The 99,944-nt window shown below is 68.1% G+C and carries 91 protein-coding genes, 1 tRNA gene and 3 pseudogenes; 60 read left to right on the top strand and 35 right to left on the bottom strand.

What is annotated here, in order from left to right; translation table 11 throughout:
• From ACIDOCELLA78_RS000000104365 to ACIDOCELLA78_RS000000104335, 7 genes and pseudogenes are all read left to right on the top strand, one after another.
• Nucleotides 1-196, top strand: a pseudogene (locus ACIDOCELLA78_RS000000104365) (hypothetical protein); the annotation flags it as partial.
• Nucleotides 193-516 carry a hypothetical protein gene (locus ACIDOCELLA78_RS000000104360; RefSeq protein ID WP_249675711.1) on the top strand — a complete coding sequence of 108 codons (324 nt, stop codon included), beginning with the start codon at nucleotides 193-195 and terminating at the stop codon, nucleotides 514-516. The pseudogene ACIDOCELLA78_RS000000104365 and the gene ACIDOCELLA78_RS000000104360, both read left to right, overlap by 4 nt.
• Entirely contained in the window at nucleotides 513-1,580 is a 1,068-nt protein-coding gene (acsF, locus tag ACIDOCELLA78_RS000000104355) for a magnesium-protoporphyrin IX monomethyl ester (oxidative) cyclase (RefSeq protein WP_201728541.1), read from the top strand. The genes ACIDOCELLA78_RS000000104360 and acsF overlap by 4 nt, the downstream gene beginning before the upstream one ends.
• Nucleotides 1,581-1,590: 10 nt before the next feature.
• On the top strand, nucleotides 1,591-3,453 hold the full coding sequence (gene puhE, locus ACIDOCELLA78_RS000000104350) for a putative photosynthetic complex assembly protein PuhE (protein ID WP_201728540.1): 1,863 nt from the start codon (nucleotides 1,591-1,593) through the stop codon (nucleotides 3,451-3,453).
• Nucleotides 3,454-3,499: 46 nt separating this feature from the next.
• Nucleotides 3,500-4,711, top strand: a complete 1,212-nt coding sequence (gene hemA, locus ACIDOCELLA78_RS000000104345) for a 5-aminolevulinate synthase (protein WP_201728539.1) — start codon at nucleotides 3,500-3,502, stop codon at nucleotides 4,709-4,711.
• Nucleotides 4,712-4,891: 180 nt separating this feature from the next.
• Nucleotides 4,892-5,995 (top strand): NRAMP family divalent metal transporter, encoded by a 1,104-nt coding sequence (locus ACIDOCELLA78_RS000000104340; RefSeq protein ID WP_249675708.1) that lies wholly within the window; start codon nucleotides 4,892-4,894, stop codon nucleotides 5,993-5,995.
• Nucleotides 5,992-6,156, top strand: coding sequence for a hypothetical protein (locus ACIDOCELLA78_RS000000104335; RefSeq protein ID WP_249675705.1), 165 nt, complete (start codon nucleotides 5,992-5,994; stop codon nucleotides 6,154-6,156). Before ACIDOCELLA78_RS000000104340 ends, ACIDOCELLA78_RS000000104335 begins: the two co-directional genes overlap by 4 nt.
• Before the next feature lie 84 nt (nucleotides 6,157-6,240).
• On the opposite strand, the gene ACIDOCELLA78_RS000000104330 is transcribed toward ACIDOCELLA78_RS000000104335, so the two are convergent.
• The 6 genes from ACIDOCELLA78_RS000000104330 to ACIDOCELLA78_RS000000104305 all read right to left on the bottom strand — a co-directional run bounded on the left by ACIDOCELLA78_RS000000104330 (nucleotide 6,241) and on the right by ACIDOCELLA78_RS000000104305 (nucleotide 10,333).
• Nucleotides 6,241-6,672: a dihydroneopterin aldolase gene (locus tag ACIDOCELLA78_RS000000104330; protein WP_201728538.1), complete on the bottom strand. Its 432-nt coding sequence runs from the start codon at nucleotides 6,670-6,672 to the stop codon at nucleotides 6,241-6,243.
• Between the two features lie 96 nt (nucleotides 6,673-6,768).
• A complete protein-coding gene (locus ACIDOCELLA78_RS000000104325; RefSeq protein WP_249675702.1) occupies nucleotides 6,769-7,194 on the bottom strand; it encodes a CHRD domain-containing protein in 426 nt (141 codons plus the stop codon).
• A gap of 126 nt (nucleotides 7,195-7,320) precedes the next feature.
• Entirely contained in the window at nucleotides 7,321-7,611 is a 291-nt protein-coding gene (locus ACIDOCELLA78_RS000000104320; RefSeq protein WP_201728536.1) for a high-potential iron-sulfur protein, read from the bottom strand.
• A gap of 164 nt (nucleotides 7,612-7,775) precedes the next feature.
• On the bottom strand, nucleotides 7,776-8,753 hold the full coding sequence (locus ACIDOCELLA78_RS000000104315; protein WP_201728535.1) for a quinone oxidoreductase: 978 nt from the start codon (nucleotides 8,751-8,753) through the stop codon (nucleotides 7,776-7,778).
• 19 nt (nucleotides 8,754-8,772) lie between these two features.
• Nucleotides 8,773-9,267 (bottom strand): methylated-DNA--[protein]-cysteine S-methyltransferase, encoded by a 495-nt coding sequence (locus ACIDOCELLA78_RS000000104310; protein ID WP_201728534.1) that lies wholly within the window; start codon nucleotides 9,265-9,267, stop codon nucleotides 8,773-8,775.
• 184 nt (nucleotides 9,268-9,451) lie between these two features.
• Nucleotides 9,452-10,333, bottom strand: a complete 882-nt coding sequence (locus tag ACIDOCELLA78_RS000000104305; RefSeq protein WP_201728533.1) for a pyruvate, water dikinase regulatory protein — start codon at nucleotides 10,331-10,333, stop codon at nucleotides 9,452-9,454.
• 280 nt (nucleotides 10,334-10,613) lie between these two features.
• On the opposite strand from ACIDOCELLA78_RS000000104305, the gene hemE reads away from it, so the two are divergent.
• From hemE to ACIDOCELLA78_RS000000104255, 10 genes are all read left to right on the top strand, one after another.
• Nucleotides 10,614-11,690 carry a uroporphyrinogen decarboxylase gene (gene hemE, locus ACIDOCELLA78_RS000000104300; RefSeq protein WP_201728532.1) on the top strand — a complete coding sequence of 359 codons (1,077 nt, stop codon included), beginning with the start codon at nucleotides 10,614-10,616 and terminating at the stop codon, nucleotides 11,688-11,690.
• A 5-nt stretch (nucleotides 11,691-11,695) separates the two neighbouring features.
• Nucleotides 11,696-12,784 carry a ferrochelatase gene (gene hemH / locus ACIDOCELLA78_RS000000104295; RefSeq protein ID WP_201728531.1) on the top strand — a complete coding sequence of 363 codons (1,089 nt, stop codon included), beginning with the start codon at nucleotides 11,696-11,698 and terminating at the stop codon, nucleotides 12,782-12,784.
• Complete coding sequence (locus ACIDOCELLA78_RS000000104290) at nucleotides 12,781-13,467, top strand: HAD family phosphatase (RefSeq protein WP_201728530.1); 687 nt, start codon at nucleotides 12,781-12,783, stop codon at nucleotides 13,465-13,467. The genes hemH and ACIDOCELLA78_RS000000104290 overlap by 4 nt, the downstream gene beginning before the upstream one ends.
• Nucleotides 13,464-13,913, top strand: a complete 450-nt coding sequence (hemJ, locus tag ACIDOCELLA78_RS000000104285; RefSeq protein WP_201728529.1) for a protoporphyrinogen oxidase HemJ — start codon at nucleotides 13,464-13,466, stop codon at nucleotides 13,911-13,913. The genes ACIDOCELLA78_RS000000104290 and hemJ overlap by 4 nt, the downstream gene beginning before the upstream one ends.
• Nucleotides 13,914-14,072: 159 nt before the next feature.
• Nucleotides 14,073-14,216 (top strand): hypothetical protein, encoded by a 144-nt coding sequence (locus tag ACIDOCELLA78_RS000000104280; protein ID WP_201728528.1) that lies wholly within the window; start codon nucleotides 14,073-14,075, stop codon nucleotides 14,214-14,216.
• Nucleotides 14,217-14,305: 89 nt separating this feature from the next.
• Complete coding sequence (locus tag ACIDOCELLA78_RS000000104275; protein ID WP_201728527.1) at nucleotides 14,306-15,052, top strand: ribonuclease activity regulator RraA; 747 nt, start codon at nucleotides 14,306-14,308, stop codon at nucleotides 15,050-15,052.
• A gap of 2 nt (nucleotides 15,053-15,054) precedes the next feature.
• Nucleotides 15,055-16,761, top strand: a complete 1,707-nt coding sequence (locus ACIDOCELLA78_RS000000104270) for an IlvD/Edd family dehydratase (RefSeq protein WP_201728526.1) — start codon at nucleotides 15,055-15,057, stop codon at nucleotides 16,759-16,761.
• A complete protein-coding gene (locus ACIDOCELLA78_RS000000104265; protein ID WP_201728525.1) occupies nucleotides 16,758-17,741 on the top strand; it encodes a 2-hydroxyacid dehydrogenase in 984 nt (327 codons plus the stop codon). The genes ACIDOCELLA78_RS000000104270 and ACIDOCELLA78_RS000000104265 overlap by 4 nt, the downstream gene beginning before the upstream one ends.
• The gene (locus tag ACIDOCELLA78_RS000000104260; protein WP_201728524.1) at nucleotides 17,738-18,664 is read left to right on the top strand and encodes a dihydrodipicolinate synthase family protein; all 927 of its coding nucleotides are present in this window, start codon (nucleotides 17,738-17,740) and stop codon (nucleotides 18,662-18,664) included. The genes ACIDOCELLA78_RS000000104265 and ACIDOCELLA78_RS000000104260 overlap by 4 nt, the downstream gene beginning before the upstream one ends.
• A 12-nt stretch (nucleotides 18,665-18,676) precedes the next feature.
• Nucleotides 18,677-19,420, top strand: a complete 744-nt coding sequence (locus tag ACIDOCELLA78_RS000000104255; RefSeq protein ID WP_201728523.1) for an SDR family NAD(P)-dependent oxidoreductase — start codon at nucleotides 18,677-18,679, stop codon at nucleotides 19,418-19,420.
• Nucleotides 19,421-19,427: 7 nt separating this feature from the next.
• On the opposite strand, the gene ACIDOCELLA78_RS000000104250 is transcribed toward ACIDOCELLA78_RS000000104255, so the two are convergent.
• Together ACIDOCELLA78_RS000000104250 and ACIDOCELLA78_RS000000104245 are read right to left on the bottom strand one after the other, a co-directional pair.
• A complete protein-coding gene (locus ACIDOCELLA78_RS000000104250) occupies nucleotides 19,428-20,333 on the bottom strand; it encodes an HAD-IC family P-type ATPase (protein WP_307850892.1) in 906 nt (301 codons plus the stop codon).
• Entirely contained in the window at nucleotides 20,282-21,673 is a 1,392-nt protein-coding gene (locus tag ACIDOCELLA78_RS000000104245) for a cation-translocating P-type ATPase (protein WP_307850890.1), read from the bottom strand. Before ACIDOCELLA78_RS000000104245 ends, ACIDOCELLA78_RS000000104250 begins: the two co-directional genes overlap by 52 nt.
• Nucleotides 21,674-21,831: 158 nt before the next feature.
• Between ACIDOCELLA78_RS000000104245 and ACIDOCELLA78_RS000000104240 the strand changes: the two genes are divergently transcribed.
• From ACIDOCELLA78_RS000000104240 to ACIDOCELLA78_RS000000104210, 7 genes are all read left to right on the top strand, one after another.
• Nucleotides 21,832-22,038, top strand: a complete 207-nt coding sequence (locus tag ACIDOCELLA78_RS000000104240) for a heavy-metal-associated domain-containing protein (protein ID WP_201728522.1) — start codon at nucleotides 21,832-21,834, stop codon at nucleotides 22,036-22,038.
• Nucleotides 22,039-22,051: 13 nt separating this feature from the next.
• A complete protein-coding gene (locus ACIDOCELLA78_RS000000104235; RefSeq protein ID WP_201728521.1) occupies nucleotides 22,052-23,179 on the top strand; it encodes an FAD-dependent oxidoreductase in 1,128 nt (375 codons plus the stop codon).
• A gap of 201 nt (nucleotides 23,180-23,380) precedes the next feature.
• A complete protein-coding gene (locus ACIDOCELLA78_RS000000104230; RefSeq protein WP_201728520.1) occupies nucleotides 23,381-24,901 on the top strand; it encodes an acyl--CoA ligase in 1,521 nt (506 codons plus the stop codon).
• Entirely contained in the window at nucleotides 24,898-25,869 is a 972-nt protein-coding gene (locus ACIDOCELLA78_RS000000104225) for a 2-dehydropantoate 2-reductase (RefSeq protein ID WP_201728519.1), read from the top strand. The genes ACIDOCELLA78_RS000000104230 and ACIDOCELLA78_RS000000104225 overlap by 4 nt, the downstream gene beginning before the upstream one ends.
• 153 nt (nucleotides 25,870-26,022) lie before the next feature.
• Nucleotides 26,023-26,622 (top strand): hypothetical protein, encoded by a 600-nt coding sequence (locus tag ACIDOCELLA78_RS000000104220; RefSeq protein ID WP_249675699.1) that lies wholly within the window; start codon nucleotides 26,023-26,025, stop codon nucleotides 26,620-26,622.
• 292 nt (nucleotides 26,623-26,914) lie between these two features.
• Nucleotides 26,915-28,594 carry an energy-dependent translational throttle protein EttA gene (ettA, locus tag ACIDOCELLA78_RS000000104215; RefSeq protein ID WP_201728518.1) on the top strand — a complete coding sequence of 560 codons (1,680 nt, stop codon included), beginning with the start codon at nucleotides 26,915-26,917 and terminating at the stop codon, nucleotides 28,592-28,594.
• 249 nt (nucleotides 28,595-28,843) lie between these two features.
• A complete protein-coding gene (locus tag ACIDOCELLA78_RS000000104210) occupies nucleotides 28,844-29,371 on the top strand; it encodes a GNAT family N-acetyltransferase (protein WP_201728517.1) in 528 nt (175 codons plus the stop codon).
• 25 nt (nucleotides 29,372-29,396) lie between these two features.
• Here the strand turns inward: ACIDOCELLA78_RS000000104210 and ACIDOCELLA78_RS000000104205 are convergent, their stop codons facing one another.
• Nucleotides 29,397-30,224 carry an IS5 family transposase gene (locus ACIDOCELLA78_RS000000104205; protein ID WP_201727504.1) on the bottom strand — a complete coding sequence of 276 codons (828 nt, stop codon included), beginning with the start codon at nucleotides 30,222-30,224 and terminating at the stop codon, nucleotides 29,397-29,399.
• A gap of 118 nt (nucleotides 30,225-30,342) precedes the next feature.
• Between ACIDOCELLA78_RS000000104205 and ACIDOCELLA78_RS000000104200 the strand changes: the two genes are divergently transcribed.
• From ACIDOCELLA78_RS000000104200 to ACIDOCELLA78_RS000000104185, 4 genes are all read left to right on the top strand, one after another.
• On the top strand, nucleotides 30,343-31,281 hold the full coding sequence (locus tag ACIDOCELLA78_RS000000104200; RefSeq protein WP_201728516.1) for a 5'-nucleotidase: 939 nt from the start codon (nucleotides 30,343-30,345) through the stop codon (nucleotides 31,279-31,281).
• Nucleotides 31,282-31,284: 3 nt separating this feature from the next.
• Nucleotides 31,285-31,833: a hypothetical protein gene (locus tag ACIDOCELLA78_RS000000104195; RefSeq protein ID WP_201728515.1), complete on the top strand. Its 549-nt coding sequence runs from the start codon at nucleotides 31,285-31,287 to the stop codon at nucleotides 31,831-31,833.
• A gap of 171 nt (nucleotides 31,834-32,004) precedes the next feature.
• Nucleotides 32,005-32,280, top strand: coding sequence for an immunity protein Tsi6 family protein (locus ACIDOCELLA78_RS000000104190; RefSeq protein ID WP_249675696.1), 276 nt, complete (start codon nucleotides 32,005-32,007; stop codon nucleotides 32,278-32,280).
• A gap of 232 nt (nucleotides 32,281-32,512) precedes the next feature.
• Nucleotides 32,513-33,052, top strand: a complete 540-nt coding sequence (locus tag ACIDOCELLA78_RS000000104185) for a hypothetical protein (RefSeq protein ID WP_201728514.1) — start codon at nucleotides 32,513-32,515, stop codon at nucleotides 33,050-33,052.
• Between the two features lie 88 nt (nucleotides 33,053-33,140).
• On the opposite strand, the gene ACIDOCELLA78_RS000000104180 is transcribed toward ACIDOCELLA78_RS000000104185, so the two are convergent.
• The 10 genes from ACIDOCELLA78_RS000000104180 to ACIDOCELLA78_RS000000104135 form a co-directional block, all read right to left on the bottom strand.
• Nucleotides 33,141-34,415, bottom strand: a complete 1,275-nt coding sequence (locus ACIDOCELLA78_RS000000104180; protein WP_201728513.1) for a sulfotransferase — start codon at nucleotides 34,413-34,415, stop codon at nucleotides 33,141-33,143.
• Nucleotides 34,416-34,422: 7 nt separating this feature from the next.
• On the bottom strand, nucleotides 34,423-34,815 hold the full coding sequence (gene gloA / locus ACIDOCELLA78_RS000000104175; protein ID WP_201728512.1) for a lactoylglutathione lyase: 393 nt from the start codon (nucleotides 34,813-34,815) through the stop codon (nucleotides 34,423-34,425).
• The gene (locus ACIDOCELLA78_RS000000104170; protein ID WP_201728544.1) at nucleotides 34,812-35,672 is read right to left on the bottom strand and encodes an LpxI family protein; all 861 of its coding nucleotides are present in this window, start codon (nucleotides 35,670-35,672) and stop codon (nucleotides 34,812-34,814) included. The genes gloA and ACIDOCELLA78_RS000000104170 overlap by 4 nt, the downstream gene beginning before the upstream one ends.
• Before the next feature lie 23 nt (nucleotides 35,673-35,695).
• Nucleotides 35,696-36,502 carry an acyl-ACP--UDP-N-acetylglucosamine O-acyltransferase gene (gene lpxA / locus ACIDOCELLA78_RS000000104165; RefSeq protein WP_201728511.1) on the bottom strand — a complete coding sequence of 269 codons (807 nt, stop codon included), beginning with the start codon at nucleotides 36,500-36,502 and terminating at the stop codon, nucleotides 35,696-35,698.
• A complete protein-coding gene (fabZ, locus tag ACIDOCELLA78_RS000000104160) occupies nucleotides 36,499-36,996 on the bottom strand; it encodes a 3-hydroxyacyl-ACP dehydratase FabZ (protein ID WP_201728510.1) in 498 nt (165 codons plus the stop codon). The genes lpxA and fabZ overlap by 4 nt, the downstream gene beginning before the upstream one ends.
• A 41-nt stretch (nucleotides 36,997-37,037) precedes the next feature.
• Entirely contained in the window at nucleotides 37,038-38,138 is a 1,101-nt protein-coding gene (gene lpxD / locus ACIDOCELLA78_RS000000104155) for a UDP-3-O-(3-hydroxymyristoyl)glucosamine N-acyltransferase (RefSeq protein WP_201728509.1), read from the bottom strand.
• A 6-nt stretch (nucleotides 38,139-38,144) separates the two neighbouring features.
• On the bottom strand, nucleotides 38,145-38,927 hold the full coding sequence (locus tag ACIDOCELLA78_RS000000104150; protein WP_201728508.1) for an OmpH family outer membrane protein: 783 nt from the start codon (nucleotides 38,925-38,927) through the stop codon (nucleotides 38,145-38,147).
• A gap of 4 nt (nucleotides 38,928-38,931) precedes the next feature.
• Nucleotides 38,932-41,250: an outer membrane protein assembly factor BamA gene (gene bamA, locus ACIDOCELLA78_RS000000104145; RefSeq protein WP_201728507.1), complete on the bottom strand. Its 2,319-nt coding sequence runs from the start codon at nucleotides 41,248-41,250 to the stop codon at nucleotides 38,932-38,934.
• A 134-nt stretch (nucleotides 41,251-41,384) separates the two neighbouring features.
• Nucleotides 41,385-42,341, bottom strand: coding sequence for a cytochrome c oxidase assembly protein (locus ACIDOCELLA78_RS000000104140; protein WP_249675693.1), 957 nt, complete (start codon nucleotides 42,339-42,341; stop codon nucleotides 41,385-41,387).
• A 15-nt stretch (nucleotides 42,342-42,356) separates the two neighbouring features.
• Nucleotides 42,357-42,863, bottom strand: a complete 507-nt coding sequence (locus ACIDOCELLA78_RS000000104135) for an Lrp/AsnC family transcriptional regulator (RefSeq protein WP_201728506.1) — start codon at nucleotides 42,861-42,863, stop codon at nucleotides 42,357-42,359.
• A gap of 144 nt (nucleotides 42,864-43,007) precedes the next feature.
• Between ACIDOCELLA78_RS000000104135 and trxB the strand changes: the two genes are divergently transcribed.
• The 3 genes from trxB (at nucleotide 43,008) to ACIDOCELLA78_RS000000104120 (ending at nucleotide 46,095) form a co-directional block, all read left to right on the top strand.
• Nucleotides 43,008-43,979 (top strand): thioredoxin-disulfide reductase, encoded by a 972-nt coding sequence (trxB, locus tag ACIDOCELLA78_RS000000104130; RefSeq protein WP_201728505.1) that lies wholly within the window; start codon nucleotides 43,008-43,010, stop codon nucleotides 43,977-43,979.
• A gap of 64 nt (nucleotides 43,980-44,043) precedes the next feature.
• A complete protein-coding gene (locus ACIDOCELLA78_RS000000104125) occupies nucleotides 44,044-44,931 on the top strand; it encodes a LysR family transcriptional regulator (RefSeq protein WP_201728504.1) in 888 nt (295 codons plus the stop codon).
• Nucleotides 44,932-44,961: 30 nt separating this feature from the next.
• A complete protein-coding gene (locus tag ACIDOCELLA78_RS000000104120) occupies nucleotides 44,962-46,095 on the top strand; it encodes an AbrB family transcriptional regulator (RefSeq protein WP_201728503.1) in 1,134 nt (377 codons plus the stop codon).
• Between the two features lie 13 nt (nucleotides 46,096-46,108).
• Here the strand turns inward: ACIDOCELLA78_RS000000104120 and ACIDOCELLA78_RS000000104115 are convergent, their stop codons facing one another.
• Nucleotides 46,109-49,528 (bottom strand): indolepyruvate ferredoxin oxidoreductase family protein, encoded by a 3,420-nt coding sequence (locus ACIDOCELLA78_RS000000104115; protein ID WP_201728502.1) that lies wholly within the window; start codon nucleotides 49,526-49,528, stop codon nucleotides 46,109-46,111.
• Nucleotides 49,529-49,791: 263 nt separating this feature from the next.
• The gene (locus ACIDOCELLA78_RS000000104110; RefSeq protein WP_249675691.1) at nucleotides 49,792-51,411 is read right to left on the bottom strand and encodes an MDR family MFS transporter; all 1,620 of its coding nucleotides are present in this window, start codon (nucleotides 51,409-51,411) and stop codon (nucleotides 49,792-49,794) included.
• A 66-nt stretch (nucleotides 51,412-51,477) separates the two neighbouring features.
• Here ACIDOCELLA78_RS000000104110 and ACIDOCELLA78_RS000000104105 point away from each other — a divergent pair, with 66 nt between their 5' ends.
• Together ACIDOCELLA78_RS000000104105 and ACIDOCELLA78_RS000000104100 are read left to right on the top strand one after the other, a co-directional pair.
• Entirely contained in the window at nucleotides 51,478-52,074 is a 597-nt protein-coding gene (locus ACIDOCELLA78_RS000000104105) for a DUF2889 domain-containing protein (protein ID WP_201728501.1), read from the top strand.
• A 4-nt stretch (nucleotides 52,075-52,078) separates the two neighbouring features.
• The gene (locus ACIDOCELLA78_RS000000104100) at nucleotides 52,079-52,666 is read left to right on the top strand and encodes an antibiotic biosynthesis monooxygenase (protein WP_201728500.1); all 588 of its coding nucleotides are present in this window, start codon (nucleotides 52,079-52,081) and stop codon (nucleotides 52,664-52,666) included.
• A 31-nt stretch (nucleotides 52,667-52,697) separates the two neighbouring features.
• On the opposite strand, the gene ACIDOCELLA78_RS000000104095 is transcribed toward ACIDOCELLA78_RS000000104100, so the two are convergent.
• Both ACIDOCELLA78_RS000000104095 and ACIDOCELLA78_RS000000104090 read right to left on the bottom strand, forming a co-directional pair.
• Entirely contained in the window at nucleotides 52,698-53,333 is a 636-nt protein-coding gene (locus ACIDOCELLA78_RS000000104095) for an aldolase (protein ID WP_201728499.1), read from the bottom strand.
• Nucleotides 53,330-54,238: an NAD(P)-dependent oxidoreductase gene (locus tag ACIDOCELLA78_RS000000104090; RefSeq protein ID WP_201728498.1), complete on the bottom strand. Its 909-nt coding sequence runs from the start codon at nucleotides 54,236-54,238 to the stop codon at nucleotides 53,330-53,332. The genes ACIDOCELLA78_RS000000104095 and ACIDOCELLA78_RS000000104090 overlap by 4 nt, the downstream gene beginning before the upstream one ends.
• 119 nt (nucleotides 54,239-54,357) lie before the next feature.
• On the opposite strand from ACIDOCELLA78_RS000000104090, the gene ACIDOCELLA78_RS000000104085 reads away from it, so the two are divergent.
• From ACIDOCELLA78_RS000000104085 to ACIDOCELLA78_RS000000104005, 17 genes are all read left to right on the top strand, one after another.
• Complete coding sequence (locus tag ACIDOCELLA78_RS000000104085) at nucleotides 54,358-55,461, top strand: LacI family DNA-binding transcriptional regulator (protein ID WP_201728497.1); 1,104 nt, start codon at nucleotides 54,358-54,360, stop codon at nucleotides 55,459-55,461.
• Nucleotides 55,462-55,506: 45 nt separating this feature from the next.
• Entirely contained in the window at nucleotides 55,507-56,418 is a 912-nt protein-coding gene (gene ltnD, locus ACIDOCELLA78_RS000000104080; protein ID WP_201728496.1) for an L-threonate dehydrogenase, read from the top strand.
• 41 nt (nucleotides 56,419-56,459) lie between these two features.
• On the top strand, nucleotides 56,460-57,233 hold the full coding sequence (otnI, locus tag ACIDOCELLA78_RS000000104075; RefSeq protein ID WP_201728495.1) for a 2-oxo-tetronate isomerase: 774 nt from the start codon (nucleotides 56,460-56,462) through the stop codon (nucleotides 57,231-57,233).
• Nucleotides 57,234-57,267: 34 nt separating this feature from the next.
• The gene (gene otnK / locus ACIDOCELLA78_RS000000104070; protein WP_201728494.1) at nucleotides 57,268-58,542 is read left to right on the top strand and encodes a 3-oxo-tetronate kinase; all 1,275 of its coding nucleotides are present in this window, start codon (nucleotides 57,268-57,270) and stop codon (nucleotides 58,540-58,542) included.
• A gap of 17 nt (nucleotides 58,543-58,559) precedes the next feature.
• Nucleotides 58,560-58,633: transfer RNA gene (locus ACIDOCELLA78_RS000000104065), tRNA-Gly, on the top strand.
• A gap of 85 nt (nucleotides 58,634-58,718) precedes the next feature.
• Complete coding sequence (locus ACIDOCELLA78_RS000000104060; protein WP_201728493.1) at nucleotides 58,719-60,389, top strand: site-specific integrase; 1,671 nt, start codon at nucleotides 58,719-58,721, stop codon at nucleotides 60,387-60,389.
• 393 nt (nucleotides 60,390-60,782) lie between these two features.
• Nucleotides 60,783-61,526 (top strand): recombinase family protein, encoded by a 744-nt coding sequence (locus ACIDOCELLA78_RS000000104055; RefSeq protein ID WP_201728492.1) that lies wholly within the window; start codon nucleotides 60,783-60,785, stop codon nucleotides 61,524-61,526.
• A 111-nt stretch (nucleotides 61,527-61,637) separates the two neighbouring features.
• Nucleotides 61,638-63,479: a class I SAM-dependent DNA methyltransferase gene (locus ACIDOCELLA78_RS000000104050; protein ID WP_201728491.1), complete on the top strand. Its 1,842-nt coding sequence runs from the start codon at nucleotides 61,638-61,640 to the stop codon at nucleotides 63,477-63,479.
• Nucleotides 63,476-64,825: a restriction endonuclease subunit S gene (locus ACIDOCELLA78_RS000000104045; RefSeq protein WP_201728490.1), complete on the top strand. Its 1,350-nt coding sequence runs from the start codon at nucleotides 63,476-63,478 to the stop codon at nucleotides 64,823-64,825. The genes ACIDOCELLA78_RS000000104050 and ACIDOCELLA78_RS000000104045 overlap by 4 nt, the downstream gene beginning before the upstream one ends.
• Nucleotides 64,822-67,932: a type I restriction endonuclease subunit R gene (locus ACIDOCELLA78_RS000000104040; protein ID WP_201728489.1), complete on the top strand. Its 3,111-nt coding sequence runs from the start codon at nucleotides 64,822-64,824 to the stop codon at nucleotides 67,930-67,932. The genes ACIDOCELLA78_RS000000104045 and ACIDOCELLA78_RS000000104040 overlap by 4 nt, the downstream gene beginning before the upstream one ends.
• Nucleotides 67,933-68,278: 346 nt before the next feature.
• On the top strand, nucleotides 68,279-69,196 hold the full coding sequence (locus tag ACIDOCELLA78_RS000000104035) for a hypothetical protein (RefSeq protein WP_201728488.1): 918 nt from the start codon (nucleotides 68,279-68,281) through the stop codon (nucleotides 69,194-69,196).
• A 77-nt stretch (nucleotides 69,197-69,273) separates the two neighbouring features.
• Nucleotides 69,274-69,699, top strand: a complete 426-nt coding sequence (tnpA, locus tag ACIDOCELLA78_RS000000104030; RefSeq protein WP_201727520.1) for an IS66-like element accessory protein TnpA — start codon at nucleotides 69,274-69,276, stop codon at nucleotides 69,697-69,699.
• Nucleotides 69,696-70,043, top strand: a complete 348-nt coding sequence (tnpB, locus tag ACIDOCELLA78_RS000000104025; protein WP_201727519.1) for an IS66 family insertion sequence element accessory protein TnpB — start codon at nucleotides 69,696-69,698, stop codon at nucleotides 70,041-70,043. The genes tnpA and tnpB overlap by 4 nt, the downstream gene beginning before the upstream one ends.
• Before the next feature lie 81 nt (nucleotides 70,044-70,124).
• The gene (gene tnpC / locus ACIDOCELLA78_RS000000104020) at nucleotides 70,125-71,732 is read left to right on the top strand and encodes an IS66 family transposase (RefSeq protein WP_201727518.1); all 1,608 of its coding nucleotides are present in this window, start codon (nucleotides 70,125-70,127) and stop codon (nucleotides 71,730-71,732) included.
• On the top strand, nucleotides 71,693-71,956 hold the full coding sequence (locus tag ACIDOCELLA78_RS000000104015) for a hypothetical protein (protein WP_249674923.1): 264 nt from the start codon (nucleotides 71,693-71,695) through the stop codon (nucleotides 71,954-71,956). The genes tnpC and ACIDOCELLA78_RS000000104015 overlap by 40 nt, the downstream gene beginning before the upstream one ends.
• 22 nt (nucleotides 71,957-71,978) lie before the next feature.
• Nucleotides 71,979-72,461, top strand: a complete 483-nt coding sequence (locus ACIDOCELLA78_RS000000104010) for a hypothetical protein (protein WP_214006278.1) — start codon at nucleotides 71,979-71,981, stop codon at nucleotides 72,459-72,461.
• A 346-nt stretch (nucleotides 72,462-72,807) separates the two neighbouring features.
• Nucleotides 72,808-73,737, top strand: a complete 930-nt coding sequence (locus tag ACIDOCELLA78_RS000000104005; RefSeq protein ID WP_201728486.1) for a restriction endonuclease — start codon at nucleotides 72,808-72,810, stop codon at nucleotides 73,735-73,737.
• 72 nt (nucleotides 73,738-73,809) lie between these two features.
• Here ACIDOCELLA78_RS000000104005 and ACIDOCELLA78_RS000000104000 read toward each other — a convergent pair whose 3' ends face one another.
• From ACIDOCELLA78_RS000000104000 to ACIDOCELLA78_RS000000103985, 4 genes are all read right to left on the bottom strand, one after another.
• Nucleotides 73,810-75,396, bottom strand: a complete 1,587-nt coding sequence (locus ACIDOCELLA78_RS000000104000) for a hypothetical protein (protein ID WP_201728485.1) — start codon at nucleotides 75,394-75,396, stop codon at nucleotides 73,810-73,812.
• Nucleotides 75,397-75,581: 185 nt separating this feature from the next.
• Nucleotides 75,582-76,379 (bottom strand): undecaprenyl/decaprenyl-phosphate alpha-N-acetylglucosaminyl 1-phosphate transferase, encoded by a 798-nt coding sequence (locus ACIDOCELLA78_RS000000103995; protein WP_249675688.1) that lies wholly within the window; start codon nucleotides 76,377-76,379, stop codon nucleotides 75,582-75,584.
• Between the two features lie 11 nt (nucleotides 76,380-76,390).
• Nucleotides 76,391-76,669: a hypothetical protein gene (locus ACIDOCELLA78_RS000000103990; RefSeq protein WP_249675685.1), complete on the bottom strand. Its 279-nt coding sequence runs from the start codon at nucleotides 76,667-76,669 to the stop codon at nucleotides 76,391-76,393.
• A gap of 48 nt (nucleotides 76,670-76,717) precedes the next feature.
• Entirely contained in the window at nucleotides 76,718-77,644 is a 927-nt protein-coding gene (locus tag ACIDOCELLA78_RS000000103985) for a LysR family transcriptional regulator (RefSeq protein ID WP_201728484.1), read from the bottom strand.
• A 121-nt stretch (nucleotides 77,645-77,765) separates the two neighbouring features.
• On the opposite strand from ACIDOCELLA78_RS000000103985, the gene ACIDOCELLA78_RS000000103980 reads away from it, so the two are divergent.
• Entirely contained in the window at nucleotides 77,766-78,938 is a 1,173-nt protein-coding gene (locus tag ACIDOCELLA78_RS000000103980; protein WP_201728483.1) for an aminoacetone oxidase family FAD-binding enzyme, read from the top strand.
• Between the two features lie 24 nt (nucleotides 78,939-78,962).
• On the opposite strand, the gene ACIDOCELLA78_RS000000103975 is transcribed toward ACIDOCELLA78_RS000000103980, so the two are convergent.
• From ACIDOCELLA78_RS000000103975 to ACIDOCELLA78_RS000000103960, 4 genes are read right to left on the bottom strand one after another with little or no spacing between them, the layout of a single operon-like run.
• A complete protein-coding gene (locus tag ACIDOCELLA78_RS000000103975; RefSeq protein WP_201728482.1) occupies nucleotides 78,963-80,621 on the bottom strand; it encodes a tetratricopeptide repeat protein in 1,659 nt (552 codons plus the stop codon).
• Between the two features lie 49 nt (nucleotides 80,622-80,670).
• Nucleotides 80,671-81,138 carry a DNA polymerase III subunit chi gene (locus ACIDOCELLA78_RS000000103970; protein ID WP_201728481.1) on the bottom strand — a complete coding sequence of 156 codons (468 nt, stop codon included), beginning with the start codon at nucleotides 81,136-81,138 and terminating at the stop codon, nucleotides 80,671-80,673.
• A gap of 21 nt (nucleotides 81,139-81,159) precedes the next feature.
• Nucleotides 81,160-82,248: an Mrp/NBP35 family ATP-binding protein gene (locus tag ACIDOCELLA78_RS000000103965; RefSeq protein WP_201728480.1), complete on the bottom strand. Its 1,089-nt coding sequence runs from the start codon at nucleotides 82,246-82,248 to the stop codon at nucleotides 81,160-81,162.
• 42 nt (nucleotides 82,249-82,290) lie between these two features.
• Nucleotides 82,291-84,345 carry a thioredoxin domain-containing protein gene (locus tag ACIDOCELLA78_RS000000103960; protein WP_201728479.1) on the bottom strand — a complete coding sequence of 685 codons (2,055 nt, stop codon included), beginning with the start codon at nucleotides 84,343-84,345 and terminating at the stop codon, nucleotides 82,291-82,293.
• Between the two features lie 99 nt (nucleotides 84,346-84,444).
• Between ACIDOCELLA78_RS000000103960 and ACIDOCELLA78_RS000000103955 the strand changes: the two genes are divergently transcribed.
• From ACIDOCELLA78_RS000000103955 to ACIDOCELLA78_RS000000103930, 6 genes and pseudogenes are all read left to right on the top strand, one after another.
• The gene (locus ACIDOCELLA78_RS000000103955; protein WP_201728478.1) at nucleotides 84,445-84,795 is read left to right on the top strand and encodes a ferredoxin; all 351 of its coding nucleotides are present in this window, start codon (nucleotides 84,445-84,447) and stop codon (nucleotides 84,793-84,795) included.
• Entirely contained in the window at nucleotides 84,792-86,093 is a 1,302-nt protein-coding gene (mnmE, locus tag ACIDOCELLA78_RS000000103950) for a tRNA uridine-5-carboxymethylaminomethyl(34) synthesis GTPase MnmE (protein ID WP_201728477.1), read from the top strand. Before ACIDOCELLA78_RS000000103955 ends, mnmE begins: the two co-directional genes overlap by 4 nt.
• 35 nt (nucleotides 86,094-86,128) lie before the next feature.
• Nucleotides 86,129-87,858: pseudogene (mnmG, locus tag ACIDOCELLA78_RS000000103945) on the top strand (tRNA uridine-5-carboxymethylaminomethyl(34) synthesis enzyme MnmG).
• Nucleotides 87,855-88,508, top strand: coding sequence for a 16S rRNA (guanine(527)-N(7))-methyltransferase RsmG (rsmG, locus tag ACIDOCELLA78_RS000000103940; protein ID WP_201728476.1), 654 nt, complete (start codon nucleotides 87,855-87,857; stop codon nucleotides 88,506-88,508). Before mnmG ends, rsmG begins: the two are co-directional and overlap by 4 nt.
• Nucleotides 88,498-89,289 carry a ParA family protein gene (locus tag ACIDOCELLA78_RS000000103935; protein WP_201728475.1) on the top strand — a complete coding sequence of 264 codons (792 nt, stop codon included), beginning with the start codon at nucleotides 88,498-88,500 and terminating at the stop codon, nucleotides 89,287-89,289. The genes rsmG and ACIDOCELLA78_RS000000103935 overlap by 11 nt, the downstream gene beginning before the upstream one ends.
• Nucleotides 89,286-90,167, top strand: coding sequence for a ParB/RepB/Spo0J family partition protein (locus ACIDOCELLA78_RS000000103930; RefSeq protein WP_201728474.1), 882 nt, complete (start codon nucleotides 89,286-89,288; stop codon nucleotides 90,165-90,167). Before ACIDOCELLA78_RS000000103935 ends, ACIDOCELLA78_RS000000103930 begins: the two co-directional genes overlap by 4 nt.
• A 64-nt stretch (nucleotides 90,168-90,231) precedes the next feature.
• On the opposite strand, the gene ACIDOCELLA78_RS000000103925 is transcribed toward ACIDOCELLA78_RS000000103930, so the two are convergent.
• Nucleotides 90,232-91,710 (bottom strand): amidase, encoded by a 1,479-nt coding sequence (locus ACIDOCELLA78_RS000000103925; protein WP_201728473.1) that lies wholly within the window; start codon nucleotides 91,708-91,710, stop codon nucleotides 90,232-90,234.
• A gap of 144 nt (nucleotides 91,711-91,854) precedes the next feature.
• Here ACIDOCELLA78_RS000000103925 and ACIDOCELLA78_RS000000103920 point away from each other — a divergent pair, with 144 nt between their 5' ends.
• The 3 genes from ACIDOCELLA78_RS000000103920 (at nucleotide 91,855) to ACIDOCELLA78_RS000000103910 (ending at nucleotide 94,149) form a co-directional block, all read left to right on the top strand.
• Nucleotides 91,855-92,250, top strand: coding sequence for a cupin domain-containing protein (locus ACIDOCELLA78_RS000000103920; protein WP_201728472.1), 396 nt, complete (start codon nucleotides 91,855-91,857; stop codon nucleotides 92,248-92,250).
• A gap of 128 nt (nucleotides 92,251-92,378) precedes the next feature.
• Entirely contained in the window at nucleotides 92,379-93,368 is a 990-nt protein-coding gene (gene denD, locus ACIDOCELLA78_RS000000103915; protein ID WP_201728471.1) for a D-erythronate dehydrogenase, read from the top strand.
• A 25-nt stretch (nucleotides 93,369-93,393) separates the two neighbouring features.
• Entirely contained in the window at nucleotides 93,394-94,149 is a 756-nt protein-coding gene (locus ACIDOCELLA78_RS000000103910; protein WP_201728470.1) for an SDR family oxidoreductase, read from the top strand.
• A gap of 79 nt (nucleotides 94,150-94,228) precedes the next feature.
• Here the strand turns inward: ACIDOCELLA78_RS000000103910 and ACIDOCELLA78_RS000000103905 are convergent, their stop codons facing one another.
• The 3 genes and pseudogenes from ACIDOCELLA78_RS000000103905 to ACIDOCELLA78_RS000000103895 all read right to left on the bottom strand — a co-directional run.
• Complete coding sequence (locus tag ACIDOCELLA78_RS000000103905) at nucleotides 94,229-95,398, bottom strand: acetyl-CoA acetyltransferase (RefSeq protein WP_201728469.1); 1,170 nt, start codon at nucleotides 95,396-95,398, stop codon at nucleotides 94,229-94,231.
• Nucleotides 95,399-95,514: 116 nt separating this feature from the next.
• Nucleotides 95,515-98,933: pseudogene (gene dnaE, locus ACIDOCELLA78_RS000000103900) on the bottom strand (DNA polymerase III subunit alpha).
• A gap of 32 nt (nucleotides 98,934-98,965) precedes the next feature.
• The coding region (locus ACIDOCELLA78_RS000000103895; protein ID WP_201728468.1) for a GGDEF domain-containing protein at nucleotides 98,966-99,944 on the bottom strand (979 nt) is incomplete at its 5' end.

Below are 99,944 nucleotides of genomic sequence, written 5' to 3'. Positions count from 1 at the left end.
TCGCCGCCCGCGCCCGCGCCGGCATCACCCGCGACCTCCCTTCCAGCTCGCCCTTTACGGGCCCGACCGCCTCGTCGTCGCCGATCCGGCCACGCACGAGCGGATCGACCTGCGCGCCTTCGGGCCCGCCAACGCGAAACAGTTCGCGACGCTGCTCCGCAACGCGGAGACCCTCAAACCGGGAGAGAAACCATGATCGGCAGCATCCGCGACATCGAGCTGCTCTGCTCGATCGACATCGAGCAGACACCCGAAAGCCTGCACGCCCACGCCATTCCCGAGGATGTCGAGATCCGCCCCGGCGATGTCGTGATCGTCCACGACATGCCGACCGCGATCGGCTTCGGCACCCGCCTGACCTGCGCGCGCCGCGCCACCCTGCGCCGCGCCGGCCCGATCGAGCGCTGGTGGGTCGAGTTCCGCTCGATCCTCGAGATCACGAGCTTTACGAGGTCGGCTTCATGCCGTTCGCCGAGGCCGAAGCCGCCCTCGCCGCGCCGGGAGCCTGAACCATGAACGCCAGAACCGCGCCCACGGCCGCCCCCAACGCGCAGACGGCCATCGCCCAGTCGAGCACCATGCTCAGCCCGCGCTTCTACACCACCGATTTCGCCGCCCTCGACCGGCTCTCGATCGAGCCGGTGCGCGCCGAGTGGGACCGGCTGATGGCCGAGTTCGAGGCCGATCCCAACAAGGGCCATTTCGTGCGGACCGACGAATTCGCCGTCGATCTCTCGAAAATGGAGCCCGAACTGCACCGCGAATTCATCGATTTCCTGGTCAGCTCCGTCACCGCCGAATTCTCCGGCTGCGTGCTCTATGCCGAAATCCGCAAGCGCATCGCCAACCCCGACCTCAAGGCCCTGTTCGGCTACATGAGCCGCGACGAGGCGCGCCACGCCGGCTTCATCAACGAGGCCCTGCACGACATCGGCATGAAGGTCGATCTCGGTTTCCTGACAAAGGCGAAGAAATACCATTTCTTCCGCCCGAAATTCATCTTCTACGCGACCTATCTCTCCGAGAAGATCGGCTATGCCCGCTACATCTCGATCTTCCGCCAGCTCGAACGCCATCCAGAGCTGCGGATCCACCCGATCTTCAAGTGGTTCCGCGAGTGGTGCAACGACGAGTTCCGCCACGGCGAGGCCTTCGCGCTGCTGATGCGCGCCAATCCCGGCATGCTCACCGGCACCAACCGGCTCTGGGTCCGTTTCTTCCAGCTCGCGGTCTTCGCGACGATGTACATCCGCGATCACGCCCGCCCCCGCTTCCACGCCGCCCTCGGGCTCGACCCCACCGCCTACGACATGCAGGTCTTCCGCATCACCTCGGCGATCTGCCGGCAGGTCTTCCCGCTGACGCTCGATATCGAGAACCCCGCCTTCCTCGCCGGGCTCGAAACCCTGCGCCGGCTCGACGTCGCCACTCTCGCCCTGCGCGAGGTGCCCGGCCCGCTCGCCCGGCTGCGCCGCGGCGCGAACGCCGCCCGCGCCGCCCTCGCCTTCGGCCGGCTCTACCTGATGCGCCCGAAGCCCAACGCCCTGCCGGCGGACATCCGCATGCAGCCGGTCTGGTAGGAGCCGCGCCATGCACCAGTATGTCATCCCCGCCGCCTTCGCCCTGTTCGTCTGGTGGTTCAGCACCGGCGCGATCATCTATCTCGATGGCCTGCCCCGCCGCACCTTCAAATGGAGCATGCTCGGCGCCAGCGCGGTGCTGCTCGCCTGCCTCTGGGGCCTGCACGACACCGCCGGGCGAACCACCGTCGGCGCCGCCTATCTCGCCTTCTTCTACGGCCTGTTCGCCTGGGGCTGGCAGGAAATCAGCTTCTACATGGGCTACGTCACCGGGCCGCGCCGCGCGCCCTGCCCGGAGAACTGCGCCGGCTGGCGGCATTTCGGCCACGCGGTGCAGACCAGCCTGTGGCACGAGCTGGCCATCATCGCCACTGCCGGCCTCGTCGTCGCCCTCACCTGGGGCCAGCCGAACCAGATCGGCACCTGGACCTTCATGGTGCTGTGGTGGATGCATCAGAGCGCCAAGCTCAACGTCTTTCTCGGCGTGCGCAACCTCAACGAGGAATTCCTCCCCGAACACCTGACCTTCCTGAAGAGCTTCCTGCGCAAGCGGCCGATGAACCTGCTCTTCCCGTTCTCCATCACGATCTCGACGGTGATCGCCGTGCTGATGTTCCAGCGCGCCGGCGCCGCCCCCACCGCCTTCGCCCGCGTCGGCGGCATGTTCCTCGGCACGATGATGTCGCTCGCCATCCTCGAGCACTGGTTCCTCGTGCTGCCGCTGCCGGCGGCGCGGCTGTGGAAATGGAGCCTGCGCTCGCGCGCCCCGGCGCGGCCCTTCGCGGTCGAGATCGTCGCCGGCTTCCTCGGCGCCGGCAAGACCACCTTCATGCGCCGCCGCCTCGCCATGCTGGCCGAGCAGCCGGCCGCCAGCCGCGAGAAAACCGTTGTCCTCGTCAACGATTTCGCCACCGTCGGCATCGACGGCTCGCTGTTGCGCGGCCAGGGGGCGGATGTGGTGGAGCTGCCGAACGGCTGCATCTGCTGCTCGCTGCGCGACGATCTCGCCACCCAGCTCGAAGAGGTGGTCGCCCGCTTCGCGCCCGACCGCGTCCTGATCGAACCCTCGGGCGTGGCCGACCTCGCCTCGCTGATCGGCGTCATCCAGCGCCCGACCATCGCCGGCTTCGTGCGCGACCTGCGGGTGATCACCCTGATCGATGCCGGCGCCTTCCTCGCCGATTTCGCCGAAATGCAGGCGCACCTGACCGTCCAGGCCCGGCTCGCCTCGCTCGTGGTGATCAACAAGACCGATCTCGTCAGCCCGACCGAGCGCCTGCTCGTCGAGGCGACGCTGCACCGCCTGAGCCCGGAGACCAGGCTGGTCACCGCCTGCTACGGCGCGGTGCCGCCGGCGGCACTCCGCCCCGATCCCGCGCCGGACGCCGCGCCCCCTCACGCGCCCCCTCACGCGCCCCCTCACGCGCACGATCACGCACACGATCACCACGCGCACGATCATGCCCACCACCACGACGCCCCCCACGATCATCACGACCATCACGATCGTGACGACACCGCCCACGGCCATCACGACGACCACGAGCACGATCACCACGATCACGACCACGGCGCCGCCGCCGGCTTCGCCTCCTGGCACGGACCGCTCGGCCCGCTCTGCGATGCCGAGGCGATCGGCCGGGTGATCGAGGCGGCGGCCCGCGGCACTTTCGGCCCGGTCGCCCGGCTCAAGGGCCTCGCCCGCGTCGGCCGCGGCTGGATTCAGTTCGATGTCGCCGGCCACCACGCCAGCATGGCCGCCTTCGCCGCCGCCGAGGGGGAATCCCCGCGCGTCGTCGCCATCGGCCGCGATCTCGATGAAACCGGCCTCGCCGCCGCCTTCGCCGGCTGCGAACTGCACCTCGCCACCTGATCCGTCACCGCGCGGCACCAACACCAAGAAAGGGAGGATACGCGCCATGGACTACGAACATTTCTTCCGCTCCCAGCTCGACCAGCTCCGCAGCGAGGGGCGCTACCGCGTCTTCGCCGACATCGAGCGCCATGCCGGCAACTTCCCCCGCGCCACCCAGCACGGCGACGATGGCGGCCGCCCGGTCACCGTCTGGTGCTCGAACGACTATCTCGGCATGGGTCAGCACACGGCCGTGCTCAGCGCCATGCACCAGGCGCTCGACCGCTGCGGCGCCGGCGCCGGCGGCACCCGCAACATCGCCGGCACCAACCACTATCACGTGCTGCTCGAAGCCGAGCTGGCGGACCTGCACGGCAAGGAAGCGGCACTGCTGTTCAATTCGGGCTACATGTCCAACTGGGCCTCGCTCTGCACCCTCGCACACAAGCTGCCGAACTGCGCGGTGCTGTCTGACGCCTCGAACCACGCCTCGATGATCGAGGGCATCCGCCACAGCCGGGCCGAATGCATCGTCTTCCGCCACAACGACCCGGCCGACCTCGCCCGCCACCTCGCGGCACTCGACCCCGCCCGGCCCAAGCTCGTCGCCTTCGAGAGCGTCTACTCGATGGATGGGGACATCGCCCCCATCGCCGAGATCTGCGACGTCGCCGACCGCTACAACGCCATGACCTATCTCGACGAGGTGCACGCCGTCGGCCTCTACGGCCCGCGCGGCGGCGGCATTTCCGAACGCGAGGGCCTCGCCCACCGCCTCACCCTGATCGAGGGCACGCTGGCCAAGGGCTTCGGCGTCATCGGCGGCTACATCACCGGCAGCGCCGCGCTGTGCGACTTCGTGCGCAGCTACGCCTCGGGCTTCATCTTCACCACCGCCCTGCCGCCGACGGTCGCCGCCGGCGCGCTCGCCAGCATCCGCCACCTCAAGACCAGCGACGCCGAACGCACGGCGATGCACGCCCGCGTCGCCACCCTGCGCCGCAAGCTCGACGCGATCGGCGTGCCGCATCTGCCCAACCCGAGCCACATCGTGCCGGTGATGGTGGGCGACGCCACGCTCTGCAAGCAGATCAGCGACACCCTGCTCGACCGCTTCGGCATCTACGTCCAGCCGATCAACTATCCCACCGTGCCGCGCGGCACCGAGCGCCTGCGCCTCACCCCCTCGCCACTGCACACCGAGGCGGATATCGACCGGCTGATCGACGCGCTGCGCCATATCTGGCGGGAGATCGAGGTCGCCCGCGCCGCCTGATCGGGCGGCGCCTCGCGCACGTTCCGATCCTTCCAGATCGGAACGTACTCTATCCCGTTGACAACTTGGAGCCTCGTCCGATCGGGTAAACCCGCCTGATCGGACGAGGCCCTGTTTTCCGCGGGCAGACCAAGGCTATAGACTGGCGGTCCCCGATCCCGAACCGACAGGGTGCCGCCGATGAACAGCAATCCCGCCCGGCCGGCACGCTGGCTGCGCGTCCCCCGCGCCCTGTTCGCCCGCCTCGGCCCCGGCTTGATCACCGGCGCCGCCGACGACGATCCGAGCGGCATCGCCACCTATTCCCAGGTCGGCGCCCAGTTCGGCTACACCCTCGGCTGGACGGTGGTACTCGCCCTGCCCTTCATGGTCGCGGTGCAGGAGATCAGCGCGCGGATCGGCCGCATCACCGGGCGCGGCCTCGGCGCGGCGATGGAGGCCCATCTGCCCCGCCCGCTCGCCCTCTTCCTGATCCTGCTGCTCGCCATCGCCAATGTCTTCAATCTCGGCGCCGATCTCGGCGCGATGGCGCAGACCGCGCACATGCTCGCCGGCGGCCCCGAGCGGCTCTACACCGTGGCGATCGCGATATTCTGCGTCATCGCCGAAATCCGCATCCCCTACCGCCGCTACGTCGCCGTGCTGAAATTCCTCACCACGGCCCTGCTCGCCTATGTCGCCCTGCTCTTCGTCCTGCGCCTGCCCGCGCGCGACATCCTCGCCGGCGCGCTGATCCCCCGCCTCAGCCTCGACCGTCCGGCCCTGCTCGCGCTGATCGCGGTCTTCGGCACCACGATCAGCCCCTATCTGTTCTTCTGGCAGGCCGCCGAGGAAGCCGAGGATGCCGGGCGCATCCCCGCCGCCGGCGCGGAGGTTGCCGGCGAGCTCGCCCGCATCCGCTTCGATACCTGGGCCGGCATGACCTATTCCAACGCCGTCTCGCTCTCGATCATCATCGGTACGGCGGCGACGCTGCATGTCCACGGCATCACCGACATCACCTCGGCGGCGGATGCGGCCAGCGCCCTCGCCCCCATCGCCGGCCCCTTCGCGCGGCTGGTCTTCGCCATCGGCATTTTCGGCACCGGCCTCCTCGCGGTTCCCGTCCTCGCCGGCAGCACCGCCTATGCGATCGGCGAGGCCCTGCACTGGACGGTCGGCCTCTCCCGCCGGGCGCTGGAGGCCCGCGCCTTCTACGGCGTGCTGGCCGTCGCGACGCTTGCCGGCGTCGGCATCGTCTTCTCGCCGCTCCCGCCGATCCGCGCGCTGTTCTGGCGGCGGTGATCAACGGCATCGCCGCGGTGCCGATCATCGCGGCGATGGTCGCCCTCGCCAGCCGCCCCGCGGTGATGGACGGCCACGTCCTGCCCCGGAAGCTACGGATCATGGGCTGGCTCACCGCAGCACTCATGGGCGCCTGCACCCTGGCGATGCTGCTGGTCTAGAGCATCATACGATCAGATGGAGTCATCTGATCGTATGAAGATGCTCGTTTTATCTGTACGCTAGAGCTAGAGCGCTACATCCGATCAGGAATTCCGCCGCTCGATCTCCACGCCGACCGAGTCCATGTCCGCGAACACGTCGAGCTTCTCGACCCGCACCCGCACCAGCACGACCCGCGCATCCGCGAGGCACAGCTCCGCCAGCCGTTCCGCCAGCGTCTCGACGAGCTGGACATGCCCCGCCGCCACCGCCGCCCGCGCGCCGAGCACGATCCGCTCGTAATCCACCACCCGCGCCAGATCGTCCCGCCCCACCCCGCCGCGCGACATCTGCGCGCCGGCGGCGTCGTGCTCCTCGCGCACCGCGAGATCGAGATTGATCCGCACCCGCTGCGTGCGGCCGAATTCATGGGCATGGACGCCGATATGCGCCTCCAGCACCATGTCCCGCACGAACATCCGCCGCAGCGCCTGCGCTGCGGTGGCAGGCGGGGCGGGAAAATGGCTTTCGTTCATGCTCCGCCCATGCGCCGCCGCGCCGCCAAAGGCAAGTGCGGGCGGATGCGCATCCGGCCGGGCAGACCCGCCCGGCCAGCGCGCGTCAGAGAAACCTCAGCCCGCGTGAACCCGGCCGCGCAGCTCGCCCGGCATGTGCATGACGGTATGGATCATGACATACCACTGCCCGCCCATCAGTTCCTTCGCCTGCGCCGACGTCAGCACCGCCGAACCCCTGATCGGCCCGGCCGCCATCGGATGCGGCGGCTTCTTCGTCAGCCACACCTGCACCCCCGCGTTCTGCCCGGGCTTGCTGATCGGCCCGTGGAAATGCGCCATGATTACCTTGCTGGTGAGGTGGCTGTAGGTCACGTCCCAGGTCACCCGCCGGGTCGCCGTGTTGAACGTGCCGTGCATCGCGCCCGTCGCGTGGGACATCGTCCCGGCCACCGGATGAAGCCGGGCGGAAAGCCGCACGGTCTTCGCCTGCGCAATCCCGGTCCCGCCGGCCAGCCCGGCCGCAAGCACAAATGCAGTCAAGCCTCGCCTGGTCACTCTCACATTCGTCTCCTGTGTGTCGATGCGGCGCGATCATCCCCTCGCGCCAGGGGGTGTGCGGGGCGGCCGCACCCGGCCACCCCACGAGCGGTCACGCCAATGGCGTGGTTACGATTTCGGGCTCCACAGTTCGCACCAGCCCTTGGGCGAAATCGCGCCGGCCACCGCCTTGCAGCGGCCATCCTTGCCGGCGGTCGATGCCGGGATGTACAGCGCGCAGCCGTCGCACTGATGGCCATCCTTCGGCATGTCCTGATATTTCACCGCGGACTTGGCCATGCCGGCCGCTTCCGCCGCCTGCGTGGCGACGATGCCGGCCACCGCGATGCCGGCGGAAATTCCGGCCGCCTTGCGCAACAGCGCGCGCCGGCCATTCTGTCTGCTCTTGTCGTCGGACATTGTCTCTGCTCCTGTTTTGGACTGTCCTCGAAAGGACAGGATTGGAGTGTGGGAACGAAACCCGGTACGGCAAGCACCGCGCCGGGTCTCTCCACTCTGCAAATCCAAACGTGGCAGGAATCCGGCGCTCGCGCGATCGTGACCGCGCGCCGCGAGCGGTCCCTTCAGGGCAGCAGCACGGTGCTGCCGGTGGTCCGCCGCGCTTCCAGCGCCTCGTGCGCCGCCGCCGCCTCGGCGAGCGGAAAGGTCTGGTTGACGCGGATCTTCACCGCCCCGGCCTCAACCACCCCGAACAGGTCGTTCGCCACGGCGACGAGGTCGGAACGCTTCGCCGTATAGGTCGCAAGGGTCGGCCTGGTCAGGAACAGGCTGCCCTTGGCCGAGAGGATGCTGATATCGACCGGCGGCACCGGGCCCGAGGCATTGCCGTAACTCACCATCAGCCCAAGCGGCGCCAGCGAATCAAGGCTCGGCCCGAACGTGTCCTTGCCCACCGAGTCATAGACCACCGGCACCATCGCGCCGTCGGTCAGCCGCTTGACCTCGGCGGCGAGATTGTCATGCCCGACGATGACATGATGCGCCCCGTGCGCGCGGGCGAGTTCCGCCTTCGCCTCGGTCGAGACGACGCCGATCACCGTCGCCCCGAGATGCCGCGCCCACTGGCAGAGAATGAGGCCGACCCCGCCGGCCGCGGCATGCACGAGAATGGTCTCGCCCGCCTGCACCCGGTAGGTCCGCCGCAACAGATATTGCGCGGTCATGCCCTGGAGCATCATCGCCGCCCCGGTCTGGAAGTCGATCCCCGCCGGCAGCTTCACCAGCCGGTCGGCGGCGATCACCCGCTCGGTCGCATAGGCGCCGACCGGCCCGCCGGCATAGGCGACGCGGTCGCCCGCCGCCACCTCGCTCACGCCCTCGCCCACCGCGACGACGACGCCCGCCCCCTCCATGCCGATCGTCGCCGGCAGATGCGGCACCTTGTAGAGGCCGGTGCGGAAATACACGTCGATGTAATTCAGCCCCACCGCCTCATGCCGCACCAGCGCCTCGCCGCGTCCCGGCTCCGGCGTGGGCACGTCCTCCCAGCGCAGCACGTCGGGTCCGCCATGGGTATGGATACGGATGGCCTTGGTCGTCATGTCCTGTCTCCCGGATTTTTCAGATGCCGCGGCGCGTCCGTTCGCCGAACGCAGCCCCTTCGAGGGTGAGCAGCCGGCGTTTCATCGCCAGGCCCCAGCCTTCCGCGCTACTGCCGCAATAGCCGCCGAGCCCGTCCGCCGCCCGCACCCGATGGCACGGGATCAGGATGGGGATCGGATTGGCCCGGTTCGCCCCGCCGACCGATCGCGCGCTGCCGCCCACGGCGCGCGCCACCTCGGCATAGGTTCTGGTCTGGCCGCGCGGAATGGCGCGCAGATGGTCCCACACGCGCCGCTGATACTCGGTGCCCGCCGGCGCCAGCGGCAGGTCGTCGTCAAGCGCGTCACCGTCGAAATAGCGCGCGAGGGCGGCCGCCGTCCGCCGCAGCAAGGGCGTCGGCTCGTCCGCCGCCGCATCCTCGCCGGCGCCGAAATCGACCGACACGATCGCCCCGTCCCGCTCATGCAGGACGAAACCGCCGAACACCTTATGCCGCATCGAAAGCTGGGCCACAGGACCTTCCCCATTTTCAGGCTCGTGGCCCATCCCTGAACGGCGCATCTCGGCTTCAGGGACCATCGGGCCACTAAAATACTGATTTTGCTCGTGTCCGCCTCATGTCGAGGCCCATCTGATCTCGTTTTGCGGACACTAGAGCCTCACCTCCGGAAGTCAAGCGGATGTGATCGCCCGCCCCTCACCGGTCCGGCGCCCCGCTCCGCCGGCGCCGCTCGTGCCAGGCATCCATCAGTTTCAGAACCGCCGCCGCGGTCTCCTCGATCGAGCGTCGGGTGACATTGACCGTCGGCCAGCCCCGCGCCGCGCAGATCCGCCGCGCCCCGAGCAGCTCCGCCTTCACCGCCTCCTCGTCGACATAGTCGCCGCGATCCGGCCGGAAGCCGCCGGCCGCGCCACCGCCGACCGAACCGCCCTGGCCCAGCAGCGTCAGCCGGTGCCGCCGGATCTCGATCAGCGGTTCGAGATCGATGAACAGCCCGACCACCGGGCAGGGCGGATCGTCCAGCATCGCGGGCGGGTCGATCCCCGGCACCAGCGGCACGTTCGCCGCCTTGATGCCGCGATTGGCGAGATAGAACGAGGTCGGCGTCTTCGACGAGCGCGACACGCCCACCAGGATCACATCCGCTTCCGCCAGCCCGCGCAGCGCCTGCCCGTCATCGTGCGACAGCACGAAATGCATCGCGTCGATCCGGCGGAAATAATCGGCATCCAGCACATATTGCCGCCCCGGCGTCGGCCGCGCCGGCGCGCCCAGCTCGTCGGCCAGCAGCTCGAACACCGGGTCGAGCACATGCTGGATGCGCACGCCGAGCCGCTGGCACGCCTCGTCCAGCTCATGGCGCAGCGCCTGGTCGAGCAGGCTGCACAGCACCGGCCCCCGCTCCGCCTCGATCCCCTCCAGCACCCGGTGCAACTGCAAGCGCGAGCGGATCAGGCTCCAGCGGTGCAGATGAATGTCCGCCCCCTCGAACTGCACGCTCGCCGCCCGCGCCACCGCGCCGAGCGTGTCGCCGGTGGCGTCGGAAACCAGGTGGAGATTGAGCCGCTTGCCGTCCATGCCCGGTTTCATAGCGTGGATAACCCGGGCCGCGATACCGGAGGCGGTGGAAAGCGGGGATGAATTTTCCGCCGCCCCTGCCGGTGGATGAATTCCGCAGGGTCTCCCGGCTTATGTGGAAAACCTGGGGGTTTGATGCAGAATCAGCAGATTGTAGGCCGGTTTTGCTTGTGGAAAACTTTGTGCAGAAAAATCCGGTTTACGGGGTTCCCCAGAGTTCACAGCCACAAGCCCTACCACCGTCCTTTCCTATAAGTCGAAATGAAGCTAGGCAGGTCGCATGACGGGACAAAGCGCGGAAAAACCGGTTCTCAGGGTGCTCGGGGGCGAGGCGGTCTGGCCGCCGCCAGTATGGCTGATGCGCCAGGCCGGCCGGTACCTGCCCGAATACCGCAAGCTCAGGGAAACGGCGGGAAACTTCATCGCCCTCTGCACCACTCCCGCGCTAGCGACCGAGGTTACCCTGCAACCCGTCCGCCGCTTCGGCATGGATGCCGCGATCCTGTTCAGCGACATCCTGATCCTGCCCTGGGCGCTGGGTCAGAAACTCCGCTTCGCCGAGGGCGAAGGACCCCGCCTCGAACGGATCGACGGCCTGCCCGCCCTGGAAGCGCTCGATCCCGCCGCCCTGCGCCGCGGCACCGAGCCGGTGATGGAAACCGTCGCCCGCGTCCGCGCCGGCCTCGCCCCGGAAACCACGCTGATCGGCTTCGCCGGCAGCCCCTTCACCGTCGCCTGCTACATGATCGATGGCCGCGGCGGCGATTTTCCGCTCACCCGCGCCACCGCCTATGCCGATCCCGCGCTGCTCGCCGCGGTGATCGAAACCGTCACCACCGCGACGATCGACTATCTCTCCTGGCAGATCGAGGCCGGGGCCGACTGCGTCATGCTGTTCGATTCCTGGGCCGGGCTGCTGCCGCCGGATCTCTTCCGCGCCCATGTCATCCACCCCACCGCCCGCATCGTCGAACAGCTCCGCACCCGTCATCCGGGCATCAGGATCATCGGCTTCCCCCGTCTCGGCGGGCTGATGACCCTGTCCTACATCGCCGAAACCGGGGTGGATGGCGTCGGGATGGACACGTCGGTCGATCCCGTCGCCCTCGCCCGGCTCGCGCCGCGCCGCGTCGCCCTGCAAGGCAATCTCGACCCGCTGCTGCTGCGCGCCGGCGGCATCTCGCTCGGCCACGCGGTGGAGCGGATCGCCCGCGGGCTCGAAGGCCATCCGCACATCTTCAATCTCGGCCACGGCATCGTGCCGGACACCCCGCCCGAGCACGTCGCCGCGGTGATCGAACGCCTCCGCTCGCTGGAACCCGGCGAGCTTGAGGAATCCGCCCTCGCCGCCACCTGAGCGCCATGAACGATTCCGAACCCGTCCTGCCGGTCCGCACCGCGATCGTGCTGTTCAATCTCGGCGGCCCCGATGGCCCCGAGTCGATCAAGCCGTTCCGCGTCAATCTCTTCTCCGACCCCGCGATCATTCGCGCGCCGATCTTCATCCGCTTCTGGCTGGCGCGGCTGATCGCCCGCTCCGCCCAGAAAAAGGCCGAGGAAGGCTACGCGCTGATGGGCGGCAAATCCCCGCTGCTCGACCTCACCCGCCAGCAGGCGGATGCGCTGGAAGCCGCCCTTCCCGGCGCGAAATGCTTCATCGCGATGCGCTACTGGCATCCTTTCGCGCGCGACGTCGCCCGCGAGGTCAAGGCCTGGAACCCCGAGCGCATCCTGCTTCTGCCGCTCTATCCGCAGTTCTCCACCACCACGACCGGCAGTTCCCTGGCCGACTGGCACGATTCCGCCGCCCGCGCCGGCCTCGTCGCGCCGACCACCACGCTCTGCTGCTGGTATGACGACCCCGATTTCGCCGCCGCCACCGCCGCGCCGGTGATCGCCACCTACGAAAAGGCCCGGGCCGAACTTGGGGCGGGAGCGAAAATCCGCCTGCTCTTCTCCGCCCACGGCCTGCCGGAATCCATCGTCAAGGCCGGCGATCCCTATCAGGAGGAGGTCGAGGCCTGCACTGCCGCGGTGATGGCGGCGATCGAGCGCCGCCTCGGCCACCGCCCCGATCACCAGGTCTGCTACCAGTCCCGCGCCACGCCGCAGAAATGGCTCGAACCCTCGACCGAGCAGGCCATCGAACAGGCCGCGAAGGACAACACCGCCATCGTCGTCATCCCCATTGCCTTCGTCTCCGAGCATATCGAAACGCTGGTCGAGCTTGACGTCGAATATCGCGAGATCGCCGACCATCTGAAGCTCCCCGGCTATTACCGCGCCCCGGCGCAGAACGACGATCCCGCCTTCATCGCCGCCCTGGCCGGCATCGCCCGCCGCGCCGTGGCGCATGGTCCGGGCCTCTGCTCGCATCGCGGCGGGCGGTCCTGCGATGCGCGCAACCGGGATTGCCCCTGGGCGCGCTATCGGGCAGTCGTGGAGGCATGAAACGCACTTTCGGCCTCGTCATCTTCGATTGCGACGGCGTCCTGATCGACAGCGAGCGCGTTTCCGCCACGGTCATCGCCGCGGCGATGACCGAGCTTGGCTTGCCGATCACGCCGGATGCGGCGATGGCCCGCTTCGTCGGCGTCTCGCTCCGCGCCATGCGCCCGATGATCGAGGCCGATCTGGGCCGCCCGCTGCCGGCGGACTGGAACACCATGCTCGTCGCCCGCATCGTCGCCGCGATGGAGCGGCACGCCGAGCCCATTCCCGGCGCGCGCGACATCCTTGAGCATTTCGACGCCGCCGGTCAGCCCTGGCGCATCGCCTCCAATTCGGCGGATGTGGAGATGGACGCGAAATTCGGCCGCGTCGGCTGGCGCGATCTCGTCGCCGGCCGCACCTTCTCCGCCCCGCGTCTGTTCCCCGAGGGCGGTCGCCCGAAACCCGCGCCGGATGTCTTCCTCGCCGCCGCGCGCTCGCTGCCCGCCGCCCCCGAAACCTGTCTCGTGATCGAGGACAGCGTCACTGGCATCACCGGCGCCGTCGCCGCCGGCATGACCTGTTACGGTTTTGCTCCGCACGGCAACGGCGAGCTTCTTCTCGCCGCCGGCGCCCACCGCGTCATAAGCGGCCACCACGAACTGCGCGACCTCGTCGCCGCCGCGATCGGAGCCAAAGCATGACCATCGCCGCCCTGGCACCCTTCTACCGCTGGGAACTCGCCTTCCACGTGATGTCGATCATCGCCTGGATGGCCGCGTTGTTCTATCTGCCGCGCCTCTATGTCTATCACTGCCAGCTTGCTCCCGGCTCGGCCGAATCCGCCCGCTTCAAGGTGATGGAACGCCGCCTGCTCAAGCAGATCGCCACCCCGGCGATGATCTCGTCCTGGACCTTCGGCATCCTGCTCATCCTCACCCCCGGCGCCATCTCCTGGTCGGCCGGCTGGTGGTGGGCGAAATTCATCTGCGTCATCCTGATGAGCGGCTTTCACGGCGCGCTCTCCAAATGGCGGAAAAACTTCCTCAACGACGCCAACACGAAACCCGAGCGCTTCTACCGCATCGCCAACGAGGTCCCGACCATCCTGATGGTCATCATCGTCATCATGGTCTTCGTGAAGCCCTGACGTCGCGGGATTATAGAACAAATTCCTAATTCCAGTATAGGAATACTATCCCAAATTACTTGATCAGGACAAAATTCCACATCCCCGCCACATTGGCGTCATCGAAACACCGGCTTTGCCCGATCTGCTGCCTCCGATCCACGAGGAGGAAAACCGCAGATGAACCGCTCCGCACTCCGGGCCGCCATTCTGGCCCTTGCCTTTGCCGGCCTCGCCACCGCTCTGGCCGGCTGCGTCTATTACCCCTACGGTTACGGTCCGCCCGGCTACTATCACGGCTGGCATCATGGCGATGACGACTGACGGCCCGCCTTGCGGCCTGGCGTGCCCCTAATATACAAACAACCGACTGGCGCGCATGGCGCCGTCCGCGCCAGACAGGGGAAACGCCAATGACCGCGAATGCGACGCCCGACACCGGAACCGACAAGGCGCAGGACGCCGCCTTCATCTCAGCACTCCAATCGGTCTCGACCGCGACGCTCACCACCGTCCTGCTGAAAAAAGGCCTGCGCAATGTCTGGCTCCGCGGCACGACGCCGCTCGCCCCCGGCCAGGGCCGCAAGGTCGGCCGCGCCTTCACCCTGCGCTTCGTCCCCGCCCGCGAGGATCTCGCCACCCCCGCCTCCTGGGCCTCGCCCATTTCCACTCGCGGCGCGATCGAGGCGATGCCCGAAGGCTGCATCGCCGTCGCGGATGCGATGGGCATCACCGACGCCGGCATTTTCGGCGACATTCTCTGTGCCCGCATGGGCAAGCGCGGTGTCGCCGGCCTCGTCACCGACGGGGTGATGCGCGATCTCGCCGGCGTGCTCGGTACCGGTCTGCCGGTCTGGTGCCGCGGCGCCGCCGCCCCGCCCTCGGTCGCCGGCCTCACCTTCGTCGCCTGGCAGCAGCCCATCGCCTGCGGCGGCGTCGCCGTCTTCCCCGACGACATGATCGTGGTCGATGACGACGGCGCCGTGGTCATCCCCCAGGCCCTGCTCGCCGAAGTGGTGCCCGAAGCCATCGAGCAGGAAGCGCTCGAGGCCTGGATCATGACCGAGATCGAACGCGGCGTGCCGCTCCCCGGCCTCTACCCGGCGAACGCCGAAACCAGAGCCCGGTACGAAGCCTTCCGCGCCAGCCGGAAAGCCTGACCATGTCGGGCTTGCGCAAGGGCCTGACCAGCTACGGCGATTCCGGCTTCTCGCTGTTCCTCCGCAAGGCCTTCATCAAGGCCATGGGCTATTCCGACGATGCGCTGGACCGCCCGATCATCGGCATCACCAACACCGGCAGCGACTACAACCCCTGCCATGGCAACAGCCCCGACCTGATCGAGGCCGCCAAGCGCGGCGTCATGCTCGCCGGCGGCCTGCCGATGGTCTTTCCCACCATCTCGATCGGCGAGAGCTTCGCCCACCCCACCTCGATGTTCCTGCGCAACCTGATGGCGATGGACACCGAGGAAATGATCCGCGCCCAGCCGATGGACGCCGTGATCGTCATCGGCGGCTGCGACAAGACGCTCCCCGCCCAGCTCATGGGCGCGATCAGCACCAACCTGCCCACCATCGTCGTCCCCACCGGCCCGATGGTGGTCGGCCACCACAAGGGCGAGGTGCTCGGCGCCTGCACCGATTGCCGCCGCCTCTGGAGCATGCACCGCGCCGGGCAGATCGACGCGGCGGAAATCGAAACCATCAGCTCCCGCCTCGCCCCCTCGGTCGGCACCTGCATGGTGATGGGCACCGCCAGCACCATGGCTTGCATGATCGAGGCGCTCGGCTTCTCGCTTCCCATGAGCGCCACCATCCCCGCCGTCCACGCCGAGCGCCGCCGCATCGCCGAGGCCAGCGGCAGGCGCATCGTCGACCTCGCGAAATCCGGCGCGCCCCGCCCGCGCGACCTCATCACGCCCGCCGCCTTGCGCAACGCCCTTACCGTGCTGCAAGCCATCGGCGGCTCGACCAACGGCATCATCCATCTCACCGCCATGGCCGGCCGCGCCGGCGCGAGAATCGATCTCGACACGGTGGATGCGATCGGCCGTTCCGTCCCCGTCCTGGTCGACCTGAAACCCTCCGGCGATCACTACATGGAGCATTTCCACCATGCCGGCGGAATCCCCCGCCTGCTGCGCGAGCTTTCGCTCCATCTCGATCTCGCAGCACCCACCGTCGGCGGCCGGACCATCGGCGAGATCGCCGAAGCCGCCGAAATCGTCCCCGGCCAGACCGTCATCCGCGGCGCGGACAAGCCGCTGAAATCCTCCGGCGCCCTCGCCGTGCTGCACGGCAATCTCTGCCCGCGCGGCGCCGTCATCAAGCAATCCGCCGCCTCGCCGCATCTGCTGAACCATACCGGCCCCGCCCTCGTCTTCGAAAATGTCGAGGACATGGCGGCCAGAATCGATTCGGATGATCTGGACGTCACACCTGACACCGTCCTCGTCCTGCGCAATACCGGTCCCATCGGCGCGCCCGGCATGCCCGAGGCCGGCTATCTCCCCATCCCCCGCAAGCTCGCCCGCGCCGGGGTGAAGGACATGGTGCGGATTTCGGATGCGCGGATGAGCGGCACCGCCTTCGGCACCATCGTGCTGCACATCGCCCCGGAATCCGCTGCCGGCGGCCCGCTCGCCCTCGTCCGCACCGGCGACCCGATCCGGCTCGATGTCGCGGCGCGCACGCTCGATCTGTTGATCGACGATGCCGAATGGCAGCGCCGCGCCGCGGACCACGCGGCGCGCCCGCAGCGACAGCCGCCCCCGCGCGGCTATGCCCGCCTGTTCGAAACCACCGTGCTGCAAGCCGATGAAGGCTGCGATTTCGATTTCCTCCGTGGCGAAGGACCCTGCGCATGAGCGAGCGCCCCACACTTCTGTTTCTTGGCGACCTGATGCCCGTCATCGAGACATCGCTTGCCGCCCGCTTCGACATTCTGGTCGATGACGGCAGCAATCTCGACGCGCTGATCGCCGCCCATGCCCCCAGGATTCGCGGCCTGGTGACGCGCGGCCGCCGCCCGACCGATGCGGCGCTGATCGCCCGCCTGCCCGCGCTTGAACTGATCGCCAATTTCGGCGTCGGCTACGACACGGTCGATGCGCACGCAGCCGCCCAACATGGTGTCATCGTCACCAACACGCCGGATGTCTTGAACGACGAGATGGGCGATTTCACCGTCGGCCTCCTGCTCGCCACGATCCGAACCATCCCCGCCGCGGAGCGCTATCTTCGCGACGGCAAATGGACCGGCGGCGCCTTCCCGCTCGGCCACAGCCTGCGCGGCCGGCGCATCGGCATCGCCGGCATGGGCCGTATCGGCCGCGTCGTCGCCCGCCGCCTCTCGGGCTTCGACCTGCCGATCGCCTATCATTCGCGCAACCCGATCCCGCATCTCGACTATCCGCATTTTCCCTCGCTCCGCGATCTCGCCGCGGCGGTGGATGTGCTGATCGTCGTGCTCCCCGGCGGTGCCGCCACCCGCCATGTTGTCAATGCCGAGGTGCTCGCCGCCCTCGGCCCCGACGGCATCCTGATCAACGTCGCCCGTGGCACCGTGGTCGATGAAGCCGCCCTGATCGACGCGCTGACGCATCGCAAAATCCTCGCCGCCGGCCTCGATGTCTTCGAAAACGAGCCGCATGTGCCAGCCGCGCTTCTCGCCTGCGACAATGCGGTTCTCGTGCCGCATATCGGCACCGGCACAAATCACACCCGCGGCCTGATGGCCGATCTGCTCATCCGCAACGTCATCTCCTGGTTCGACGGCAAGGGCCCGATCACCCCCGTCGCCGAAACGCCCGTCGCCGAAACGCCGGTCCGGATGCCGCCGCAATGAAACTCGACCATACCGCGAGCGGCGTCTTCCCCATCGCGCCCACGCCCTTCCTGCCCGATGGCGCGGTCGACACGCGCTCGATCGACACGATGTGCGATTTCTATTTTTCCTGCGGTGCCACCGGCCTGACCATTCTCGGCATCATGGGCGAGGCTCCCAAGCTCGATGCTGACGAGGCGTTAGCCATTTCCCGCCAGGTCATCGGGCGGAGCGAAATTCCCGTCATCGTCGGCGTCTCCGCGCCCGGCTTCGCCGCCATGCGCAACCTCGCCCGCGCGGTGATGGATGCGGGTGCCGCCGGCGTCATGATCGCCCCGCCGTCCTCGCTGCGCACCGATGATCAGATCGTGAACTACTATCACAACGCGATCGCGGCGATCGGGAGCGACATCCCGTTCGTGATCCAGGACTACCCGCTAACGCTCTCGGTGATCATGACGCCGAACGTCATCCGCCGCATCGTGATGGACCTGCCCTCCTGCGTGATGCTCAAGCACGAGGACTGGCCGGGGCTTGAAAAAATCTCCACCCTCCGCGCCTTCCAGCGCAAGGGCAGCCTGCGCCCGCTTTCGATTCTCACAGGCAATGGCGGCCTCTTTCTCGATTTCGAAATGGAGCGCGGCGCCGATGGCGCGATGACCGGCTACTGCTTCCCCGACATGCTGGCCGATATCGTCCGCCTCTCGAACGAGGGCAAGCGCGACGAGGCGCACGACCTGTTCGATGCGCATCTGCCGCTGATCCGCTACGAGCAGCAGCAGGGCGTCGGCCTCGCGACACGAAAATACGTGCTGCGGAAACGCGGCGCCATCGCGCACGACACCCAGCGCGCCCCCGCCGGCAAACTCACCGACACCGCGCGCGCCGAAATCGATTTTCTGATCCGCCGTCTCGCGAAGCACGAACCCCGCGCCCGTTTCTGAAGGAATCCACAGTTGAAAAACCGTTTCGAAGGCAAGACGGCGGTGATCACCGGGGGCGCTGCCGGCATCGGCCTTGCCGCCGCCACGCGCATCATCGCCGAGGGCGGCAACGCCATATTGTGGGATCGCAGCCGCGAGGCCATCGTTGCCGCCGCGCAGGAGCTGGGCCCCGCCTGCTCCGGCGTCGCGCTCGACGTGACCGACCTGCGCGCCCTTGAGCGTGCCGCCGCCGAGGTGGTGCGCGAACACGGCGCGATCGACGCGCTGATCGCCAGCGCCGGCATCACCGGGCCGAACGCGACCACATGGGACTACCCGCTGGATTCCTGGCGGCAGGTCATCGAGGTCAATCTCACCGGCGTGTTCTGCGCCTGCAAGGCGGTGGTGCCGCACATGCGCGCGCGCAATGCCGGGCGCATCGTCACCATCGCCTCCATTGCCGGCAAGGAAGGCAACCCCAACGCGCCGGCCTACAGCGCCTCCAAGGCCGGCGTCATCGGCCTGACCAAGTCGCTCGGCAAGGAACTGGCGAACACCCCGATCACGGTGAACTGCATCACCCCCGCCGCCGTCCGCACCGCGATCTTCGAGCAGATGAGCCAGCAGCACATCGACTACATGCTCTCGAAAATCCCGATGAACCGGTTCGGCACGGTCGAGGAAATCGCGGCGCTGATCTGCTTTCTCGCGTCCGACGAAGCCTCCTTCAGCACCGGTGCCGTGTTCGACATCTCCGGCGGCCGCGCCACCTACTGACGCGGCGTTATTTCACCGGCGGCCGCCAGCGGCGCAGCAGCAGCGCGTTGGTCACCACGCTGACGCTCGATGCCGCCATCGCCGCCCCGGCGACCATCGGGCTCAGCCAGCCGAGGGCCGCCAGCGGGATGCCCACCACGTTGTAGACGAACGCCCAGAACAGCCCCTGGCGGATCTTGCGCATCGTCGCCCGCGCCACGTCCAGCGCCGCCACCACCAGCGCCGGCTCGCCGCGCATCAGCGTGATCCCCGCGGTGTGCATGGCGATGTCGGTGCCCGTCGCCATCGCCATCCCGATATCGGCGGCGGCAAGCGAGGGCGCATCGTTCACCCCGTCCCCCACCATGGCGACGACGTGCCCATCCCGCCGCAGGGCGCTGACGATCTCCGTCTTGTCCGCCGGCAGCCGGCCCGAAAACACCTTGTCGATCCCGAGGTCCCGCGCCACCGCGGCGGCCGCGCCGGCATTGTCGCCCGTCAGCAGCGCCACCAGCCGCCCCTGCGCCCGCAAGGCCGCGACCGCGGCGGCCGCCCCTGGTTTCACCCGGTCGCCGAACCCGACCAGCCCGAGCACCCGCGCCGCGCGATCTGCCCCATCGGCGCCGATCACCCAGGACACGCTGCGCCCCGCCGCCTCCAGCTCATGCGCCGTCGCGCCGAGCGCCCCGGCGGCAGCGCCACTCTCCTCCAGCAGGCGCGAACTGCCGATCGTGATCCGCTGGCCGCCGACCTCCCCGCTCACCCCGCGCCCCGGCAGCGCCTTGACCGCCTCGGCCGGCTGCGCCGCGATCCCGTCGGCCGCCGCCCGCGCGCACACCGCGCGCGCCAGTGGATGCTCGCTGCCCGCCTGCACCCCCGCCATCATCGCGAGCAGCTCCGCGTCCGAAACCCCCTCGGCCGGCGCCACCGCCACACCGAGGGCTTCCCCTCCGTCAGCGTGCCGGTCTTGTCGAAGGCGATCGCCGTCACCCGCGCCGCCGCCTCCAGCGCCTCGGCATCCTTCACCAGAATGCCGTGCCGCGCGGCAACGCCGGTGCCCGCCATCACCGCCGTCGGCGTCGCGAGGCCGAGCGCGCAGGGGCAGGCGATCACGAGAACCGAAACCGCGTTCAGAATCGCCACCGGCGCGCCCGCCCCCGCCAGCAGCCATCCCGCCAGCGTCGCCGCCGCCACGGCCACCACCACCGGCACGAACACCGCCGCTACCCGGTCCACCAGGCGCTGGATCGGCGCCTTCTCGGCCTGCGCCGTCTCCACCAGGCGGATGATGCGGGCGAGCATCGTCTCCGCCCCCACCGCCTCGGTGCGCAGCAGCAGCGCGCCCTCGCCGTTGATCGCCCCGCCCGGCACAAGCCCGCCCGGCCCGCGCGCCACCGGCAGGCTCTCGCCCGTCAGCATCGACAGATCGACGCTCGACTCCCCCGCCTCGATCACGCCATCCACCGGAATCCGCTCGCCCGGCCGCACCGCGACGAGATCGCCCCGCCCGACCTGCCCGATCGGCACCTCCCGCTCGCCGCCATCGGCGTCGCGCAGCCGCGCCGTGGTCGGCCGCAATGCGGCAAGGGCCGCCAGCGCCGCCCCGGTCTGCCGCCGCGCCCGCGCCTCCAGCCACTTGCCGAACAGGATGAGGGTGATCACCGTCGCCGCGGAATCGAAATAGAGCGGCGCCCCGCCATGCCCGCCGGCCCAGCCCTGCGCCAGCAGCACCAGGCTCAGCCCATAGGCGGCGCTGGTGCCGAGCGCGACGAGCAGGTCCATGTTCCCCGCCCCCGCCCGCAGCGCCGCCCACCCCGCCCGATAGAACCGCGCGCCGAGCCAGAGCTGCACCGGCGTCGCCAGCGCGAGTTCCGCCCAGCCCGGCAGCCCCAGCGGCGCGCCCGCCATATGCAGCGCCATGTTGCCGATCAGCGGCGCCGTCAGCAGTGCGGCGATGATCACGTGGCGCAGCTCCCGCCGCCCGTCCGCCGCCCGCCGCGTCGCTTCCGCCGCCCCGCTCTCCGCCACCTCGCGCGCGGCGTAGCCCGCCTTGCCGATCGCCGCGATCACCGCTGCGGCGTCGAATCCGGCGCCGGAAATCCGCGCCCGCTCGCTGGCGAGGTTCACGGCCGCACCGCTCACCCCCGCCACCTTCCGCGCCGCCCGCTCCACCCGCGCCACGCACGAGGCGCAGGTCATGCCCTCGACCGCGAGGTCGATCACCCTGTCCCCCGCATCTTTCCGGCCCGTCGCGGCGTCGCTCATCTGGTCCATGGCAAACTCCTTCGCCGCAGGATATGGGTTTGCCATCGTGGGAAGGTCAAACCCCGCCTCCCGCGCCGCGCATCCCTGCCCCCACCCGCCGGGCTTGACCTTGTCCCTGTGTCAGACCCCACGTTGGACTGGCATCATACCGAACCAAGGAGCCAACCATGATCGAATTCGACGTCGAAGGCATGACCTGCCAGCATTGCGTCCGCGCCGTCACCGAGGCGATCCGCGCGGTGCATCCGGGCGCCGAGGTCGCGGTCGATCTCGCGGCCGGCAAGGTGAGCGTCCCCGCCGCCGTCGCCGCCGAGGCCGCCGCCCTCGCCGCCGCCATCGAGGACGAGGGCTACAAGGTGAAGCGCCCGGCCTGATCGCGCCGCCCCGATGCCGGATTCCCGTCACCTGCTGCTCGTCGGCGCCGGCCATGCCAGCATCGCGGTGCTGCGCGACCTGGCGCGCGCGCCGCTCCCCGGCCTGCGCCTCACCGTGCTCACCCCGGCGACCGATCTGGCCTATTCCGGCATGCTGCCCGGCATCGTCGCCGGGGATACCGACGCCGCGGCCGGGCGGATCGACATCGCCCGCCTCGCCGCCGCCGCCGGTGCCACGCTCTGCCTCGACCGCGCGACCGGCATCGATCCCGATGCGCGCCGTGTCCTCCGCGCCGGCGGCTCGCCGCTCGGCTACGACCTGCTGGCGCTCGATGCCGGCGCCCCGCCGGCGGCGCCGGAGTCCGATCGCGTCATCCCGGTCCGCCCGCCGGATGCCCTGCTCGCCCGCCTGCCGGAGCTGGACGCGGCTTCGTCCGGCCCGGCGCCGTTCCGCCTCGCCGTGGTCGGCGGCGGTGCCGCCGGGGTGGAACTCGCCTTCGCCTTCGCCCACCGGCTGCGCGCCCGCCGCGCGGCCGCCGGCGCCGATCCGGCGGCGCTCTCGCTCACCCTGCTGCCCGGCCCGTCCGGCCTGCTGCCCGGCCTGCCCCGCCGCGCCGCGCGGCTGGTCGCCGCCCGCCTCGCCGTCTGCGGCATCGCGCTCGGTCCGCCCGCGCGCGCCGGCATCCCGCAGGCGGGGCATATCCCGCTCGATGACGGAACCAGCCTTCCCGCCGACGCCGTGGTCTGGGCCGCCGGCGCCGCCGCCCCCGCCTGGCTGCGTGGCGGTTCCCTCGCCCTCGATGCGGCGGGGTTCGTCGCCGTCGCCCCCACCCTGCGCTCCCGCTCGCACGACACCGTCTTCGCCGCCGGCGACATTGCCGGGTTCGGCGCCCTCGGCGTCCCGAAATCCGGCCTCTACGCGATCCGCCAGGGCAAGGTGCTCGCCGAAAACCTCCGCCGCGCCCTCGCCGGGCAAAGGCTCCGCCGCTTCCGCCCGCAGCGCGCCGCCCTCTATCTCCTCGCCACCGGGCCGGACCACGCGATCGGCACCCGCAACGGCCTCGTCGTCTCCGGTGCCTGGGTCCGGCGCTGGAAAGACCGGATCGACCGCCGCTTCATCGCCGCCTACGCCGCGCCCTGACCCCGCGCGGCCTCTTGCCCGCCGGCCCGATCCGCGCCAGAGACATCGCCGCACGAGAGCACGTTCCGGTCCATCAGGATCGGAACGTGCTCTATCTTGTTGATAACTAGAGCATCTTCATCCGATCAGATGTTTCCATCTGATCGGATGATGCTCTAAAACCTCTGATCGCAGCACATAAGAGGAGGCGGCAAGCCAGCCATGAGCGAAACAGTCCATGACATCCTGCGCGCCCATACCGGCGCCCGCGCCATCGCCGCGCCCGCGCGGCACCCCTGTTCCGGCCCCCGTCTTGCCGCGCTGGCGGACGAGGTGCGCACCGCGCTGAACGCGCGCGGCATCGGCCGTGGCGACCGTGTGGCCATCGTCCTGCCCAACGGCCCCGCCGCCGCCACCGCCTTCGCCGCCATCGCCGCGATGTGCTGCGCCGCCCCGCTCAACCCCGCCTACAAGGACCAGGAATTCGAGTTCTATCTCGACGACCTGAAACCCCGCGCCGTCATCGTCGCCGCCGGGTCCGACAGCCCGGTGCGCGGCGTCGCCGCGAAACTCGGCATTCCGCTGCTCGACCTCGCCGAGGACGACTCAGCCCCCGCCGGCGTCTTCACGCTCGACGTCTCCGCCCTGCCCGAAACCCCGGCCGCCAACCCCGGCCCGGCCGAACCGGAGGACGAGGCGCTGGTCCTGCACACCTCCGGCACCACCGCGCGGCCCAAGATCGTCCCGCTGCGGAGCAGGAACCTCGCCGCCTCGGCGCGGCACATCGCCGCCAGCCTCGCCCTCGCGCCGGACGATCTCTGCCTCAACGTCATGCCGCTGTTCCACATTCACGGCCTGATCGCGGCGACCCTCGCCTCGCTGCGCGCCGGCGCCGCCGTCTGCTGCACGCCGGGCTTCAACGCCTTCCGCTTCTTCTCCTGGCTCGAGGAGGAAAACCCCACCTGGTACACGGCGGTGCCGACCATGCACCAGGCCATCCTGCTTCGCGCCCCCGAGGATGACGCGGTGAGGGCGCTGGCCAGCCTGCGGTTCATCCGCTCCTCCTCCGCCTCGCTGCCGCCGCAGGTGATGGCGGCGCTGGAGCAGAAATTCGGCGCCCCGGTGATCGAGGCCTACGGCATGACCGAGGCCGCCCACCAGATGGCCTCCAACCCGCTGCCGCCGCGCGCCCGCAAGGCCGGTTCGGTCGGCATCGCCGCCGGCCCCGAGATCGCCATCATGGACGATGACGGCACCCTCCTGCCGCAGGGCGAAACCGGCGAGGTCGTCATCCGCGGCCCCAACGTCACCGCCGGCTACGCCGCCAACCCCGAGGCCAACGCCAAGGCCTTCACCAATGGCTGGTTCCGCACCGGCGACCAGGGCATGCTCGACGCCGAAGGATATCTCTTCCTCACCGGCCGGCTGAAGGAGCAGATCAACCGCGGCGGCGAAAAGATCAGCCCGCTGGAGGTCGATGTCGCCCTGCTCGACCATCCGGACATCGCCGAGGTCTGCACCTTCGCCATCCCGCACGACAAGCTGGGCGAGGAAGTGGCCGCCATCGTCGTCCCCCGCGCCGGCACCGCGCCCGACCCGCAGGCGATCCGCGATTTCGCCGCCGCGCGCCTCGCCGCCTTCAAGGTGCCCCGCCGCATCCTGATCATGGAGGCGATCCCCAAGGGCCCGACCGGCAAGGTCCAGCGCGTCGGCCTCGCCACCCGCCTTGGAATCACGGCATGACCAGCATCTGCGTCTTCGGCGCCGGCGCCATTGGCGGCCTCGTCGCCGCCCGGCTCGCCGCGTCCGGCACCGATGTCTCGATCGTCGCCCGCGGCCCGCATCGCGCCGCCATCGAGGCCAACGGCCTCAAACTTGTTTCTGAAAACGAAACGATCATCACCCGCCCCCGCGTAGCCGACGCCGCCGAACTCGGCCCGCAGGATTATGTTCTCATCACGCTGAAGGCCCAGGGCATCGAGCCCGCCCTGCCGCAGCTCCGCCACCTGATCGGCCCGCACACCACCATCATCGCCGCGATCAACGGCATCCCCTGGTGGTACACCTACGGCCTGCCCGCCCCCTTCACCGACCGTCGGATCACCGCGGTCGATCCCGAGGGCGCGGTCTGGGCCGCCCTGCCGCCGGCGCAGACGCTCGGCTGCATCGTCTATCCCGCCGCCGAGATCGTCGAACCCGGCGTGGTCAACCACACCTATGGCGACCGCTTCATCCTCGGCGAGCCCGATGGCGCCCGCACCGAGCGCGCGTCCCTGATCAGCCGCCTCATGATCGAGTCCGGCCTCAAGGCGCCCGTTCGCCCCCGCATCCGCGACGACATCTGGGTGAAACTCTGGGGCAACATGGCCTTCAACCCGATCAGCGCGCTGACCGGGGCGACGCTCGACGTCATCACCGCCGACCCCGGCACCCGTGCCCTCGCGCGGGGGATGATGCTCGAAGGCGCGGCCATCGCCGAGGCGCTCGGCGTGCGCTTCGCCATCGATGTCGAGAAGCGGATCGATGGCGCGGCCGAGGTCGGCGCGCACAAGACCTCGATGCTCCAGGATCTGGAGCGCGGCCGCCCGATCGAGATCGAGGCGCTGCTCGGCGCCGTGGTGGAAATGGCTGGCTGGGTCGGCCTGCCTTCCCCCACCTGCGCCGCCGTGCTCGCCCTTGTGCGCCAGCGTGCCAGAATCGCCGGCGTCTGATCACATCCATGCGACTCACGTATAAGTGAATACAAAAGGTGGCGATCTCGTAATCTGGTTTGAATAAGAAGCTTGCGGCGCCGAACAATTGTCGGACCGTCCGCGCCGGCCCCGTGCCGGCGCGGGCTCAATCAAACCAATGAGAGACGCCCGATGACACCCACCATCTTCAGTTTTCCAACCTCGGCCTACGTGCCGCTCGGCCTCGCCTTTTTCGGCCTCGGCACCGGCTATCTCATCTACGGCCCGCAGGAGCTTTTCGGCTTTCCGGAGCGCTCGCCTGCGGTCGACTGGGCCAATGGCTGGTACGGCGTCTGGATGCCCGGCTTCCTGCAGTTCCTCTGCGGCACCTACATCCTTGTCGGCCTGACCTGGTTCCACGTCTTCCACGGCGCGCCGCTCTACGCCGCCGGCATCCTCACCTCGGTCTTCGGCGTTCACTGGTTCGCCATCGGCCTCAGCCGCATGCGTCAGGGCGACATGCGGGTGAACGGCTTCATGGCCGTCGCCTTTTTCCTGGTCTCCATTCTCGGCCTGATCGTCTTCGCCGAAGCGGGCGACATTCCGGTGGCCATCCTCTTCGTCGGCCTCTCCTGCGTCTATTTCGCCGGCATCTTTTCCTATTTCGGCATCGGCGCCCCGCTCAGCCTCCGGGCCCAGGGCTTCTTCCACACCGTCACCGGCCTCTGGCTGATGTATCTCACCTACGGCATCGTGCTCGATCTCGCCCTGGGCTGGCACATCCACATCTGACCCAACGCAACCCCAACGCCTGATCACACGGCCGGCCCTCGTGCCGGCCGTTCTTATATCTTGCTCCGGCCCTCGTGCCGGCCGTTCTTATATCTTGCTCCGGCCCTCGTGCCGGCCGTTCTTATATCTTGCTCCGGCCCTCGTGCCGGCCGTTCTTATATCTTGCTCCGGCCCTCGTGCCGGCCGCCCTGCATTCCGCACCTGCCACGGGCGCAACCCCCCCCTCGGTTGCCCGCGCGTCGCCCCCCACCTATACCGGCTGCAAAACCCCGCACGCGCACAGGAACTCCCGATGGCCAGCTACCAGTACGTCTACGTGATGAAAGACCTCACCAAGGCCTTCCCCGGCGGCCGCGAGGTCTTCAAGGGCATCACCCTCTCCTTCCTCCCCGGCGTCAAGATCGGCGTCCTCGGCGTCAACGGCGCCGGCAAATCCACCCTGCTGAAAATCATGGCCGGCATCGAGACCGAATTCGGCGGCGAGGCCTGGGCTGCCGAGGGTGCCCGCGTCGGCTACCTCCCGCAGGAGCCGCATCTCGACCCGACCCTCACCGTCGGCGAGAACGTCGCCCTCGCCTTCGCCGACATGCGCGCCGCCCTCGCCCGCTTCAACGAAATCTCCGAAGCCTTCATGGAGCCGATGGACGACGAGAAGATGAACGCCCTTCTCGCCGAACAGGCCACCCTCCAGGAAAAGATCGACGCCGGCGACGGCTGGGAGCTTGACCGCCAGATCGACATCGCGCTCGACGCCCTCCGCTGCCCCCCCTCCGACAGCCCCGTCACCAACCTCTCCGGCGGCGAGCGCCGCCGCGTCGCCCTCTGCCGCCTCCTCCTCGAAAAGCCCGACCTCCTGCTTCTCGACGAACCCACCAACCATCTCGACGCCGAATCCGTCGCCTGGCTTGAAAAGACGCTGCGCGCCTACGCCGGCACCGTCATCCTCGTCACCCACGACCGATACTTCCTCGAAAACGTCACCAACTGGATTCTCGAACTCGAACGCGGCCGCGGCTACCCGTTCGAGGGCAACTACACCTCCTGGCTGGAGCAGAAACAGAAGCGCCTCGCCCAGGAGGAAAAGGAAGAATCCGCCCGCCAGCGCGCCCTCAAGGAAGAGCGCGAATGGATCGGCGCCTCCCCCAAGGCCCGCCAGGCGAAAAACCAGGCCCGCATCAGCCGCTACGAGGAAATGCTCGCCAAATCGACCGAGCAGGTCTCCGGCGTCGCCGAAATCGTCATCCCCCCCGGCCCGCGTCTCGGCGGCACCGTCATCGAGGCCCAGGACCTCCGCAAGGGCTTCGGCGACAACCTCCTGATCGACGGCCTCTCCTTCAAGCTCCCCCCCGGCGGCATCGTCGGCGTCATCGGCCCCAACGGCGCCGGCAAGTCCACCCTCTTCAAGATGATCACCGGCGTCGAAAAACCCGACGCCGGCACCTTCACCGTCGGCGACACCGTGAAACTCGGCTATGTCGACCAGTCGCGCGACAGCCTCGACGGCAACAAGACCGTCTGGGAGGAAATCTCCGGCGGCACCGACGTCATCCACCTCGGCAAGCGCACCGTCGCCTCCCGCGCCTATGTCGGCGCCTTCAACTTCAAGGGCTCCGACCAGCAGAAGAAGGTCGGCATCCTCTCCGGCGGCGAACGCAACCGCGTCCACCTCGCGAAAATGCTCAAGGGCGAACACAACGTCATCTTGTTGGACGAACCCACCAACGACCTCGACGTCGACACCCTCCGCGCCCTGGAAGAAGCCCTCGCCGAATTCGCCGGCTGCGCCGTCATCATCTCGCACGACCGCTGGTTCCTCGACCGCCTCGCCACCCACATCCTCGCCTTCGAGGGCGACAGTCACGTCGAGTGGTTCCAGGGCAACTTCCAGGACTACGAGGAAGACAAACGGCGCCGCCTCGGCGCCGACGCCACCGAACCCCACCGCATCAAATACCGCCCCCTCACCCGGTAGCCAGCGGATGCAGGGTCTTGGTTCCGGGCCCACGCAGGGGGTTCTACCCCCTGCACCCCCGCCAAAGGCGGAGCCTTTGGAATCCTCTGGTTTTGGTTTTGGGGAGGGCATGGACGTGCCTTCGCCAAGGCAATCGCGCGGATGCCCTCCCCAAAACCAAAACCGTAAAGCGGTTCCAAGGGCTCAGCCCTTGGCGGGGTTCAGGGGCAGCGCCCCTGATGGGGTCCGGGGCAAAGCCCCGCCATCTCCATGACCACCAACCCCGCCTGGCGCGTCACCACGGCGCGGCTGCGACTGGACCCGGTAAGCTGGGCGGACCGCGACGACCTGATCGCCCTGAAAACCGACCCCCGCGCCTTCGCCATGATGCTCGGCGGCGTCCGTACGCCCGAGCAGGCCACGGCGGAACTCGCGGATGAAATCGCCGCCTGGGGCGCGCACGGCTACGGAATCTGGACCATCCGCGGCCAGTCCACCAACGCCTTCCTCGGCATCACCGGCCTCGAAGACCGCCCGGACGGCCGCGGCATCGCCCTCCGCTTCGCCCTATGGCCCGAAGTCCGCGGCGCCGGCCTCGCCCGCGAAGCCGCCAGCGCCGCCCTCCGCTACGGCCACGACCGCGTTTCGCTCCCCCGCATCATCGCCATCGCCCGCGCCGACAATTTCGCCAGCCGCACCGTCCTCGGCGCCATCGGCATGACCGAATCTGATTCTTTCTCCCGCAACGGTGTGCAGATGCTAGTTTATGAGAGTGTGAGTGATAACTTATTGTCTTAGAGCCCGAATCTGAATGGTAGTGCGACTATCGGTGACGGGCGATTTTTCGTGTGAGCAGGCGGATATGGGCGAGGAAGAGCCATGCGGTGGCGCTGGTAACGGTGGCCTCGAAATCCCTTGCGAGACGTCGGCATCTGCCGAGCCAGGCGAAGGTTCTTTCTACCACCCAGCGCCGCGGCAGGAGTTCAAACCCGCTCGCGGCGTCGGAGCGCTTTACGATCTGTATGGTCCATTTGCCGATTTTGGCGAGGCGTCCATTGAGTTTAGGACCGGCATAACCGCCGTCAGCGAATATGTGCCGCAACCAGGGATACAGGGATTTGACGGATTTGAGCACGTCGGGCGCCCCGTCGCGGTCCTGAATACCGGCATGATGAACGACGGCACCGACGAGGTGGCCGATTGTATCTGTGATGATGTGGCGCTTGCGGCCCTTGATCTTCTTTCCGGCATCGAACCCGCGCGGCCCGCCGGCTTCGGTGGTCTTGACCGACTGACTGTCGATCACACCGGCTGTGGGCGAAGCCTCGCGTCCGGCCATTTCCCGCGCCTGCATGACTAGGACGTGATTGATGCGATCGAACGTGCCGTCACGACAGAAGCGGTAGAAATACCCCTGCACGGTGGTGAACGGAGCGAATTCCTTCGGGATCTGGCGCCACTGACAGCCGGTTGCCAGCATGTAGAAGATGGCCTCCACAATCCTTCGAAGCGCCACCCTTCGGGGTCGGCCTCGATGCTGCGGAGCGGGCATGAACGGCTCGATCATGGCCCATTCAGCGTCGGTGAGGTCGCTTGCGTAGCGCAATCCGGCCCGGCAATATCGTCGCCGAGCGATTTCAGTCCAGGTCATCGTGTCTCCGTCCGTCTTCGCAAACGAACTGAATCACAACTTACTGAAATCGCTCAACTATCTTTTTCGGTCCGGCTCTTAACTAAGAACTGGCCAAAATCGGGAGATAGAGAAATTTATGCCTTATGATTTAGCAAACCGGCTGGTAATCGGTGTTGCATCAAGCGCCGTTTTTGATTTGAGTGAATCTGATGCGGTTTTTAAGAAAGACGGTGAAGAAAAATATCGAGAATTTCAAGAACAAAATCTAGAGGTGCCGCTTCCAACGGGCGTTGCATATCCGTTTATCAGACGCCTACTTTCTCTCAATGACTTAGTGTCTGATCCAGAAGATCCTTTGGTAGAAGTCGTATTGTTGTCGAGAAATGACCCTGATACCGGCCTTCGGGTAATGAAAACGATCGAACTACATAAATTAAATATTACAAGAGCAATATTTATGCAAGGGAAGGCGCCATACGAATATATACCCGCTCTGAATATATCATTGTTTTTATCTGGAAATAAACCAGATGTTGATGCTGCGATTAAGGCAGGCTATCCTGCTGGGCATGTTCTTGAGTCAAAGTTTGAAGATGATGATGATGATAATGCTTTGCGGATAGCATTTGATTTTGATGGTGTAATTGCGGGTGATGAATCTGAACAGGTAATGCAATCAAATGGATTAGTGAGATTTCATGAACATGAAGTTCAGAATGTTATGTCTTCTCACAATCCAGGTCCATTGAAAGAATTTCTCGTTAGGATTAATAAAATTCAAAGAGTCGAGGAAGATTATAAAAAAGAACATCGATCATATAAAAATAGATTGCGGGTTTCAATCGTAACAGCAAGAAATGCGCCGTCGCACGAACGCGCACTACGAACGTTAAAGAGTTGGGGAGTCATGGCCAATGACGCGTTTTTCTTAGGTGGAATTGAGAAGAAGAGTGTTCTATCGGTGCTTAAGCCGCATATCTTTTTCGACGACCAATCTAGGCATCTTGAGAAAGCTAGTGATGTGGTTCCGTCCGTACATATACCGTTTGGCGTAATTAATTCTGAAAAGGAATGAGGATTGTCGGAGGATAACGAGGATAATAGTGCTTCTAATATTGATAATGATCTCTTAAAGTGCCTTAAAGTTGAAGAATATAGTGGTGTTAGACGTATCATTGAACTTAATGCGTATTCTATGGATGGGTTAGAAAGGTTCTGTATTGGCGCTTCTGGTGCAATATTTGCGTTTATATTTTCTGTTGAAGGGCGACAAGACTTTAAGCCGTATATAGCGCTATTGCCTCTGACTATTACATTATATGGATATTTAAGATTTTTCTGGCAAGACAAAATCGTGGGATTTTGTAACGAATTTCTTGTAATTCACTATCCTCAGATAAAATTTACAGAATATTTCCGAAATAAAAATAAAAATATATTATTCCATTCTCGCAATGGTGTGTGGATAATATTATCGCTTATCGGTTTTTTCGCGGGTTTGATCGCGATTGTTAAATATAGTTGTGGCGAAATTGAGGAAGCTATCTTGGTTTCGTTCATTTCGTTTTTGATGCTAGGATTTATCGGGATTCAATTGATTGCTTTTCTACAGAAAAAGAAACAATGAGACAACATGTTTGAGATAGATAGTCGGAGATCGTGCCGCAGTCTATTTTATATGCTTTGGTCCCCTTTTGACGCCGAGCGTCACACCGACAAGGCCACGCGAACCGCGAGGTCAACGCCATCATCGCCCACGCGGTGCAAAACCTCCGGTGGACGCTGAAGACGCAACGACATGACCATGGATGACCTGAAACCCGACCTCGCCGAAGCGCTGCAACGGTGCGAAACTCTGCTCGCCGGGCGTCCGGGCTTGCAGCCCCTCATCTCCATCCGCAACCAGCTGATCTATCTTCAGCAAGTCTGCGCCGGAACCGCCGGGCCGGAACGGCTCGGGGAGATCATTCTGGGCGTCCTCGCCGTCCGCGAAATTGAGGGCTGGGACGATGAACTGGCCGACCTCCTCCACCGGATCAGCGCGGCGGGGACCCGGCTGAAACCGGCCGGCTGAGCGACCCCACCGGGCTCGTCCCGGCAACCCTCCCCGCGCCGCCGCAATTGTTTCCCGTGAAACATTCCCTGCCTTCGAGTTCACCGCACGCCACGGCAGTCCTATCGGTAAACAATCCGCGCCAGCAGTCGATAAACTATCAAAATATTAACCCCCGCTTCACCGCTTTCGCGCCCCAAACCCGCGTCTCGCCTGTATAAAAAATCTTCATTACACAGAAGGACCGAGTGCCATGCGCGTCCTCGTCGCTTACTATTCCCGCACCGGCACAACTGCACGCATCGCCAGCATGATCGCCGCGGAATTCGGCGCTGACCTCGAAATGATCCGCAGCCCCGCCTGCGCCTCCGGCATTCCCGGCGCGCTCCACGCGCTCGGAACCTGCCTTGGCGCCCGCCCGCCGGCAATCCTTCCCACCAGGCTCAACCCGGCCGACTACGCGCTCGTCATCCTCGGAACCCCGGTCTGGGCCCTCTCCCTCGCCGCCCCGCTCCGCGCCTGGCTCGCCACCAGGGCGCGAAACCTCCCCGCCTGCGCCGCCTTCGCCACCGCCAGCGCCGCTGGCTTCCGCGGCACCTTCGCCGCCATCGAAACCCTCACCGGCCAGAAACTCCGCGCCTCCCTCGCCATCACCGCCGAAGACATCTGCGCCGGCCGCGAACACCTCGCCACCCTCCGCTTCGCCGAATCCCTCCGCGGCGCCACAACCCGCCTCTGGCGCCACACCCCGCCTCGCCTCGCCCACCACCACGAAACCTTCCTCGGCTGGTAACCGCGCAAGGAAAATCTTCCTGCCCCGCGCCCCGCGCAAACAGGATCATATTCCTATAAAACCCTGGGAATATCGTCCCAGCCGCCCCTCAGGCCGGCTGCGGCCCGCCCGGCTTGCGCGCCTGCACCCCGAAATATTCGACATATCCGGCAAAGCGCGGCCGCAGCCGCTCGGCATTGATCCCGAAATCCGCCAGCCGGTAGCGGTTCCGCCCATAGCCCCCGCGCGGCGCCGCATCGAGATACTGCCGCATCGCCGTCTCCGCCGCCCGCGTGAACGTCTCGCCAAATCGCGCGTAAATCCCCGCCACCGCGCCAATCGGGTCCGCCGTCAGCGTCTCATACTGGATATTCACCAGCCGCTCCGCCGGCACCGCCCCGCTCCGGTCGAACGCCACCAGCCGCCGCGCCCCGTCGATCCACCGTTCCGTCACCTGCCGGCCGATCTCCGCTGTGTCGATCCCCCGCAGGAACGGCCGCCGCAGCACCTCCGTCATATGCGCGACCGAGGCGAACACATGCACCGGGTCGCGATGCACCACGACAAACCGCGCATCCGGATAGGTCCGCAGAATCGCCTCGACCGAAAACGTATGCTCCGGGCATTTCAGCGCCCAGAACCGCCCGCCCGTCCCGTGCTGCATCGCCTGCAGCCACTGCCGGTGAAACGCGAAGGCCGCCCCGTCATCCTCGCCGTCCAGCCAGGCCGTATAGCTCGGCACCCGGAACGTCGTGTCGAACCGCAGCGAGTGGAACACATGCGCGGTAATCTCGCTGCATTCCTGCGGGCTGTCCGCGTCGATCGGGTGAATCGCCGGAAACTCCGGCGCCATCCCGGCGAACATGTCGAGCTGGCGGTCGGTCCGGCGCACGGCGGCGTTCCGCCGCGCATCGAACCCCACCGGCCGCGCCGCCGGATACAGCGTCTGCCACACCCGCGGCACCAGCACCTCGGGGTCATGGCCGAACAGCGTGTGCAGAAACGTCGTCCCCGAGCGCGGCAGCCCCATGATGAACACCGGCGCGGCCACCCGTGCCGCGCCAATCTCCGGCGCCGCCGCGTGCATCCGCCGGATCGCCTCGGCATTGCGCGCCAGCCGCATCAGGTCGTAGCGAACCGAAACCCGGCCGAACAGCGAAAGCCGCGTCTCCGCCGCCAGCGAGGCCGTGAGCCGCTCCAGCCCCTCGCGCGCGAAATTCGGCATCGCCCCGCCCGCGGCGGCGGCAATCCCCGCCGCGTCCAGCGCCGGCACCCCGCGCGGCAGCACCCGCTCCGCAGCACCAAACGCCGCCGACAGCAGCTGGAATTTCAGGCTCTTCCCCGGTCGTCGCGAAGGCGGCTCCGGCACCGGATCCCGCGGCATGGTCAGATCACTTCCGTTCGATCAGCTCGATCTTGTAACCGTTCGGGTCCTCGATGAACGCGATCACCGTCTTGCCGAACTTCACCGGCCCCGGCTCCCGCGTGATCTTCACACCGGCGGCGCGCAGCCTCTCCACCGCACCGTAGATGTCCGGCACGCCGAGGGCGAGATGTCCAAAAGCGGTGCCCTGGTCATACGCCTCGACGCCGTAATTATAGGTCAGCTCCAGCACCGTGTGCGTCGCCTCGTCGCCATAGCCGACAAAGGCGAGCGTATACTTGCCATCCGGCACGTCGTTGCGGCGCAGCTCCTTCATGCCGAGCAGCTCGGTGTAGAACTTCACGCTCTCATCGAGGTTCCTCACCCGGATCATCGTGTGCAGATACTGGAAATCGCTCATGACTGTCTCCCTTCGGTCCATCGCGCGGCGCGAGGGTCGATCCCGAGCAGAAACAGCCCGGCCGCGTCGGCGGCGCGCGTCATCGCCTCGCGATCCATCAATATGGCACCGCCGGCCTCGAATGCGATGCCGCGCAATCCTGCCTCCACCGCCCCCTGCACGGTCTTGACACCAAGGGTCGGCAGATCGGCGCGGCGGTCCTGCCCGGGCTTGACCAGCTTCACCAGCACGCCGCCCGGCCCCGGCCGCCGCAGCGTGGCCGCGCGCGCCAGCATCGCATCCGTGCCCTCCACCGCCTCGACCGCGAGTGCGATGCCCTGCTGCACCACCGCCCCCTGCCCGACATCCGCCGCCCCCAGCGCCAGCACCACGGCAACGCCGCGCGCGATGTCCGCCAGCGCCGCCGCGTCCGGCGCCGTCGTGCTCAGCAACCCTTCCGGCGCGAGCACCTCGCCGATCACCTCATGCGCGCCGATCACGGTGAACCCTTCCTCGCCCAGCACCCGCACGATGGCGGCGAGCAGCCCGTCATCCCCGGCGAAGGCGGCCCGGCCGATGCGCGCCAGCAGTTTCGCCCCCACCGCATCCGGCCGCAGATCGAGCAGCGAGGGCCGCTTCACCGGGCCCGCCAGCACCAGCTCGCGGCAGCCGGCGGCGCGCAGTGCCGCGATCGCGGCCCCCACCGCGCCAACCCGGATCGTCTCGTGCGGAAACGCGCTCACCACCGCGGGATCGGCATAGGAATCGAGCGCCACGATGAACACATCCCGCCCGCCGGCGCGCGCCGCCGCCGCCACCCGCCCGGGCAGCGTGCCGCCGCCGGCGACGATGCCAAGCGGCGTCGTCGTCCGGCTCATGACCGCGAAGCGCGCATCCGCGCTCACGCCTCGGCGTCGTCGCCGTGGCGGGTCGTGCTGCGGATCAGGCCGCGCTTGCTCGGTGCGTCGATGAAGGCGAGGATCTCCGCGAGATACGGATCATCCCCGGCGCCGCCGCGCAGCGTCTCCACCCGCGCGGCGAAAGTCCCCTCGCCCTGGAACAGCAGGCGATAGGCGTTGCGCAGCCGGTGCTGGCCCTCCTTGTCGAGTCCGCGCCGGCGCAGCCCGACGATGTTGAGCCCGTGCAGCCGCGCGCGGTTGCCGATCACCGAGCCATAGGGGATCACATCCGCCTCGACGCCGGAGGCGCCGCCAACCATGGCCCCGGTGCCGATCCGCACGAACTGGTGGATCGCGGTCGCCCCGCCGATGATCGCGCGATCGGCGATCTCGACATGCCCGCCCATCACCACGTTGTTGGCGATCACGATATTGTCGCCCAGCGCGCAATCATGCGCGACATGCACCACCGCCATCAGCAGGCAGCCGGCGCCGATGCGGGTGATGCCGGTGCCGGTCACGGTGCCGCGATGGATGGTGCAGTGCTCGCGGATGACGCAGTTCGGCCCCAGCTCGGTCCGCGTCGGCTCGCCCTTGTATTTCAGGTCCTGCGGCGCGAGGCCGATGGTGGCGAAGGGAAACACGCTGGTGCCGGCGCCGATGCGCGTATGCCCGTCGACCACCACGTGCGAGACGAGTGCCACCCCGTCCTCCAGCACCACATCCGGGCCGACCGTGCAGAACGGCCCGACGCTGACCCCCGCGCCGATCGTGGCGCGCGGGTCGATCGACGCTGTGGGGTGGATCATGCCTCGCCGGCTTTCTTGTCCATGATCATCGCGGCGAAGCCCGCCTCGGCGACGGTCACGCCGTCGACCCTGGCGATGGCGGTGAACTTCCAGACGTTGCCGCGGTTGCGATCCTTGGCGACATGGATGCGCAGCACGTCGCCCGGCACCACCGGGCGGCGGAATTTCGCCCCCTCGACCGACATGAAATAGACCACCTTGCCGGCCTCCTCGGGGCCGAGCGTCTCCACCACCAGCACCGCCGCCGTCTGCGCCATGCTCTCGATGATGAGCACGCCCGGCATCACCGGGTGGCCGGGGAAATGGCCCTGGAAGAAATGCTCGTTGACCGAGACGTTCTTGACCCCCACCGCCGAGACATTCGGCACCAGCTCCACCACCCGGTCGATCAGCAGGAACGGATAGCGATGCGGGATCGCGTGCATGATCCCGGCGATATCCACCGTGATCCCCCCCGTCTGCCGTTCCGTGTCGTCCGTCGCGCTTCGGTCCATGTCAGAGCGTCCGTGTCCCGTTCGTGTTGTGGATGATCCGGTCAGGATTTCGCATCCCGCTCCGGTGAAGGCGGAGAATGCCTCAATCCGCCGCGCCGCGCAAAGCGCCGCAATGTCGCGACCTCGCGCATGAACTCCTTCGCCGGCCGCGCCGGGCTGCCGAGCAGGTCGATCCCCGGCTTCACGTCGGACATCACCCCGGCCTGCGGCCCGATGCGCGCGCCCCTGCCGAGGGTCAGATGGCCGGCAACCCCGGCCTGGCCGGCCAGAACCACGAAATCCTCCAGCGTGGTCGAGCCCGATATCCCAACCTGCGCGACGATCACGCAGCAGCGCCCGATCCGCACGTTGTGGGCGATCTGCACGAGGTTGTCGATCCGCGTGCCCGCGCCGATCACGGTATCCTGCGCCGAGCCGCGGTCGATCGTGGTGTTCGCGCCGATATCGACGTCATGCTCGATGATCACCCGGCCGAGCTGCGGCACCGAGAGAAACCCGTCCTTCGTGGTCGCGAAGCCGAACCCGTCCTGGCCGATCCGCACGCCGGGATGAATCATCACCCGGTCGCCGATCAGCGCATGGCTGACGCTCGCCCCGGCGCCGACGCTCACGCCCTCGCCCAGCACGCAGCCCGGCCCGATCACCGCGTGCGGGCCGATACGGCAGGCGGCGCCGATCCGCGCCCCCGCGCCGATCACCGCGAAGGGCCCGATCTCGGCCGCTTGATCGATCTCCGCCCCCGCGCCGATCACGGCACTCGGGTGAATGCCCGGCACCGCCACCGGGGCGGGGTGGAACAGCGCGCAGGTCCGCGCCCAGGCCTCGTAGGGGGTGGGCGTGATCAGGCACGCCACCGTCGCCGGCGCCGCCTGCGCCATCTCGGCGCGCAGAATCACCGCCCCGGCGCGGGTTTCCGCCAGCAGCCTGAGATATTTGCGGTTGTCGAGAAAGCTGACATCCTCCGGCCCGGCCGACTGCAACGGGGCGACGCCGGAAAGGCGCCGCCCCGCGCCGCGCCCGTCCGCACCGCTTTCCGCCGCCACCGTGGCCCCTGCCGCCGTGGCGATCTCCGCCAGGCTGAAGGGGCCGCTCCGGGTGAAGAACCGCGCATCGCCCGGCCGCGAATCGCGCCCGCCGCTCATCGCGGCCTACTTCTTCTTCGCGGCCTTCTGCGCGTCGTGCGCCATCTTCGGCACGACCGAGGGCGGCACCGCCACCTGCGGCAGGATCTTGTTGAGCTGGTCGGCGACTTCCTTGGTGATGTCGAAGGCGTTGACGTTCAGCGCCACCTGCGAGCGGTGCAGCACGAGGTTCATGCCATGCGCCTGCGCCACCTGGCGGATCACCGCGATCAGCGAGCTTTCGATCTTGCCGAGCGCGGTGCGCGCGGAGACCTCGATGGCGACGCTGCGGTTATGGAAATCGAGCTGCGCCTGCTCGATCTCGCGCTGCAAATGCTGCTCGCGCGCGGCCAGCGCCGGCTTCGAGAGCTTGCCCTTCTCGGCGATGATCGCGTGCTGCTCGCCTTCCCATTTCTTCTGGTCGGCCTGGGCTTCCTCGGCGAGCTTCTGCCGCCGCGCGTTGATGATCTTCTCGACGCCCTGGGCGGCGGTCGAACTGCGCATCACGTCGGGCACCGAGAGCACGCCCATCACGGCGGCGGGCGGCGCCTTTTCCTTGGGCAGCGGGGCGAGCTGCGGAATCGGCGGCAGCTTTTCGGGCGGCACCTGCTGCACGCCGGGCTGGCCGGCGGGCGCGGGCTGCTGCTGGGGCAGCGGCGCGTGGATCGGCGCGGTGTGCGGCGCCTCGACCTTCGGCTTGGGGATGAAATATCCCTTGCCGTTGTTCGACTGCGCGTGGCCGGTGCCGGCGAACGCCATGATGAGGGCCGGAAGCGCCAGCCCGGCGCGGAATGTCGCGATGCGTGTCACGTGATCAGAACCTCGTACCAAAGGAAACGCGGAATTGCTCGATCTGGTCGTATTTGTATTTCTTGATCGGCTGGGCATAGGACAGGTCGATGAGCCCGAACGGCGTGTTCCACGCCACGCCGAGACCGGCCGAGACGCGCGGCGCCGCGTTGTCGTAAACGCCGAGCGTGGTGCCGTTCACCGTGATCGGCGAAACGCCGGTCAGGCTGCCGATATCGGCGAAGGCGAAGCCGGTCACGCCGAGATCGGGGCTGACCGGCAGCGGGAAGTGCAGCACCGTGTCCTGCGTCCAGATGAAATTGCCGCCGATGCTGTCGCCATACTGCGTGTCGTGCGGCCCGGCGCCGCCGGTCTGGAAGCCGAGCATGCTGTCGCCGCCAAGGAAGAAGCGGTCCGCCAGCGTCGTCCGGTAGCCCTCGATGCCGAGGATCTTGCCGACATGGCCGTCGAATTCCAGCACCCAGGCCTTGTCGCCGAGCAGCCGTTCGAGCGGAATGTAATACGCCCCGCGCGCTTCGAGCCGGACATATTTCGCACTCCCGCCCAGCCCGGCGAAATCGCCCGACAGCGAGAGAATCTCGCCGCTCGAGGGATCGATGCGGTTGTTGCGGTAGTCGAAGGTCAGCGTGGTGCCGAGCTGCGAGAGCGTGGTCTTGCCCTGCTCGCTCTGGATGTAGAGGCTGGCGGTCGAGGCGATGTTGTAGATGTCGCGCGTGCTCAGCGTGTAGGTGAAGGCCTGGCTGACATGGTCGTTGTAGCGGAAGCCCACCCGCACGTCGCCGCCGAGCGAGCGCTCGCTGAACACATAGGCGGTCGAGTTGTAGGTATCGGTGCGGAACAGGTCGAAACCGGCGATCAGGTTGCGCCCGAGGAAATACGGGTTGGTGACGCCGAGGTTGAACTGCGTGCCCTTCTGCGCCAGTAGCGCCGAGATCGAGGCGCTGACCCCGGTGCCGAGGAAATTGTCCTGGCTCAGCCCGATATTCGCCAGCGCGCCGAGATCGGTCGAATAGCCGCCGCCGAGCGAGAACTGCCCGGTCGCCTGCTCGTCGACATTGACGTCGAGATTGACGCGGTCCTGCGTGCTCGTCGGCGCGGTCGAGATCCGCACCCCGTCCTGCTTCTTGAAATAGCCGAGATTTTCGAGGTTCTGCTTCGACTGGTCGACCGCGTCCTGATTATACGCATCGCCCGGCGCCAGCTCCACCTGCCGGCGGATCACCTCGTCCTCGGTGCGGGTATTGCCGCTGATCACCACGTCATTGACGTAAACCTTCGGCCCCTCGACGACGCGGAAGGTGAGGTCCACCTTGTGCGTCGCGTGGTCCTCGTGAACGTCCGGCACCACCTGGGCGAAGGCGAAGCCGCGATTCTGCGCCGCCTTCGAGATCGCCTTCACCGCGGTCTGGATCGCATCGCCGTCGAACAGGTCGCCCTTTTCGATCGGCACCAGCGCGCGCAGCGAGGCGGCGGGCAGGTTGGCGACGCTGCTCTGCACCTTCACCGCGCCGATATGATAGCGCGGCCCCTCATGCACCACGAAGGTCAGGAAGAACGACTTGCGGTCCGGCGCCAACTGGGCGGTGGCACTCTGCACCTTGAAGTCGGCGTAGCCGTGATGGAAATAGAACCGGCTGAGCAGCGCCTCGTCGTATTTCACCCGCTCGGGGTTGTATTCGTCGGCGCTGGAGAGGAAGCGGAACCAGGCGTTCTCCCGGCTCGAAATCACTTCGCGCAGCCGCGTCTGGCCATAGGCGTGGTTGCCGATGAAGTCGATCCGGCTGATCAGCGTCTCAGCGCCGTCATGGCAGCGGAACACCACATTCACCCGGTTCTCCGGCAGCTTGACGATCTCGGGAGTGACGGTGGCGCTGTAATGCCCCTGCTTGCCATAGAGCGCCAGGATCGCCTTGGTGTCCGCCGCCGCCGCCGCCCGGGTGAACACAGCGCCGGGCTTGAGCGAGATCGCCTTCGAGAGCTTGTCGTCCTTCAGCACCGAATTGCCGCGGAAGAACACCTGGTTGACCACCGGGTTCTCCTGCACGTCCACCATCAGCGTGTCGCCCTCGCGGGTGAGCGAGACCGAGCTGAACAGGCCGGTGGCGTAGAGCGTCTTCAGGCTGAGATTCATCCGCCGCTGGCTGAACCGCTCGCCCGGGCGCAGCAGGATATAGGAGAGAATGGTGCTGGCGTCGATGCGCTGGTTGCCGCGCACCCGGATTGCGGCGATCCGCCCGGCGCTCGCCGCGGCCGCGGCCGGGGCGGGGGTCGCCGCCCGGGCGGCAGGAGCCAGGAACACCGGCGCGAGGCACGCCGTGGTCATCAGAGCCAACCGCAGTCGCCGCAAGGACCGTCTCCCCATCACACGATGTTCATCAACCGGACCCGGGCGCATCCCGCATCCGCTCAGACAAGCGGCCTAGCCGCAACCGCCCCGCGCCGCAAGGGCGGCCCCGCCTAGCGCCCGGTCCAGCGCGCCTCGATCACCCGCGCCCCCGGCGGGATCGGCGTCGCCGCCACCTGCCTGTCCTCGCTCCTGCGGATCGCGTGCAGCAGCACGAACAGCACCGCCGTATTCAGCATCCCCGGCGGAATCCATTGAATGATGCCGCCCAGCATCTGGTCCTTCATCGGCGAAATCGCCGGATAGAGCCGGCCGCACAGGTCGTAGAAATTATACAGCCCGGTCTGGGTCAGCGCGATATACGACGACACCGCGATCTGCGGAAACATCGGCAGGAACCCGGCCGCCATCCGCGTCAGATAGGAATACCCCGCCTCCGCGCGCGGCCGCGGGTCGAGCACCACCAGCCAGAACAGCAGGCCGGACAGGATCATCGCGACATTCATGACCGCATAGAGCGGCGGGTTGATCATCGAGGCGAAATTCACCTCCGGGATCAGCCACACATCCGTCACCGCCAGCGACACCACGATCGCCACCGGCGGAAACCGCAGCACACCCAGCGCCGCCCGCCCCGCGCCGCGCTCGAAGGCGCGGATCAGCCCGGCCGGCACGCCGGCGGCCAGCACGTCGCGCGGCCAGGAAAACGCGATCAGGAACGGGCCGAACACGCCGAACGTCGCCTGCTGCACGCGGTTGAGGAAGAACATGTGCTGGGCGGCATATTCGAACCGCGTCTGCCCGACGAAATAGATCGCCGCCACCCCGGCATAGAACGCGAGGATGCGCCAGCGCGCCGGCCGCGTTTCGCACCGCGCGAGCCCGCGCCCATACCAGAACGCCGCCAGCAGCGGCCCGGCGAACAGCGGCGCGTTGAAGATATATGGCGCGAGATAGGGCAGCACAGCGGGGGCCAGCCGGCTCGCGAGGTCGAGCGCGGCGCCGAGCACGGCGATGGCGATCAGCCCGCGCGCGTCGGTGCGGTCGAATTCATGCCGGGACGTGTTCATGCGCCGGGTATGGTCTCAGATCGGCACCCCGGCAAGCGCCTTGCTGGTGCGGATGGTCTGCAGCGTCTGCACGCGGGTGACGTTGGGGGCGGCGGTCAGCCGCTCGGTGAGCTGGTTCTCGTGCGCCGTGTCGCGCGCGACCATGCGCAGCAGAAAATCGTCGCCGCCGCGGATCATGTGGCACTCGCGCACCTCCTCCCACCCGCCGACCATCGCCTCGAACGCGTCCAGCACCGCCTGGCGCTGGCTGTCCAGCCCGACAATGGCGAACAGCTCGATCTGCCAGCCCAGCTTCTGCGCGTCGGTCTCGGCGTGATAGCCGCGGATCAGCCCGGCCTCCTCCAGCCGCCGCACCCGGCGCAGGCAGGGCGGCGGCGAAATCCCGGCGCGGCTCGCCAGCTCCACATTGGTCATCCGCCCGTCGGCCTGCAATTCGGCGATGATCCGCCGGTCGATATCGTCGATCGGCGTGGCCTCGGCGGCCAGGCGCGGCGCGGACGGGATGGCCGGGGTTGACGGCATGGGTTTTCACCGCTCGGAAAGAGTTGATCGCGTGACAGATATAGTCCGGTCATATAATTGCATAACCACAGGGTGTGAATGCGGCATGCGGAAAGCTGGAAATCCCGCCGCCGCACCCTTAATTCCGCATCAGAGGTGCATCAAATGGCGGATCAGGCCACGATCGAGACGAAACTGCTGATCATCGGCGCGGGGCCGGCCGGCTACACGGCGGGAATCTACGCCGCGCGGGCGAATCTCGCCCCGGTGATCGTCGCCGGGCTGCAACCGGGCGGCCAGCTCACCATCACCACCGATGTCGAGAACTATCCCGGCTTCGCCGACGTCATCCAGGGCACCTGGCTGATGGAGCAGATGCGCGCCCAGGCCGAGCATGTCGGCACCCGCATCGAATACGACATCATCACCGACATCGATCTATCCGCCCGCCCCTTCGTCGCGCGCGGCGATTCCGGCGCGCTCTACCGCGCCGATTCGGTCGTGATCGCCACCGGCGCGCAGGCCCGCTGGCTCGGCCTGCCCTCCGAGCAGCGCTACCAGGGCGCCGGCGTCTCCGCCTGCGCGACATGCGACGGCTTCTTCTATCGCGGCCGCGCGGTCGCCGTGGTCGGCGGCGGCAACACCGCGGTCGAGGAGGCGCTCTATCTCACCAACCACGCCACCAAGGTCACGCTGATCCACCGCCGCGACTCGCTGCGCGCCGAAAAAATCCTCCAGGACCGGCTGTTCGCCCACCCCAAGATCGAGGTGATCTGGAACCACACGGTCGAGGAAATCACCGGCGAAGGCGCGCCGGCGGTCGTCACCGGCGCACGGCTGCGCGATGTGAAAACCGGCGCCGAGCGCGACATCGCCGTTGACGGCGTGTTCATCGCCATCGGGCATGATCCGGCCACTTCACTGTTCCGCGGCAAGATCGACATGGACGACGAAGGCTACATCCGCACCATTCCCGGCACCGCGCAAACCTCGGTTCCCGGCGTCTTCGCCGCCGGCGACGTGCAGGACCGCGTCTACCGCCAGGCCGTCACCGCCGCCGGCACCGGCTGCATGGCCGCGCTTGAGGCGGAGAAATTTCTTGCGCACCATGCGCGAATCGAACAACAGGCTGCATGAGACAATATAAAATACGGCCCATTGCCGGGCCGGGAAAGGGACGCTGACCGTGACAGGCAATCACATGGACTGGGACAAGTTGCGCGTGTTTCACGCGGTGGCCGAGGCGGGCAGCTTCACCCATGCGGGCGACGTGCTGAACCTCTCGCAATCCGCCGTCTCGCGGCAGATCTCGGCGCTGGAGGAGGCGCTGGCGGTGCCGCTGTTCCACCGCCACGCCCGCGGGCTGATCCTCACCGAGCAGGGCGAGCAGCTCAACCGCACGGTGCGCGACGTCTTCGCCAAGCTCGCCATGACCGAGGCGCTGCTGGCCGAAAGCAAGGAACGCCCGGCCGGCCGCCTGAAAGTGACGACGACGCACAGTTTCGGCGTGGTCTGGCTCGCCCCGCGGCTGCGCGCCTTCCTCAAGCAATATCCCGATGTCAGCATCTCGCTCCTGCTCGACGATGTCGATCTCGACCTCGCGATGCGCGAGGCGGATGTCGCGATCCGCATGCACCCGCCCCGCCAGCCCGATCTCGTGCAGCGCAGCCTCGGCGAAATCCGCTGGCAGATCTTCGCCTCCGAGGATTACCTGCGCGAGGCCGGCAAAACCCCCGAACGGCCCGAGGATCTCGACGATCACCGCCTGATCCTGTTCGGCGACCGCAAGCCGCCGGTGGCCGACGTCAACTGGATCGCCAGCATCGGCCGGCCGGATGGCGCCGCCCCGCGCACCGGCGCGCTGGAGGTGAACTCGCTCCAGGCCATGCTGATCGCTATCCGCAGCGGCATCGGCATCGGCGCCGTGCCGGACTACCTCACCGAAGACACCACCGGCATGGTCCGCCTCCTGCCCGAGGTGAAGGCACCCAAGATCGACATGTATTTCGTCTATCCCGAGGAACTGCGGAACTCGAAGCGCGTCTCCGTCTTCCGCGACTTCCTCGTGAACGAGATCGGCCGCCGCTGAGCCGCCCCGGCTGAACATGGCCGCCGCCCCATGATGGTTCCGCGCCGGGCGGCGGCGTGGCGCTGGACCGCCCTCGCGGGCGCGACGGTCGCGGCCGCGCTGCCGCTCGCCCGTCTCGGCGTGCCCTCGGCGGCGCTGTTCGCGGCCCTCTTCGTCGCCACCGCCCTGGCGCTGGCGGGGCGCGCGCCGGATTTCGTGCCGCGCGGTGCCACACTCGCCGCCCAGGCCGTGCTCGGCGTCGTCATCGGCGCGCTGGTCAGCGGGCCGACCCTGCGCGCCCTCGCCGCCCACGCCATCCCGGTCGTCCTCGTCACCTTCGCGACGCTGCTGGTCTCGATCGGCGCCGGCCTGCTGATGGGCCTGCGCCGCGATGTCGACGCCACAACCGGCGCGCTGGCGCTGACCACCGGCGGCGCCTCGGCCATCGTGGCGCTGGCCGCCGAACTCGGCGCCGACATCCGCATGGTCGCCGTGGTGCAATATCTGCGCGTCGGCCTCGTCACCGCGATCATGCCGCTGGTCGCCGCCCTGGTGTTTCACGTCGGCGGCCACCCCGCCGCCGACCACCTCCTTCACGTCGGCGGCCACCCCGCCGCCGACCACCTCCTTCACGTCCGCGGCCATGCCGGCGCTGGTCACGTCTCTCACGCCGGGCTGCAAGGGCTCGTCCTCGTCGCCCTCGCCGCCCCGCTCGGCCTGCTGCTCGCGCGGCTGACCCGCATGCCCGCCGGGCCGCTGCTCGGGCCCCTGATCGTCGCCGCGGCGATCACCCTGACCGGCCGCACCGGCGATGCCGGCGTGCCCGCGCCGATCGTCGATCTCGCCTATGCCGCGATCGGCTGGCAGGCCGGGGTGCGCTTCACCCGCGCCCGCCTCGCCGAAATCGGCCGCGCCTTGCCGACCGCGCTCGGCCTCATCCTGCTGGTCAACGCGATCTGCGCCGGGCTCGGCGCGCTGCTCGCCAATCTCGCCGGCGCCACCCCGTTCGAGGGCTATCTCGCCACCCTGCCCGGCGGCATCTACGCCGCCCTGGCGATGGCGATCGCCGCGCGGACCGACGTCACCTTCGTCCTCGCCGTCCATGTGCTGCGGGTGCTGCTGGTGATGTTCACCATGCCGCTCTTCGCCCGCCTGCTCCGCCGCCGCGCCGCCCGGCCGCACTGATCATCCAGGCTGGTCACTCCGCCGCCGCCGCCGGCAGGTGCTGCGCGGCGGCGGGCGGCGCGATGAAGGCGGCCTCGCGCTCCGCCCAGTGCGCGCCCACGGCGGCGAGGCTGCGCGCCTTCACAGGACCGAAGCCGCGGATCTCGGCGGGAATGGCGGCAAGCTCCAGCGCGGCGGCGAAATTCCCCTCATCCAGGGCTGCGGCGATGCGGCGCAGCGTCGCCTCGTAGCGCCCGATCAGCGCCCGCTCGGCCCGCCGCTCGGCGCTGTGGCCGAACGGGTCGAGCACCGTGCCGCGCAGCACTTTCAGCGGCGCCAGCGCCGCCAGTGCCTTCAGCATCCACGGCCCGTATTCGCGCTTTTGCGGCAGGCCGGTCACCTTGTCGCGCCGGGCCAGCAGCGGCGGGGCGAGATGCAGGCGGATATCGCCGGTGTCGGTGAAGGTGCGCTCCAGCGCGGCGCGGAACGCGGGAAGGGAATGCAGCCGCGCCACCTCGTATTCATCCTTGTAGGCCATCAGCCGGTGCAGCGTGCGCGCCGCCGTCTCGGCCAGCGCGGTCGAGCCCGGCCGCACCGCCCGCTCCGCCGCGCGCACGGCCTCGACCGCCTCGGCGAAGCGCGCGGCATAGCGGCGGTTCTGATAGGCGGCGAGATCGTCGCGCAGCAGGTCGAACAGCGCGTCGAACCCCTCCGGCGCCACCTCCCGCGCCGGCGCCGCGGCCTCGACCGCGGCGCGGTCATGCGCTGCCGCCCGGCCCCAGGCGAAGGCGGCGAGGTTGAGCGCCACCGCCTGCCCGTTCATCTCCACCGCCCGCGCGATCGCCGCCCGGCTCACCGGCACGAGCCCGCGCTGCCAGGCATAGCCGAGCAGGAACAGGTTGGCGGCGATCGCATCGCCCATCAGCGCGGTGGCGATCGCGGTCGCCTCGATCGTGTCGAGATGCGCCTCGCCCACCCGCCGCGCCAGGCTCTGCCGCAGCCGCGCCATCGGCAGCGAGGCGGCGGGGTTGCGGGTGAACTCCCCGGTGATCGTCTCGTGCAGGTTGACCACCGCCCGCGTCTTGTCGCTCAGGCAGTCGAGCGTCTCCCGCTCGCCGGCCACCAGCGCGTCGCAGCCCAGCAGCAGGTCGGCCCGCCCCGCCGGCACCCGCAGCGCCTGGCCGGTGCCGGAAGCGGCCCCGAAGCGCAGATGCGAGACCACCGCGCCGCCCTTCTGCGCAAGGCCGAGCACGTCGACCACCGAAACCGGCGTTCCGTCGAGATGCGCGGCCATGCCGAGCAGCGCGCCGATCGTCACCACCCCGGTCCCGCCGATCCCGGCCACCACCATGTCCCATTCCCCCGGCGGCAGCGCGGGCTCCGGCAGGTCGCCGGGCGGGGCGGTGCGCGTCGCCTCCGGCGGTCTCAGCCCGCCGCCATGAACGGTGACGAAGCTGGGGCAGAACCCTTCCACACACGAGAAATCCTTGTTGCAGGCGGACTGGTCGATCGCCCGCTTGCGCCCGAATGGGGTGTCCACCGGCACCACGGCGATGCAGTTCGAGACCCGTGAACAATCCCCGCACCCCTCGCAGACGCGCGGATTGATGAAGGCGCGCTTCGCCGGGTCGGCCATCGTGCCGCGCTTGCGGCGGCGGCGCTTCTCGGTCGCGCAGGTCTGGTCGTAGACGATCGCGGTCACACCCGCGACCTCGCGGATCGCCCGCTGGATCGCGTCCAGCTCCCGCCGGTGCGACACGGCAACGCCGGGCGCGAGGTCGGCGACACCCTGGTATTTTTCCGGCTCGTCGGTCACCACCTCGATCCGCTTCACCCCCTCGGCGGCAAGCTCGCGGGTGATCTGCGGCACGCTCAGCGGCCCGTCGACATGCTGGCCCCCGGTCATCGCCACCGCGTCGTTGAACAGCACGCGATAGGTGATGTTCACCCCCGCCGCCACCGCCGCGCGGATCGCGAGCAGCCCGGAATGATGATAGGTGCCATCGCCGATATTGGCGAAGACGTGGCGCTCCGTGGTGAACGGCGCCTGGCCGATCCAGGCCGCGCCCTCGCCGCCCATGTGGGAATACACATCGGTCGCCCGGTCCATCCACGTCGCCATGAAATGGCAGCCGATGCCCGCCATCGCGCGCGAGCCCGCGGGTACTTTCGTGCTGGTGTTGTGCGGGCAGCCGGCGCAGAAATGCGGCACCCGGTGCGCGCCGAAATCGAGCGCCCGCCCGGCCTCCATCGTCGCCGCCAGCCGCGCGAGCGCCGCCCCGCGCGCCTCGTCCGGCACCATGCGCTGCGCCCGCCGGCCAAGCCCGAGCGTCACATCGGCGGCGGCAAGGTCGCTCTCGGCGTGGAACAGCGTGGCCCCGGTCTCGTCGCGCTTGCCGACGATGCGCGGCGCGTCGGCCATGCCATACAGGATCGCCCGCAGCTGGTCCTCGATCACCGGCGCCTTTTCCTCGACGACGACGATCTCCTCCAGCCCGCGCGCGAAGTCCCGCACGATGCCGGGCTCGACCGGCCAGGTCATGCCGAGCTTGAGCAGGCGGGCGAAATCGAGCCCGAGATCGGCCCGCGCCTGCGCGACATCGAGGAAGGATTTCCCGGCGGTGACGATGCCGAGCCGCGCCCCCGGCGCGGGTTCGACGATGCGGTTGATCCGGTTGGCGGCGACGAAGTCCATCAGCGCCGGCCGCCGCAGGCCGAGCACCCGCGCCTCCTGCGCCAGCACCGGCTCGTGCAGCCGCATCGCGACGCTGTCGGGGTCGATCTCCGGCAGCGTGATCGCGACATCCAGGCCGGCCTCGACCGAGGCGGTGCAGTCGATGATCTCCTCGACCGTCTTGAACCCGACATAAAGCCCCGCATGCCGCGAGGCCGCCCAGCCAAGGAGGCCGAGTTCGAGAATCTCCGCCACCGAGCCCGGCGCCAGCACCGGCACGCCGGCGGCGATCAGCGCCGGCTCGCTCTGATGCGCGATCGTCGAGGATTTCGCGGCATGATCGTCGCCCGCCACCACCAGCACGCCGCCATGCCGGGTGGTGCCGGCGTAGTTGGCGTGTTTCAGCGCATCGCCCGAGCGGTCCACGCCCGGCCCCTTGCCGTACCACATCGCGAACACGCCATCATGCGTGGCGCCGGGAAACAGCGGGACGATCTGGCTGCCCCAGACCGCGGTCATCGCCAGGTCCTCGTTCACGCCGGGGCGAAACACGATGCCCTCCGCCGCCAGCACCGCCGCGGCCGCATGGGCCTGGATATCCACCGCGCCGAGCGGCGAGCCGCGATAGCCGGAGAGAAACCCCGCCGTGTTCAGCCCCGCCGCCGCGTCGCGCCGGCGCTGCGTGAGCAGAAGGCGGATCAGCGCCTGGGTTCCGGTGAGCATCACCCGCCCTGGGCCGGGCCGGTAGCGGATGTCGAGCATCGCGTCGGCGGTTTTCATGCGGAATGTCCTCCGCCCGGCTGTCCGGCCGGGCATTCGCTCCGCCCCCGACTATGCGCCGCATGGCCGAAATTGACGAGCAAAATCAGGTTTTTGTCTGTATCGCGCCGGCTTGCCGATCGCTGCGCGAAGCCGCCCCGAGCGGCCATCGCGCTCTCGACGCCCCCCGAGGTCCGCGAAATTTTATTGCGCGAACGACGAAACCTCGCCGATGCCGCGCCGCATCATCACAAAAAGGTGAAGCGCCGCGCGTGCGCGCGCCATCAATGCCCGATCGGCGCCGGGTCGGGCTCGGCCTCGACCGTGTCGGTCCCCTCGGTCGCCACCGTCTCGCGCAGCGGCGTGTCCTCCACCCTGAGCGCGGCGATCAGCCCGAGCAGCGCGAAGCCGGCGGCAACCAGGAAGGCGTCGTGAAACGCCGCCGGCAGCGCCGGGTTCGCCGCCATCGTCCGCGCCGCCTGGCCGGAGGCGTCGATCCGCCCGCCAAGGCGCAGCAGCAGCACCGCCCCGGCGATGGTCGCGCCGAACGCGCCGCCCATCGCCCGCAGCAGCAGCAGCGTCGCCGTCGCCGCACCCACATCGTGCCGGCTCGCCGCGTTCTGCACCGCGACAAGGTTCGAGGGCAGCACGAAGCCGATCCCCAGCCCCATGACGAAACAGTTGAACACGACGAGGCCGAGCGGCGTCGAGCGTGGCAGCAGGCCGAGCAGCAGGAACCCGGCGGTGCCGACCGCGAGCCCCCCCGCCAGCAGGCTGCGCGTCCGCCCGGTATGCCGCGCCACCTGCCCCGCGGCATAGGCGCCGATCGTGCTCGCGATCATGAACGGCATGATGTCCCAGCCGGACTGCGCGGCATTCGCCCGGTAGACGAGCTGGAAGAACAGCGGCAGCAGAAAGATCGCCGCGAACATCGCCAGCGCGGTGAGAAACCCGACGCCGACGAGCTGCACGAACGAGGCATTGCCGAACAGCCGCATCGGCAGCAGCGGCACGGCGGCCCGCGCCTCCCACCGCCAGAGCGCGCCGATCAGCGCCGCCCCGCCCAGGAACACGCCGATCACCGGCAGCGACAGCCACGGATAGCTCCGCCCGCCCCACGACAGCCCGATCAGGAAGGCGGTGACGGCGCCGGTCAGCAGCGCTGCGCCCTCGTAATCGATCCGCCCGCCGCGCGGCACCGTGCGCAGCTGGCGCAGCCCGATCTGGCTCAGCACCAGCGCGGCCAGGCCGAGCGGCACGTTGAACCAGAAAATCCATTGCCACGAGAGATGATCCGTCACCCAGCCGCCGACCACCGGCCCCGCGGTCGAGGCGACGCCCCATGTCCCGGCCATGTAGGCCTGATACTTGCCGCGCTCGCGCGGGCTGACCACGTCGGCGATCGCCGCCTGCGCGATCGCCATCAGCCCGCCGCCGCCCACCCCCTGCAAGGCCCGCCCGGCGATCAGCCAGGGCAGCGTCTGTGCCGTGGCGCACACGCAGGACGCCAGCACGAACAGCGCGATCGAGGGGATCAGCGTCTGCCGCCGGCCGAACTGGTCGGACAGCCTGCCATAGAGCGGCGTCGTCGCCGTCGAGGTCAGCAGATAGGCCGTCACCACCCAGGAGAGATGCGCGAAGCCGTGCAGCCCCGCCGCGATCGCCGGCACCGCCGGGATCACCACCGTCTGGTCGATCGCCGCCAGCAGGATGCACAGAAGGATTCCGGAAATGACCTGAAGCCGTTGCCTGTGCGTATATTCCATGATTCCGCGATGCTCGCGCCGGCTCGGGGTGAGAAGAACAGCGCGCCAGATTGCCCGCACCGCCGCCGCCGCACAACCGCGCCGCAGCACCGCCCCGGCGCTGGGGCAGCAACCCTGCCATGCAACCGCGCGCGGCATTTGCAACGCGCCGTGGCAGCGCTTACCCTATTGGGCAACATCGTGATCAGGGAAAGTCACCGCCCCATGCCCCTCAGCCATGCCGAGCCCCGGCAACTCCTGCACCTGCGCGACATCGCGATCCGCGGCTTTCTGCGCGCCGACGGCCTCGTCGACATCGAGGCCCACCTGAAAGACACCAAGACCTACAGTTTCGGCAATCACGACCGCGGCCGCATCAATGCCGGCGAGGCGCTGCACGGCATGGGCCTGCGCCTGACGCTGGACGACAAGCTGACCGTCGTCCGCGCCGAGGCGGCGATGGACGACACGCCGCACGCGATCTGCCCCGGCGTGGCGCCCAATTTCGCGGCCCTGGTCGGGCTGACCATCGGCAAGGGCTTCCTCAAGGGCGCGATGGAGCGCGTCGGCGGCACCGCCGGCTGCACCCATCTGCGCGAGCTGCTCCAGCAGGTCGCCACCACCGCGATCCAGACCATGTTCTCCATCCGCGCCCACAAGGCCGCGCGCGAGGGCGGCACCACCGAAGACCGCTGGGACATCCCGACCGCCCTGCTCAATTCCTGCCACGCCTATAACGAACAGGGCCCGCTGGTCGCGAAAATCCGCGCCCGCGCCGAAGGCCGCCAGCGCGAGGCCGAGGCCGGGGCGGCGGCGGAATAGACCCGTGCACGCCGTCATCTTCGAGGTCAGGCCGAAGGAGGGCAGGCTCGACGAATATTTCGGCCACGCCCGGCTGCTCCGCCCCGAACTCGAAGCGATTGACGGCTTCGTCGAGAACATCCGCTATCGCAGCCTGACCCGGCCGGGCGTTCTGCTCTCGGTCTCGCTCTGGCGCGACGAGGCGGCGCTGATCGCCTGGCGCCGCCACACCCTGCACCACCGCGCCCAGGCCGAGGCGCGGCGCGAGCTGTTCGCGGAATACCGCCTGCGCGTCGGCGTTCTGGCCGATGACGGCGCGCATGTCTCGCTCCTCACCGCGCGGCGCGAGAATGCTGCGGACATGGCGCCGGATATTCTCGCCCGCGATCTCGGGCTCGATCCCGCTTCGCCCGGCCTCGCCGGCTGGGACGTGTTCGAGGCGGTCCTCACCCCGGGCGATGTTCTGCTCCTCAGGAGTGGTGCGGGAGCCGGGACGGGCGAGGGGGCGGGCGAGGGGGCGTCGCACCGGCTGGTGCGCGTCATCCGCGACTACGGCATGACCGACCGGCGCGAGGCGCCGCAGCATTTCCCCGACGAAACCGGCGCGGCCTGACGACAGGACAGGGCGGGGAATGAAAGGGGAATCAGACCCCGAATTTCGCCCGCACCGCCGCCTGCTGCTCCGCCGTCAGCAGCCGCGGGTTGAGCCCGCGGGTGAGCAGATGCAGCTTCGCGGTTTCCTCCAGCTCCTCCATCGCGAACACCGCCGCCTGGAGCGACGTGCCGGCGACGACCGGGCCGTGATTGGCCAGCAGCACGGCGCTGTGCTTCCCCGCGAGCCCGCGAATGGCGTCGCCCACCGCCGGGTCTCCCGGCACATGGAACGGCACCAGCGCCACCTTGCCGACGCGCATCATCACATACGGCGTCAGCGGCGGCAGCGCCTCGGCGGGGTCGATCTCCGGCAGCAGCGAGAGCGCCACGGCATGGGTCGAGTGCAGATGCACCACCGCGCCGGCCTCCGGCCTCGTGTCATACAGCGCGTCGTGCAGCGGAATTTCCTTGGTCGGCTTGTCGCCGGAGACGAGCCTCCGGTTCGCGTCGAGCCGGGCGATGCGCGCGGGGTCGAGAAAGCCGAGCGCGGCGTCGGTCGGCGTGCAGAGCCAGCCGCCATCCTCCAGCCGCACGCTGATATTGCCCGAGGACCCGGGCGTCAGCCCCCGCTCGAACAGCGACCGCCCGAACCGGCAGATCGCCTCGCGCAGCGCGCTCTCGCTCATCCCGCCCGCTTCACCCCGTTCGCCTCGGCAATGAAATCGGCCAGCATCGGCACGAAATCGTCGCCCCGCCCGGCGCCCACCGCCTGGGCATAGGAATTGCGCACGGCGGCGGCGAGCGGGTTGGCCGCCCCCTGCGCCACCGCGAAGGCGTTGAGATAGGCGGTGTCCTTCAGCGCGTTGTTCAGCGTGAACTTGTGGGCGTTGCGGTCGCGCCCGACCACGTATTGCATGAAGGTCTGGTAGAAGCCGCAATCCATCCGCCCGCCGGCGATCACGCTGTGGAAGGTCTCGGCCGAAAGCCCGGCCTTGGCGCCGAGCATCAGCGCCTCGGCATAGAGCGCGCCATAGCCCATCGAGAGGAAGTTGTTCAGCAGCTTCATCGTGTGGCCGGTGCCGGTCTGCCCGGTATGGATCACGCGCTGGGCGAAGGTGTCGATCACCGGGCGCACGCGGGCGATATCGGCCTCGGCGCCGCCGATCATCACATCGAGCGTGCCCTCCCAGGCATCCTTCGGCGTGCGGCCGAGCGGGGCGTCGAGCAGGGTGATGTTGCGCGCGGCAAGGCTCTCGGCGAGCGGCACCGTGACCGACGGATCGGAGGTCGAGCAATCGACGATGACGAGCGGCTTGCCGGCGGCGGCGAGGCCGTTTTCACCCTCCGTCACGGCGCGCACCTGCGGGCTGCCGGTGACGCAGAGGAACACGATGTCGGCGGCTTCGGCGATCTCGTGCGGGCTTTTCGCCTCCTTCGCCCCCCGGCCGATCAGGTCCTCGACCGGCGCGCGGTTGCGATGCGCCATCACGGTGAGCGCGTAGCCGGCCTCGACGATGTTCTTCGCCATGCCATGGCCCATGAAGCCGACGCCGATGAAGCCGATGGAGGGTTTTGATCCGCTGGCCGACATGATGTTTCTCCCGCAGGTTCGTTCGCCTGCCTGTATAGAAGCCGGGTCGTGGTAGCGCAACCAGTATTTGACAGCGCTACCATCTTGCGTCGCGCGCCGATCTCCGCGATAGTCGGCGCATGGCAAAAGCGCGCGCGGGCGGCGCAATGGCAGAGCGAGCGCGAACGGCGACGGCGACGGACGCCGCGGCCGCGCCCCCCCGCCGCATCCGGCGTGGGCGCGGCGCCGTCACCCTGGCCGAGGTCGCCGCCGGCGCCGGCGTCGCGCCCATCACCGTCTCCCGCGCGATCAACAACCCCGCCTCGGTCTCCGATGCCCTGCGCCACCGGATCGAACAGGCGGTGGAGGCGCTCGGCTACGTGCCCAACCGCATGGCCGGCGCGCTCGCCTCGGCGCGCACCCGCGTCATCCCCGTCATCGTCCCCTCGCTCGCCAATGTCGTCTTCGTCGAGGTGATCGAGGGCATCCAGGAAACCCTGGAGGCCGAGGGCTACCAGATGCTGCTCGGCAGCACCGGCTACGATCTCGCGACCGAGGCGGCGCTGGCCACCACCCTGCTCGGCTGGGCGCCGCCGGGCATGCTCGTCGCCGGGCTGCGGCACGAGGCGCGCACCACCGCCCTGCTGCGCCATGCCGGCATCCCCATCGTCGAGTTCATGGAAACCGGCCGCGCGCCGATCGACATGAATGTCGGCCTCTCGCATGTCCGCGCCGGCGCGGCGATGGCCGAACACCTGCTCGCCCGCGGCTACCGGCGGATCGGCTTCGTCGGCCTGCGCCTGCACGACGATTACCGCGCCCGCCAGCGTTATGACGGCCTGCGCCGCCACCTCGCCGGCCGCGCCGCCGTCACTTTGTTCGATCGCGCCGGCGCGGCCGGGCAGGTCGGCGGCCAGCAGGCCGGGTGGGACGCGCTGCCCGAACTCCTCGCCATCGCCCCGGCGCTCGATGCGCTGTTCTTCGCCAACGACGAAATGGCCGTCGGCGCCCTGCTGCGCGCCCGGCGCGACGGGATCGACATTCCCGGCCGCATCGCCATCGCCGGCTTCAACGGCCTGCCGATCGCCTCGCTCACCACGCCGGCGCTGACCACCATCGTCTCGCCCCGCAAGCAGATCGGCCGCGAGGCCGCCGCCATGCTCCTCGCCCGCATCGCCGGGCGGGAGCCGACCACCCGCCGCCTCGATGTCGGTTTCACCCTCGCGGCCGGCGGCAGCACATGAGCCTCAGGAGAACGGCATGACCACAGCTTCAGCGGACGGGCGGCAATGAGCGCGGGCGAGGGCAGGGCGGCCGCCGTCATCGGCCTTGGCTCGATGGGTGCGGGCATGGCCGCATCGCTGCTGCGCGCCGGCTTCGCGCTTCGCGGTTTCGACGTCGTGGCCGCGAATCTCGAACGCCTCGCCGCCGCGGGCGGCGCGCCCGCCGCCTCGCCCGAGGCCGCCGCGCGCGGCGCGAACATCGTCGTCAGCGTCGTCGTCAACGCCGAGCAGACCGAGGCGGTGCTGTTCGGCGCGGCCGGCTGCGCTGCGGCGATGGCGCCCGGCGCGGTCTTCATCTCCTGCGCCACGATGGCGCCGGAGGCCGTCCGCGCCCTCGCCGCCCGGCTGGAGGCGAGGGGCGTGCATTATCTCGACGCGCCGATCAGCGGCGGCACCGCCCGCGCGGCGGAGGGCAAGCTCACCATCATGGCCTCGGGGAGCGAGGCCGCCTTCGCCGCCGCCCGCCCCGCGCTCGACGCGATGGCCGCCACGATCCACGAACTCGGCGACGCCCCGGGCATCGGCGCCGGCTTCAAGATGGTCAACCAGCTCCTCGCCGGCGTGCACATCGCCGCCGCCTGCGAGGCGGTCGCCTTCGCCGCCTCGATGGGGCTCGACCTCGCCCGCGTCTACGAGGTGATCACCGGCTCCGCCGGCAATAGCTGGATGTTCGAAAACCGCGTGCCCCACATTCTGGAGGCCGACTACGCCCCGCGCAGCGCGGTGGACATCTTCACCAAGGATCTCGGCATCGTGCTCGACATGGCGCGGCGCGGCCGCATGCCGGTGCCGATGGCCTCCGAAGCGCTGCAACTCTTCCTGATGACCGCCGCCGCCGGCATGGGGCGTGACGACGATGCCTCCGTCGCCCGCCTCTTCGCCCGCATCGCGCCGATCTCGCTGCCCGAACCGTCCTGACCCCACCCGCCTGACCCCACCCGCCTGATCCCGGAGGGCCCATGCCCCGCTTCGCCGCCAATCTCTCGATGATGTTCAACGAGGTCGCCTTCCTCGACCGTTTCGCCGCCGCCGCGGATGCGGGGTTCGACGCCGTGGAGTTCCTCTTCCCCTACGAGCACCGGCCCGAGGAAATCGGCGCCCGCCTCGCGAAGCACGGGCTGACCCAGGCGCTGTTCAACCTGCCGCCGGGCGACTGGGCGGGCGGCGAGCGCGGCCTCGCCGCGCTGCCCGGCCGCGAGGAAGACCTCGCCGCCGGCACCGCCCGCGCGCTCGAATACGCGGCGGCGACGGGTGTGACCCGCCTGCACCTGATGGCCGGGCTCGCCGATCCCGCCGATCCCGCCGCCCAGACCCGCTATCGCGACGCCGTCCGCCGCACCGCCGAAACCCTCGCCCATCACGGCATCGACCTGCTGCTGGAGCCGATCAACGGGCGCGACATGCCGGGCTATTTCCTCAACGATGTCGATGCCGCCGCCGCCTTCATCGCCGGCCTCGGCCTCGGCAATGTCCGCCTGCAATTCGACATCTATCACTGCCAGATCATCCATGGCGACGTGACGATGCGGCTGCGCCGGCTGATCCGTCAGATCGGCCACGTGCAGATCGCCTCCGTCCCCTCGCGCCACGAGCCGGATGGCGAGGAGCTGAACTATCCCTTCCTGTTCGACGAACTGGACCGGCTCGGCTATGCCGGCATCGTCGGCTGTGAATACCGCCCGCGCGGCCGCACCGAAGACGGCCTCGCCTGGTTCGCGGGGCGCGGCCGATGAGCCTGCGCCCCGCCACGTTTGCCGGGCGCGGCCGATGAGCCTGCGCCTCGCCTGCATCGCCGACGACTATACCGGCGCCTCCGACCTCGCCAACACGCTGAGCCGCAACGGCCTGCGCACGGTGCAGACCATCGGCATCCCCGCCGACGGCCTCGCCCTGCCGGAGATCGACGCCATCGTCGTCGCCTTCAAGATCCGCTCGGTCCCCGCGCGGGAGGCGGTCGCCGCCGCCCTCGCCGCCGCCGAATACTGCACGGCCCGGGGCGCCGCGCATGTCATGTACAAAATCTGCTCCACCTTCGATTCGACCGACGAGGGCAATATCGGCCCGGTGACCGAGGCGCTGGCCGCCCGTGCCGGCGGCCTCTGCGTGCCGGTCTGCCCGGCCTTTCCCGAAACCGGCCGCACCGTCTACCAGGGGCATCTCTTCGTGGCCGACGTGCCGCTCGCCGAAAGCCCGCTCAAGGACCATCCGCTCAACCCGATGCGGGATTCCAACCTCGTCCGCGTGCTCGCCCGCCAGTCCTCCCACCCGGTCGGCCTCGTGCCGTTCGAGGTCGTCGAGCGCGGGGCGGCGGCGATCGATGCGGCGCTGGATGCGGCGGCGGGCGAGGGCAGGGGGGCCTGCATCGTCGATGCCATCGCCGAGCGCCATCTCCTCGCCCTGGGCGCGGCGGCGCTGCGCCGCCCGGTCTCGACCGGCGCGTCCGGCCTCGGCCTCGGCCTCGCCCGGGCGATTGCCGGCGGCGCGCCGGCCGCGGCGGCGCCCGATTTCGTCCCGCCGGACGGGCCGGCCGCGATCATCGCCGGAAGCTGCTCGGCGGCGACGCTCGGCCAGATCGCGGCGGTGGAGGGGCGCATGCCGGTCCGCCATCTCGACGCCCACTCCCTGCTGGCCGGCGACATCTCCGCCGCCCTCGCCTGGGCCGCCGCGCGTCTCGATGCCGGGCCCGTCCTGCTCGCCAGCTCCGCCACGCCGGACGCGGTGGCGGCGCTGAAATCCGCCCATGGCGAGGCCGTCGGCGCGCGGATCGAGGCCGCCCTCGCCACCCTCGCCGAGGGGCTCGCCGCGCGCGGCGTGCGCCGCCTGATCGTCGCCGGCGGCGAAACCTCGGGCGCGATCGTCGATCGCCTCGGCATCCCCGCCTTCGAGATCGGCGCCGAAATCGCCCCCGGCGTGCCGCTGCTGCGCAGCATCGAGCCGATACCCCGCCTCTTCGCCCTCAAATCCGGCAATTTCGGCGGCAAGGACTTTTTCCCCCGCGCCCTCGCCGCCATGGGAGTTGCGCCCGCGCCCGCCGCGGACTAAATCTCGCCCAGCGCCATGCGGGTATGATGTAATGGTAGCCTGTCAGCTTCCCAAGCTGAACGCGCGGGTTCGATTCCCGCTACCCGCTCCAGCGTGTCCCCAAGTCACTGAAATCGTTAAAGTTATAGGTAGATCAAGCACTTATCCGCTTCCGGGTGATACAAGGAAGCGATACAATGCCGGTTGCTATGACACGTCCGACACGACATCCTTCGTCAGGTGTTTTTCGTCTTCGTAAGGTCATTCCAGAGAGCCTACGCGACGCAGCCGAGCGCCTTTTCGGCGTTCGCCGGGAGTTCATCGAGAACCTCGGAACAAAGAATGAGGCTGAAGCCAGAAGGCGGGCGCCTGCCGCTCTGGCGGAGATAGAGCGAAAACTCGATGTCTGCCGACGCAACGCTCAAAAGGCGGCGCAGAGCCTATCCCACATCCAATGCGTTGCCATCGCCGGCGCGTGGCGACGTGAGCGCCTTGAGTTGAACGAAAAGAACCCCGCTCCGGCTGAAGGCTGGGAGGCTGAGCGGGATATGCTCCTGTCGTATTTGGATTACGATGACGACGGCCAGCCAGAGGATTATCGGCCCACCCCCAAGGACATCGCAGAAGCCGAGGCCGTTGCCGCCGAATATGGCATTGTCGCGGACGAGGAGTCTCTGAGTGCCCTTGCTCAGGCGCTATGGCTTGCGAAGGTTCAGCTCGCCGAGACCATGATCCGCCGTGCCCATGGTGATTATGGCCCTGATGCCTATGCGGATCGATATCCGGATCGCGCTGTCCTCCGCGAGATCACGGCGGGATTTAGCCCCGTTGGTCGTCCTGGGGAGCGCGCGCACGGCGCATCGTTCGAGGACTTGATACGGGGCTTCTGCCGCGAAAACGGGATCAATCCGGACGCAGTGCCCATTCCTGAGGATTTCGACCGCCGGAGGCGCTTCGCGAAGCATTTTGCGGCGTTCATCGGGCATGATCGGGCGGCCGACGTGACGGTTGAGGATGCTGTGCGGTGGAAGGAGCATCTGCTCGATCAGGGCAAATCACTTCGCACGGTCGCCAATCACTTGTCGGCGCTGAGCGCCGTTTGGGCCTGGGGAGAAACCAACAAGAAGGTCCAGGTGAACCCGTTCAAAGGCCTCGCGAAGCCCCCGAAGAAAGCCAAGGGCGTCCGTGAGTCATCGCAGCGGCCTTACTCCAGCGACGAGGCGGCGTTTATCCTTGAAGCTGCACGCAAGGAGCATCGGCCGACATTGCGGTGGGTGCCCTGGGTGTTGGCCCTTACCGGCGCCCGTCTCGCCGAGATCGTCCAGGCTCGCAAGGAAGATGTGTATCATCACGATGGTATGCCGTTCATCCGCATCCATGGTGAAGGAACAGCCCCCGGCGAGGTCCGTTCGGTGAAGAATGGCGCCTCGGTGCGTAACGTGCCGATTCACCCAGCTCTGGTTGCAGAGGGTTTCCTTGAATACGTGAGCCGGTTGCCTGAAGGCTCGCCATTGTTCCCGGATTGCAAGCCGGATGGGCGCTATGGAAACCGGGCGCGCAGTGCAACCAAGGTGCTGACGCGATGGGTTCGGGAACGGTTGAAGATCGAAGACGAGGCGATCTCCCCGAATCACTCATGGCGGCATTGGTTCATCGATGCGGCCCGCGATTGCATCGATAATATCGAGTTGCGGAATGCGATCACCGGGCACACCGACCTGATCAATGAGTCCCACCGCTACGGCTTTGGCTACCGAGCGAAGCCTGAGCGCCTCACCGAGACGATCAGGCTGATCAAACCGCCGATCCCGCCTCTCGGGCCGATGCACGACGCCGAACATCCGCAGCAGCAAGATATCGCTGCGTGAGGGGCCTTCAGGAGCGCGATTAGTCTCGGGGCGCAGAGCAATCTGCGCTTCGGCAGCAGAGGAAGCAAAACAACAACAAATGCCGGTTTTGTGAAGCCACTTCCGAAACTCCCCCGCCCCCGGAATTTTCGGCGATCAAAAATCACGCCGTTCGTTTCGTCGGGCGCGTCGTCAACGTTTCGTTCTCGCAGCGCGCCGACGTCTGCGTTTGCATTCGGCAATCAATGCGCTCGGCTCATGGTCGGTTGTCCAGGCTTCGCAGTATGGATCAGCCGGCAACCATGGCAGCAACCATGCGCCGCCGACTCGGCAGGGATTCCAAATCGACTCACCTCGGGGTGATTCCCCTCCCGTATGTCTTTGGACAACCGACGTTGTCCGGAGACAGACACCATGCCCAATCGCCTTGTCGCCTATTACCGCGTCTCGACCGAGCGCCAGGGACGTAGCGGCCTTGGCCTCGATGCCCAGCGCGAAGCCGTGCGGAGTTACGTCGAGAGCCATGGCGGCGCCCTGTGTGCCGAATTCGTCGAAATCGAGACCGGCAAGAACAACGATCGGCCCAGGCTGGCCGAGGCGCTGCGGTCTTGCCGGCTCACTGGTGCCACCCTGGTTGTCGGCAAGCTCGACCGGCTTGCCAGAAACGCCCGCTTCCTCCTCTCGATCGTGGAAGGGACGGGAGATGGCGGCGTCGTCTTCTGTGACCTGCCGGAGGTGCCCGCCGGTCCTGTCGGCAAGTTCCTGGTGACGCAGATGGCGGCCGTGGCGGAACTGGAGGCTGGTCTCATCGCCGCCCGCACCAAGGCAGCTCTCGGCGCCGCAAAGGCCCGTGGCGCGAAGCTCGGCGGCTGGCGCGGCGGCCCGAAGATCGACCCTGCTTCCGGCCGGGCGGCCCGATCGGCGCAGTCGGACACCTTCGCGGCCTCGATCGGCCCCATGGCGGCAGCGTTGCGGGCCGAGGGGCATTCGCTCCGGCAGATCGCGGCGCAGCTCACCGAGCAGGGTATCAGGACGCCTCAGGGCGGCGCCTGGACGGCCGATGCTGTCAGGCGACTCCTTGCCCGCCATATGGCCTCCAGCGACTCCCAGCGCGCTCCTGAGGCCATCCCGGCGGCACCTGCGGCCGTGGCGTCCTGACCCCGTTCGGCTCCTGCCGCCGATGCGCCAGCAAAGTTGACTTGCTTTGACGATGCGGAAATCATCACCTCATTCGGCGAACAAAATCATTCACGTCCAAGGGTACTCTCGATGAGCCAATCCGCCTCGTCCCTGTCGTCCCTCATCTGGTCGGTCGCCGACCTCCTGCGGGGTGACTACAAGCCCTCGGAATACGGCCGGGTGATCCTGCCCTTCACCATCCTCCGCCGGCTGGACTGCGTTCTCGCACCCACCAAGGCCAAGGTGCTCGCCGAAGCCCTCGCGAGGCAGAAGGCCGGCATCAACCCCGAGCCGTTCCTGCTCAAGATCGCCGGGGTGAACTTCGTGAACACCTCGCCGCTCGACATGGCGAAGCTCATGGGCGACCAGGACAACATCGCCACCAACCTCAACGCCTACATCCAGGGCTTCACCGCCCCGGTGCGCGACATTTTCGACCGCTTCCGCTTCGGCGAGCAGGTGGACCGTCTGCGCAAGGCGAACCTGCTTTACCAGGTGGCGGAGAAATTCGTCGGCTTCGATCTGGCGCCTTCGCGCGTCACCAATCACGACATGGGCCTCGCCTTCGAGGAGTTGATCCGGAAATTCGCCGAGGCCGCCAATGATGCCGCTGGTGAGCATTTCACCCCGCGCGATGTCATCAAGCTCATGGTGAACCTGCTGTTCGTCGAGGATGAGGACATCCTCACCCCCGGCAATCCGGCCGTCCGCACCATCTACGACCCCACGGCGGGCACGGGCGGAATGCTCTCGGTCGCCGCCGAGCATCTCCTTGAGCACAACCCTGAAGCCAAGCTGCGGATGCTCGGCCAGGAGCTGAACGACGAATCCTACGCCATTTGCAAGGCGGACATGCTGATCAAGGGGCAGGACATCCGCAACATCGTTGCCGGCAACACCCTGTCCGACGATGGGCACGCCGGCACGAAATTCGACTACATGCTCAGCAACCCGCCCTTCGGCGTGGAGTGGAAAAAGGTCGAGAAGGCGGTTCGGCGCGAACATGAGGAGATGGGCTTCGCCGGCCGCTTCGGCCCCGGCCTGCCGCGTATTTCCGATGGCTCGATGCTGTTTCTGCTCCACCTCGTCGCCAAGATGCGCCCGGCGCAGGAGGGCGGCAGCCGCTTCGGCATCGTCCTGAACGGCTCGCCCCTGTTCACCGGCGGCGCCGGCTCCGGTGAGTCGGAAATCCGCCGCTACATGCTGGAGAACGACCTCGTCGAGGCGATCATCGCCCTACCGACGGACATGTTCTTCAACACCGGCATCGCGACCTATGTGTGGATCGTCTCGAACCGCAAGCCGGATCACCGCAAGGGCCGCGTCCAGCTCATCGACGGCTCGGGCTTCTGGCGCAAGATGCGCAAGAGCCTCGGCTCCAAGCGCCGTGAGATGGGTGACGATGACATCGACATGATCACAAGAGTGTTCGGCGACTTCCTGGAGGGTGACCTTCTCAAACAGACCACATCTGACGGATGGCATTTTACCACCTTCAGGCGTACCGGAGAGGCAGCAGACGAAGCATCGGAGGACGGCAAGGTGGAAATCACCCCGGTCTCCCGCATCTTTCGCAACGAGGACTTCGGTTACCGCACGATCACCGTCGAGCGGCCGCTCCGCGATGAGAAGGGCAAGCCGGTGTTCGGCCAGCGCGGCAAGCAGAAGGGTTTGCTTCAGCCCGATCCTGAACTTCGTGACACCGAGAACGTGCCGCTCACCGAGGATGTCGAGGCGTATTTCCAGCGCGAGGTGTTGCCTCATGCGCCGGATGCCTGGATCGACGAGAGCAAGACGAAGATCGGCTACGAAATTCCGTTCAACCGGCAGTTCTACGTCTTTGAGCCGCCGCGCCCGCTGGAGGAGATCGATGCGGACCTTGCGGAGGTCATGGGGCGCATCTCGACGATGATCCGGGAGCTGGCGGCGTGACCAGTCAACCTTACCAGAGCTATAAGGAATCTGGCATCGATTGGTTGGAACAAGTTCCGAGCCATTGGAAGTTGACGCCGATTAAATCTCTGTTTCGAGTTGTGAACGGCGCGACGCCAAAATCAGACGTTTCTGAGTTCTGGGATGGTGGAATCGTTTGGCTGACGCCTGCCGACTTCCCAGGAGAATCGGCCCGACCTATATCGGTATCGGCACGAACCATAAGCCCCGAAGGACTGGCTAGTTGCGCTGCGACTGTAGTGCCGCCGGGTAGCATCGTGATCTCGACGCGTGCTCCTATCGGTTCGCTCGCATTTGCTGAGGTGCCACTGACCTTCAACCAAGGATGTCGAGGTCTAGTCGCTCTTCAGCCGTTGGAAATTCGGTATTTCCTCTACGCCATGGCGAATGCCCGTGTGGCGCTTAATTTGTTCGGTCGTGGGACTACGTTTCTCGAACTCTCGTCTGATGCGCTAGGCTCATTTCGCGTCTGTTCGCCGCCACTAGACGAACAGCGCGCCATCGCCGCCTTCCTCGACCGCGAGACCGCGAAAATCGACGCCCTGATTGCCGAGCAGGAGCGTCTGATTGCCCTCCTCCAGGAAAAGCGGCAGGCGGTGATCTCACAGGCGGTCACCAAGGGCCTCGATCCGACCGTCCCGATGAAGGATTCGGGGGCAGCATGGATGGGGATGGTGCCTGCTCATTGGGCAGTGACACGCTTTGGTAATCTTGTGCGCGACATTAAGGCAGGCCCATTTGGATCTGCGCTTACAAAGGATATCTATGTCCATTCCGGTTATCGCGTCTACGGACAAGAGCAGGTAATACCGGGAGATTTTTCGATCGGTGACTACTACATTGATGAGGAAAAGTATCAGGAACTGAAGAATTATGCGGTCTGTTCGGGCGATATCTTGATTAGCTGCGTGGGTACTTTCGGGAAAATCGCAATCGTTCCACCTGGCATTGAGCCTGGGATTATCAACCCAAGGCTTATCAGGGTGCGATTTCAGCCAGATGTTATGCCCGAGTATGCCCAAATCGTTCTGAAAAGTCCGATTGCTTTCAATCAGATGGCTATGTTGAGTCGTGGCGGAACAATGGACGTCATCAACATAGGGACGCTCAAAAGCCTAGTTCTGCCGATACCGAGCATGGAGGAGCAGCAAAAGATTTGCACGTTTGTGAGTTGTGCGGAACAAAGAACGCAATCCCTTGTCGATGAGGCCAGCAGAGCAATCGCTCTACTCCGTGAACGCCGCGCCGCCCTGATTTCCGCCGCCGTCACCGGCAAGATCGACGTCCGCGACGTTGCCGGAGCGGAGCCGGCCGAAGCCGCATGAGCCTGCACCAGGAGCACAAATTCGAGGACGGCATCTGCGACCGTCTTGCCGCCTCGGGGTGGCTCTACGAGAGTGACTCTTGGAGCCGCTACGATCGGGCCAGAGCGGTCTTCGTCGATGATCTGGTCTCATGGCTGCGGGAGACGCAGAAGGCCGCCTGGGAGACTCTGGAGGCCGCGCACGGGCCATCCGCCGGCACCCTCATCGCCGACCGTCTCCGCGCCGCGATGGACAAGCAGGGCACGCTCACCGTGCTGCGGCAGGGCCTCGACATCGTCGGGCTGAAGCAGTCGATCATGCTCTGCCAGTTCCGCCCGGCTCTGGCGATGAACGCGGAACTGCAAGCCTCCTACGCCGCCAATCGCCTCCGCGTCGTCCGGCAGGTTCGCTACTCGACGCAGGGCGAGCAGAGCCTCGACCTCGTGCTGTTCCTCAACGGCATCCCGGTTGCCACCGTCGAGCTGAAATCCGACTACACGCAATCGGTGCAGGACGCGATCGATCAATACCGCTACGACCGCAACCCCAAGCCACCCGGCAGCAGCAAGGCCGAGCCGCTCCTGTCCTTCCCCGGCGGCGCCCTGGTGCATTTCGCGGTGAGTAACTCCGAAGTCCACATGACGACCCGGCTTCAGGGTGCCGACACCGCGTTCCTGCCGTTCAACCAGGGGAACGATGGCGGCGCCGGCAACCCGCCGAACCCCGAAGGCGCCCCGACGGCCTATCTCTGGGAGCGCATCTGGCAGCGGGATAGCTGGCTGGAAATCCTGGGCCGCTACATCGTGCCCGTCCGCAACACCAAGCACCAGCTCAGCGGCTGGATTTTCCCCCGGTTCCACCAGCTCGACGCCACCCGCAAGCTCGTCGCATCGGTGCTCGGTGACGGGCCGGGCGGGCGCTACCTGATCGAGCACTCGGCCGGCTCCGGCAAGACGAACTCGATCGCCTGGACCGCCCATTTCCTCGCCGATCTGCACAGCGCCGCGAACGAGAAGCTGTTTGATACCGTGATCGTGGTTTCCGACCGCACCGTGCTCGACAAGCAGCTCAGGGCGGCCGTGGAAGCCTTCGAGCGGACCAAGGGCGTCGTCGCCAGCATCACCGGAGACGGCGGCAGCAAGAGCGCCGAACTGTCCGCCGCGCTCGATGCGGGCAAGAAGATCGTCGTCTGCACCATCCAGACCTTCCCGGCGGCGATCAAGGCGGCGCAGGAGCTGGCCGCGAAGGAGAAACGCCGCTTCGTGGTCATCGCCGACGAGGCGCATTCGTCCCAGACCGGCCGCACCGCGTCCGATCTCAAGCGCGTCCTGACGCCCGAGGAAATCGCCGACCTGGAGGATGGCGGCGAGTTCAGCATGGAGGATGTGCTCGCCTCCCGCATGGCCGGCCGCGCCCAGACCGGCGACGGGATCACCTATGTCGCCTTCACCGCGACACCCAAGGCGAAGACGCTGGAGCTGTTCGGCACGCGGCCCAATCCATCGCTGCCGGCGGGGCCGGAGAACCTGCCGCACGCCTTCCATCTCTACTCGATGCGGCAGGCGATCGAGGAGGGATTCATCCTCGACGTTCTCCAGAACTACACGGCCTACAAGATGGCCTTCCGCCTCACCCATAACGGCCGCGAGGTGACCGACGAGGAGGTGGAGGCCGACGCCGCCCGCAAGGGGATCATGGGATGGGTGCGCCTGCATCCGGTGAACATCGCCGCCCGTGTGCAGATCGTGGTCGAGCATTTCCGGCAGAACGTGGCGCACCTGCTCAACGGCCGCGCAAAGGCCATGGTGGTCACCGGGAGCCGCAAGGATGCCGTTAGGTGGAAGACCGCGATGGAGGCTTACATCAAGCAGCGGGGCTATCCGATCGGCCTCCTGGTCGCCTTCTCGGGCGAGGTGAATGATCCCGAGACCGGAACTGATCCGTTTACCGAGACGAACATGAACCCCGGCCTGCGCGGCAGGGACATCCGTGATGCCTTTGCGACGCCGGAGTTTTCCATCCTCCTCGTCGCGAACAAGTTTCAGACCGGCTTCGATCAGCCTCTGCTCTGCGGCATGTATGTCGATCGCAAGCTCGGCGGCCTTCAGGCGGTGCAGACGCTCTCCCGCCTCAATCGGTCTTTCCGTGACGCGACGAGTGTGAAGGACACCACTTACATCGTCGATTTCGTCAATGAGCCTGCGGACATCCTGAAGGCGTTCCAGACCTACTACACCACGGCCCAGCTCGCCGACGTGAGCGACCCGAACCTCGTCCTCGATCTGCGGAACAAGCTCGACACGGCCGGCGTGTATGACTGGTTCGAGGTGGAACGTGTCGCCGCCGTCACGGTGAACCCCAAGGCCACCCAGGGCCAGCTCGACGCCGCCATAGGCCCGGTGAGCAATCGCCTTCTGACCCGCTACAAGACGGCCGCCAAGACCGCCAAGGATGCCCCGAAGGGCTCTGCGGCCGCCCAGGAGGCCAAGGACGAGAAGGAGGCCCTCGTCCTGTTCAAGCGTGACCTGGGGAGCTTCGTCCGGGCCTATGAGTTCCTGAGCCAGATGTTCGATTACGGGAACACCGACTACGAGAAGCTCTACGTCTTCGCCAAGCTCCTGCTCCCGCTGCTCGACTACGGCCGCGAGCGTGACGGGATCGACCTCTCGGCCCTTCGCCTGACCCACCACAAGATGCGCGACCTGGGGCAACAGAAACTCAACCTCGATCCCGAGAGCGGTGATACGCTCAAGCCCATGACCGAGGCCGGATCGGGGCAGGTGCAGGACAAGCAGAAGATACGCCTGCGGGAACTCATCGAGGCGCTGAACGATCTCTTTGAGGGCGACATCACAGACGGCGACAAGGTCAGCTACGTCGATAGCGTGATCAAATCAAAGATGCTGGAATCAGGGGCATTACAGGCTCAGGCAAGAGCGAACACCAGGGAGCAATTCGCCAATTCGCCGAACCTTCATGATGAACTGCTCAGCGCCATCATGGATGCATTCGGCGCCCACCAGGAGATGAGCAAGCAGGCGATGAATTCGGACGATGTCCGTGCTCGTATTCTTTCCACCTTGCTCGGACCAGGACGGCTCTGGGAGGCTTTGCGGGCGCAGGCTTAGCTACGTGGCTATTGGAAAAAGTGCAGGAAATATCTGGAGATTTATTGGGATACTATATCTAGCGCGTTGAAAACGAATATGACGCTAAATCGTGGGATGCGTGCTCTTGGGCCGGAGCATCGCTGCGGGTAAGTTGCTTGTTTTCGTGTCTTCTGATCCCTGTGCGGAGGTCCAGTCAGCCTTCCACCCTGGGATAGCCATAGCTGGTCAATCGGTGCCGCTATGAGAGGCCCTAAGGTTGGTCTTTAGGTTGAGGTATAATGATGATAATCAATACCTTAGACTCTCCGAAGAGATCCCCTGAGATATCCGGAGAGCAACGTCCGGTAACTCAGAACGAAAGTTGATGACAGACCATTCTTCATTTTTCGCGAGACCCGCGCCGTGGGCGCCTGCCGATCTTAACGAGGCAACCCGGCTTTCGTTAACCTCCATCGCCGCCAGCACCAGAGCCCAGGCTGTCGTTGCCCGACTTGTTGAACTCGTCGTTGCACAGGAACGCTCTGGAGGCCGCAAGAACCAGCGCAGGGCGGCAGGGCTTGATAAGCTCTCGAATGCCCTGGGAGCCGTCCTGGGCGGCGTCTTGCGGCCCTGGAGCCGCTCTACGCCCCGCTGGGTCTATCACCTCGTCGGGCGGTCGGCGTTCACTGGCGAGAGGATCGGAGCGCGGCAATTCCAGACCGCCATATCGGGCTTGAAGGCGGCAAACCTTATCGAGGTTGTGCCGGGCTTCTCCACGACGGATGATTTCGACGGCGGCGATCCGATCCTGCGGTTCGGCCGAGCGACCCGATTCCGCCCCACGGCGGCCTTGCTCGACCTTGTGGAGGCCCATGGCATCACGCCCCAGGGCATCGTCGAGGATTTCCTCGATGTCTTCCCAGAGGAGCCCCCAAGCGTCCCCGATCCGGTCATCCTGCGGCCGCTGAAGCCGCCCCGCCGCAAAGGTGTGCAGAAGCCGCCCGTGGCGGCCGTCAGGCTTGATCCGAACGACGATCTCGTCCGGCATTTCGTCGGCGAGGTGAACTCGTTCAACAAGTTCGTCTCCAAGTTCGATGTGCGGGGATGTCGTCCGCCCCGTTGGTATCGGACCTTCACCGAAGACTTCAAGCACGGCGGCCGTTGGATTGCCGCCGGCAATGAGGGCAACTACCAGCGCCTGCCGCAGTCTCAGCGGTTGATGATCACGATCGACGGCTCTGAGGTTGTGTCCCTGGATGTTTCCGCCTCGCACCTCTCGATCATGCGTATCCATCCGGTGTGAACCGCCTGCCGGTACGGCAAGGAGGCGTGCATAAGAGCGCTGCTACGAGCTGATTCATGGTAAGGGGCGGCGGGCGGATGGAGATTATCACGGGGGTAGAGCGCCGGCGCCGCTGGCGGGATGAGGACAAGCTTCGGATTGTGGCGGAGGCTGAGGCGCCGGGTGCGGTGTTTGCGCTGGTTGCGCGGCGGCACGCGATTTCGAGAGGGCAATTGTGGAAGTGGCGCGGTCAGGTTCGGCGTGGTGAGTTGGTGCCGGTGCCGATGGTACCGGAATTCATTCCGGTGCGGGTAATGGCGAGTGCGGCACTGTCGATGCCGCGGGCGGCAGGCAAGTCAGCTTCGGTGAACGACGCGAGCGTTGATCCGATGTCGCAGAGGCGAGCCACGCGATGCGATGCGAGCCGGATCGAGATCGTGCTGCCGGACGGGACGTGTGTTCGGGTTGATGATGGAGTTGGGGTTGCCGCCTTGCGTCGGGTGCTGACGGCGGTGCGGCGGTGATCCCGGTCTCGGCCGGTGTGCGGGTCTGGCTGGCGTCGGGGCATACGGATATGCGCCGCGGGATGAAGGGGCTCGCGTTGCAAGTGCAAGAAGGTCTGGGACGGGAGCCGTTCTGCGGGGATGTTTTTTTCTTTCGCGGACGCGGCGGGTCGCTGGTCAAGGCGATCTGGCACGACGGCGTGGGGATGTCGCTGTATTCGAAACGCCTTGATCGAGGGCGGTTTATCTGGCCGCAGACTGCGGACGGCGTTGTGTCCCTCACCGCTGGTCAGATCGGTTATCTTCTGGAGGGGATCGACTGGCGAAATCCACAACAAACCTGGCGGCCGCAAGCGGCCGGGTAGGCGCGAAGATTCTGGGGAAAATCCTGGTCCAGAGCGGATTTCTGTAGCGAAACCCTGGAAATTCGTGATTCTATACGGGGCATGGATCTCGATCCTTCGACCCTGCCGAATGATATCGCTGCGCTGAAGGCGATCATTCTGGGCGACCGTGCTCGGCGGTCCGATACCGCAGCGTATATCGCGCATCTGAAGCTGCAGATCGAGAAGCTCAAGCGTGCGCTCTACGGCCCCAAGGCGGAACGCACGGCGCGGCTGCTTGATCAGATGGAACTGGAACTCGAAGATCTCGAGACCACCGCGACCGAGGACGAACTCCGCGCCGAGCAGGTGGCCGCGAAGGCCAAAACCACGACTGTCGCCGGCTTCACTCGCAACCGCCCATCACGCCAACCCTTCCCCGAACACCTGCCACGCGAGCGGGTTGTGCTGCCAGGTCCGACCCAGTGCGCCTGCTGCGGTGGATCGCGGCTCGCCAAGCTCGGGGAGACGGTGACCGAGACACTGGAATCCATCCCCCGCCAATACAAGGTGATCCAGCATGTGCGGGAGAAATTCACCTGCCGCGATTGTGAGAAGATCAGCCAGGAACCAGCACCCTTCCACACCATTCCACGCGCTTTTGCCGGTCCCGGCCTGCTCGCGATGATCGCCTACGATAAATTCGGCCAGCATCAGCCGCTGAACCGTCAATCTGAACGGTTCGCACTGGAAGGCATCCACCTCAGCGTCTCGACCCTGGCCGATCTGATTGGTGCTACCTGCGTGGCGCTGGAGCCGGTGTTCAAGCACATCGAGACGATGGTGTTCGCGGGTGCGCGCCTGCATGGCGACGACACCACCGTGCCGGTGATGGCACGAGGGCAGACCGATACGGCGCGCGTGTGGGTTTATGTGCGTGATGATCGGCCGTTCGGCGGATCGGGTTCCCCCAGCGCGGTGTTCTACTATTCACGTGACCGCGCCGGCGTTCATCCGCAAACCCATCTCGCCGGATACCGCGGCATATTCCAGGCCGATGCCTATGGCGGCTACAACAAGCTCTACGAGTTGAACCGATCTCCTGGACCGATCATCGAGGCGGCGTGCTGGTCGCACGCCCGACGAAAATTCTTCGAGCTGGCCGATATCGCGCGGAACGCGAAGCGCAAGGCCCAGGGTAAGACCCCCGCCTTCGTGGCGCCGATGGCCTTGGCCGCGGTGCAGCGCATCGACGCGCTGTTCGAGATCGAGCGGGAGATCAACGGTCAGTCACCCGCTGAACGCCTGGCGGTGCGCCAGCAACTCGGCGCCCCGCTCGTCGCTGAACTCGAGATCTGGATGCGCGCCGAGCGCGCCAAACTCTCACGCCACAACGATGTGGCGAAGGCGATCGACTATATGCTGAACCGTTGGTCATCATTTACCCGGTTCCTGACCGACGGGCGGATTTGTCTCAGCAATAACGCGGCCGAACGTGCCCTACGCACCCTTGCTCTGGGCAGAAAATCCTGGCTATTCGCCGGCTCCGATCGCGGTGGTCAAAGGGCCGCCATGTTGTACAGCCTGATCACGACGGCAAAGATGAACAACGTCGACCCACAGGCATGGCTCGCCGACATCCTCGCGCGCATCGCCAGTCATCCAGTCGCCAGCATCGAGAAATTGATGCCATGGAACTGGACACCGCAATCCTGGGCCCTGGCCGCCTGATCGTGCAGACCAATAAAATCCACCACGTCTTCACGATTGACCGTGTCGCCAGGGACCTCGGCGAGGATGAGGAGTGGCTCGCGGACATCGCCAATGAGATGGAACCCGAAGACGGCCTGATCTGGGTTTACAACCTCAGCGACGGCGGCGTCATAGCCTTCACCGACTTTGGTATCGAAAATCTGCGCGAGCTCATCCTGATCCACCGAGATAGAGCCAAATAGACTCGTCCGCGGCTCTGACCGGATGGGTACGATCATGCTCGGGCTTGCCGGGCAGGAGCTGCCCTCTGGTGATCCCTATGCCTTAGGTGGCATCCCCAGGGCGGTCATGAAGCATCTCGTCGTTGTCACGGCAGGGAACGGGACGCTGCCGAGCCGATGGCCTGCGGACACCCCGCCGGAAATCACTGAGACGCTTATTGAGGATGCGGCTGCGGCCCTGTTGGCGGCATATCCCTTCATGGCTGAGCCGTGGCGGCTGATCCCGTCCGATGGTGACCCCAAGCGGGCACGTCGTCTTTTCGTTCATAGCCTTATGGGAATTGAGGCGAGGGCGATCACCTTCGCCATGCTGCTGCTCCAACGCGAGGGCATTCTGGCTCTGCCTGTTCATGACGAGTTGCTTGTCCGGGCAGACGCGGCGGAGGCCGGCCGTGCGATGCTTACCAGGGGATACCGCACCGTCGCCAAGATTGAACCGCTGATCAAGGAGACGCGGCGGGGCTGAAGGGTAGCGGCTGGAAGCTCGCGCAAGGGGGCGGTTTGCCGGGATGAACAGGGGAGCAATCTGATCCCGAATCCGCCCTCGTTGTGCCACGAAGGGCTTGATGCTTGATCCAAACGAGTGATACAAACAGCCCCTGTTGGAAGTCGGTTAAATAATTGAAATACCGACGATTTCAGGTGTTCACCAGGGGTTCCCGCTACCCGCTCCAGCCTCCGTTCGTTGGTTGCATTGACGTCCCGTCAATCTTCACGCAGGTGAGACAGGGCGCTTCGTTCGGTTGTGCCGGGCTGCGCGTGTATCTCGCGGGGGTCACGTGGTCATGGGCATTCCAGCATACGACGCTCTCATGCAGCCGCTTCTTGAGCATTGCGCCGAGCGGGTCTGGTCGATGCGTGACCTGATCGAGCGCATATCGGACGATCTTGGCCTGAGCGCGGCCGAGCGGGCGGAGCAAATTCCAAGCGGCGGTGTTACGATCATCGCCAGCCGCGTCCACTGGGCGAAGACCTATCTGAAGCAGGCGGGCCTCGTCGAACAGCCGAAGCGTGGACTGGTGACCATTTCAGCCAAGGGGCGCGCATTGCTCGACCGTCCGGATGGGCGGCCGGTCACGCTCGACATGTTGCGGGCAGACCCAGTGTTCCAAGCTTTCCTCGCCCGGACAAAGCCTCGCAAATCCGGGCGAAGCGGCGGTGCGGATTCTGCCGAAGCTCAACTTCCGGTGGTCTCGCCGGTGTCCGAAACGCCGGAGGAACTGATCGAACAGGCCGCCGGAACGCTTGCCGAGGCGCTGCGAGAAAGCCTCCTGGCGCGCATCCTCGAAGCGACACCGTCGTTTTTCGAGCGCATGATCATCGATCTGCTCCTCAAAATGGGATACGGCGGCTCGCGTCTTGAGGCCGGCGAACAACTCGGTCGTTCGGGAGATGGCGGGGTCGATGGGGTCATCCGGGAGGATCGACTCGGGCTCGACCGCATTTACCTTCAGGCCAAGCGCTATCAGCCGGGGAACACGATCGGCAGTGAAACGGTTCAGGCGTTTCTCGGTGCGCTTGTCAATTACGGTGCCCAGAAGGGAGTGCTGATCACGACGTCGGGCTTTTCGAAAGCAGCAAGGGACAAGGCGGCGCAGTCCGGGCATTTGCGCCTCATCCTGATCGACGGAGACGAACTGACTCGTCTGCTGATCCGTTTTGGTGTCGGCGTCCGGGTGGCGAGCGTCGTCGAGATCAAGAAGATCGATCTCGACTATTTCGATGAAAGCGAGCCGGAGTAGCGTCTTTCGCTCCACCCGTGCGGTCCGCTGTTCACAGCGTCACGCTTCGGTTCAGGGCATGATCCGCCCTCGTCACCCGCCGCTGTGCGACAGCGCGCAGATGCGGATCGTCCGCTGCGTTGCGGTGCGGATCGGCCGGCACCTCGCCGCGTCAACCGTCAGGCCATAGGGCAGCAGGGCCGGCGTGGCGCCCGCCACGGGCAGGTTGGTCAGCAGAAACGCCGGTGCTGCGGCGTCGATCAGCCGGCGAACGACACGCTGCTCCGCCGGATCGGTGGCAAGCTCGGCGAGATTGACGAACCGGTTTCCCGGCGCCGCCAGCCGCATCGCAACGAAGCCGATCGGCGCGCCGCGCATCAGCACCACCGCGCCCGTCGGCAGTGCCGGCTGCCGTCCCTGCACGAGATGCTGGCCATAGGCGATCCGGCCCCAGCCCATCGGCTTGGTCACCGCGAGGCAGACCAGCAGGATCGCCAGTGTCAGCCTCGTCGTCGCGCGGGCGGGCAGCCATCGCCGCAGCGCCGTCGCCACCATGATGCCGGTGCAGACTTCCAGCGGCAGCGCATAGCGCAGGATCGAGAACAGCGGCAGCCAGGTCAGGTACGACGTGATCAGAAACCACCACAGCGCCCGCGCTGGCGGCGGCAGCGGCGCCATGCGCCGCCGCAACGCTCCGATGAGCGGTGCCGCGGCCGAGGTCACGGCGGCGAGCCAGGCCAGCGCGAAGCGCGGATCGCGCAGTTTCATATCGGTGACGATGAAGCTGCGCCCCTCGATCCAGTAGAACGGATAAGCGATCCACTGCATCGGCGATCGTGGCAGGAACCGCGTGTCCCGCGGGTCTAGATGCGGGGCGAGCGGCGCGTGGAACAGGTGGCCGAGCAGCGGGAAGAGCGGATCGTGGAAATGCCGCCACAGCAGCACGCCCCACCAGCCATATCCGAGCGCGAAAGCGAGCGTTGCCGCCAGCGCGAACCGCCAGGCATTGCCCAGTACCTCGCGCGGCGCCGGCGCCATGATCACAATTGCGCCCGCGAGCGGCACCACGAAGATCACCGCCGTCAGCTTCAGCGCGATGGCAAGGCCGCACAGGCCGCCCGCGATCGCGGCGGCGTGGCGCCACCGACCGACAATGGCGAGCAGCGCCGGCAGCACCACGCAGCCGGTCAGGATGTCGTCGAATGTCGTGCCGATTTCCGAGAGCGTCGTCGCCCCGGTCAGCCCGATCAGCGCTGCGAAGACCGCCCCCCACCGATCCTCGATCAGCGTCGCCGCGAGACGGAACACGATGAAGGCGAGACATCCGAAGGGCAGCCCGGCGCACAGCGCCAACAGCCGCGGCGCGTGGTCGAACAGCGCAGTCCGCGCCAGCAGATAGGGCATGTCCTGCAACGGGTTCAGATAACCCTGGAACCCGGCGGCGAAATAGTCGAGCCCGAGCCGCCCGTGCAGCGCCGCGAAGGGCGCGTAGAGGTGATAATTCTGCAAGTCCCAATTGGCATCGGTGCGGTAGGCGAGGGAGAGCAGCGCGCCGATGACAAGGCAGAAAACGAGTTCGGCGATCCGGCGCGGCGCAACCCCACGCACCGCCGCCGCGCGGCTGGGCCGGGGTCCCGCCGTGGGCGATGTCGAATTGCCATGCATGATGTCGTCATACATGAGACGTGGTCGCCGATCTATATCCGCGTGCGACGCTTTGCGTCCTTCGCCGAGCGAGAGAGTAGGACAATATTCCTAGAACGCTTTCCGATCCTGATGGATCGGATGATGCTCTATCATACTGATGAACCGAGCATCTTTATCCGATCAGATGGGATCATCTGATCGGATGATGCTCTAGGATTTTATCCCCAATCGCCGATCTGCGCCGCCCGCGCCCGGCGGGCAACGAAGCCGGCCCAGGCGCCAAAGGGGATCAGCGGCGCGAACACAACAACCGGCTTCCAGCCCGTCGCGGCGCCGAGAAACCCGATGACGACAAGCCCGCCGAACGCCGCGAACCCCCAGTAAACCAGGGCGATCAACCGCGGATCGACCCCGGCGCGGTGCGCCACCTGATAGAGATGCCCGCGATGCGCGCGGGCCAGGTTTTTCCCCGCCAGCGCCCGCCGCGCCAGGGTGAACGCGACATCGAGCAGCACGCCCGAGAGCAGCAGCGGCACCACCAGGAACGAGAGCTGCACGTCCTGGTAATGCGTCGCGGCAATGCCGAGCACCGCCAGCATGAAGCCGCAGAACTGGCTGCCGACATCGCCCATGAAAATCCGCGCGCGCGGCCAGTTGAACGGCATGAACCCGGCGACCCCGCCCGCCAGCAGCAGCGCCGTGGTGTAGACGAAGAAGCCGCCATGCAGCCCCGCGATCGCGGCGAGGAACAGGCAGGTCACCAGCGTGGTGCCGGCCGCGAGCCCGTCCAACCCGTCGATGAAGTTCATCGCGTTGGTGACGAACAGGATCCAGCCGAGCGACAGCACCGGCCCCGCGGCGCCGAGTGCCACCCCGCCGATCAACGGCAGATCGAACCGCACCGCCGAAATCCCCGACCCCACCGCCACCAGTGCCGCGGCGAACTGCGCGCCGAGCTTCACCGCGAAGGGAAAATCCCGCAAATCGTCGAGCAGCGACACCGCTGCGATCAGCACGGCCGCCGCGATCACCCGAGAAACACCGGCGCGGCCAGCCGCGAGACATGCCCATAGCGGTACAGCAGCACGATGCCGAGCAGAAACGCGCTGACAATGCCGACCCCGCCGGCCTTTGGCATCACCTTCGTATGGGCCTTGCGCGCGTCCGGCCGGTCCGGCACGCCGATGGCGATCATCAGCCGCACGACGAAGCCCGAAAACAGCGCAAGCCCGGCGAACAAGGCGAGGTGCCGCGGCAAGGCCAGCGAGGCGATGCCGGTATGGGGAAAATACGAAACCGTGTTCATGCGGCGCTATCCATGAACGAAGTTCGGCGCCGCATCAATCAGGCCCGCCTACCCGGCGTTTGCGGTGGCAGCGCCTGGCATGAAGGCCGCGCCGGCCTCGCGCAGGAAGCCGAGCAGCGCGGCCGAGGCCGGCATCATCGTCCGCTCCGCGAGATGCACGGCGAACCACTGGCGGATCACCGGCGTGCCCCTGATATCGAGCCGGGTCAGCCGGCCATCGCGCAATTCGGCGTCGATCGTGTGCGCCGAGAGAAAGGCGATGCCGAGCCCGGCCATCACCGCCTGCTTGATCGTCTCGTTGCTGCTGATCTGCATGCCAAGGCGCGGCGCGATGCCGGCGGCGGCGGCATAGGCCTCCATCAGCCGCCGCGTGCCGCTGCCCGCCTCGCGCGTCAGCATCACCTCGGCGTTCAGCTCCTCCGGCGGCACGTCCCGTCGCCCCGCGAGCCGATGGCCGGGCGGCGCGATCACCACATGCGGATGATCGCCGATCAGGTCGGCGATCACCTTCATGTCGGTCGGCGGCCGCCCCATGATCGCGAGGTCGACATCGTGCTGCGCGAGGCCGGTGATGATCTCGTCCCGGTTGCCCACCGTCAGCCGCAATTCGATGCCCGGATGCGCCGCGGCAAAGGCGGCGAGGGCGCGCGGCGCGTAATATTTCGCCGTGCTGATGATGCCGACATGCACCGCCCCGCGCTCGGCCCCGCTCAGCGCCGCGATGCCCGCCTCGGTCTCCCGCAGCACCGCCTCGATCCGCGCCGCGGCCTCCGCGACCAGCCGTCCGGCCGCCGTCAGCGCCATGCTGCCGGTCGAGCGCTCGGCCAACGGCACGCCCAGCTGGTCCTCCGCCGCCTTGATCTGCAGCGTCACCGCCGGCGGCGAAACGTGCAGGTCGCCGGCCGCCCGCGTCACCGAACCGTGCCGGCCGAGTGCCGCCACGGCGCGCAACTGGCGAAGCGTGATATTCAACATTTCTCCAAAGTAACGCTTAATTTTCATTCGAGCAAATTAAGCATTCCAAATTTTTGCGCCGCCGCTGTCCTGCGTTATGGCGGGCGGAGATTTTGGATGCGGTTGATGCTCGGGAGCAGGGATGCGGCAGTTCGACGTGATCATTCTGGGCGCCGGCGCCGCCGGGCTGATGGCCGCGATCGCCGCCGGCCGGCGCGGCCGCAGCGTGCTGGTGCTCGACCATGCGCCCGAACCCGGCCGCAAGATCCTGATTTCCGGCGGCGGGCGCTGCAACTTCACCAACATCCACACCGCGCCCGACCGCTTCTTCTCGGAAAACCGCCGGTTCTGCGCCTCGGCGCTGGCCGGGTTCGGGCCGCGCGATGTCCTCGCCATGATCGTGTCCCACCGCATCGCCTGGCATGAAAAGACGCTCGGCCAGCTCTTCTGCGACGGGTCGGCCCGCGCCATCGTCGCCATGCTGCTCGCCGAATGCGCCGCCGCCGGCGTCGAGATCCGCACCGGTTGCACCATCACCGAGGTCGGCGGCGCGCCGGGCTTCCGCCTCGCCACCTCGGCCGGCCCGTTCGCCGCCGGATCGCTGATTCTCGCCACCGGCGGCCTGTCGATCCCGAAACTCGGCGCAACCGGCTTCGCTCACGATCTCGCCGCCCGCTTCGGCCTGCGCATCGTCAAGCCGCTTCCGGCGCTGGTGCCGCTGGTGCTGGAGGGCGAGGAGCGCGCCCGCGCCACCCCGCTGGCCGGCGTCTCGCAGCCGGTCGTCGCCGCCTGCGGCCGCGCCCGCTTCCGCGAGGCCATGCTGTTCACCCATCGCGGCCTGTCCGGCCCCGCCATCCTTCAGGTCTCGACTGCCTGGCGCGCCGGCATGGAAATCGGCATCGACCTGCTGCCCGACGAAAGCCCCGACTTCCTGCTCCGCCGCAAGCGCGAGGCGCCGAAATCCGCGCTGCGCACCCTGCTCGGCGGGGTGATGCCGCAGCGCATGGCGGACGCATTCCTGCCCGCCACTCTGCCGCCCGGCCCGATCGCCGCGCTGGCCGATCGCGCGCTGCTTGATCTCGCCGCCCGGCTCAAATCCTGGACAATCGTGCCCGCCGGCACCGAGGGCTACGCCAAGGCGGAGGTCACCGCCGGCGGGGTGGACACGGCGGATCTGTCGCAGCGCACCCTGGCCGCAACGCGCGTGCCTGGCCTGTTCGTGGTGGGCGAGGCGGTGGATGTCACCGGCTGGCTGGGCGGCTACAATTTCCAGTGGGCCTGGGCCAGCGGCTGGGCCGCCGGCAGCGCGGCCTGACCGGAAGGATCAGCCCGGCGTCGTTCAGGCGGTCACCCGCGCCGGCCCGCCGAGGATCGGCGCATTGCCCGCCCCGAGGATCGGCGCATTGCCCGCCCCGAGGATCGGCGCATTGCCCGCGCCGGTAATCGTCGCCCGGCCCAGCGCCGGTGCCGTCTTGGGGCCGGCATCCGCCGCCGAACCGGCGGCGGCCGGGTCGGCGCGGCGCGGCGCGGGCTTGCGGGCGGGAGTGTGGGCGGCGGCGAAGGCGCGCAGATCGGCGGCGACGCGGTCGAGCACCCCGGCCCAGTCCCCCTGGGTCGTCTGGCGATAGATCCGCATGCCCGGATACCAGGGCGAGTCCGCGCGGTCCTGCATCCAGCGCCAGCACCCGTCCCGCCGCGACAGCATCCAGACCGGCGTGCCCAGCGCGCCGGCGAGATGCGCCACCGAGGTATCCACCGCGATCACGAGGTCGAGTTGCTCGACCAGCGCCGCGGTGTCGGCGAAATCCGTCACCTCGCCCATGAGATCGACCGCCTCCAGCGCCGCCGGCAGCCCCGTGCGGTCCTTCTGCAGGTTGTAGAACCGCACCCCCCCGATGCCCGCGAGCCGGGCGAGCAGCGCGGGATCGCCGATCGAGCGCCGCCGGTCGATCACCTCGCAATTGATGTCGTCGGGCCTTGAGCCACCGGCCCAAACCAGGCCGACCCGCAGCTTCGCCTCATCCCCGACCCGCGCCGCCCAGTCCGCCCGCAGCGCATCGGGCGGGGCGAGATAGGGGATGGTCGCCGGAATCGTCTCGATCGTGGTGCCGAACAGCCAGGGCAGGCTCATCAGCAGGGCGTGCATGTCGGCCCGCGGCGTAGCACTGCCGCGCGCGACAACCTCGGCGACGCCGTCCATGCCCCGCACCAGCCGTGCCAGTTCCGGCGGAACCTCCAGCACCACCTCCGCCCCGCGCGCGGCGACCAGCGGCGCATAGCGGACGAATTGCAGCGTGTCGCCCAGCCCCTGCTCGGCGACGAGCAGGATGCGGCGGCCGGCCAGATCCTCTCCCCGCCACGCGGGGCCGGCCTCGGCGGCAACCGGTTCGCGCCCGCGCCATTCGTGCTCGGCCCAGCCGCGCCGGAAATCGCCCGCCGCCAGCAGGGTGAGCGAAAGATTGTAGCGCCAGGTCGCGTTGCCCGGCTCCAGCCGATAACAGCGCTCGTGCATCACCAGCGCCGCGCCGACCTCGCCGAGGCAATGCAGCGCGTTGGCGAGATTGTTCAGCACGCCGGCATGCAGCGGGCTACGCGCCAGCGCCTCGCCATAGACCCGCGCCGCCTCGCTGAATTCGCCGAGATCGAAATGCTTGCCGCCGAGGCAGATCAGCGCATCGATATTCTCCGGCAATTGCGCGACGCCTTCGAGTGCCATCGCCTTGGCCTGCTCGAACAGGCCGAGCTGCCGCAGCGCCTCGGCCATGCCGCAATAAGCGAGCCCGAGCCGCGGCGCGGCGCGCACGCAGGCAAGATAGGCCTCGATCGCCTCTTTCGGCCGGCCCGACAGCTGCAGCGCGTTGGCGCGGTTCAGCAACGCCTCCGGCTGGGCCGGCGCCCGTTCGAGGCAGGCGGCGAAGAGGGCGGCGGCCTCCTCGTGACGTCCCGCGGCAACGGCCTGATTGCCGGCCTCGAACATCTGTCTGGCGTGTGCATCCATCGGCGGGGACCCTCTTGGTCGTCGAGCCTCGGACCCTCGCATGAAAAGTTTAACGCGGGGTTTCCGGCGCGACCTCCGCCTGCCTGATCCAGCCGGATTCGCCCTGCTGCCAGTAGGTCAGCGCGTGGCCGGCGGCGCGCGCCGCCTTCCAGCGCGTCCGCGCCGCCGCCACCGCGTCCGGATCGTTGCCGTCGAACAGGTCGAACACCCGCTCGAAACCCTCCAGCGCCGCCGTCGCCCCATCCACCAGAAACAGGAACCGCGCGCCGTTCGGCACATCCTCGCCGGTGGTCAGCCAGATCGGCTGCGCCGCGCCATGACCCATCGCCGCGGTGCCGTGGGGCAGCCAGTCCACCCCCGGCGCGCGCCAGAGGGCGGCGTCCAGCGCCTCGATCCGGGCGGGATCGGTGCCGCGCACCACCGCTCGTGCGCCGGCGGCGAGGGTGCGGGCGAGCAGGGCGGGCAGGGCGGCGTCCAGCCCGGTGCGCGTCAGGTGGTAGAAGCCGACCTGCGCCATCGTCTTACGCGCGCCATCGTCTCATTCGATGACGATGCGCGGCCCGCGCGCCGTCCCGGCGCCATCGAGCCCCGCCGCCACCGCATCGGCCACCGCGGCGAAGGCGCGCCCGGCCTCGCTCTCCGGCGCGCTGGCAGCGATCGGCGTGCCGGCATCCGAGGTCTCGCGGATCGGCGCCAGCAGCGGCACCGCGCCAAGGAAGGGCACGCCGAGCCGCACCGCCTCGGCCTCGGCGCCGCCATGGCCGAAAATATCGGTCCGGGTGCCGCAATTCGGGCAGCAGAAGAAGCTCATGTTCTCGACCACGCCCAGAATCGGCACCCGCACCTGACGGAACATCGAGATGCCGCGCCGCGCATCGAGCAGCGAGATGTCCTGCGGGGTGGAGACGATGACCGCGCCGGCGAGCTTCAGCCGCTGGGCGAGGGTGAGCTGCACGTCGCCGGTGCCGGGCGGCAGGTCGAGCACCATCACATCCAGCTCGGGCCAGGCCACCTGCGTCATCAGCTGGGTCAGCGCGTTGAGCACCATCGGCCCGCGCCAGACCATCGCGGTTTCCTCCTCGACGACATGGCCGATCGAGATCGCCTTCAGCCCCCAGGCCTCGATCGGCACCAGCTTGTTGCCCGCCATCTCTGGCTTGCCCTTCGTGCCGAGCATGCGCGGCAGCGAGGGGCCGTAGATATCGGCATCGAGCAGGCCGACCCGCTTGCCCTGCCGCGCCAGCGCCACCGCGAGATTGACTGCGACGGTCGATTTCCCGACCCCGCCCTTGCCGGAGGCGACCGCGACGATCGACCCCACCTGGCCGAGCAGCGTGCCGGGTTCCTGCGCCTGCGTCTGGGCTTGCGGCTGCGGGGCGGCGGCGCGCGGGGCGGTGAACATCACCGTCGCGTTGCGCACGCCCGGCATCGCGGCGAGATCGGCCTCCAGCGCCCGGCGCATCGGTTCCTGCCGCGCGGCATCCGCCTTCGCCACCATCAGCGCCACCTGCACCAGCCCCTCGCGGGTGGCGACGCTGTCCACCATGCCGGCGGGAATGCCCGCGCCCTCCGCCGTGCGGAAGGCGCCGATGCGCGCGCGCACCGCAGTTTCATCTATCGCAGCCATGATTCTGTCCTTGTCAGCCTCTGGGTCAGCCTGTGGTCGGGTTTACGCCACGCCGGCGCGTTGGGAAATCTGCCCGCGCAGCAGCGCCGGATCGCTCACCGGCAGCGAGCAGGTCTGGGCGCGGCAGACGAAGGCGGCGGGTTCGGCGGCGCTCTTGCCATGCGCCGGGTGGCCCTCCGGCAGCGCGGCGGCGTCGCCCACCGGCAGCACCACCACCGCCGGGTCGAACTGGGCGAGGGCGGCGCGATGCAGTGCCGCGAAGCGCGGATCGGCCGCATCGCCGAGGATGACCACACTGGCGCCTTCCTCCAGCAGCGCCGCCGCGGCAAGCAGGGTGGGGAAGGCGGACAGCGCCCGCCGCTCGCCGGTATGCGAGGCGATCAGCGCCGCCGCCGCGTCGCGATGCGCCGGATTGCCGGTCAGGTGATGCAGGATCGCCAGAGCCTCGGCGAACAGGCCGGCGCCGGACGGCGTCGCGTTGTCGAACGAGGCGCGGGGGCGGATGGAGCCGGGCAGGTCGGCCGCGTCCGCGGCGGTGAGATACAGCCCGCCCTGGCCGTCGCCGAAAGCGGCGAGCGTCGCCGCGGCGACCCGCTCCGCCTGGTCGAGATAGGCGCCGCGCCCGGTCGCCTGGTAGAGAGCAAGGGTGGCGCGCAGCATCGCCGCCTGGTCGTCGAGCAGGCCGGAGGCCGAGATCTTGCCCCGGCGGATCGCATGGTCGAACCGCCCATCGGCGCGGCCGAGCAGGGCGGTGACGGCGCCGTGCGCGGCGATGGCGAGATCGAGCCAGTCCGGCCGGGCGAACACCGCGCTCGCCCGCGCCAGGGCGGCGATGGCGAGGCCGTTCCAGTCGGCCAGGATCTTGTCGTCCCAGCCGGGGCGGACCCGGCCTTCGCGGGCGGCGAACAGGCGGGCGCGCAGGGCGGCGAGGCGCGCCTCGGTTTCGGGGTGTTCGGGATGCGTCGCACGGGTGAGGATCAGCTTGCCCTCCCAGTTGCCGGCGGCGGGGCAGGGGTAGTGATCCTCGAACAGCGCCATGTCCGCCCCGAGCACGGATGCGATCTCCTCGCGCGTCCAGACATAGAATTTGCCTTCCTCGCCCTCGGAATCCGCATCCTCCGAGGCGGCGAAGGCGAGCGTGCCGTCGGGCGCGGGGTCGTGCTTCGCCCGCATGTCCCGCCGCAGCCACTCGACCAGCTCCTCGGCGCGGGCGGCGAGCAGCAGGTCCGGCTCGGCGGCATGGGCGAGGGCGAGCAGGTCGAGCAGCTGCGCGTTGTCGTAGAGCATCTTCTCGAAATGCGGCACCAGCCAGCTTTCATCGGTGGCGTAGCGGGCGAAGCCGCCGCCGAGATGGTCGCAGATGCCGCCCTGCGCCATCCGCGCGAGCATCAGCGCCACCACCGCGCCCGCCTCGTGCCGGCCGGTGCGGGCGTATTCGCCCCAGAGGAAGCGGAAGATCGGCGCGTTGGGGAATTTCGGCGCGCCGCGCAGCCCGCCCTCCTCCCAGTCCACCATGCCGAGGAACCGCTCGGTCACCGCCGCGAGATCGCCGGGGGCGATCGGCGCGCCGGGCTTCAGCTCGGCATGGGCGGCGATGCGCCTGAGCAGCGAGGCGCCGCTGCGGGCGAATTTCTCGCCGTCCTTCCTCCAGGCGTCGGCGACCATTTCCAGCACCTGCCGGAACGAGGGCCGGCCCCAGCGCGGCTCGGGCGGGAAATAGGTGCCGCCGAAGATCGGTGCGCCATCCGGCGTCATGATCACGGTGAGCGGCCAGCCGCCCTGCTCGCCCATCGCCTGCACCGCGGACATGTAGATGCCGTCGATATCCGGCCGTTCCTCGCGATCGACCTTGATGTTGACATAGAGCCGGTTCATCAGCGCCGCCGTCGCCGTGTCCTCGAAGCTCTCATGCGCCATCACGTGGCACCAGTGGCAGGCGGCATAGCCGATCGAGAGCAGGATGAGTTTTTTCTCCGCCCGCGCCGCGGCCAGCGTCGCGTCCGACCACATCTGCCAGTGCACCGGATTGTCGGCGTGCTGGAGCAGATAGGGCGAGGTGGCGTCGGCGAGGGTGTTGCGGTCGAGCGTGCTGGACATGGAACTGCGGTCTTTCTGAAGCGTTGCTGCTCCGGTAGATAGCAGTCCGGCGCCCGAACGCGAGGGCTCATCCCGAGATTGATATGAAAGCTGAACGACATGAATGATGTTCCGGCACAGCCGCCGTATTTCACCCATCACGTCTTCGTCTGCGGCAATCACCGGCCGGAGGGCCATCAGCGCGGCTCCTGCGGCGGCAAGGGATCGGAAAAACTGCGCGACTACATGAAGGCTCGCGCGAAGGAACTCGGGCTTCAGGGCGTGCGGATCAACGCCGCTGGCTGTCTCGACCGCTGCGAGCACGGGCCGACGGTGGTGATCTACCCGGCGGGCCGCTGGTATCGCGTGCCGGACCGCGACGCGGTGGACCGCATCCTGACCGAGGATGTGCAGGGCGGCCGCCCGGTCGCCGAACTGATGCTGCCGGGCGAGGTCGCGCCGGCGAAATGAGGTTCGCTCCGCCCGACGTGATCTTCGCGCCGGCGAGCGGCGTCGGCGGCGCGATTTCGCTCCTTCGCCTCAGCGGGACGGGGGTGGCGCGGGTGATCGGGGCGCTGGCCGGCGGCCTGCCGGCGCCGCGCCGCGCCAGCCTGCGGAATTTTCGCGATGAGCGGAGCGGGCTCATCGATCGCGGGCTGCTGCTGTGGTTTCCCGGCCCGGCCAGCGTGACCGGCGAGGATTATGCCGAATTCCATTTGCATGGCGGCCGGGCGGTGCGCGCGGCGATCACCGCCGCCCTGCTCGCCCTGGGCGCGCGGCCGGCGGAACCGGGGGAATTCTCCCGCCGCGCCTTTCTCAACGGCCGGCTCGATCTGCTGGAGGCCGAGGGCATCGCCGATCTGATCGACGCCGAGACCGAGGCGCAGCGGCAACTCGCCCTCGACCTTGCCGGCGGGGCGATGAGCCGGGCGGTCGGCGCCTGGCGGGAGTCGCTGATCGGGCTGATGGCGCAGCTCGCGGCGCTGATCGACTTCGCCGATGAAGACCTGCCGGCGGATGTCGAGGCCGCGATGCTGGCGGCGATGGCGGGGCTGCGCGACGACATCGCGGCCGCCATCGGCGCCGGGCTCGCGGCGGAGCGGCTGCGCGAGGGGGTGGAGATCGTCGTGCTCGGCGCGCCGAATGCCGGCAAATCCACCCTGGTCAACGCGCTTGCCGGCGAGGAGGTCGCGATCGTCTCCGACATTCCGGGGACGACGCGGGATGCGATCGGCGTGCGGCTCGACCTCGGCGGGGTTCCGGTCCGGCTGGTGGATACGGCGGGGCTGCGGCGATCGGACGACGCGATCGAGGCGGAGGGCGTGCGCCGCGCCGAGGCCCATGCGCGCCGGGCTGATCTTTTGCTCCTCTGTGGTGCCGCGCCCGATTTTTCGCTGCCGGACGCGCCGTCGGATGTGCCCGCACTTTGGGTGGCGACCAAGGCGGATCTGGGCGGCGCGGTGCCGGAGCGCATGCTGGCGGTGAGTGCGAAGACCGGCGCCGGGCTGGAGGAACTGCTGGCGGCGTTGCGCGCGCGGGTCGAGGCGCTGGTGGAGCGCGGCGCCGGGCCGGCGCTTCCGCGGCCGCGGCAGATCGCCTGCCTGCGCGATGTCGCGCAGGCGCTGGACCGGGCGCTGGCGGTCGGCGTGCCGGAATTGCGGGCCGAGGAATTGCAGGCGGCGGCGGCGGCGCTGGCCCGGCTGACCGGGACGATCGGCGTCGAGGACGTGCTGGATCAGGTATTTTCCAGCTTCTGCATCGGCAAATAGCCTTCCATCCGGCAAATGGTGCTATAGGCCCGCGCATGACGAGCTTGCGCGAGATGTTCGATGTTGTGGTGATCGGCGGCGGCCACGCCGGCACCGAGGCGGCGGCGGCGGCGGCGCGGATGGGGGCGGCGACCCTGCTGCTGACCCACCGGCGGGACCGGATTGGCGAGATGTCGTGCAACCCGGCGATCGGCGGGATCGGCAAGGGGCATCTGGTCCGCGAGATCGACGCGCTGGACGGCATCATGGGCCGCGCCGCCGATGCCGCCTGCATTCATTTCAAGATGCTCAACCGCAGCAAGGGGCCGGCCGTGTGGGGGCCGCGCGCGCAGGCCGACCGGGGGCTGTATCGCGCGGCGGTGCAGGCGCTGCTCGCCGCGCAGGATGGGCTGAGCATCCTCGAAGGCGAGGCGGCGGATCTGGAGCTTGCGGCGGATGGCGCGCTGGCGGCGGTGATCACCGGTGAGGGCGTGCGCATCGCCTGCCGGGCGGCGGTGCTGACCACCGGCACCTTCCTGCGCGGGGTGCTGCATTTCGGCGAGCGCATGGAGGAAGGCGGCCGGGTTGGCGATGCGGCGTCGAACGCGCTGTCGGCGCGGCTGCGCGGGCTGGGTCTGGCGTTGGGCCGGCTCAAGACCGGCACGCCGGCGCGGCTGGACCGGCGCTCGATCGACTGGGAGGCGCTGCCCGAAGATCGCGGCGAGGCGGAGCCGGCGCCGTTCAGCCTGCTGACCGCGCGGATCGGCAATCCGCAGATCTCCTGCCGGATCAGCGAGACGACGCCGGAGACCCATGCGATCATCAACGCCAATCTGCACCGCTCGGCGGTGTATGGCGGGCGGATCGACGGTGCGGGGCCGCGGTATTGCCCGTCGATCGAGGACAAGGTGGTGCGGTTCGCCGAGCGGCCGCGGCACCAGGTGTTTCTGGAGCCGGAGGGGCTGGAGGACGAGACTGTTTACCCCAACGGCATATCGACCAGCCTGCCGGAAGCGGTGCAGGAGGCGTTCATCCGCACCATGCCGGGCCTGTCCCGCGCGGTGCTGCTGCGGCCGGGCTATGCGGTGGAATATGATTATGTCGATCCGCGCGAGTTGAGCCACGCGCTGGCGCTGAAGAAGGTGCCGGGGCTGTTTCTCGCCGGGCAGATCAACGGCACGACGGGGTATGAGGAAGCGGGCGCGCAGGGGCTGCTGGCTGGGGTGAACGCCGCGCGGGTTGCGGCGGGGCGGCCGGTGGTCACGGTGCGGCGGCACGAGGGTTATATCGGCGTGCTGGTGGATGATCTGGTGACGCGGGGGTCAGCGAGCCCTACCGGATGTTTACCTCGCGGGCGGAGCATCGGCTGAGCCTGCGGGCGGACAATGCCGATCTGCGGCTGACGCCGCGCGGGTGCGAATGGGGCTGCGTCGGTGCGGCGCGGCGCGCGGCGTTCGCGGCCCTTGAGGCCGAGCTTGCGGCGGTGCGCGGCGGCGGCGTGGGCGGGGCGCGGGCGGCGGCGATCGTCGCGGCGGACCGACTTTATGAGGGATATCTGGCGCGGCAGGAGAGCGAGATTCGCGCGCGGGCGAAGGATGACGCGGTGCTGATCCCGCCGGATTTCGACTATGGCGCCGTTGGCGGGCTGTCCGCCGAGATCCTCGCCCGGCTGGAACGGGTGCGCCCGGAAACCCTGGGTGTGGCCGGCCGGCTGGAGGGCATGACCCCGGCGGCGCTGGGGGCGCTGTTCGCCGCCCTGCGCCGGCCGCGCCCGGTCGCGGCATGAGCGCCGCGGGCGGCGGCGGCGTGGGCAATGTTTCACGTGAAACATTGGTCCGGATTGAGACCTATGTTTCACGTGAAACATTGGCGCGGCTTGAGGCCTATGCCGCGCTGATCCTGCGCTGGACGGCGCGGATCAATCTCGTCTCGCGCAAGGATGCGGGGCCCGCGGAAATCTGGAACCGGCACATTCTCGATTCGCTCCAGCTGTTGCCGATGCTCCCGCAGGGGGCGTTCCGCGCGGCGGATCTCGGCTCCGGCGGCGGGTTGCCGGGGCTGGTGCTGGCGATCGCCCGGCCGGAGATCGGCTTCACGCTGATCGAATCCGACCGGCGCAAGGCGGCGTTCCTGCAAACGGCGATCGCCGAACTCAAGCTCGCCGCCACGGTGCTGCCGGTGCGAATCGAGCAGGCGCGGCTCGATCCGGTTGAACTGGTGACCGCCCGCGCCCTCGCGCCGCTGCCCGAGTTGCTTCTCTATGCCGCGCCGTTACTCGCGCCTGGCGGGAAATGCGTGTTTCTCAAGGGGCGTTCGGCGATGTCCGAATTGACCGCGACGGCCGAGAACTGGCACATGAAAGCCGAACATGTCCCGAGCCTGACCGAGCCCGGGGCCACGATTTTCCGCATCAGCGAGTTACGCCGTGCAACCTAAGATAATCGCAATTGCGAACCAGAAAGGCGGCGTCGGCAAGACCACGACCGCCATCAACCTCGCGACGGCGCTGGCCGCGACCGGCGAGCGCGTGCTGCTGATCGACCTCGATCCGCAGGGCAATGCCAGCACCGGGTTCGGCATCGCCGCCGGCGATCGCGGCATCGGCAGTTATGCATTGATGACCGGCGAGGCCCCGGCCGCGACCCTGGTGCTGCCGACCGAGGTGCCGGGTCTGCTGATCATCCCCGCGACGGAGGATCTGATTGGCGCCGATATCGAGTTTTCCGGCGCCGAGGGGCGCGAGCGGCTGGTGCAGCGGGCGCTGGCCGAGCCGGGGCTGGCCGGGCAGTTCGGTTATGTGTTCATCGATTGTCCGCCCGGCCTTGGCCTGCTGACGCTGAACGCGCTGGTGGCCGCCTCCTCGGTGCTGATCCCGCTGCAATGCGAGTTCTTCGCGCTGGAGGGGATCAGCCAGCTGATGCGGACAATCGATCTGGTGCGTCATTCGCTCAATCCGGGCCTGGCGCTTGAAGGGGTGGTGCTGACCATGCTGGACCGACGGAACAATCTCGCCCAGGCCGTGTCGGACGACGTGCGGGCCTATTTCGGCGCGCGGGTGTTCGACACCGCGATTCCGCGCAACATCCGCATCACCGAATCGCCAAGCCATGGCAAGCCGGTGCTGCTCTACGATTTCCGCTCGTTGGGCGCGCAGGCCTATGTGTCGCTCGCGGCCGAATTCCTGCAGCGGCAGGCCGTGGCGGAGGCAAGTCTGTGAGCGGGCGGGACATGCCGCGCCGGCTGGGCAAGGGGCTGGCGGAGCTGCTCGGGCCCGGCACGGTGGCGGCGGCCGGACAGGCCATTACCGGCGAGGGGGTGCGGCATCTGCCGGTCGCCTCGCTGCATCCGGGGCCGTTCCAGCCCCGCCGGGCGATGGACGAAGCGGCGCTCGAAGAGCTGGCGCAATCGCTCAGAACGCAGGGCGTGTTGCAGCCGCTGCTGGTGCGGGCGATGCCGGGGAAGCCCGGGCAGTATGAGATCATCGGCGGCGAGCGGCGCTGGCGGGCGGCGCAGCGCGCCGGCCTGCACGAGGTGCCGGTGCTGGTTCGTGTCCTGACCGACAGCGAGGCGATGGCGGCGGGGCTGGTGGAGAACCTTCAGCGGCAGGATCTCGATCCGCTCGAAGAGGCCGAGGGGTATCGCCGCCTCGTCGAGGAATTCGGGCTGATCCAGGAGGATCTGGCGCGGGCGGTTGCGAAATCGCGCCCGCATGTCACCAACATGATGCGGCTGCTGAACCTGCCGGTGCCGGTGCAGACGGCGCTGCGCAAGGGCGAGCTGAGCGCCGGCCATGCGCGCGCCCTGCTCCAGCACCCCGACCCCGAGGCGGCGGCGCGGGTGATCGCGGCGAAGCGGCTTTCGGTGCGGCAGACCGAGGCGCTGGTTCAGTCCGCGCTGGCGCCGAAGCCCGAGCGCGCGCCGCGCGACCTCAAGGATGACAGCGTGACGCGCAACCTCGAAGCCGAGCTGGCCGGCGCGCTCGGCCTGCGGGTCAAGGTGACGTATGACGGGACGAGCGGCTCGGTCTCGCTGTTCTACCGGGATCTCGACCAGCTCGATGGCATTCTGCGGCTGCTGCGCGGCGGGGGCGATTAGAGTATCAATACCATGGAGCACGCCCCGACCCGGGTGGGCCGGAACGTGCGACAGCTTCGCCGGTTCAGCCCATGGCGAGGAAGCCGTCCATCCCGCTGATCGGGCGGGCGGCGGCGAGCTTGCCGATGTCAGGCACCGGGCGGGTGAGTTCGGGCCCGGTGGCCGCGCCGATGGCCTCGATCGCTTTCGCGACCTCGATCACCGCGCGGTCGGCATGGCGGCGGCCGATGATCTGCACGCCGAACGGCATGCCGTGCTCATCCGTCCCGAGCGGCAGGCAGAGCGACGGATGGCCGGCGAGGGTGACGGCATAGGCCAGCGCCAGCCAGTGATAGTAGGATTTCGTTCCTGCACCATCGATTTCGGCAGGAAAAAGTTCCGTCCACGGCCGGGGCTGGATGGTGACGGCGGGCGCGATCAGCACATCATGCGTCGTGAAGAAATGCTGCCAGGCCCAGTAGAGCGCGGTTTGCGCGTGCAGGGCGCGGGCGACATCGGCGGCGGTGTAGCCCAGCCCTTCCTCGACATTGGCGCGGACATTGGGGCCGAGGCGCTCGGGTGCGGTGCGGTAGGTGGCGCCGAAGGAGGCGAGGAAGTTCACCGCGCGGAGGATGGCGAAGGTTTCGTCCGCATGGCGGCAGTCGGGCGTTGCATCCTCGGCGGTGGCGAAGAGCGGGGCGAGGCGCGCGGTGCGGTCGGCAAACAGGGCGCGGGTCTGCCGCGAGGTCGGCGCGAAGCCGAAATCGGCGGTGAAGGCGGCGCGCAGCGTGCCGAGATCGGCGGCGGCGCGGCTCGTCGCCTCGTCCGGCGAGAGCGGTGCTGATAGCATGTCCCGCGGATCGTAGCTGGCGGTGGCGTCGAACATCAGGCCGAGATCGGCCGCCGAGCGCGCCATCGGGCCGAGCACGCCGAGGCCGGAGGGGCCGAGCAGGCGCTTTTCCGAGGGGAACAGGCCGGGCGAGGGGCGCATGCCGACAATGCCGCAGAAGGCGGCCGGGTTGCGCAGGCTGCCCCCCATGTCCGAACCGGTGGCGAGCGGGACCATGCCGGTCGCCAGGGCGACGGCCGAGCCGCCGGAGGAACCGGCGGCGGATTTCGTGGGCTCGAACGGGTTGCCGGTGGCGCCGTAGACGAGGTTACGGGTGTTGCCGCCGGCGCCGAATTCCGGCGTGTTGGTCTTGCCGAGGACGATGCCGCCGGCGGCGCGGATCGTGGCGATGAAGCCCTGATCGGCCTTGGGAATATTGTCCTTGAACATCAGGCTGCCATAGGTCGTCCGCAGGCCCTCGGTATCTTCGAGATCCTTGACCCCGAGCGGCAGGCCGTGCAGGGGCGGCAGGCGGTTGCCCGCCATCACCGCGGCCTCGGCGGCGCGGGCGGCGGCGCGGGCGCGGGTGAAATCGCGCGCGACCATGGCGTTCACCGCGTGATCGACACGCTCGATGCGGGCGATGCAGCTCTCGGTGAGCTCGACGGGGGAAAGTTTCCGGCCGCCGATCAGGCGGCGCGCTTCGGTGGCGGGCAGGTCGCAGGGGTCGGTCATTGCGGGCGGACATCCTCGTTCTCGGGTTCGGCCGCGATAACGCGCCAGCCGGCGGAAACGGTCAAGCCGCCCCGCAGGCTTGCCGGGGCGGCGCTGGCCTGCTCTTCTGGGCACACCGGGACGGACAGACAAGGGAGCGGAACAATGGACATCTGGCGCAGCGGAGAGCGGGACTCTACTCCGGGGCCCCAGGCCTATTTCACCGGATCGGTGCGGATCGACCCGGTCAACACGGCGCCGGAGCCGGCGCGAGTGTCGGCGGCACATGTGACGTTCGAGCCGGGGGCGCGGACGGCCTGGCATACGCATCCGCTGGGGCAGACGCTGATCGTCACCGCCGGGCGCGGCTGGGTGCAGCGCGAGGGCGGGCCGGTCGAGGACATACGCCCGGGCGACGTGGTGTGGTTCGCGCCCGGCGAGCGGCACTGGCACGGGGCGACGCCGACGACCGGGATGAGCCATTACGCGATCCAGGAGCGGCATGAAGGATCGCCGGTCACCTGGCTCGAACAGGTGACGGACGCCGAATATCGCCGTTGACCGCGGCGGGGTCATCTGCGCGGTTGCGGGCCAGTGGAATTGAGGAATATATTTAAAAGGACAAATTGCCCGCCGCGGACGGCTTTCGCGGCGCGGGCGGGACGCGGCAAGGGAGGAACGGAGCGAAAATGCAGGTGATGATCATCGGGGCCGGGGGCATGCTCGGCCGCAAGCTGGCGGCGCGGATCTCGGCGGACGGGGCGCTGGAGGGCAAGCCGGTCGGCGCGCTGAGCCTGGTCGACGTGTTCGCGCCGGAGGCGCCGGCGGGGTTTGCGGGCACGGCGTCCTGCCAGGCGGCGGATCTCTCGGCGCCGGGCGTCGCCGCCGCACTGGTCGCGTCGCGGCCGGAGGTGATCGTGCATCTCGCCGCCATCGTCTCGGGCGAGGCGGAGGCGGATTTCGACAAGGGATATCGCATCAATCTCGACGGCACCCGCTTCCTGTTCGAGGCGATCCGGGCCGAGGCGGCGAAGGCGCCCTATCGGCCGCGCGTGGTGTTCACCTCGTCGATCGCGGTGTTCGGCGCGCCCTTCCCGGAGGTGATCGACGACGAGTTCTTCTGCGCGCCGCTGACCAGCTATGGCGCGCAGAAGGCGATCGGCGAGCTGCTGCTCAACGACTACACGAGGCGCGGCTTCATGGACGGCGTCGCGATCCGGCTGCCGACCATCTGCATCCGCCCGGGCAAGCCGAACGCGGCGGCTTCGGGCTTCTTCTCCAACATCCTGCGCGAGCCGCTGGTGGGGCAGGAGGCGGTGCTGCCGGTGGAGGAGAGCGTGCGGCACTGGCATGCGAGCCCGCGCGCGGCGGTGGGGTTCCTGGTCCGCGCGGCGTCGATGGATCTCGCCCCGCTCGGCAACCGGCGGACGCTGAACCTGCCTGGCCTGTCGGCCACCGTGGGCGAGCAGATCGAGGCGCTGCGGCGGGTGGCCGGCGAGCGGGCGGTGAAGCTGATCCGCCGCGAGCCCGATGCGACCATCGCGCGGATCGTCTCCGGCTGGCCGGAGAATTTCACCGCGACACGGGCGAAGACGCTCGGCTTCGCGGCGGAGACGACATTCGACGAGATCATCCGCGTGCATATCGAGGATGAGCTTGGCGGCCGGCTGCCGGGCTGACGGCGCGCAACGGGACGGGAGCGGGATGATGAGCAGGATCGCGATGGTGACGGGTGCCGGCAGCGGCGTGGGGCGGGCGGCAACGCTCGCGCTGCTTGCCGATGGCTGGACGGTGGCGCTGGTCGGGCGGCGGCGCGAGGCGCTGGAGGAGACGATTGCGGAAGCGGGCGCGGACGTGGGCGCGAAGGCCGAGGCGTTCCCGGCGGATATCGCCGATCCCGCATCGGTGGAGGCGTTGTTCGCGGCGGTGGCGGCGGGGTTCGGGCGGCTCGACCTGCTGTTCAACAATGCCGGCAACAACGTGCCGACCACCAATTTCGGCGACATGACCTGGGAGCAGTGGCGGCACGTCATCTCGGTCAATCTCGACGGCGCGTTTCTCTGCGCCAATGCCGCGTTCCGGATGATGCGCGACCAGTCGCCGCGCGGCGGGCGGATCATCAATAACGGCTCGATCTCGGCGCATGTGCCGCGGCCGGGCTCGGCCGCCTATACCGCGAGCAAGCACGCGATCACCGGGCTGACGCGCACCATCGCGCTGGACGGGCGGGCGCATGACATCGCCTGCGGGCAGATCGATATCGGCAACGCGGCCACCCCGATGACGCGGCGGATGACGACCGGCGTGCCGCAGGCGGACGGCTCGATGAAGGCGGAGCCGACGATGGATGTGGAGTCGGTGGGGCGCACGCTGGTCTACATGGCCGGGCTGCCGGCGGACGCCAACGCGCTGTTTGTCACCGTGATGGCGACCAACATGCCTTTCGTCGGCCGCGGCTGATCTCAGTGTCCCCCGCACCCGGCCCGGCGCGAGGCGGGTCGGGTGCGGTTGGTTCGGGAAACCGTCAGTTCAGGCGGTCTCAGTTCAGGCGGTCAAGGATCGAGACATAGTTGGCGACGCCGGCGCCGCCCATGTTGTAGATGCCGGCGAGGTCGGCGCGGGGGAGCTGCATGTCGCCCGCCGTGCCGGTGAGCTGCATCGCCGCCATCACATGCATCGACACGCCGGTGGCGCCGACCGGGTGGCCCTTGGATTTCAGCCCGCCGGAGCGGTTGACCGGCAGGCGGCCATCCGGCGCGGTGATCCCCTCCAGCACGGCGCGCGCGCCCTGGCCGCGCGGGGCGAGGCCCATCGCCTCGTATTCGATCAGTTCGGCGATGGTGAAGCAGTCATGCGTCTCGATGAAGGACAGGTCGTCGAGCGTGAGGCCGGCTTCGGCGAAGGCCCGCGCCCAGGCGCGTTCGCCGGCCTCGAACCGGGTCGGGTCGCGGCGGGAGAGCGGTAGGAAATCATTCACATGGGCGGCGGCGCGGAAGCGCACCGCCTGGGGAAGGGCGCGGGCGGTGTCTTCGTCCGTGAGAATGATCGCCGCGGCGCCGTCGCTGACCAGCGAGCAGTCGGTGCGCTTCAGCGGACCGGCGACGATAGGATTTTTTTCCGACTCACGGCGGCAGAACTCGAAGCCGAGATCGCGCCGCATCTGCGCGTAGGGATTGTCGACGCCGTTGCGGTGGTTTTTCGCGGCGATCGCGGCGAGGGCGTCTGACTGGTCGCCGAAACGCTGGAAATAGCTCTCGGCGATGCGGCCGAACACGCCGGCGAACCCGGCCTGGATGTCGCCCTCCTCGCGGCGGTAGCAGGCGCCGAGGAGGTTTTCGCCGACCTGTTCCTTGGGGCAGGCGGTCATTTTTTCGCCGCCGAGCACGAGCGCGATGCGGCCGCGGCCGGCGGCGATGAAATCGCGCGCCGCATGGATGGCGGCGGAGCCGGAGGCGCAGGCGTTTTCATAGCGCGTCGCCGGCTTGAAGCGGAGTTCGGGGATAGCCTGCATCGGCAGCGAGGAGGGGAAATCCTGCTTCGTGAAGCCGTTGTTGAAATTGCCGACGAACACGGCGTCGATCTCGTTCGGGTCGATCCCGGCATGGGCGATGGCGCCGGTGGCGGCCTCGGCCAGAAGATCCTCGAGATCGGGGCTGTCGGACTTGCCGAAGCGCGTGTGCGCCCAGCCGGCGATGGCGGTGGTGGTCATGGCGGTCTCCTCGCATGCCGCGCTCGCGCGCGGCAGTTTTCCGATTATGGGCCGCGCCCGCGCGCGGCGTTTGAGCGAGTATGGGACGCGCCGGCGGGCGAGGGCAAGATGGCGGATCAGAGCTCCGCCACCTCGGCGACGCCGCGGATCATTTTCATCGCCTGGGCGAGGCGGGGCGAGACGTTGAAGCCGCCGGGCAGCGCGATGTCGAGCCGGGCGGCGGTGTCGATCCGCGGGGCGAGCAGCACGCGGCCCTTGCCGCGGCCCTCGCGCTCCAGCAGCGCGCGGATCGAGCCGAGCGCATCGCGCGTCTCGACGGTGATGCGCAGCCCCGCGCCGGCATTCGCCGCTGCCTTGTCGAGCGGTTCGACATCGACCGCGGTGACGCGCAGGCTTTCGCCATCGAGCCGAAGATCGGCGGTGACGAGCAGCATCGCGCCTTCGGCGAGCCGCTCGCGCGCGGTGGCGAGGAGTTCGGAGAACAGCGTGACCTCGAAGCCGCCGGCCTGGTCGGACAGCATGACCCAGGCCATGCGGCTGCCGGTGCGGGTGGTGCGCTCCTTGCGGCCAACCACGGCGCCGGCGAGCTTGACCCGGCCGATGCCGGCCTTCGCCCGCGCCTCGATCAGGTTCGATGGGGTGACGCCGAGGCGGCGGAGCACGGTGTCGTAGGCATCGAGCGGGTGGGCGGTGAGGTGATAGCCCACCGCCTCGGCCTCGAAGCTGAGGCGTTCGAAGGCGGGCCAGTCCGGCACGTCCGGCAGGGGCAGGGGTTCGGGGGCGGCGGCGTCGCCGAACAGGTTGATCTGGCCGGAGGCGCGGGCCTCGGCCTCGGCCTGGGCGCGGCGGACCAGCAGCTCGGCGCCGGCGGCGACGCGGGCGCGGTTGGGGTCGATCCGGTCGAAGGCGCCGGCGCGGGCGAGCTGCTCGATCTGCGCCTTGTTCAGCGCGCGGGGATCGACCCGGGCGGCGAAATCCGCGAGGTCGGCGAAGGGGCGGCCGGCACGGGCGCGCACCACGTCCTGCATCGCGCCGGCGCCGACGCGCTTGATCGCGGCGAGCGCGTAGCGGATGGCCAGCGTGCCGTCGGCCAGGCGTTCGACGGTGAAATCGGCCGCCGAGGCGTTGATGTCCGGCGGCAGGACGGGAATGCCGATCCGCACCGCGTCTTGCTTGAGGGCGGCGAGTTTCTCGTGGTTGGCCTGCGACAGGCTCATCGAGGCGGCGATGAAGGCGGCGGGGTGGTTCGCGCGCAGCCAGGCGGTCTGGTAGGAGACCAGCGCGTAGGCGGCGGCGTGGGATTTGTTGAAGCCGTAATCGGCGAATTTCGCCATCAGCTCGAACACCTCGACGGCTTTTTCTTCGGCGGTGCCGCGCGCGACCGCGCCCTCGACGAAGATTTTCCGCTGCGCCTCCATCTCGGCGCGGATCTTCTTGCCCATCGCGCGGCGCAGCAGGTCGGCCGCGCCGAGGCTGTAGCCGGCCATTTTCTGGGCGATCTGCATGACCTGCTCCTGGTAGACCATGATGCCGTAGGTCTCGGAGAGGATGTCGTGGATCGACGGGTCGGGGCTTTCCCAGGCTTCGCCGTGCTTGCGGGCGCAATAGGCGGGGATGTTGGCCATCGGGCCCGGGCGGTTGAGGGCGACGGCGGCGATCAGGTCCTCGAACCGGTCCGGGCGCATCTGGCGCAGCACGTCGCGGAAGCCCTGGGTTTCGAGCTGGAACACGCCGCCGGCCTCGGCGCGGGAGAGCATTTCGTAGGTTTTCGCATCGTCGAGCGGGATCTTCGCGATGTCGACCGGGGTGCCGAGACCGTCGAGGAAGTTCAATGCGCGGCTGATGATGGTCAGCGTGGTCAGGCCGAGGAAGTCGAACTTCACGAGGCCGGCCTGCTCGACATGCTTCATCGAATACTGGGTGATGAGCATGTCGGCGCGGGGGTCTTTATACAGCGGGACCAGCTCGTCGAGCGGGCGGTCGCCGATGACGACGCCGGCGGCATGGGTGGAGGCGTGGCGGTAGAGCCCCTCGACCTGGGTGGCGATCTCGATCAGGCGGTTCACCGCCTCGTCGGTTTCGCGCATCTCGCGCAGGCGGGGTTCGGATTCGACCGCCTCGGCCAGCGGGATCGGCTTGGCCGGGTTGTTGGGCACGATTTCGGCGACCTTGTTGACCTGGCCGTAGGGCAGGCCGAGCACGCGGCCGACGTCGCGCACCGCGGCGCGGGCCTGGAGCTTGCCGAAGGTGATGATCTGGGCGACGCGGTCGGCGCCGTATTCGCGGCGGACATAGGCGATCACCTCGTCGCGCCGTTCCTGGCAGAAATCGATGTCGAAATCCGGCATCGAGACGCGCTCGGGGTTGAGGAAGCGCTCGAACAGGAGGTTGAAGGGGATCGGGTCGATATCGGTGATCAGCAGCGCCCAGGCGGCGAGCGAGCCGGCGCCGGAGCCGCGGCCGGGGCCGACCGGGATGCCCTGGGATTTCGCCCACTGGATGAAGTCCGCCACGATCAGGAAATAGCCGGGGAAGCCCATCTGCTCGATGATGCCGAGTTCGAGGGCGAGGCGCTCGCGGTATTTCGCCGCCGTCGCCGCGTCGGCGCCCATCGCGGCGAGGCGGAGTGCCAGGCCTTCCTCGGCCATGGCGCGGAGGGTTTCCGCCTCGGTCGCGCCCGCGCGGACCTTGGGGCAGACCGGCAGCAGCGGCTTGCGGGTGGGGGCGGCGATGGCGCAGCGCCGGGCGATGGCGAGCGTGTTGTCGCAGGCATCCGGCAGGTCGGCGAAGAGACGGCGCATGGCCGCCGCTGGCTTGAACCAGTGATGCGGGGTGACGCGGCGGCGTTCGGCCTCGGAGAGCAGGCGGCCTTCGGCGATGCAGAGCAGGGCGTCATGCGCCTCGTGCATCGTCTCGCTGGCGAAGAAGCATTCATTGGTGGCGACGAGCGGCAGGCCGGCGGCATCGGCCAGCGCGATCAGGCCGGGCTCGACCGCGCGCTCGGCCGGCAGGTCGTGCCGCTCCAGCTCGACGGCGAGGCGGTCATCGAAGGTTTCGGCGAGGGCGGCGAGCAGCCGCTCCGCCTCGGGGCGCTGGCCATCGCCGAGCAGGCGGCCGACCGGGCCGAAGCGGCCGCCGGTGAGAAGGAACAGGCCCTCGTGATGGTCGCGCAGCGCATCGAGGCTGATTTGCGGTCGGAGGCCGGGTTCGGTGTCGAGAAAGCTGCGGGAGGAGAGTTTCGAGAGATTGGCGAAGCCGGCGGCATCCCTGGCGAGCAGCACCAGCGGGTCGGGCGGGAGGAGCTTCTGCCCGGCGCGGGCGAGGCCGATCTGGCAGCCGATGATGGCTGCACGCCCTTGCCCATGCAGGCCTGGGAGAACTCGATCGAGCCGAACAGGTTCGACGTGTCGGTGATGGCGACGGCGGGCATCGCGTTGTCGCGCGCGATGGTGGCGATCTTGTCCGGCTTGATCGCGCCTTCGGAGAGGGAATAGGCGGAGTGGACGCGGAGATGGACGAAATCGGCGTGTGGCATGCCCTGAGTGTAGCACGCCCGGGCGGGGCGGGTCAGCCTTGCAGGTCGCGGTCGCTGCAGACGCGGTTGCGGCCGAGTTCCTTGGCGCGGTAGAGTGCTGCGTCGGCCCGGCTGGTCCAGGCGGCGAGGGTTTCGCCCTGGATGTATTCGGCGACGCCGGCTGAGAGGGTGACCTGGGTGAGTTCCTGCCGCGAGGAACGCTTGACCAGCTTGCGGTCCGCCATCGACTGGCAGATCTGCCGCGCCACCGAGACGGCGGACGGCAGGTCGGCGCCGGCGAGCAGGACGGCGAATTCCTCGCCGCCATAGCGGGCCACGGTGTCGCGGCCCTTGACGCTATCCGACAGCAGGCGGGCGACGAGGCGGAGGATCAGGTCGCCGGTCTGGTGGCCGTGGACGTCGTTGAACCATTTGAAATTGTCGATGTCGAACAGGACGACGGAGGCGACCAGCGGCTCGTCCGCCCGGCGCTGGGCGATGAAGCGCTTGGCCTTGGCATCGAAGGCGCGGCGATTGGTGATGGCGGTGAGCGCATCGGTCGTCGCTTCGGCGCGGGCGGCGGTGAGGGACTGGCGGAGCCGGGCGATGCGCTGGACGGAGGTGGCGAGTTTTTCCTCGAGCGCGCGGTTGCGGGCGGCGGCGCGGGTGGTTTCCGCGGTGAGGGCGGCGACGGCGGCGACGAGGCTGGCGATGGTCGGCTCGTGATCGAGCCGGCTGGCCCAGCCTGCCAGAACGTCGCCATACTCCTTCAGCGCCTTCTGGTTGCCGGAGACGTGGTTGACCAGCGCCTCTGCCGCTTCCTGGATGCCTTTCGCCCCCTGATCGATGGTTTCGCGCGCGGCTTCGTCCGCGAGGAAGCGGGCGTGGATGGCATCGGCGGCGGCGGGCGTCAGATTGTCGAGATCGGGGTGGTGACGATCGAGAAAGGCGTTGAGTTCGAGATCGCTGCCGCGGCGATAGGCGAAGCAGATTTCGTAGGCATGCGGCGTCGGCACGATGTGGCGCCTTGCC

The organism is Acidocella sp. C78 (genome assembly GCF_907164655.1).
The sequence above is the reverse complement of the archived record's forward strand: the minus strand, read 5'-3'. Positions and strand labels throughout refer to the sequence as shown.

Coding starts and splice junctions, on each gene's coding strand:
- ACIDOCELLA78_RS000000104120 (WP_201728503.1), top strand. CDS start 44,962: ATGATGGTTCCGCGCCGGGCGGCGGCGTGGCGCTGGACCGCCCTCGCG.
- gloA (WP_201728512.1), bottom strand. CDS start 34,815: ATGAGCGATTTCCAGTATCTGCACACGATGATCCGGGTGAGGAACCTC.
- tnpC (WP_201727518.1), top strand. CDS start 70,125: ATGGATCTCGATCCTTCGACCCTGCCGAATGATATCGCTGCGCTGAAG.
- puhE (WP_201728540.1), top strand. CDS start 1,591: ATGCACCAGTATGTCATCCCCGCCGCCTTCGCCCTGTTCGTCTGGTGG.
- ACIDOCELLA78_RS000000104115 (WP_201728502.1), bottom strand. CDS start 49,528: ATGAAAACCGCCGACGCGATGCTCGACATCCGCTACCGGCCCGGCCCA.
- hemJ (WP_201728529.1), top strand. CDS start 13,464: ATGACCATCGCCGCCCTGGCACCCTTCTACCGCTGGGAACTCGCCTTC.
- rsmG (WP_201728476.1), top strand. CDS start 87,855: ATGAGCGCCGCGGGCGGCGGCGGCGTGGGCAATGTTTCACGTGAAACA.
- ACIDOCELLA78_RS000000104270 (WP_201728526.1), top strand. CDS start 15,055: ATGTCGGGCTTGCGCAAGGGCCTGACCAGCTACGGCGATTCCGGCTTC.
- acsF (WP_201728541.1), top strand. CDS start 513: ATGAACGCCAGAACCGCGCCCACGGCCGCCCCCAACGCGCAGACGGCC.
- ettA (WP_201728518.1), top strand. CDS start 26,915: ATGGCCAGCTACCAGTACGTCTACGTGATGAAAGACCTCACCAAGGCC.
- ACIDOCELLA78_RS000000104135 (WP_201728506.1), bottom strand. CDS start 42,863: ATGCCGTCAACCCCGGCCATCCCGTCCGCGCCGCGCCTGGCCGCCGAG.
- ACIDOCELLA78_RS000000104125 (WP_201728504.1), top strand. CDS start 44,044: ATGGACTGGGACAAGTTGCGCGTGTTTCACGCGGTGGCCGAGGCGGGC.
- ACIDOCELLA78_RS000000104225 (WP_201728519.1), top strand. CDS start 24,898: ATGACCAGCATCTGCGTCTTCGGCGCCGGCGCCATTGGCGGCCTCGTC.
- tnpA (WP_201727520.1), top strand. CDS start 69,274: ATGGAGATTATCACGGGGGTAGAGCGCCGGCGCCGCTGGCGGGATGAG.
- ACIDOCELLA78_RS000000104005 (WP_201728486.1), top strand. CDS start 72,808: ATGCAGCCGCTTCTTGAGCATTGCGCCGAGCGGGTCTGGTCGATGCGT.
- ACIDOCELLA78_RS000000104105 (WP_201728501.1), top strand. CDS start 51,478: ATGCCCCTCAGCCATGCCGAGCCCCGGCAACTCCTGCACCTGCGCGAC.
- ACIDOCELLA78_RS000000103910 (WP_201728470.1), top strand. CDS start 93,394: ATGATGAGCAGGATCGCGATGGTGACGGGTGCCGGCAGCGGCGTGGGG.
- ltnD (WP_201728496.1), top strand. CDS start 55,507: ATGAGCGCGGGCGAGGGCAGGGCGGCCGCCGTCATCGGCCTTGGCTCG.
- ACIDOCELLA78_RS000000104340 (WP_249675708.1), top strand. CDS start 4,892: ATGAACAGCAATCCCGCCCGGCCGGCACGCTGGCTGCGCGTCCCCCGC.
- ACIDOCELLA78_RS000000104085 (WP_201728497.1), top strand. CDS start 54,358: ATGGCAAAAGCGCGCGCGGGCGGCGCAATGGCAGAGCGAGCGCGAACG.
- ACIDOCELLA78_RS000000104050 (WP_201728491.1), top strand. CDS start 61,638: ATGAGCCAATCCGCCTCGTCCCTGTCGTCCCTCATCTGGTCGGTCGCC.
- ACIDOCELLA78_RS000000104000 (WP_201728485.1), bottom strand. CDS start 75,396: ATGTATGACGACATCATGCATGGCAATTCGACATCGCCCACGGCGGGA.
- ACIDOCELLA78_RS000000104315 (WP_201728535.1), bottom strand. CDS start 8,753: ATGACGACCAAGGCCATCCGTATCCATACCCATGGCGGACCCGACGTG.
- ACIDOCELLA78_RS000000104305 (WP_201728533.1), bottom strand. CDS start 10,333: ATGGACGGCAAGCGGCTCAATCTCCACCTGGTTTCCGACGCCACCGGC.
- ACIDOCELLA78_RS000000104235 (WP_201728521.1), top strand. CDS start 22,052: ATGCCGGATTCCCGTCACCTGCTGCTCGTCGGCGCCGGCCATGCCAGC.
- ACIDOCELLA78_RS000000104170 (WP_201728544.1), bottom strand. CDS start 35,672: ATGAGCCGGACGACGACGCCGCTTGGCATCGTCGCCGGCGGCGGCACG.
- ACIDOCELLA78_RS000000104015 (WP_249674923.1), top strand. CDS start 71,693: ATGGAACTGGACACCGCAATCCTGGGCCCTGGCCGCCTGATCGTGCAG.
- ACIDOCELLA78_RS000000104360 (WP_249675711.1), top strand. CDS start 193: ATGATCGGCAGCATCCGCGACATCGAGCTGCTCTGCTCGATCGACATC.
- ACIDOCELLA78_RS000000103970 (WP_201728481.1), bottom strand. CDS start 81,138: ATGGCGCAGGTCGGCTTCTACCACCTGACGCGCACCGGGCTGGACGCC.
- hemE (WP_201728532.1), top strand. CDS start 10,614: ATGACGGGACAAAGCGCGGAAAAACCGGTTCTCAGGGTGCTCGGGGGC.
- ACIDOCELLA78_RS000000104010 (WP_214006278.1), top strand. CDS start 71,979: ATGGGTACGATCATGCTCGGGCTTGCCGGGCAGGAGCTGCCCTCTGGT.
- ACIDOCELLA78_RS000000104330 (WP_201728538.1), bottom strand. CDS start 6,672: ATGAACGAAAGCCATTTTCCCGCCCCGCCTGCCACCGCAGCGCAGGCG.
- ACIDOCELLA78_RS000000104320 (WP_201728536.1), bottom strand. CDS start 7,611: ATGTCCGACGACAAGAGCAGACAGAATGGCCGGCGCGCGCTGTTGCGC.
- ACIDOCELLA78_RS000000104290 (WP_201728530.1), top strand. CDS start 12,781: ATGAAACGCACTTTCGGCCTCGTCATCTTCGATTGCGACGGCGTCCTG.
- ACIDOCELLA78_RS000000104230 (WP_201728520.1), top strand. CDS start 23,381: ATGAGCGAAACAGTCCATGACATCCTGCGCGCCCATACCGGCGCCCGC.
- ACIDOCELLA78_RS000000104280 (WP_201728528.1), top strand. CDS start 14,073: ATGAACCGCTCCGCACTCCGGGCCGCCATTCTGGCCCTTGCCTTTGCC.
- otnI (WP_201728495.1), top strand. CDS start 56,460: ATGCCCCGCTTCGCCGCCAATCTCTCGATGATGTTCAACGAGGTCGCC.
- ACIDOCELLA78_RS000000104095 (WP_201728499.1), bottom strand. CDS start 53,333: ATGAGCGAGAGCGCGCTGCGCGAGGCGATCTGCCGGTTCGGGCGGTCG.
- ACIDOCELLA78_RS000000104180 (WP_201728513.1), bottom strand. CDS start 34,415: ATGCCGCGGGATCCGGTGCCGGAGCCGCCTTCGCGACGACCGGGGAAG.
- ACIDOCELLA78_RS000000104185 (WP_201728514.1), top strand. CDS start 32,513: ATGCGCGTCCTCGTCGCTTACTATTCCCGCACCGGCACAACTGCACGC.
- ACIDOCELLA78_RS000000103985 (WP_201728484.1), bottom strand. CDS start 77,644: ATGTTGAATATCACGCTTCGCCAGTTGCGCGCCGTGGCGGCACTCGGC.
- lpxA (WP_201728511.1), bottom strand. CDS start 36,502: ATGATCCACCCCACAGCGTCGATCGACCCGCGCGCCACGATCGGCGCG.
- ACIDOCELLA78_RS000000103920 (WP_201728472.1), top strand. CDS start 91,855: ATGGACATCTGGCGCAGCGGAGAGCGGGACTCTACTCCGGGGCCCCAG.
- ACIDOCELLA78_RS000000104205 (WP_201727504.1), bottom strand. CDS start 30,224: ATGACCTGGACTGAAATCGCTCGGCGACGATATTGCCGGGCCGGATTG.
- hemA (WP_201728539.1), top strand. CDS start 3,500: ATGGACTACGAACATTTCTTCCGCTCCCAGCTCGACCAGCTCCGCAGC.
- ACIDOCELLA78_RS000000104275 (WP_201728527.1), top strand. CDS start 14,306: ATGACCGCGAATGCGACGCCCGACACCGGAACCGACAAGGCGCAGGAC.
- ACIDOCELLA78_RS000000104220 (WP_249675699.1), top strand. CDS start 26,023: ATGACACCCACCATCTTCAGTTTTCCAACCTCGGCCTACGTGCCGCTC.
- ACIDOCELLA78_RS000000103975 (WP_201728482.1), bottom strand. CDS start 80,621: ATGGATGCACACGCCAGACAGATGTTCGAGGCCGGCAATCAGGCCGTT.
- ACIDOCELLA78_RS000000104040 (WP_201728489.1), top strand. CDS start 64,822: ATGAGCCTGCACCAGGAGCACAAATTCGAGGACGGCATCTGCGACCGT.
- ACIDOCELLA78_RS000000104060 (WP_201728493.1), top strand. CDS start 58,719: ATGCCGGTTGCTATGACACGTCCGACACGACATCCTTCGTCAGGTGTT.
- ACIDOCELLA78_RS000000104265 (WP_201728525.1), top strand. CDS start 16,758: ATGAGCGAGCGCCCCACACTTCTGTTTCTTGGCGACCTGATGCCCGTC.
- ACIDOCELLA78_RS000000104090 (WP_201728498.1), bottom strand. CDS start 54,238: ATGTCGGCCAGCGGATCAAAACCCTCCATCGGCTTCATCGGCGTCGGC.
- ACIDOCELLA78_RS000000104190 (WP_249675696.1), top strand. CDS start 32,005: ATGACCATGGATGACCTGAAACCCGACCTCGCCGAAGCGCTGCAACGG.
- ACIDOCELLA78_RS000000103980 (WP_201728483.1), top strand. CDS start 77,766: ATGCGGCAGTTCGACGTGATCATTCTGGGCGCCGGCGCCGCCGGGCTG.
- denD (WP_201728471.1), top strand. CDS start 92,379: ATGCAGGTGATGATCATCGGGGCCGGGGGCATGCTCGGCCGCAAGCTG.
- ACIDOCELLA78_RS000000103955 (WP_201728478.1), top strand. CDS start 84,445: ATGAATGATGTTCCGGCACAGCCGCCGTATTTCACCCATCACGTCTTC.
- fabZ (WP_201728510.1), bottom strand. CDS start 36,996: ATGGACCGAAGCGCGACGGACGACACGGAACGGCAGACGGGGGGGATC.
- ACIDOCELLA78_RS000000103905 (WP_201728469.1), bottom strand. CDS start 95,398: ATGACCACCACCGCCATCGCCGGCTGGGCGCACACGCGCTTCGGCAAG.
- ACIDOCELLA78_RS000000103925 (WP_201728473.1), bottom strand. CDS start 91,710: ATGACCGACCCCTGCGACCTGCCCGCCACCGAAGCGCGCCGCCTGATC.
- otnK (WP_201728494.1), top strand. CDS start 57,268: ATGAGCCTGCGCCTCGCCTGCATCGCCGACGACTATACCGGCGCCTCC.
- bamA (WP_201728507.1), bottom strand. CDS start 41,250: ATGACCACGGCGTGCCTCGCGCCGGTGTTCCTGGCTCCTGCCGCCCGG.
- ACIDOCELLA78_RS000000104245 (WP_307850890.1), bottom strand. CDS start 21,673: ATGGACCAGATGAGCGACGCCGCGACGGGCCGGAAAGATGCGGGGGAC.
- ACIDOCELLA78_RS000000104055 (WP_201728492.1), top strand. CDS start 60,783: ATGCCCAATCGCCTTGTCGCCTATTACCGCGTCTCGACCGAGCGCCAG.
- mnmE (WP_201728477.1), top strand. CDS start 84,792: ATGAGGTTCGCTCCGCCCGACGTGATCTTCGCGCCGGCGAGCGGCGTC.
- ACIDOCELLA78_RS000000103965 (WP_201728480.1), bottom strand. CDS start 82,248: ATGGCTGCGATAGATGAAACTGCGGTGCGCGCGCGCATCGGCGCCTTC.
- ACIDOCELLA78_RS000000104200 (WP_201728516.1), top strand. CDS start 30,343: ATGCCTTATGATTTAGCAAACCGGCTGGTAATCGGTGTTGCATCAAGC.
- ACIDOCELLA78_RS000000104240 (WP_201728522.1), top strand. CDS start 21,832: ATGATCGAATTCGACGTCGAAGGCATGACCTGCCAGCATTGCGTCCGC.
- hemH (WP_201728531.1), top strand. CDS start 11,696: ATGAACGATTCCGAACCCGTCCTGCCGGTCCGCACCGCGATCGTGCTG.
- ACIDOCELLA78_RS000000104140 (WP_249675693.1), bottom strand. CDS start 42,341: ATGAACACGTCCCGGCATGAATTCGACCGCACCGACGCGCGCGGGCTG.
- ACIDOCELLA78_RS000000104110 (WP_249675691.1), bottom strand. CDS start 51,411: ATGCCGCGCGCGGTTGCATGGCAGGGTTGCTGCCCCAGCGCCGGGGCG.
- ACIDOCELLA78_RS000000103990 (WP_249675685.1), bottom strand. CDS start 76,669: ATGAACACGGTTTCGTATTTTCCCCATACCGGCATCGCCTCGCTGGCC.
- ACIDOCELLA78_RS000000103960 (WP_201728479.1), bottom strand. CDS start 84,345: ATGTCCAGCACGCTCGACCGCAACACCCTCGCCGACGCCACCTCGCCC.
- ACIDOCELLA78_RS000000104035 (WP_201728488.1), top strand. CDS start 68,279: ATGACAGACCATTCTTCATTTTTCGCGAGACCCGCGCCGTGGGCGCCT.
- ACIDOCELLA78_RS000000104210 (WP_201728517.1), top strand. CDS start 28,844: ATGACCACCAACCCCGCCTGGCGCGTCACCACGGCGCGGCTGCGACTG.
- trxB (WP_201728505.1), top strand. CDS start 43,008: ATGGCGGATCAGGCCACGATCGAGACGAAACTGCTGATCATCGGCGCG.
- ACIDOCELLA78_RS000000104260 (WP_201728524.1), top strand. CDS start 17,738: ATGAAACTCGACCATACCGCGAGCGGCGTCTTCCCCATCGCGCCCACG.
- lpxD (WP_201728509.1), bottom strand. CDS start 38,138: ATGAGCGGCGGGCGCGATTCGCGGCCGGGCGATGCGCGGTTCTTCACC.